Here is a 109,126-nt window from a genome sequence, read left to right on the forward strand (position 1 = left end):
TCGCTTTACAGTAAAGGAAGCTTTACACAAGATATTAAATCTACCGCTGCGGTCGGTCCCTGCCAGTTCGCCGCGGGGAGTAGGGTTTAGTCCCCCGCGGTGGGAGATGAGAACACGCATGAAAGCGGTTCAGTTCTCGGAGCACGGCGACCGCGACGTGATCGAGTACGACGACTTCCCGGACCCGGACCCGGATCGCGGCGAGGTGCTCGTCGACGTGAAGGCGGGGGCGCTCAACCACCTCGACATCTGGACCCGAAAGGGCCTTCCCGGGATCGACCTGGAGATGCCGCACATTCCCGGGTCCGACGCCGCCGGCGTCGTGGAGGCGGTCGGCGATGGCGTCACCCGCTTCGAGGCGGGCGACCACGTCGCCGTCTCGGCGGGCGTCTCCTGCGGGGAGTGTGAGTTCTGCCGCCACGGCGAGGAGTCCCAGTGCGTCCGCTTCTCGATTATCGGCGAGCACCAGCGCGGCGTCCACTCGGAGAAGGCGGCGGTACCCGCGGACAACCTCGTTCCCGTTCCCGACCACGTCGACTGGGAGGTCGCCGGTTCCGCCTCGCTCGTGTTCCAGACCGCCTGGCGGATGCTCCTGACCCAGGGCGAACTCGCGCCCGGCGAGAAGATCCTCGTGCACGGAGCCTCCGGGGGCGTCGGCCACGCGGCGGTGCAGATCGCCGACTTCGTCGGCGCGGAGGTGTACGCCACCGCCTCCACCGAGGAGAAACTCAGCTACGCCGAGGAGTGCGGCGCGGAGCACGTGATCAACTACGAGGCGGACGACTTCGCGGACGAGATCCGCGATCTGACGGGTCGCCGCGGCGTCGACATGGTCGTCGACCACATCGGCGCGGCGACGTGGCACGACTCCCTCAAGAGCCTCGCGAAGGGCGGGCGCGTCGTCACCTGCGGGGCGACCACCGGCGGCCGGCCCGAGACGGACATCAATCGCATCTTCTGGAACCAACTGAAGGTGATCGGCTCGACGATGGCGACGCCCGGCGAGGTCGACGACGTGCTCGAACTCGTGTGGGACGGCACCTTCGAGCCGCGGATCCGCGAGACGCTTCCCATGAGCGAGGCGGCGCGCGCCCACGAGATCATCGAGGACCGGGAAGGCTTTGGGAAGGTGGTGGTACGACCCGATAGTGAGCTCTGAGGGCAACGACGCGCACGCCGACGGCGACGCCGGTGGCGGCGCACCCGCCGACTCGTCCGACGACTCGACCCGGCGCGCCGGCGACCGCGTCGTCAACACGGGCGACGGCTACGAACGGGTCGACGGCGCGCCCGCCGAGCGCGACGAGGGCGACGGGGGCGAGACCGGATCCGCCGGCGGCGACGAGGAGGACCTCGGCCGCGCGGGCTGGGTGCTCGTGGCCGTCGTCGTGATCGCGTTCCTCGTCGTCCCCGGGATCATCTACGTGCGGCCGACCGCGCCGAGCGAACTCGGCTTCCGGTTCCTCGCGGCGATGCTCGTGTTGCCGTTCGTCCCGGCGCTGCTGCTCGGGATCACGGCCGTCTGGAGCCTCGCGGTCGGCGGCGAGTAGTCAGTCGAGATCGGGCGGTTATATTTTCGCTCGGTTCGGATCCGAATTCGACCGATGCACGACGCTCCCGTGACGGAACTCCGTGAGGAGGTCGGCGACGCGCTCCGGGCGGTGGGAACGTACGACGACGGGGGCTACGACGTCCACTACCTCCGCGACGCCGTCGCCGAGCAACTCGGCGAGGAGGGGCTCGACGCGATCCGCGAGAACGCTGTGTTCGACTCGCTCGAACGCGACTACTACGAGCGGATCTTCGCCACCGCCGGTCGCTACGAGGCGACCGTCCGGCAGTTCGAGGAGGCGTTCGTCGTCGAGGTGCCGACCGACGACGCGGGTCCCGGCGGCCTCCTGGTCAGCCTCGATCGCGAGTACGCCGGCTCGATCCGCGACGTGATCGAGGTGTGCCGCGACGCCACGGAGTGACCGCGCGACCGGGCGGGCGTCGACGGTCCCGTTCCGGCAGTCGCCGACGGTCCCGTTCCGGCAGTCGCCGACGGTCCCGTTCCGGCAGTCGCCGACGGTCCCGTTCCGGCAGTCACCGACGGCCGCTTCGCCCGTGACGTTTTGCGCCGCGCGCACGTGGGATCGATCAGAATGCGTCACACGCTCGAAGCCGCCCGTGAGGCCGAGTCGCTGCCGGCGGACGTGCCCGGAGCGGCGCGGTTCGTCGAGGCGAACGACCGGACGTTCCACGTCGTCGAGGCCGGCCCCGACGACGGCGAGTTGGTCCTCCTGTTGCACGGGTTCCCGGAGTTCTGGTACGGCTGGCGCGACCAGATCCGCCCGCTCGCGAACGAGGGGTACCGCGTCGTCGTGCCCGACCAACGCGGCTACAACCGCAGCGAGCGACCCGACCGCGTCCGCGACTACCGGATCGAGGAACTGGCGGACGACGCTACCGGGCTGATCGACGCCTACGACCGCGAGACGGCCGCGCTCGTCGGCCACGACTGGGGCGGGATCGTCGGCTGGTGGGTCGCGCTCCACGCCCCCGAACGCCTCTCGGCGTTCGTCCCGGTCAACGCCCCCCATCCCACGGCGCTCCGGCGGCGGCTCCGGAGCGATCCCTCCCAGCTGTTACGGTCGAGCTACGCCGGCTTCTTCCAACTTCCGCGGATCCCGGAAGCGCTGACCCGCGCGGGCGGCTGGCGGATCGCCACCCGGATGCTGCGCGAGTCGTCGATGCCGGGGACGTTCTCCGCGGCCGACCTCGACCGCTACCGCGAGGCGTGGGGCCGCGAGGGCGCGTTCACGGCCATGCTGAACTGGTACCGCGCGGCCGCCCGCGACCGGCCGGTCCCCGAGACGGACCGGGCGGAGGTGCCGACGCGACTGATCTGGGGCGTCCACGACCAGTTCCTCAAGCGCCCGCTGGCGCACGACTCCGTGAGCTACTGCACGGACGGCCGGCTCACGACGGTCCAGGAGGCGACCCACTGGGTCCAGCACGAACAGCCCGCGAAAGTCGCGAACGCGATCCTCGACGAACTCGCGTGAGCGGGCGCGGGCCGGCGGTCGCGACGCCTACGGCTCCCGTTCGTCCGTGACGCCAATGTCGACGCCGTCGTCGTCGGCCCATTCGCGCCGTCCGCGAGTCCGCTCGCCGCGGTCGCGACCGCCGTCCTCGGCGACCCGTCGGCCCTCGTCGCCCGTGCGGTCGCCCGGCTCGCCGCTCGTCTCGGCCGCGCCGCCTCCGGCGTCGCCGCCCTCCTCGCTCGCCTGGTTCACCGCGCCCGGCATCATCGCGCCGGCCGCCCCCGGACCGTCGTCGTCGCTCCCGGCCTCGGCGGACTGTCGTTCCTTGAGGTTCTGCCGGGTGAACTGCGGCTGCGCCCGGATCCCGCGTTTCTCCTTCGTGAACGAGCGGTACAGGAAGAACACCATCGGCAGGGTGGCGATGACGATGCCGACCGAGAGGTACACGTCGAGCATGCTCGACCCGAACGAGTAGATGATCGCCGCGGAGAGTCCGCCGACGGCCGTGAGCACCGAGTAGGCGATGCGCTGGGCCAGCCGGTCGAGGACGTGGTTGTCGTCCTCGAGGGTGACGTTCACCGCGAGGTTCCCGCGCTGGACGGTGTCGAGCACGTCGTCCAGCTTCGGAGGAACGGTGAACAGCGCCCGCGCGGTCTCGCGCGTCTGGTCGGCCGCCTCGCCCGCCAGCCGCCTGGCGGTGTCCTCCAGGTACCCCTCCTCGGAGAGGTAGTCGGTCGCGACCTCGATGAAGTCGAAGTCGGGGTCGAGCGTGACGCAGACGCCCTCGACGACGGTGGCGACGCGGAGCACGAGCGCCATGTTCTGTGGGAGCCGAAGCGGGAAGTCGTATATCGTGGACTCCACCTGCTCTATCACCTGCTGGACGCGGTACTGTTCGATGTCCTCGCCGCGCACGTCGGCGATGGCCAGCTCCATCACGTCGGCCATCACCTGCCGGTCGGCCTCCGGCGAGAGCGTCCCCATCTCGACGAGGGCGTCGAGGATGCCGTCGATGTCCTGGTTGGCGACGGCGATGTAGAAGTCGACGATCTTCTCCTGGATGAACGGGTCGACCCGGCCGGACATGCCGAAGTCGTAGAAGATGATCCGTCCCTCGTCGGTGACCGAGAGGTTCCCCGGGTGGGGGTCGGCGTGGAAGACGCCGTCCTCGGCGATCATCTGGAGGTACACCCGCTGGAGCGTCGTCGCCAGCTCCGTGCGGTCGATCCCCTTCGCGTCGAGGGCGGCGGTGTCGGAGATCTTCGTGCCGGGGACGTACTCCATCGTGAGCACGCGCGGCCCCGACGCCGCCGCGACCGGCTCGGGGATGATCACGTCGTCGTTGTCGGCGAAGTTCGCGCGGATCTCCCGGAGGATGCGCTGTTCGCGGGCGTAGTCCATCTCCTGGTTGATCGTCTTGTCGAACTCCTCGGCGAGGTTCTCGAGCGAGAACGACTGCCCCTGGCCGACGAACCGCGTCAGCAGGGGGATCGACCACCTGATCACCCGCAGGTCGGCTCTCACCAGCTCCTCGATCCCCGGACGACGGACCTTCACCGCGACCTCCCGGCCCTCGTAGGTCGCGACGTACACCTGTCCGAGACTCGCCCCGGAGATGGGGTCGGTGTCGAACTCGTCGAACGTCTCCTCGACGGGGCCGAGTTCCTCCTCCAGGACGACCCTCGATTCCTCCCAGGGAGCGGGCGGCACGTCGTCCTGCAGCGACGACAGCACCTCGATGTACGCGGACGGGATCACGTCCGGGCGCGTCGAGAGGATCTGCCCCAGCTTGATGAACGTCGGCCCGAGCGTGAGCAGGGTGTCGAGAAGCACCTCCGCCCGCCGTACCTGCGTCTCTTGAGTGACCTCCCGCGAGCGGCCGAACAGGAGGAACCGTCGGCGGTCGCGGGCGTACGCGACGATCAACGGCAGGAACCGATACAGGACGACGGGGAACCGTCGGTACGCGCGCAGGGAGACCAGCGTCACCACCCGGGTTACGCGTCCGACACCGGGATGGTCCGTTCTGGCGCGGCCGCGCGCTTGGGGAGGCGGACCGTCAGCACGCCGCGGTCCATCTCCGCCTCGCCCCCCTCGTGAGTCGCGTCCGGCGGCAACGGTATCTCCGCGTCGAGGAACAGCGGCCGGTCCTCCTCGACGAACTCGAACTCGCCGTCTGCGGCCTTCCCCCGGCGCGCTTCGACGAACAGCCGGCCGCGCTCGATCCGGACCTCGGTCGTCTCGGCGGCGGCTCCGGGCAGGTCAACGACGAGCAGGTACGCGTCGTCGCTCTCCAACAGGTCGGCGAACACCGGCTCGGGGAGGTCCCTGAGCGCCTCGCGTAGCTTCGACATGGACGTTCCAAGGGGCGGCGCGTCGAAAAAGCCCGCGGTGGCGACGCCCCGTCGTGCGTGTGATCGTCTCCCACAAGCTTTTCTTCGCGGAGCCGGTTCGGTCTCGTATGTCCGAGGGATCTGAGGGGAGCGACCGATCGACCGCGCCGTCGGTGCCGGCGCGCGTCGAACCCGACGCCGCGGTCGTCTCGCTGGAGGCGACCGTGCCGCCGGACGCCCACGAGGAGGCCACGGCGGCGCTCCGGCCGGTGGCGACCGCCCGGGCCGTCGGGGGGCGGCTCAAGAGACTGCTCGGCGGCGACGCGGGCCGGACCGGACGCTGACGGCCGGGAACTCCTCCCGACCGGCCGGGTCGCCGCGGTCCCGTCCCGATCGGTCGCGTCGCAGGCGGGGTCCGCGTCGCCCCGACTGCCGCTCTTTTTACCGCGGAGCCGCAACGTCACCATATGAGTCACGACCGCACACGCGCGGGGTTCAAGGACCGGACCCGGATCGCCGACGCGCGCGAGCGACTGTTGTCGGCGGCCGCCCCGCACGGCCGCACCGAGACGATCCCGCTGTCTGCGGCCGACGGCCGGGCCGTCGCCGGAACCGTCGAGTCGCCGACGCCGGTGCCCGGCTACGACCGCGCGGCGATGGACGGGTGGGCCGTCCGCGCCGAGGACACGTTCGGGGCGTCGAGCCGGTCGCCGTCGGTGCTCGTCGCCGAGGACGACGAGGTACCTCCCGAGGGGGCCGTCCGCGTCCACACCGGGAGCGAACTGCCGCCCGGCGCGGACGCCGTGGTGATGATCGAGGAGGCCGAGCGCGTGCCGCAGAGCGGCACGACGGGGTCGAGCGGAGAGGGGGCCGACCCGCGAGACGAGGGCGGCTCGGAGGTCGAGGTGTTCGACGCCGTCGCCGAGGGCGAGAACGTCGGCCCCACCGGCGAGGACGTCGCGGAGGGGCAGACGCTGTACGAGCCGCCACACCGCCTGCGCCCCTCGGATCTCGGCCTCTTGAAGTCCGTCGGAATGGACGAGGTCGAGGTGGCCGAGCGCCCGCGAGTCTCGGTGATTCCGACGGGCGAGGAGCTGGTACAGGCGGACCCCGAGCCCGGCGAGGTCATCGAGACGAACGGGCTCACCGTCTCCCGACTCGCCGAGCGCTGGGGGGCCGATGCGACGTACCGCGAGATCGTCACCGACGACGAGGACGCCCTCCGCGGGGCCGTCGAGCGCGACCTCGACCACGACGCGATCGTCACCACCGGCGGCTCCTCCGTGGGCGAGCGCGACCTCATCCCCGAGGTCGTCGACGAGATCGGCGAGGTGCTCGTCCACGGCGTCGCCCTGAAGCCGGGCCACCCCGTCGCGCTCGGGGTCGTCGAGGAGACGCCCGTCGTCATGCTCCCGGGCTACCCGGTCGCGTGCATCGTCAACGCCGTCCAGTTCCTCCGTCCCGTGATCCGGGAGATCGGCTCGCTCCCGCACGAGTCGCACCCGACGCGGCGGGCGACGCTGACGCGGAAGGTGTCCTCCGAGCCGGGCGTGCGGACGTTCGCGCGAGTGACGCTCTCGGAGGGCGAGGAGACCGATGGAACGGAGGCCACCCCGACGCGCGCCTCCGGGTCGGGGATGCTCTCGTCGGTCGCGCTGGCGGACGGCTGGGTCGTCGTCCCCGAGTCGCGAGAGGGGCTCGACGCCGGCGAGGTCGTCGACGCGCAGCTGTGGGAGGTGAACGAATGAGCGACCGCCGGGAGTTCCGCGACCTCGCCGAGCCCGAGGAGGCGCACGAGGCGATCGCAGGCCTCGATCTCGCGCCCGAACCGGAGGCCGTGCCGTTGCGGGAGGCGCGCGGCCGGGTGCTCGCCGAGCGGGTCGACGCCGACCTCGACGTGCCGGGGTTCGACCGCGCGTCGATGGACGGCTACGCGGTCCGCGCCCGCGACACCTTCGGCGCGGACGAGGCCGATCCCGCGACCCTCGAACTGATCGGCGCGGTCCACGCCGGGGCCGAACCGGACGTGACTGTCGAACCCGGCACCTGCGCGGAGATATCGACGGGCGCTGTGATGCCCGACGGCGCGGACGCCGTGGTGATGGTCGAGCGCACGACCGAACTGACGGACGCGGGCGGCGAGGGGACCGCCGCCGACGCGATCGAGATCCGAACCTCAGTCGCCCCCGGCGACCACGTGATGTTCGCGGGCGCGGACGTGGCCGCCGGCGACCGGGCGCTCGGCCCCGGTACGCGGCTCACGCCCCGCGAGATCGGCCTGCTGTCGGCGCTTGGCGTCGACGAGGTGCCCGTCCGCGGCCGCCCCACGGTCGGGATCGTCTCCACCGGGGACGAACTTGTCCGCCCCGGCGGCGACCTCCACAGCGAGCGCGGACAGATCTACGACGTGAACAGCTACACCATCGCCGCGGGCGTCGAGGAGGCCGGCGGCGAGGCGCGGCTGTACCCCCACGCCGGCGACGACTACGACGAGATGGAGCGCCTGCTCGTCGAGGCCAGCGAGGAGTGCGACCTCGTGCTCTCGTCGGGGTCGACCTCCGCCTCCGCGGTCGACGTGATCTACCGCGTGATCGAAGAGCGCGGCGACCTCCTGCTTCACGGCGTCTCCGTCAAGCCCGGCAAGCCGATGCTCGTGGGCCGAGTGGGCGACTCGGCGTACGTCGGCCTCCCCGGCTACCCGGTGTCGGCGCTGACCATCTTCCGCACCTTCGTCGCGCCCGCCGTGCGGGAGGCGGCCGGCGAGCCCGTGCCGGCGACGGCGACGGCGACCGGGCTGATGGCCGCGGCCGAGCGCTACTCGGAGGGACGGATGCGGCTCATGCCCGCGGGGCTGCTCGACGACGGCAGCGGTCGGACGCTCGTGTACCCCGTCGACAAGGGGTCGGGCGCGACCACCAGCCTCGTCGAGGCCGACGGCGTCGTCGTCGTCGACCCGGACACCGAGTACCTCGCGGCCGGCGAGTCCGTCGAGGTGGAGCTGTTCTCCCCGGACGTGCGCGCGCCGACGCTGCTGGCCGTCGGCGAGGACGACCCCGCGCTCTCGCGGCTGCTCGACCGGGTCGACAGACCCCGGTACCTCCCGGTCGGGTCCCGCGAGGGACTGCGCCGCCTCCGCGACGGCGTCCCGGACGCCGCCGTCGTCGCCGGCGAGCCCGGTCGCGACCCCGTGGCCGCGCCGGACCCGACCGCCGACGGCGAGCCGGTCACGGCCGAGCCGATCGGCGAGTGGACCCGCGAGTGGGGGCTGATCGTCCCCGCCGGGAATCCCGACGACGTGACCGGGCTGGCGGACCTGGTGGACCGGGACCTCCGGTTCGTCAACCGCGACTCGAACTCCGGGCTGCGAACCACGCTCGCGACCGCGCTCGCGGACCTGGCGGACGAGCGCGGGACCAGCCGTCGCGAGGTGACCGACGCCGTCGACGGCTTCGACCGGGCGGTCAGAGCCCACGAGTCGCCCGCGCGGCGCGTGCTCGCGGGCGATGCGGACGCGGGGCTGGGCCTGCGAGCGACCGCCGAGCGACTGGACACCGGCTTCGTTCCGCTCGGCACCCAACCCGTGGCGATCCACGCGAACCCCGCACGCGCCGACAAGCCGGGCGTGGCGCGACTGCGCGAGGCCGTCGCCGGCGGCGACGACGTGTTCGACGCGCTCGCCGGCTACGGGCGCTGAGGGGCCGCCGTCGGGCGACCCCGTCGGGAACGCAGCGCCGTCGATCGACGGGTTCGGGGCCCGGAGTCCGGACTCCGACGGCCGCTACGGCGTCGGTGCGGCCTTCTGGAGGGCGGTCTCGGCGATGTTGCCGCCGTAGTCGGCCGAGCGGGAGACGGAGTCGACGATGAGCCCGAGCAGTTGCGCGCGGGCGGGGTCCAGTTCCCTGAGGAGTTCGTCGATCTCGCGGGCGCGCTGGTCCACGCCCAGCACAGCGCCTCGAGCCTCGTTCGCCAGCCGCGTCGCCTCGGCGCTGTCCTCGGCCAACAGCGCCTCCATCGCCTGATCGACGACGCTGCGGGCGTCCTCGTCGAGTTCGCGTAACGCCTCCACCAGTTCCGTCGGGAGCGCCTCCGACCCCCCGTCGGCGGTGGCCGACTCGACGGCGGCCTCGCCGTCCTCGTCGGTCTCCTCGCCGATATTTTCGCTCGCGTACAGCTCCAGAGTCAGATGGGCGATCTTCGTCGCGTGGTCGGCGACCCGTTCGAGCTGTCGGGCGCTGGAGTGGTAGTCGAAGCACTCCTCGCGGGAGAGGCCGATGTCCTTGGCGGCCTTCGGGGTCCGAAGCGTCGACCGAAAGATCCGCGAGACGACCATGTACAGGCGGTCCGCGTCGTCGTCGCGCTGAATCACGTCCCGGGCCATGTCCTCGTCGCCGGCGGCGAGGGCGTCGACCGCGTCCTCCAGCATCGAGACGGCGATGAGCCGCATGCGCGTCACCGCGTTGTGGATCGACAGCTCCGCCGAGTCGAGCAGGTCGCGGATGACGACCCGATCGCGGGTCTCCTCGAGCACCTCCAGGCCCACGAGGCTCTGGACGGAGTTGCGGATGCTCCGGCGCTGGTCGTTCGTGATCCGGGGAGCCTCCAGCGCGATGATGTCGAAGCCCGACACGTACATCGTCATCACCGCGCGCGTGAGCTGATCGCCGGAGAGATCGCCGATGTCGAGCGTCCCCTCGGTGCGCTCGTCCTCGCTCGTGGGGGTGAGAAACAGGGAGTCTCCCTCCGGATAGAACTCGATCTCGGTGCCGGCGCTCACGCCGTTGTCGGTGGCCCAGTCCTTCGGAATCGACACCGTGTACGTCGACCCACCCGTCACCTGGACCTTCCGTGTCTCGACCATCGTCGTGTGCTCGGACCGTCCGCACATTAAACCCACCGACGGTCTATATACTCGAAGCGATCTGGTCTAAATTCTGGCGATAGAACGGGGCAGAACGCGCTGTTTTAGATCAGTATGTAGGCTACTTGGTTCAGAGATCGGCCCAAATACGCTGATATTCGCCGTTTAGGTCGCATATTCACCAGTTCGGCAGCGCGATGGACCCGGATCACACGTTCTCACACTATATCTATATATTTCTCATAGTAGGGTACTTACGTCCCTCGCGGCTTCGAACTGGTGATGGCAGATCAATCCGACTCCGCGACGCGGCGTGCGTTCGTGACTGCTGCGGGAACTGCCGGCGTCCTCGGCCTCGCCGGCTGTACGAGCAATCCGGACTCGGGCGGTTCCGACGGCGGGTCGAACGGTGGATCGGACGGCGGTTCCGACGGGGGGTCGGACGGCGGATCGGACGGCGGCTCCGAGCAGCTCTCGGGCACTATCAACATCGCGGGATCCTCGACGGTGTTCCCGCTTGCGACGGCGTTCGGAGAGACGTTCCAGGAGGAGCACTCCGAGGTCAACATCAACATCCAGTCGACGGGCTCCGGCGGCGGGTTCGCGAACTTCTTCTGCCCCGGCGAGACGGACTTCAACAACGCCTCGCGGCCGATCGCGCCCGACGAGGAGGAGGCGTGCGCCGACAACGACGTGGTGCCGGTCGAGCTGACGGTCGCGACCGACGCGCTGACGGTCATCGTTAACAACGAGGCCGACTTCCTCGACTCGATGACCGTCGAGGAGCTTCGGACGCTGTGGTCCGCCGAGACACAGCCCGAGACGTGGAGCGAGGTCAACTCCGACTGGCCCGACGAGGAGATCGAACTGTACGGCCCCTCGGACGCCTCCGGGACGTACGATTACTTCATCGAGTCGATCATCGGCGAGGAGGGTCCGGGCCACCGCCAGGACTACTCCGCGACCGAGCAGGACCGCACCATCGTCCAGGGCGTTCAGGGGTCGCAGTACGCCGTCGGCTACCTCGGGTTCGCCTACTACAGCGCGAACACCGACGCGGTGAAGGCGGTCGCCATCGACGACGGCGACGGTCCCGTCGAGCCCTCGCTGGAGAACGCGCGGACGGGCGAGTACACCCCGCTGTCGCGGCCGCTGTTCACCTACCCGAAGCAGTCGGCGCTGGCGGAGGACCACATCGCCGAGTTCGCCCGCTACTTCGTCGAGAACACGACGAACGAGGAGGTCGTCGCCGAGGACGTCGGCTACGTCCCCCTCACCGACGAGCAACAGTCCGAGCAGATGGACACCCTCGAGGCAGCCATCGAGGAAGCGAACTCCTGATCGGCGCTCGCCTCTCGTGTCACCCGTTCGACGGAGCTGAGAACGGAGAAATTTTCACTCCCCCATCCCACCCCCAACTCGAATGAGCACCGACGACATCGTGGACGACCTCACCCGGGACACGCAGAACGCGCCCGCGGAACTACTGACGCGGTCGTTCTTCTTCGTGTGTGCGGTGCTCTCGATCGTGACGACGGTGAGTATCGTCGTTCTCCTGGTGACCGAGGCCGCGAAGTTCTTCTCGATCACCGCCCCGTTGATGGGCATCGAGGGGCAGACGGCGTCGCTGGTCGACTTCCTGACGGGCACTACCTGGCAGATCAACAGCGGGGAGTTCGGCGTGCTCGCGCTCGTGTCCGCGACGCTGATGATCACCATCGGCTCGGCGGTCATCGCGATCCCGCTGGGCGTGTCGACGGCGATCTACCTCAGCGAGTACGCCGCCCCCCGCCGCCGCGCGTTCCTCAAGCCCGCACTCGAGGTGCTCGCGGGGATTCCGACGGTCGTCTACGGCTTCTTCGCGCTCATCTACATCACGCCCGCCATCCGGACGGTGCTCCCGGAGACCGGCACGTTCAACCTCCTCTCGGCGAGTATCGTCGTCGGCATCATGATCATCCCGATGGTCGCGTCGATCAGCGAGGACGCCATGTCGGCCGTCCCGGACGAACTTCGGCAGGCCGGCTACGGGATGGGCGCGACCAAGTTCGACGTGTCGACCGGCATCGTCGTCCCGGCGGCGCTGTCGGGCATCTTCTCGTCGTTCATCCTCGCGCTCTCGCGGGCCATCGGCGAGACGATGGCCGTCACCATCGCCGCCGGGTCGCAGGCGGCGTTCCTCAACCCCCTGGACCCGACCGCCTACCAGGAGGGGGCGCTCCCCATGACCGCGGCGATGGTCCAACTCCTGCTGGGTGACATTACTGGCGGGGGGCTCGCCTATCGGAGCCTCTTCGCCATCGGCCTGACGCTGTTTCTCATCACGCTCGCCATGAACGTCATCAGCGACCTGATCGCACAGCGGTACCGCGAGGAGTACTGAGATGGCCACCGACACCGCAACCGGCGATATCGAGGGATTCGGTACGGTCAGCAGAACCGTCGGCACCGTCTTTCGGTACGTCATGCTGGCGGCGACGCTGTTCGGGCTGGTCGTGCTCGGCGTCCTGCTCGTGTACGTCGCCAACGACGCGATCCAGCCGCTCACGGCCGACCCCGGGTGGCACCTGACCTTCCTCCTCACGCTCGTGGTTCCGACGCTCGGTGTCGGCGCGTACCTCTATCGACGCGACGCCGACGCGCTCGGCTACGGCGCGTTGACCGTCGGAACGTTCGTCGTGACGCTCATGTTCGGCGGCGGGGCGGCGATGATCTTCGTCGACATCCTCCCCCCGCTCCTCTGGCTGGCGTACGTCGTCGCGTTCGCGGTCCCGTTCGGCGTCGTGCTGGCCATCCAGCGTCGCGCGCGACGGATCCCGTTTCTCACCCGGGCGGCCGCCACGACCGCGGCGTTTTACCTCTCGCTGTTCGGCCTGCCCGGACCGATCGGGTCGGCGCTCGGTATCCCGCGGGTCGTCCCCGGCGTTCCGGGACTGGTTCAGTCGGCCCCGTTCGTTCCGCTGGACTGGATGTCCGTGACGGCGACGCTCGGGCTCGGCGTCGCCGGGGCCGTCGGCTGGTACGTCGTCGGGATCCGCGACCGACGGGCCGGCCTCCTGAGCGGCGGGGCGGCCTTCGCCGGGATCGTCGTCGCCGCCCTCGCCGGCCCGGCCGTCGGGCTGGACCCGCTGCCTGCGGTCGTCCTCGCGTCCGTCTCGGTCGTCCCGACGGTCGCGTACGCGGTCGGCACGGCGGTCGACCGTCCAACCGTGCGGGTCGGCCTGCTCGTTCCCCTCGTGGTGATCGGCGGCGCGCTCGTCGGCGAGATCCTCGTCGGCGCGTTCGGGTTCGCCGGCCCCCAGTCGTGGGTCGACTGGCAGTTCCTCACGAGCGCCCACAGCCGCACCGCGGAGAACGCCGGGCTGTACCCCGCGATCGGCGGGTCGATCCTGCTGATGGTGACGGTGGCCGGGCTGTCGTTCCCGCTGGGCGTCGGGGCGGCGGTGTACCTCGAGGAGTACGCCCCGGACAACGTGTTCACCCGGATCATCGACGTGAACATCTCCAACCTCGCGGGCGTTCCCTCGGTCGTCTACGGCCTGCTCGGACTGGGCGTGTTCGTCACCTATCTGGGCCAGCCGACCGGAACGGTGATCATCGGCGGCGCGACGCTGGCGCTGCTCATCCTCCCGATCGTCATCATCTCCTCGCGGGAGGCGATCCGAAGCGTCCCCAACGAGATGCGACAGGCCTCTTACGGGATGGGCGCGACGAAGTGGCAGACGGTCCGCCGCGTCGTGCTTCCGCGGGCGTTCCCGGGGATCCTCACGGGGACGATCCTCGCGCTCGGTCGGGCGATCGGCGAGACCGCGCCGCTCATCATGATCGGCGCGCCCAGCGTCCTGTTCTCGCTGCCGACGGAGTTCACCTCGAAGGTGAGCGCCATGCCCCTGCAGGTGTTCGCGTGGTCGAGCCTGTTCGCCAGCGAGGACTTCTACACCAAGGCGGTGCCCGCGGGCGTCGTCGTGCTGGTGAGCGTCCTGCTGGCGATGAACTCCGTGGCGATCGTCCTGCGAAACAGGTATCAGAGTGAGCAGTAACTTCCAATCATGACTGACGGACACGGACCGACCGACGACGGAATCGAGCCCGACGGCGGGGAGGCGACGACGAGCGACCCGTCGACGGAGATGTCGATACAGACGGACGTCAGCGAGAGCGTGACCGACACCGATCACGCACGTGCGGCCGACACGCTCGTCGAGGCCCGCGACGTGAGCGTCTACTACAACGACGACCGCGCGCTCAACGACATCACGATGGAGATCCCCGAGAACCGCGTCACCGCGATGATCGGTCCGTCGGGCTGTGGCAAATCGACGTTTCTCCGGTGCATAAATCGGATGAACGACATGATCGACGCCGCGCGGGTCGAGGGCGACCTCTTCCTCCGCGGGAAGAACGTGTACGACCCCGACGTGGACCCGGTCGCGCTCCGTCGGCGCGTCGGCATGGTGTTCCAGAAACCGAACCCGTTCCCCAAGTCGATCTACGAGAACGTCGCGTACGGGCTGGAGATCCAGGACAAGGCCGGCGACTACGACCAGATCGTCGAGGAGTCGCTCAAGCGGGCGGCGCTGTGGGACGAGGTGAAGGACCAACTCGACTCCTCGGGGCTCGACCTCTCGGGCGGGCAACAGCAGCGCCTCTGCATCGCTCGCGCCATCGCCCCGGACCCCGAGGTGATCCTGATGGACGAGCCGGCATCCGCGCTGGACCCGGTGGCGACCTCGAAGATCGAGGACCTCATCGACGACCTCGCCGAGGAGTACACGGTCGTCATCGTCACCCACAACATGCAGCAGGCGGCCCGCATCTCCGATAAGACGGCGGTGTTCCTCACCGGCGGCGAACTGGTCGAGTTCGACGACACCGACAAGATATTCGAGAATCCCGACTCCCAGCGCGTCGAGGACTACATCACCGGCAAGTTCGGGTAACGCCTCGCGCGCTCGCTGTCGCTCCCGCTCGGCCGCGTCGACGCGGCCCGATCGGTCGACCCCGTTGCCGTTCTCGTCCGTCGTCGCCGCCGCGGTTCGTACCGTATCGTCGTCGCCGCCGCGGTTCGTACCGTATCGTCGTCGCCGCCGCGGTTCGTACCGTATCGTCGTCGCCGCTGTCGCGGTTCTCGGTTCCCGTTTTCGCCGTCGTTCTCTCCCCGTCGTCGCCGCCGACGCTTCGCGAGCGTTTTCGAACGCTCGTGAACGCTCCGGAGCGTTCCGTACGGGATCGGACCGCTATCTCCCGCGGAAGCCGAAGGTTTACACGCCGGCGCGGGGGAATATCTCGACATGCCGAGAAAGCAGTATCAGGAACGCCTCGTGGAGCTCCGCGAGGACGTGCTCTACATGAGCGAGATCGTCGCCGAGCGGCTCCGCATGGGCATGGACGCCCTCGACGTGAAAGACGACGAACTCGCCCGGCGCGTCATCGAGGAGGACGCCGAGGTGAACGAGTTGTACCTCGAACTCGAACAGGACTGCGTCGACCTGCTGGCGCTCCAGCAACCGGTCGCGGGCGACCTCCGATTCATCGCGGCGTCGTTCAAGATCATCACCGACCTCGAACGCATCGGCGACCTCGCCACCAACCTCGGGGAGTACGCCCTCCAAGCCGAGCGCGACGTGTTCCCCGACGTGGACGTACAGCGCATCGGGGAGGCGACCCTGGAGATGCTCGACGACGCCATGACCGCCTACGCCGAGGAGGACACCGAGGCGTGCTACGGCGTCGCCGACGCCGACGACGACGTTGACGCCCTCTGTGAGGACGCCTCCAGCGCCGTCGTCCGCGAACTGCTCGAACGCGAGGGCGTCACGGAGGCGGACATCGACGACATGATGACGGACGTGTCGCGGCTCCTGCTCACGATCCGCGACCTCGAACGCGTCGGCGACCACGCGGTCAACATCGCCGCCCGGACGCTGTACATGGTCGAGAACGACGACGAGCTTATCTACTAACGAACCTCTCTTCGCCTCGGGTTTCCTCGCGCTCGCCAGAGGCGAGCGCTGCGGGAACCGCTCGGCGAAAACCCGTTCATGCCAAAAGGCCGGACCCTCCCTCCGGTCGGGTCCGGTGAACCGCTCGCTTCGCTCACGGATGCTATTTCGGCAGTCCCGACCTACGAGTCGTTCTACTTGGAGCCGTTCTACAAGCTGAAGCGGTCAGCGAGATATCCAGGATATCCTGCTATCGACAGGTGATGCACTATGAATCATCTGTTCCCTTCTTTGGGAGGTTCTTCCGCTCTGAGAAGTAATATAGAATAACGATGAACCCTGCAGCAGGTACTATTACTCCTAACCAGTACTTCTCCGGATTCTTCAGAGTAAGCCGCTTTGCGTCGAAATACATCAAGATCCCTATCGGTATCTGAATAGCGATAGCGCCGACAATGAGTACATAAGCCAACTCAACCATTGCTGTTCGTCCGCAACACGGTATGATAATACTCACGCTGCGAGAGTGTGTTTACAAGATTTGCAGCGTCATCGAGCAGTTATTTCATCTGTGACCCCCCGAAATAGAATTCTACGACTATTCTCGGGAACACAATTAGATGACCGCCTGCGGTTGCGGTTCGCTCTAGCGATTGTTCCGTGAGCGAGGCCGAAGGCCGAGCGAGCGGCCATTTTGGCATGAACGGGTTTTAGTGGGGGTCTGGCCGCAGTCGTTCGAGAGGCGCTTCGCGCCTCTCGTGATGACGAGAGACGGCTCCGCCGTCTCTCGAACCACGGGCGGCGAAGCCGCCCGCGAGGACATGCCCCCACTAAAAGAGGTTCTATTGGAAGCCGATTCTTCCGCCCCGGTCGGTGCGGAGGCTGTCGGTGCCGCCGCCCTTGAACTGCTCTTCGATGTCGGCGTAGTAGTTCATGATCTCGTCGGAGATGGTCGGCCGGACCGACTCCATCGCCTGCTCGAAGTGGCGCATGTTCACGTCCTCGGCCTCGCCGTCCTCGCGCAGCGCCTGGATGGCCGCCTCGCGGGCGATCGACTCCAGGTCGGAGCCGACGTAGCCGTCGGTGCGCTCGGCGAGTTCCCGGAGGCTCACGTCGGCGCTTAGGGGCGTGTCGTCGGTGTGGATCTTGAGGATCTGCTCGCGCCCCTCCTCGTCGGGCTGGCCGATCATCACGAGCCGGTCGAACCGGCCCGAGCGGATGAGCGCCGGGTCGATCATGTCCGGCCGGTTCGTCGCGCCGATAACCATCACGTTGCCCATCTCCTCCAGCCCGTCGAGCTCGGTGAGCAGTTGGTTGACGACGCGCTCGGAGACGTTGTTCCCCATCTCCTGCCCCCGGCTGGGTGCGAGGCTGTCGAGCTCGTCGAAGAAGATCACGGTCGGGGCGACCTGCCGCGCCTTCCGGAACGTCTGCCGGATCGCCTTCTCGGACTCGCCGACCCACTTCGACAGCAGCTGCGGGCCGCGCACGGAGATGAAGTTCGCGTTCGTCTCGTTGGCGACGGCCTTCGCCATCAGCGTCTTCCCCGTGCCGGGCGGGCCGTACAACAGCACGCCCTTGGGCGATTCGATGCCCATCCGTTCGAACTTCTCCGGGGTGGTGAGGGGCCACTCGACGGCTTCTTTCACCTGCTGTTGGGCGTCCTCGAGGCCCCCGACGTCCTCCCAGGTGATCTTCGGGAGCTCGACGAGCACCTCCCGCATCGCGGACGGCTCCACATCCGCAAGCGCCCCGTGGAAGTCGTCGCGCTTGACGATCATCCGGTCGATGAGGCTCGGCGGGATGTCCTCCTCGTCGAGGTCGATCTCAGGCAGGTAGCGCCTGAGCGCCTTCATCGCCGCCTCCTTCGTCAGGCTCTCGATGTCCGCGCCGACGAAGCCGTGCGTCTCGTCGGCGAGGCGGTCCAGGTCCACGTCGTCCGACAGCGGCATACCGCGGGTGTGGATCTGGAGGATCTCCTTGCGGCCGACCTCGTCGGGGACGCCGATCTCGATCTCGCGGTCGAAGCGGCCGGGACGCCGGAGCGCGGGGTCGACCGAGTCGACGCGGTTGGTCGCGCCGATGACGATCACCTGCCCGCGCGTCTCCAGTCCGTCCATCATCGTCAGCAGTTGGGCGACGACGCGGCGCTCGACCTCGCCGGTCACGTCCTCGCGCTTGGGCGCGATGGAGTCCAACTCGTCGATGAAGATGATCGACGGGGAGTCGTCTTTCGCGTCCTCGAAGATCTCTCGTAACTGCTGTTCGGACTCTCCGTAGTACTTCGAGATGATCTCCGGCCCCGCGATCGAGAAGAACGACGCGCTGGTCTCGTTGGCGACCGCCTTCGCGAGCAGCGTCTTCCCCGTGCCGGGCGGACCGTGCAGGAGCACGCCCTGGGGCGGCTCGATCCCCAGTTTCTTGAATATCTGGGGGTGTTTCATCGGCAGTTCGACCATCTCGCGGACGCGCTGGATCTCCTGTTGGAGCCCGCCGATGTCCTCGTAGGTGATGCCGCCGCCGGTCTTTTCGAACCCGGAGATCGGCTCCTCGCGCAGTTCCACGTCGGTGTCCTCGGTGATGAGACAGACGCCGTCGGGTTCGGTGTCGACGGCGATCAGCGGGATCGCCTGCCCGGGCGAGCGCATGAACGGGTGGTTCGTGGAGGACATCACGGGGACGATGTCGCGCTCGACGACCGGGCGCTTGAGGATCTGTCGTTTCACCATACCGGCGGCGTCGGAGCCGAACTGCACCGACGCCTCCTCGGGCGGGGCCAGCGTCAGCGACTCGGCCTTCTTCGCCTCGGCCTTGCGGATCGTGACGCGCTCGCCGATCCCCACGTCCGCGTTCTGGCGGGTGAAGCCGTCGATGCGGACGGTGTCGGTGTTCCAGTCCTGCCGGTCGGCGCGCCACACCTTCGCGGCTGTGGTCTCGGCTCCCTCGATCTCGATGATGTCGCCGGGGGAGAGCTTCAGGTGTAGCAGCGTGTCCGGGTCGAGGCGGGCGATCCCTCTCCCGGAGTCGTTCGGGTACGCCTTCGCGACTTCGAGTTGGACTTCATTCATGATGTGGTGGCGGGGTGATCGTGTGCGGTCCGTCCGTTCGGACGGTGGTTAAGCCCTCCGTTGCGCGCCGTGGTGTCACAACGCGAGAACGCGATTGTGGCCGACCCGACGCGGGACGTGCTAGACTGTCTCACGATACGAGGTCCGTCCTGAAAACACCACCGGCGACGGCGACGATGACGACGCGAGACACCGGCGACGACGCCGGTCCGCGCCGGCGGTCGTCGCCGTGGCGGTGGCGGTGGTGTTGCGGTCGCGGTGGCGTTGCGGTCGCGGTGGCGTTGCGGTCGCGGTGGCGTTGTGGTTGCGGTCGCGTCGTCGCCGGTGCGGTAGGGACTTGTCGGCGCGCGCCGATCGACGAGCCATGCGAACCATCGCCTTCGACGGCCGGATGGGTGCGGCCGGCGACATGATCCTCGGGGCGCTCGTCGCCGCCGGGGGCGACCCCGACGCCCTCGCACCCGTCGAGGACGCGCTGCCCGTCCGATACGAGTTCGAGTCGGTCGACCGAACCGGGATCGAGAGCGTCCGCGCGCGGGTCCGTCACGCCGAGGCCGACGCCGCCCGCGACGACGCGGACGCCGCCCGCGACGACACCGACCAGGCTACCGACCGCGACGACGACCACGATCACGGGGACAGTCACGGTCGTGGACACTCTCACGACCACGGCGACGACGGCGACCACGATCACCCGCACGACCACAGTCACGAGGACGACCAGTCACACGATCACGACCACGATCACCCCCACGACGGCCACGGCGCGGAGGGGCACGGCCCCCAGCGGACGTACGCCGAAGTGGTCGAGGTGGTCGAGGGGATGGCCCTCCCGGCGTCGGTCCGGGCGGACGCGCTCGCCGTCTTCGAGATATTAGGCGAGGCGGAGTCGTCGGTCCACGGCACCGACCTCGACGACACGCACTTCCACGAGGTCGGCGCGGACGACGCCATCGCGGACGTGGTGGGCGCGTGCCTGCTGTTCGACGACCTCGACGCCGATCGGGTGGTGACGACGCCGCTCGCGACGGGCGACGGCGAGGTGGAGTTCAGCCACGGCGTCTACCCGGTGCCGACCCCTGCCGTGATGGAGGTGGCCGAGCGCGCCGACTGGTCGCTGCGGGGCGGCCCCGTCGAGGCCGAACTGCTCACGCCGACCGGTGCGGCGATCCTCGCACACGTCGCCGACGGCGTCGAGCGCCTCCCCTCGCTTCGTGTCGAGGAGTCGGGGTACGGCGCGGGCGGGTGGACGTTCCCCGACCGGCCGAACGTCCTCCGAGCGGTCGTCGGCGAGACCGAGCGCTCGGGGCTCGTCCGCGACGACGTGACCGTGCTGGAGACGAATCTCGACGACGCCGCTCCGGAGGTGCTGGGCGGTCTCCAGGAAACGCTGGCCGAAGCCGGCGCGCGCGACGTGTCGGTCGTGCCGACGACGATGAAGAAGTCGCGCCCGGGCCACATCGTGAAGGTGATCTGCAAGCCCGAGGACGCCGACCGCGTCGCCCGACGCCTCGCCGAGGAGACCGGCACGCTCGGGGTCCGCGAGGGCGGTGCGACCCACCGCTGGATCGCCCAGCGCCGATTCGAGACCGCCGCGGTCGACCTCGCGGACGGGGAGTCGTACGACGTGCCGGTGAAGGTCGCCAGCGACGCCGACGGCGCGGTGTACGACGTGAGCGCCGAGTACGACGACGCCGCGGCCGCCGCCCGCGAGGCCGGCGTCCCCGTCCGGGACGTCCTGCGGCGCGCCGAGGCCATCGTCCGCGAGCGACTGGCGGTCGAGGCGAACGGCGACGAATGAGCGACGGGGGACCCGACCGTTCGGAGACGGACGAGGACGGCGAGTACGCCTGTGACAACTGCGGAGCCGAGTTCACCGCGAGCGAGGCGATCCGGACGGAGACGATGGGCGACCTCGACGCGGACGCGTGGCAGACGCTGTGCTGTCCGACCTGCGGCGCGCGGGTGAAGACGGTGTTCGTCGGCGACGACTGACCGGCCGAAAAGCGGCCCGCCGCTACGACTCCCGGTGCTCGTCGAGGGCCTCCGCGAGCGTCACCTCGCCGAGCGCGACCCGGCGGGCCAGTTCCTCGTCGATGGAGCGGTCGCCGTCGGTCCGGTCGCGCGAGGCGTCTTTGATCCGCTGGATCTCCCCCGCGGTGGGGTCGAGGTCGCGCGTCTCCACGGGATCGCCTTCGATCCGGGCGATGTTGACGGCCGCGAGCACGTCGGAGACGCCCTTGTCCCCGACACCCCGTCCGAGCCTCGGGGTCGTCCCCGACTCGTCGACGAGTTCGACGGCCACGTCCTCCAGCCCGTTGACGATCCGCGCGCTCCGGAGGCGGTCCCCGTCGCCGACGCGAACGAGCGCGTCCGGTTCGCCCTCGACCGCCGTCAGTACCGTCGACACCGCCTCTCCGAGCGGAACGTGGTACGCCGCGACGACCGTGTCGCCCGCGAGCACGGCGATCCCCGGTCGCTCGCCGGGGTCGACGCCGACGACGGTCCGCCCGTCGCCTCCGCGGAGTCCGCCCAGCGCCGTCTCGACCGCCTCCCGAACGGCCTCCGGCGTCGCGGCGACGTGTTCGACCGGCTCCGGAACCGACAGGCGGTCGCTCGGGGCCGAGATAACGACCTCGGTCCGTTCGGGGAGGTCCGCCCCGGGTTCGCGCGTCGTGAACGCAGCCCCCCGATCCCGTAGCTCCTCGACCGCGGCGTGGTACAGGGCGAAGTCCTCCGTGACGACGACGATCACTCGACGACGACTACGGCCGGCCGCGGCATCACGGTGTCGCCCGAGGACGACACCCGCGTGCCCGCGACCGTCGACCCCGTCGTGATAGGAGACGCGCGCGTCGGTTCTCGGCTCTGATATCCGCACGGATAGGGTTAAACGTTCCATCGAGAAGGCTTCGGTACTATGCCGAACGACTCGGGGTCGAGCGCGGGGGCGACCCTCGTCCCGGACGTCATCAGGCGGGGGATCGTTCGCAAGTTCGCGACGGTGCTGTTCGTGCTCGTGCTCGCGACCGGGGCCGTCGGCGCGTACACCGTCACCTCGACGACGGCGGACCTCCAGGAGAACGTCAGGGGCGACCTGGAGACGCTGACGGCGTCGGAGGCGGGCGAACTCTCCGAGTGGCTCGGGGAGCGCCGCACGGCGGTTCGGATGATATCGGAGTACCAGGACGTGCGCGAGGGCAACGAGGCGAGACTCGACCAGGTGTTCGTCGCCGAACTCCGCGCGCTCCCGAGCGACGTACACGCCATCCACTACATCGACACAGAGGCGGGGTCGGTGCTCGCCTCAAGCGACTCCGAGGCGGAGGGCGAGTCGCTCTCGAGCGCCTCGCTCGCGTGGGCCCCGACGGCGGTGCCGGCGTCGGCCGACCGGACGGCGACCTCGTCGGTGTACCGGACGAACGACGGCCCGATGATCGGCTTCGTCACCGCCGTCCCCTCCGCGCCCGACCGCGCGGTCGTGCTCGTCGCCGACGTGAGCCACATCGCCGAGGGCTTCGAGACGCCCGTCGAGGGCGGGTTCGTCCGCGTGGTCGACCGCGACGGCGTCGTGGTGATGGCCGACGACGACGAGGCAATCGGGCAGTCGTACCTCGGTTCCGACGGCGAGGAGTTCCAGCGCGCGCTCGACGGCAACGACGTGGTCACCGAGGAGGCGGCGATCGAGGACGCGCTGGCCCGCGACCTCGTCGTCTCGTACGCGCGTATCCCGGGCACGTCGTGGGTGATGGCCGTCCACGTCCCGACCGACGGCGCGTACGCGGTCGCCGACGGCGTCCGTCAGAACATCTTCCTGCTCGTGGCGACTGCGCTCGCCGGGTTCCTGCTGGCGGGGGTGCTGATCGCCAAGCCGACCGGCGACGCCCTCGACGACCTCAGCGATCGGGCCCGGGCGCTCGGCTCGGGCGACCTCGACGTGTCCGTCTCGACGGAGCGGATCGACGAGATCGGAACGCTGTACGGCGCGTTCGGCGACATGCGCGACGACCTCGACGAGCGGATCGAGCAGGCGCGCGCCGAGCGCGAGCGCGCCGACGAGGCGCGGGCGGAGGCGGAGGCGCTGGCCGAGTCGCTCGAGCGGCGCGCCGGCGAGTACGGCGACGCGATGGCGCGGTGTGCCGACGGCGACCTCACGGTCAGACTGGACGAGGACGCCGACGCCGAGGCGCTCGCGGAGATCGCCCGCGCGTTCAACCGGATGGTGGACGACCTCGAGGACACGGTCGGGACCGTCCGCGCGTTCGCCGACGAGGCCGACGACCGCTCGGCGGCCGTCGCCGCCGGCGCGGACCAGATCGAGGACGCCAGCGCCTCGGTCAGCCGCGCGATGACCGACGTGGCGACCGCCAGCGACGAGCAGGCCGACCGGCTGGCGGAGGTCTCCGGCGAGATGGGCGACCTCTCGGCGACCGTCGAGGAGATCGCAGCGACCGCCGCCGACGTCTCCGAGGAGTCGGCGCGTGCGGCCGACCGCGCCGGCGACGCCGGCGACGCCGCCGGGGACGCCCTCGACGCGTTCGCGACCGTCGCGGACCGAACCGAGCGGACGGCCGCCGAGGTCGAGCGCGTCGCCGACGAGACCGAGGAGATCACGGCGGTCGTCGACCTCATCGACGGGATCGCAGAGCAGACCAACATGCTCGCGCTCAACGCCTCGATCGAGGCCGCACGCGCCGGCGAGGAGGGCGACGGGTTCGCCGTCGTCGCCAACGAGGTGAAGTCGCTCGCGGAGGAGACGAGCGACGCGACCGACGAGATCGCCGCCCGGATCGAGACGCTGCGCGAGGCGTCGCGGTCGGCGGCCGACGACATGGACGCCACCGAGGCGGCCGTCGAGGACGGCGTCGCGGTCGTCGAGGACGCCCTCGACGCCGTCGAGACGGTCGACGACAGGATCGCCGACGCCGCCGACGCCGTCGAGTCGATCGACACGGCGACCGACGACCAGGCCGCCACCACCGAGGAGGTCGTCGCCATGGCCGACGAGGTCGCCGACATCGGAGCCGAGACGAGCGACGACATCGACGAGGCGGCCGCCGCCGCCGAGGAGCAGTCGGCGGCCGTCGCCGAGGTGAGCGACTCGGCCGAGACGCTCTCCGAGCGCATCGAGGAACTCCGTGCCGTGGTCAGCGGCTTCGAGGTCGCGGACGACGAGGCGGAGGCGGCGGGCGCGTCTGCGACCGCCGAGGGCGTCCCCGACGCCGCCGACGGCGACACCATCGGCGACGCCGCGAGCGACACGACCGCCGGCGACACCGCCGATGGCGACACGATCGGCGACGACGCGGTCGCGATGGCCGACGGCGACGGCTTCGAGTTCGGCCAGGAGCGCCGGTCCGGCGACGGCTCAGCCGATGTCTCCGCCTCCGGCGACGACTGATCCGCGTCAGTCGGCAGTCGACCGCGTCGTCGACTGATCCCCGACGTGACTGTCCCGCGGGCCGACGCCGCCGACCACTCGGGAGGTTTTTGCGTGGTGCCGCCCCAGGCTCCCCCGTGTCCGATCCCCTCACGACCGGCAGTCAGACGCTGGACGACCTGCTCGGCGGCGGCATCGAGCGGGGCGTCGTCACCCAGTTGTACGGTCCGCCGGCGTCGGGGAAGACGAACCTGGCGTTGACCGCCGCCGCGGAGGTCGCCGTCGACGGCGGCTCCGCGCTCTACATCGACACCGAGGACCTCTCGATGACGCGCTTTCGGGACATCGTGGCGGCTCGAACCGACGAGCCGGTCGCCGAGGTCGCGAGCAGGCTCGTCGTCACGGAGGCGATGAGCTTCGCCGAGCAGGGCGAGGCGGTCCGCGACGCCGAGGAGTTCGCCGACGGCGTCGACCTGGTCGTGCTCGACTCCGCGACCGGCTTCTACCGGCTGGAGCGGACCGAGGACTCCCGCGGCGGCGAGTCCGTCCGCGAGGTCGCCCGCCAGGTCACGCATCTGCTGTCGCTGGCGCGTAAACACGACCTGGCCGTGGTGATCACCAACCAGGTGTTCGCCGACCCGGAGGCGGACCGCAACCGCCCGCTCGGGGGCAACACCCTCGAGCACTGGACGGGCGTCGTCCTCCGCCTGGAGCGGTTTCGCGGCGGCAACCGGCGGGCGACGCTGGAGAAACACCGCTCGGAGCCCGCCGGCGGCTCCGCCCGCTTCCGCATCGGCGACGCCGGCGTCGAGGACGCGACGCCCGAGGAGCCGTAGCCGCGGGGTCGCTCGCGACGCACCGCTCCCGGGTCAGCCGCGACGCGTCGCCCTCGGCTTGGACGCGACGCGTCGATCCGGCTCGGAGCCGCGCGAGGGGCCGTGAGGTTCGATTCGAGCGATTCAAGTAGCCGCCGAGGGTTCCTCTCCGTATGAAAGACCAGAGCGGACGCAGGAAGCGAAAGCGGACGGGCGGCCTCCGGCGACCCTCCAGCACCAAGAAGCGCCACGAACTGGGCCGCGAGCCCGCCGAGACGACCGTCGGCGAGCCCCGGTTCCGCGTCATCGACTCGCGCGGTACGAACGAGAAGACCCGCGCGCTCTCGACGAACGTCGCGCAGGTCGCCACCGGCGAGGAGACCGTCGAGGCCGACATCGAGGACGTCACCGAGAACCCCTCGAACGTGAACTACGTCCGCCGGAACATCATCACGAAGGGCGCGGTCATCGCCACCAGCGAGGGCGAGGCGCGCGTCACGTCGCGACCGGGCCAGACGGGCCAGGTCAACGCCGTCCTCATCGAGGAGTAACGTCGCCGACGCGGCTTCCTTCGCGTTCCTCGCCGTCGACAGCGACCGCTTCTCGAGCCCTCGCTCCGCTCAGCCGCTTCCCGGGAGCGGGCAGAGGCTCGCCGTGAACGCCGCGACCTCGTCGGTCTCGTTTCTCGCCCCGTGCACGTCGCCGCGGTCGTGACGCACGACGCCCGGCGCGGCGACGGCCTCGCGCTCGTCGTCGCGGACGACGGTCACCTCGCCCGCGAGCACGTGGAAGACGTTCGTGCTGTCGGGGTGTTCGTGCGGATCGAGTTCGGCGTCGGGGCCGAGCGCGAACAGCTTCACGAGCACGTCGTCGGTCACGACCAACTCCGCCGTCTCGACCTCGCCCGCTCCGGGGTCGAGGTCGGCGAGCGCCTCCGCGTACACGTCGAGTGCCATATCTGGCCCTCGCGCCGTCGCGGCAAAAGCGATGTGGGCCGCCCGTCCCCGAGCGGCGCGATGTCGTCCCGTTCGAGTCCGTCCCGTCGTCTCCCCTCTCCGGCGGGCCGCGCGGGGGTGTGTCAGTCCCGTGCGGCTCCGGCGGATCGGGCGGATCGTCGTCGGTTCGTCCCGCGTTCCCGGCGCGGGACCGGATGGCGGTGGCCGTCCGTCGCGTGCCTCTCTCCTGGTGCGGGGGCTGTGCCCCCGTCGCGTGTGTCAGTCGCGGCGACCGACCCGCCCGGGCCGTCCGGGCGGGGTGCAGACCGGCGATCCCCGAAGGGATCGACGCGCCCGCGTCGGGTCCCCGCGTCCGTCAGCGGAGATTACCGACCGTTGCCGTTGCCGTTCCCGTTGCCGGGAGCGTCGTCGTCATCGTCGTCATCGTCCTCGTCGTCATCTTCCTCCTCATCGTCATCGTCCTCGTCGTCCTCGGCCTCCGCTTCGTCCTCGTCGTCGGCTTCGGTCTCGTCGTCCTCGTCGTCTGATTCGGTCTCGTCGTCGCCGTCAGGACCGGCGTCCTCGGGCGGACCGCGGCGGTCGTCGTCGCCATCAGGACCGGCGTCCTCGGGCGGACCGCGCCGGTCGTCGTCGCCATCAGGACCGGCGTCCTCGGGCGGACCGCGCCGGTCCTCGGCGTCGTCGTCGCTCTCGTTCCCGTCGTCGTCAGCGGGCGGGCCGGCGTTCTCCGGCGGGCCGGCATCCTCGGGGGCGTTGCCGGCGACCGAGCTGACCGCCTCACCGAGCGACGAGGCGTTCGTCTCGCCCGAGAGGTACGCGTTGATCGCGCTCACGACGGCCTTCGCGTTGTCCGACGCGTCGTCGGGCAGCGAGATCTGGGGGCCGCGGCGGTCGGTCTCGGTCTCGTTCTCGTCAGTCTCGTTCTCGTCGGTCTCGTCGTCGCTCTCGGCCTCGAACTCGGCCTCCTCGACGCTGACCGAGTCGTTCTCGAGTGCGAGCTCGACCTCGCCGGTGACGTTCTCGCCGGTCACGTCGAGCTCGACCTCCTCGGTGTCGGAGGCGTTCACGTCGAACGCGACCGCGCCGTCGGCGTCGGTCGTGCCGAGCGACTCGCCGTCACGGACGACCGACAGCCCCTCGACGCCGCTGCCGTTCGCGGTCACGGTGAGCGTCACAGTCCCGTTCGCGAGCGACGCGTCCGCGTCGTACTCGTCGACTGACGCGTCGCTCGCGGCGATCGTCGACCCGGTTCCCACGCTCGTGGCGGCGGCGCTCACGCCGGCACTCATCATCAGCGCGGCGATGCCGACCGCGAGCAGTTTTCGTGCGTTCATCTCGCTCAAGCCAACGATCGGGTACATAAAGAAGGGAGTTCACGCTGAACGCGAGTTCTCGGGTTTGAAGCGCTATAAACCCGAATTAAGTCCGATTAACAGCTCGATCCGTCCGGCGATCGGTCTCGACGGCGGTCGACCGCGGACGAGGCGGGAGCGACGAGGACGAGCGGGGACGAAGAGGGAGCGACGAGGACGAGCGGGGAGTCGCGGGCGCGTTCGGTCGTCGGCGCGCGCGGTCGGCTACCGGTCGTCGACGAGTTCGTCGGCGACCACGTCCGGCGACAGCAGCGCCGGGTCGACGGCGAGGTCGACCTGACCCCTCGCGTACTCCGGGAGGGAGCCGTCGGCGTACACCACCGCGCGAACGTCGGGGTTGCGCTCCTTGGCGACGGCGACGCTCGTCGCCTCCTCGTGGTCGGTCAGCACGTACAACGCGGCGTCGTCGATGCCGGCGGCCTCCAGGCTGGAGGCGGTGGCCGTCCCCTCGACGCGGGCGACGCGCACGCCGAGCGACTCGAGTTCGTCGCCGAGGGCGTCGTCGTCGGGACCGGCAACGACCGCGGAGCGATCAGTCATTGTCAGATCGAATCGGCTGGCGGGGATAAGCTTCCTGTCTCGCCGGTCTGTCGCGCCGCGCCGACGGGCGGGCGTGGCCGCCCGGGCTACTCGTACTCGATGGTCGCGGGCGGCTTGTGGGTCACGTCGTAGACGACGCGCGCCACGTCGTCGTTCTCGCCGGTGATCCGCGACTGGATGCGCTGGAGCGTCTCCCACGGGAGGTTCTGCGCCCTGGCGGTCATGCCGTCCCGGCTCTCGACCGAGCGCACGGAGACGACCCAGCCGTGGACGCGGTTGTCGCCCTTCACGCCGGTCGCCTTCCCGATGACGGCGGCGAACGCCTGCCACGGGTCGTGCTCGACGACCTCCTCCTCGACGACGTGGTTCGCGTCGCGGGCGACCGCCAGTTTCTCCTCGGTGACCTCGCCGATGATCCGGACGGCGAGCCCCGGACCGGGGAACGGCATGCGCTCGGAGATGACGGCCTCCAGATCGAGCGCGCGGGCGACCTCGCGGACCTCGTCCTTGTAGAGGTCGCGCACCGGTTCGACGATGCCGTCGAAGTCGACGGCGTCGGGGAGCCCGCCGACGTTGTGGTGGGACTTGATGTTCCCCTCGCTCTCGATGCGGTCGGGGTAGATGGTCCCCTGGACGAGGTATCGGGCGTCCGTCTCCCTGGCCTCGCGCTCGAACTCGCGGATGAACTGTTCGCCGATGGCGTGGCGCTTCTCCTCGGGGTCGGTCACGCCCGCGAGCGCCTCGAGGAATCGGTCCGTGGCGTCGACGACCTCCAGCGACTCCATGAACGAGAACGTCTCCCGGATCTGGTCGGTCTCGCCCTTGCGCATCAGCCCGGTGTCGACGTAGACGGGGGTGAGCTGTTCGCCGATGGCGCGGTAGGCGAGCGCCGCCGCGACCGACGAGTCGACGCCGCCCGAGAGGGCGATGATCGCGTTCGCGTCGCCGACGGCCTCGCTGATCTCGGCGGTCGCCTCGTCGATGAACTCCTCGACGTTCACCATCAGGCGGTCACCTCCTCGTCGGCGACGGCGTCGCGGTCGTCCGCGGACTCCTCGTTGCCGTAGGGGTCGGTCTCGTCGAGCACGGCATCGAGCAGGCCAACGAACGGCGGCGACGCGCGGTCGGGGCGCGAGCGGAACTCGGGGTGGAACTGCGTGCCGACGAAGTACGGGTGGTCGTCGCGCTCGAGTATCTCCATGCGCGGTCCCGCGCGCCCGGAGAACACGAGTCCGTCGGTCTGTAACTCCTCGATGTAGTTCGGGTTCACCTCGTAGCGGTGGCGGTGGCGCTCCGTACAGGACGTGTCGTCGTAGATCCGCTCGGCGAGCGTCTCCGGTTCGATCTCCGTCTCGTGGGCCCCGAGCCGCATCGTGCCGCCCATGTCCTCCTCGTCGTGCTGGTCGGGGAGCAGGTCGATGACGGGGTACGGCGTCTCCGGTTCGAACTCCGTCGAGTCGGCGTCATCCCATCCGAGGACGTTTCGCGCGTGGTCGACGACGGCCATCTGGAAGCCCAGACACAGCCCGAGGAAGGGGACGTCGTGCTCGCGGGCGTACCGGACGGCCTCCACCTTCCCCTCGGTTCCTCGGGAGCCGAAGCCGCCGGGGACGACGACGCCGTCGGCGGACTCGAGTCGCTCGCGGTGGTCGCCGTCGGCCTCGTCGGCGTCGACCCAGACCACGTTCACGTCGACGCCGTGCTCCAGTCCGGCGTGTTTCAGCGCCTCGTGGACGCTCATGTACGCGTCCTCCAGATCGTACTTGCCGACGAGCGCGACGTCGACCTCGCCGGTGCGCTCGCGGGTGACGAGGTCGCGCCAGGTGTTCTCGCGCTCGGCCTCGGGAAGCGCCTCCGCCGTCAGGCCGAGTCGCTCCATCACGTACTCGTCGAGGCCCTCCTCCTCGACGGTGAGCGGGACGTGGTACACGTCCTCCACGTCCGGATTCGAGAACACGGCCTCCGTGGGCACGTCGCAAAAGAGCGCGATTTTCTCCTTCGTTGACTCGTCCAGTTCGTCGTCACAGCGACCCACTAGGATGTCCGGCTGCAGACCGATCGAGCGCAGTTCCTTCACGGAGTGCTGGGTGGGCTTCGTCTTCTGTTCGCCGTTCTTCGAGTAGGGGACGAGCGTGACGTGCGTGAAGAGGATGTCCTCGTCGTCCTCCTCGTGAGCGAACTGCCGAAGTGCCTCGAGGTACGGCATCCCCTCGATGTCGCCGACGGTGCCGCCGATCTCGACGAGACACACGTCGCTCCCCTCGGCGGCCTCGCGGATGCGGCGCTTGATGTCGTCGGTGACGTGCGGGATGACCTGGACGGTCTTCCCGAGGTAGTCGCCGGCGCGCTCCTTCTCGATGACGTGCTGGTACGTCTTGCCCGTCGTGACGTTGTGGTCGGAGGTCATGTCGACCCCGAGGAACCGCTCGTAGTTGCCCAGGTCGAGGTCGACCTCCCCGCCGTCCTTCAGGACGTACACCTCCCCGTGCTGGTAGGGGTTCATCGTCCCCGCGTCGACGTTCAGGTACGGATCGATCTTGACCGCGGTCACGTCGAACCCCGCGTTGGCGAGCAGGCGGCCCGTCGACGCGGCGGTGATCCCCTTCCCCAGGCCGGACATCACCCCGCCCGTGACGAAAATGAACTTGCGACCCAGCGATGGGTCGTACCCCGTCTGTTCGGTCGGCATACTGACCGTGCGGCAGGGTCGTGGAAGAACGTTTCGGAGCCGCCACCGACCCGACCCCCGACCCGTCGCCCTCCGGCGATCGCCTCGACTCCGTCCGCCCGACGACCGTCGCGGTCGCGTCGTCGCGGTCGACTATCGCCGGACCGTCGCGGTCGCCGTCGTCCGTCGCGGTCGCCGTCGTCCGTCGCGGTCGCCGCCGACCGGGCGTTCCCCTTCCGACGACGACCGGAACAGTTCGCCCGCCGGCGTCCGCACCTTTAGGTTCCGCCCGCTCCTTTCGAAGGTATGCGCGTAGTCGTGGCCGGCGGTACCGGCTTCATCGGGACGCACCTGTGTACGGAACTCGACCAGCGCGGGCACGACGTGGTCGCGCTCGCGCGGGACCCCTCCGGCGCGGGGCTCCCGGACGGCGTCGTGACGAAGCGGGGCGACGTGACCGATCGCGACACGCTGACGGGACCCGTCGCGGACGCCGACGCGGTCGTGAACCTCGTCGCGCTGTCGCCGCTGTTCAAGCCCGACGGCGGCGACGAGATGCACGGACGGATCCACCGGGGCGGCACCGAGAACCTCGTCGCCGTCGCCGAGGAGGCCGGCGTGGACCGATTCGTTCAGATGTCCGCGCTCGGCGCGGACCCGAACGGGACGACCCACTACATCCGCTCGAAGGGGCGCGCCGAGGAGATCGTCCGCGACGCCGACCCCGACCACGTGATCGTCCGACCATCGGTCGTCTTCGGCGACGGCGGGGAGTTCGTCCACTTCACGAAGCGCCTGAAGGAGATATTCGCGCCCGGCGTTCCGGTCTACCCGCTCCCGGGCGGGGGACGAAACCGGTTCCAGCCGATCTGGGTCGGCGACCTCGTGCCGATGCTGGCCGACTGCGTCGACGGGGCCGAACACGCCGGCGAGACGTACGAGTTCGGCGGCCCCGACGTGCTCTCGCTCCGAGAGATCTCCGAGCTGGTGTTCGAGGCCGACGGGGAGTCGATCACCGTCGTCCCCCTCCCGATGCCGCTCGCGAAGGTCGGCCTGACCGTGCTCGGGTCGGTGGGGTTCCCGATGGGCCGGGACCAGTATCGCTCCCTGCAGTTCGACAACGTCGTCTCCGGGAACGACGTGACCGCCTTCGGCGTCACCGAGGCGGACCTGCGGACGTTCGAGGAGTACCTCGGCCTCGCGACCGCCGACGACGGGGCGGAGACGGCGGCCACGGCGTAGACCGCTATCCGTTCCCCGTGGGATCGGGTGTACTCGGGGACCGGCTGCGACGCCCTCGACGATCGCGCGCCAGCCGACGGATCGGCCCGATCGACGGTGATCCGACGGGGATCACACCCCACCCGACGGAAGGTATAAATGTGTCATACGCTGCGGACACGCACCGAACTGTCGCTGAATCGGGGACAGAACTACCCCGGCGCTTTCGTGCGGTTTTGACGGATGTGACTCCGTCTCACCGTCTCGAGTTTGATAGGTGCATCACAAGGCTTTTCGTCGTCCTCCGATTGACTCACGCCCAATGAGGAGGGGAGACGCATGAAACTGGCACTCATCGGATTCGGGCAGGCGGGGGGGAAGATCGTGGACAAGTTCGTCCAGTACGACCAGCGCACGGGAAGCGACATCGTGCGAGCGGCCGTCGCGGTCAACACGGCCAAGGCGGACCTCATGGGACTCGAGGAGATCCCGCAGGACCAGCGCGTCCTCATCGGGCAGTCCCGGGTCAAGGGCCACGGGGTCGGCGCGGACAACGAACTCGGCGCGGAGATCGCCGAGGAGGACATCGACGAGGTGCAGGGCGCGATCGACTCGATCCCGGTCCACGAGGTCGACGCGTTCCTGGTCGTCGCCGGGCTGGGGGGCGGCACGGGCTCCGGCGGCGCGCCGGTGCTCGCGAAGCACCTCAAGCGCATCTACACCGAGCCCGTCTACGGGCTCGGCGTCCTGCCCGGATCCGACGAAGGAGGGATCTACACGCTCAACGCGGCGCGCTCGTTCCAGACGTTCGTCCGCGAGGTGGACAACCTCATGGTGTTCGACAACGACGCGTGGCGCAAGACCGGGGAGTCCGTCTCCGGCGGCTACGACGAGATCAACGAGGAGATCGTCAAGCGGTTCGGCATCCTCTTCGGCGCGGGCGAGGTCGAACAGGGCCAGGAAGTCGCCGAGTCGGTCGTCGACTCCTCGGAGATCATCAACACGCTCTCTGGCGGCGGCGTCTCCACGGTCGGCTACGCCAGCGAGGAGGTCGAGGAGGCCGCCGGCGGCGGCGGGCTGCTCTCGCGGCTCACCGGCGACGACGGCGACGAGGACCTCGACACCGCCCACACCACCAACCGGATCACCTCGCTCGTGCGCAAGGCGGCGCTGGGTCGACTCACCCTCCCGTGTGAGATCGAGGGCACCGAGCGCGCCCTGCTCGTGATGGCGGGGCCGCCGCAGCACCTCAATCGAAAGGGCATCGAACGCGGTCGCAAGTGGCTCGAGGAGCAGACCGGGTCGATGGAGGTCCGCGGCGGCGACTACCCCGTCAAGGGGTCCGGCTTCGTCGCGAGCGTCATCCTGTTGTCGGGCGTGACGAACGTCCCGCGGATCAAGGAGCTCCAGCAGGTCGCCATCGAGGCCCAGGAGAACATCGACGACATCCGGCAGGAGAGCGAGGACAACCTCGACACACTCATCAGCGATGACGAGGACGAGCTTGAGTCGCTGTTCTAAGCTCACCGCGGTCCTCGTCGTCTGTGCCCTCCTGATCGCCGCGGTCGCGCCGGCGGCAGCCGTCTCGGTCCAACAGACCGACGTGCCAGAGGAGGGCGAGGTCGACTCGCAGGTGACCGCGACCGTGACGCTGACGCAGCTGTACGACACCTACGAGACGTGGCAGATCGCCGGCCAGACCGCGCTGCAGGACGTGACGTGGACCGTGACGTTCCTGAACCAGGCGGGCAACCAGGTGCGCCAGGAATCGTACGACGGGCAGAACTTCTCCGGGGCGACCGTCGACATCGACGAGGGCACCTCGGAAGTGCGCGTCCGCGTGACGGGGACGGTGCCGGCCGTCGAGGCGTACAGCTACGACCCGCAGCAGTCGTTCCAGTTGTACGCGCTGGATCAGACCCGCGAGGGCGGCAGCTCGAACGAACTGGCGAACGTCTCGGCGACCCACTACACCGCCGACAGCCGGGAGGCCCGTGAGGCGATGGAGTCCGCACGCGAGGCCATCGACGCCGCGGGCAACCCCGACACCGCCGAGGAGTCGTTCGCCAGCGCCGTCGACGCCTACGAGGCCGGCAACTTCGACAACGCCGCCTCGCTGGCCGAGCGCGCCGAGACCGAGGCCAACCAGGCCGAAAGCAGCCAACAGCGCAATCAGCTGATCCTCTACGGCGTCGCCGGGCTGGTCGTGCTCGCGCTCGTCGCCGGCGGCGTCGTGCTGTTCCTGCGGAGCCGCGGCGACGGCTACGACAAGCTCGGCTGACCCGGGCGGACTTCCCCTCCCCGTGTCCCGTCCCGTCGACGCGCTCGTTCCGTTCGCCCCCGACCGCCCGAAGACGCGGCTGTCGGAGACGCTCTCGCCCGCCGAGCGACGCGAGTTCGCCGAGGCGATGCTCTCGGACGTGCTCGCGGCGTTGCGGGCGGCGGAGTTCCGGCCGCGACTGCTCGCCACCGAGGCGACCGGCCGCGACGTGCCCGAGACGGTCGACGACCGGCCGCTGACCGAGGCGGTGAACGCCGCGTTCGACGCGCACGACCCAGGTCCGGAGTCGCCGCTGGCGGTGGTGATGGCGGACCTGGCGCTCGCGACGCCCCGGGCACTCGCACGCCTGCACGGTCGCGACGGCATCGGCGGCGACGGTGCCGACACCAGCGAGGGCGTCGCCGACGTGACGATCGCCCCGGGTCGCGGCGGCGGCACGAACGCGCTGCTCGTCCGACATCCGGCGTTCCGTGTCGACTACCACGGCGCGTCGTCGCTCGATCACCTCCGGGCGGCTCGCGACGTCGGCGCGACCGTTCGCGAGGTCGACTCCCGGCGGCTCGCGACCGATATCGACGAGCGCGAGGACCTGGCGGAGGTACTGCTCTCGGGCGACGGTGCCGCCCGCGACTGGCTGGTCGCGGCGGGATTTCGCCTGGATACGGGTGACGGACGCGTGTCGGTCGTGCGGGAGGGGGACGGGTAGTGGAAGCCGACGGCGGATCCGTCCGTTCGCCCCCGACACCGTTAGGCAGTCCGTGCGGACATCCCGGCGTTCAACCGGTAAAAGAGGCGTCCCACGTCCAACAGGATCGCCGCGCCGACAACGACTGTGAGAGACGACGGCGGGTCCGTCACGCTCGCGAGCGCCCCGACCGCGAGGACGGCGATCCCGACGCGGAGGACCGTGTTCCCGGCCATCTCCCCGACGACGTCGTCGGGAAGCGGCGAGGTCGACTCGTCGTAACCGGCCAGCAACCACGTCCATCCCGCGAACCTGATGAGCGCTCCCAGGAGCGTGACGACCGCACCGCTCGCGAGCCACTCGACGGCGAGTGAACCGGCGGAGGGCATACCTGAGAACTCACACCGGCAGGGAGTAATTATTTTCGGGAATCACCCCTCTCGCGAGCGACCCGTGCGAACTCGCACGGTTCCGTCCGCCCGCGCGGAACCGAGCGCACTCGGAGATTACGGGGCCTCGATAGATGGAGTCGACAACGGGGAGATCGGTCCCCTACTCGCCGTCGCGTTCGAGACTCGCAACCATCGCCTTCGCGGCGCTCAGTTCGTCCTCGTTGACGCCGTGGCCCATCCCCTCGTAGATGCGTTCGTCCACGTCCGCGCCCAGTTCCTCCAGCACTTCGGTCGTCTCCTCGACTCGCTCCAGCGGGATGTGCGGGTCCACGTCCGAGCAGCCGAGGAAGGCGGGCGTGCCGTCGAGGTCGCCGTCGTACTCGCGGGGAGTTCCCTCGGGGCCGATGAGGCCGCCGGAGAAGCCCACGAGACCCCCGAAGCGGGCGGCGTTGCGCGCGACCCACTCCGAGGAGAGACACGCCCCCTGCGAGAAGCCGAGCAGGAGCACGTTCTCGCGGCCGACGGCGTCGGCGGCCTCGCCCGCGACGCTCCCGACGAACGCGAGTGCGGAGTCGAGGTGCGGCTGGTTCTTCGGCATCGGCTCCATGAACGAGTGGGGGTACCAGGTGTTGCGGGCGGCCGAGGGCGCGAGGTACGCCACGTCGTCGGCCTCGAACTCCCCGGCCATCCCGAGGATGCTGTGTGCGGTCGCGCCGCGGCCGTGGACCATCACGACCGCCGCGGTCGCGTCGTCGAGATCAGCGCCGGCGTGGCGGACGGGCTGGCCGGCGTGGGGGCCCTCGAGCGTCGAGGTGTCGATGTCGGTCACGGTCGGTCGGTCGTGCGGCGACGGGGTATCGGTTGTGGTGGCGGAAGTCGCGCTCGCGGGTCGAGCCGTGGCCGTCGGGGACGGCGTGGCGTTCGGCCAGCGCGGAACTCCGGTCCGCGTCTACCGATCCCCGAGTCCCTCCCCGCGACCGACTCGTTTTTGCCCCTCGGTCGGCGACCTCCGGCCGTGTTCCCGGGCGCGGACGAGTACGACATCGACGTGACGGTCGCGGATGCGGACGTGGAGCGCCTGCTGTCAGTCGGCCCCGAGGACGTCTCCGCCGCGTCCGAGTTGACGTTCGCCCGGAACGTGTTCGTCCCGTTGACGACCGCCTGCCGGTACACCTGCACGTACTGCACCTACTACGACGTGCCCGGCGAGGCGAGCCTCCTGTCGCCCGAGGAGGTACGCGATCGATGTCGCGTCGGCGCGGACGCCGGCTGTACCGAGGCGCTGTTCACGTTCGGCGACAAGCCGGACTCGCGCTACACCGCGATCCACGACCAACTCGCCGAGTGGGGATTCGACTCGATCGTCGACTACAACGAGCGCGCCTGCGAGATCGCCCTGGAGGAGGGCCTGCTCCCGCACTCGAACCCCGGCGACCTCACCGAACCGGAGTTTCGCCGCCTCCGCGACGTGAACGCCTCGATGGGCGTGATGCTGGAGACGACCGCGGACGTGGACGCCCACGCCGGGAGCAGGCGGAAGACGCCCGGCCAGCGGCTCGACACGATTCGCGCCGCGGGGGAAGCCCGGGTGCCGTTCACGACCGGGATCCTCGTCGGCATCGGCGAGGGGTGGTCGGACAGGGCCGAGTCGCTGCTCGCGATCCGCGACCTGCACGAGCGCTATGGCCACGTGCAGGAGGTGATCGTCCAGCCGGTGACGCCCAACGAGCGCTCGGACTTCCCGGGGCCCTCGGCGGCGACGATGCGGCGGGTGACGGCGATGGCGCGGGCCGCGTTGCCGCCGGAGGTGTCGGTGCAGTCGCCGCCGAACCTCGCGCCGGTGAGCGACCTGCTCGACTGTGGCGTCGACGACCTCGGCGGCGTCTCTCCGGTGACGGACGACTACATCAACCCGGAGTACGCGTGGCCCGCCCTCGACGAACTCAGCGAGATCGCCGACTCCGGCGGCGTTCCGCTGCACGAACGGCTCCCGACCCACGACCGCTTCCTGCCGGAGGAGCACCGGCGCGCCGGATTCGACGGCGACCCCGCTCCGGGAAGCTGGCTCCACGGGCAGATCCCCGCGGCGCTCGCCGACGAGAGCGTTCACGGGGAGCGCTTCCGCGGCGTCGCCCGTCGCGACGCGCCGCTGTCGGTGTGACTCGCGTCGGACGCGACGCCAGCAGTTTCTTGCCGCCAACCGTCCAACGCGGAGTCGACACAATGGATCCTGTCGCGTTGCAGACGACGATCGGCGGACTGACGGAGACCCTCTCGGGGTACCTGACGAACGTGCTCGGCTTCGTGGTCGGCTTCGTCCTCACCTACCTGATCGGGAAGCTCGTGCTCGTGCCGCTCGTCCGACGGGTGCTCAAGCGCCGGGGCTTCGACCGCACGGTGTTGAGCCTCGGGGACAGCGTGCTGGGCGCGCTCGTGGTCGTGCTCGCGATATCGATCGGGTTCATGGCGGCCGGCTTCCCGCGGTTCCTGACCGCGGCGGCGACGCTGGGCGGCGCGTTCGCGCTGGCGATCGGCTTCGCCGCGCAGGACCTCATCGGTAACTTCGTCGCCGGCGTGTTCATCATCAAGGACAAGCCGTTCGAGGTGGGCGACTGGATCGAGTGGGACGGCAACGCGGGGCGCGTCGAGGACATCGACCTGCGCGTCTCCCGCGTCCGAACCTTCGACAACGAGCGCATCACGGTCCCGAACGGGGATCTCGCGAACAACGCGATCACCAACCCCGTCGCCTACGACACGCTCCGCCAGAAGTTCGTCTTCGGCATCGGCTACGACGACGACATCGACCACGCGACCGACTGCGTCATCGAGGAGGCCGAGGCGATCGACGAGATCCTCGACGACCCTGCGCCCTCTGTGCGCGTCACCGAGTTGGGCGACTCGGCGGTCGGGCTCCAGAGCCGATTCTGGATCGACGACCCCGACCGCGGCGACTTTGTCCGCGTGCGCTCGGAGTACGTCCAGGCGGTGAAGGAGCGCTTCGACGAGGAGGGCATCGACATGCCGTACGTCTACCGCCAGCTCACCGGCGAGGTGGAGGTGCTGGAGTCGGTCGCCGACGAGGCGTAGCGACGGACCGACGGCTTTGCGGCCGCCGGCGCGGCCTCGGAGGGGTGCGTCGTCGCCGCCCATCGCGTCCCCGCCGGGTGGCACCGCTCGCAAGACACATATCCCGTGACGGGTACTGATAGGGTAGTGACTCTTCGCGACCGCGTCCGGACGGCCCTCGACAGCGCCTACGAGCGTCTGCTCCGGCGCGAGATCGGCGACGGCCCCGACCACGTCGCGATCATCCAGGACGGCAACCGTCGGTACGCGCGCCGAAACGGCGAGGACGCCCCGGACGGGCATCGCGCCGGGGCGGACACGACCGAGCGCGTGCTCGACTGGTGTGCGGATCTGGGCGTCGAGGAGCTGACGCTGTACGCCTTCTCGACGGAGAACTTCGACCGTCCCGACGAGGAACTGAAGCCGCTGTTCGACCTCCTCGAGGACAAACTCCGCGAGTTCGCCGACGCCGACCGCGTCCACGAGCAGGGCGTGTGTATCCGCGCGCTCGGCGAGGTCGACCGCCTCCCCGAGCGCGTCCGCGACGCGGTCGCGTACGCGGAGGACCGCACCGCCGAGTACGACGCGTTCACCCTCAACATCGCGCTTGCGTACGGCGGGCGCAACGAACTGCTCGGGGCGGTCCGGGAAGTCGCCAGCGACGTGGCCGACGGCGACCTCGCGGCCGACGAGGTGGGGGTCGCGGAGGTGGAGTCCAGGCTCTACCGCCGCCCCGTCCGCGACGTGGACCTCATCATCAGGACGGGGGGCGACGAGCGCACCTCGAACTTCCTCCCGTGGCACGCCAACGGCAACGAGGCGGCGGCGTACTTCTGTTCGCCCTACTGGCCGGAGTTCTCGAAGGTCGACTTCCTGCGGTCGATCCGAACCTACGAGGCCCGCGAGGAGTCGTGGCGTCGCGCCCGCGCGAGGCGGGCGGCGGCGCTGGTGCGCGCGCTGGCGGAGGTCGAGTTAGACGAGGCGCGGGCGGTCGCCGCGCGGTTGCGCGAGCGACTGCCCGGCGACGCCGACGCGGTCGACGAGGCGCTGGAGGTCGAGGCGGCGGGGGGCGGGGAGACCGCGGGCGAGACGGCCGACTGAGTCGCTCGCGGTGGGACCCGACGGCGACCGCTCACCGTCCGAACCGCCGCTGGCGGTTCTGGTAGTCCAACACCGCCCGGAGGTAGTCGCGCTTGCGGAAGTCGCGCCAGTTCACGTCCGTGAAGTACAGCTCCGAGTAGACGGACTGCCAGATGAGGAAATCCGAGAGGCGCTCCGCGCCGGTCTTGATCACGAGGTCCGGCTCCTCGGGGAATATCAGCCGCTCCTCGATGTCCGCCTCCGCGATGTCGTCGGGATCGAGGTCGCCGGCGTCGACCGCCGCGGCGACCTCGCGGACCGCCCGGGCGAACTCCCGCTTGCCGCCGAGGCCGATGTTCACCCGGACGGGCGCGTCGGCCGGTTCGGTGTCGTCGGGCGTGCGCACAGCGATCCGTCGGGGAGCGTCGACGTCCGCGAGTTCGCGCGCGAGCGTGTCGACGACCGCCTCGTCGAGCACGGAGACGGAGACCGTGACGCGGTCGGCCCCGAACTCGAACGCCCACCCGAGAAACGACTCCAGCGTGCCGTATGCGCCCTGCTCGAGCAGGTCGCGCTCGGCGATGACGAGCGCGACGTGTTCTGGCGCGTCGCCCTCGTTCAGCCGGTGGCGAACGCCGAGGTACGCGTCGTACAGTCCCACGTGTCGAGGCGGTGTGCGGTCGCGGGTCAAAGCGTTACCGTTCGCGGGCCGCGCCGGCGACGCCCGGCCGTCCCGGGACCGTTAAGTGCTCGTCGGCGATACCGTCGGCCGTGAGACACCGACTGCGGCGCGCGGGGGGATTCGCCGTCGTCGCCTCCGCGGTCCTGGCCGCGCCGGCGTTGGGCCCGGCGGCGGCCGCGCCGTTCGCCGCGGTCGCCGTCCTCGCGGCGTTCGTCGTCGAGGAGGGACGCCTGTTCGAACTGTTCGCCCGTCCCGGCGACTACGAGGACCGCCGGCTCAACGGGCTGGCGGGCTTCGCGCTGGCCGCGACCGCCCTCGGCGTGTTGACGGCGCTCCCGCAGTCACCGATGCCGACGACGGTGTACGCCGCGGCCGTCGTCTCGGTGGCGTACGGCGTCCTCGGTCGGGAGTTCGTCCGCGAGTCGACGGGCGACGAGTTCGCGATGACGACGGCGTTCGCGCTCGCGGCGTTCCTCGCGGCCGTCGTCGGGCAGGTCGCGGTCGCGGTCGCCGCCGAGTCGTTCGCGCTCGCGACGCTGCCCACGTTCGTCGTCCTCGCGGCGACGGCCGCCCTCGTGGCCGCGCTGCTTCGCTCGGTGCTGTTCCCCCGCGACGACCCCATCGTGATAGTGTCGGTGGGGTTCCTGTTGTGGGTGCTGTCGGCGCTCTCGGAGGCCGGCGGCGTCGCCACGTCGCCGTCGGTCGTCGCCGTCGGCCTCGCCGTCTCGGTCGGCCTCGGCGTCGTCTCGTACGTCCTCGAGACCGCCTCCGTCTCTGGGATGCTCACCGGTGTCCTCCTGGGATTCACAGCGGTCGTCCTCGGCGGCTACGGCTGGTTCGCCGTGCTCATCTCGTTTTTCGCCGTCGGCGGTCTCGCCGCCAAGTTCCGGTTCGAGGAGAAGGACGACCGCGGCGTCGCCGAGGGCAACGACGGCGCGCGCGCCGCGGGCAACGTCCTCGGCAACGCCGGCGTCGCCTTAGTCGCCGTGGCCGGCTTCGCGGTCGCCCGGGCGGTCGTCCCCGACTCGGCCGTCCCGACGCTGTTCGCGTTCGCGTTCGCCGGATCCGTCGCGACGGCGATGGCCGACACGCTCTCCTCGGAGTTCGGCGGGCTGTTCGACACGCCGCGGCTCGTCACGACCCTCCGACCGGTCGAGCCCGGTACCGACGGCGCGATCACCTGGCAGGGCGAACTCGCGGGCGTCGCCGGCGCGGGGCTCGTCGCCGCAATCGCGGCGCTCGTGATGCCGCTCGGGACGAGGGTCGGGGTCGCCGGCGTCGCCGGCGGGTCGGCCTCCGTCGCGGTCGCACCGGTCGCGGGCGCGGTCGTCGCCGCCGGCGTCGTCGGCATGACCGTCGACAGCCTCCTCGGGGCGACCGTCGAGGGCGACCGGCTCGGGAACCAGGCGGTGAACACGCTCGCGACGCTGTCGGGCGCGCTGTCGGGCGTCGCCCTCGCGGTCGCCGTCGGCGCGGCGTCGGTGCCCGCGGCGTCGACGCTCGCGGCCGCTTTCGACGCCGCGGCGCTGGCCGTCGGCGTCGCCGCGGCGCTCCCCGTGTCGTGACGATCCGCCCCGGTCGCCCGGCCGACGAGCCCGCCCTCCGCGCGCTTCAAGCGCACCTCCGCGAGCCGAGCCCGTCGCTGTTGACTCACGGGCTCGCGACCGGGCGCGTGCTCGTCGACCGCGTTCCGGCCGAGGGCGGCGACGCTCGAGACGCCGACGGGGTCCCCGTCGGCTACGTGCTCCCGGTGGACGGCGACGGAATTCACGTTGCGGAGCTGGTCGTCCACCCCGAACACCGACGGGAGGGTCGCGCGACGCGCCTGCTCTCGCGCGTGCTCGCGAGGACACAAGAGCGGGTCACGCTGCTGGTCGCCGCCGACAACGACGCCGCGCGGGCGCTGTACGACGACCTGGGGTTCCGACCGGTCGAGCGCCGCCCCCGCTTCTACGACGACGGGACGGACGCGATCCTGCTGGCGAACGATCCGTGAGTACGGTCGCGAACGAACACGGCTCGAACGGCTCGAACGACTCGGACGGTGCAGACGGCCCGGACGGCCGTCCAGTCACGCGCGGCTCGAGGCTCGCCGTGGCGACTCACTCGGGCCGCGCCGCGTAGTAGCGGTACGCCGGTCCGGCGAGCAGGAGGAGGCCGGCGAGGCCCGCCGTCGCGACCAGTCGTGGATCGAACGCCTCCGAGAGTCCGTCGGTCGCGATCCGACCGGCGGACGCGCCCGCGACCGTGCCGGCAACGGCCCACGGAAGCTCGCCGATGGCGCTCCCGAGCACGAACGGCACGGTCTTGACGCCCGCGAGGCCGGCCCCGACCGAGACGGCGTCCGACGGGATGGGGAGCAGTCGCGAGGCGGCGACCGAGCGCGTCCCGCCGGCGACGGAGACGGCGCGCTCGCCCGCGCCGACCAGTCGGTCAACGGCCGCCCCGGCCCGTCCGCCGCCGCCGACGATCCCCCCGCCGCCGTCGATCCGGCCCCGGCGCGCGAACAGGAACGGCGGGACGGAGGTGAGCACCATGAGCCCGAGCGACAGCGGGGCCGCCGCGAGACCGAACCCGTATCCCGCCAGGACGGCCACGAGCGTCACCGGCCACGCCAGTATCGGTCGCACGATCGCGAGTCCGATCAGCACCGCGAGTAGGCGAACGGGATCGGCGACGATCCACGACACGCGGTCGAGTACCGCCGCCGGCGACGTGAGGACGGCCGCGAGGAGGACGCCGGCGGCGATCGCGCCGCCCGCGAGCACGCGACGATTCACGGTCGTCATCGGTCGCTCGGGGGAATAAGGGGTACGATCCCAGCGCGATCGACCGTCGCCGCGGCCGTCGGACCGGGCCGTCCCGGAAACGGTAAAGCCCGCCGCCGGCAACGCACGACGACGTGCCACCGGAAGACGACCGGGCGAGGGATCGTGGCGAGGCCCGGAGCCGATCCGAGACGGTCGAGCTGGCGGTCGACCTGCTGGATCACCTGGCGGACGACGAGCTTCCGCTGCCGGAGCTGCTCGACCGGCTGGAGACGGTGACGACCAGCCCGGCCGTCACCCGGGAGGCGCTGGAGGAGGCCGAACGCCGGGGGGTCATCGAGCGCGAGGATGCCGTCGTCCGCGTTCACGGCTCCGGGACGGTCCGACTCGACTCGCGAGTGATCCGCCGGGAGGGCGACTTCTCGTGTCGCCGGTGCGGCGCTGGGATCACGACGGGCCACTTCCTCCGGCTCGACGCCGGCGAACTCGGGCCGTTCGGCTCCTCGTGCATCCGGAAGGTGACCGGTCGAGAGGAGTAGCGAGGGAGACGGTCGTACCGCGGTGCCGAGGCGTCGCGCCGTCTCAGCGACCGCGACGGAGCTCCTCGATGAGCTGTTCGATCAGCTCGGTGTGGCGCTCCAACTGCTCGGCCTGTCGCTCGACGGTCTCGCGAAGCAGCGCGACCTCCTCGGCGACGTCGTCGGTCGGCTCGGCCGGCTCGAAGCCGGTGTCGCCGAAGCTGTCCCCCTCGGTCGCCGCGTCGCCGCCGCGGTCGGTCGCGGCGTCGGGGTCCGGCCGAACCTCCGTCGCCGCCGCCGTGCCGCCTGCGTCACCCACGGCGTCGCCGCCCGCGTCGCCGCCGGCGGAGGCGGTGGCCGCGGGAGAGTCGTCGGCCCGTTCCCCGTCTCGGGCCGACGGATCCTCGACACGGTCGCCGGCGGCGTCGACCTCCGCGGGCTCGGCCGAGAGGGGGTCGGGACCGCTCCCGAAGTCGGTGCGGTCGACCGACTCGTCTGCCTCGTCGTCGCCCTCGGCGGCGGCCGCGAGCGCGCGGAACTCCTCCAGGCTGTCCACGTCATAGTGGGTCACCAGCGCGTCGGTCAGCGTCTCGCGAACGTCGCGAGCGCGATCGCTGGGGGCCTTGAACCGCTCTTGGCGGCCGTTCGCCGTCAGGACGACCGAGGTGGCGACGCTCCCCTCCTCGAAGTCGAGGTCGGTCACGTCGTCGTAGTGGAACTCCTCGTAGTCGGCGTCCCAGACGGCCGCGCCGACGTGCTTCACGAGGCGCGCGGAGGTGACGACGAGGGTGAGCTCCGAGAAGCGGAAGGTCCGCTCGACTGTCTCGCCCGGCTCTGTGATCCCGGCCGCCGAGAGGACGCCCGCGAGCACGGGGTGGAGCACGTCGTCGAGTTTCCCCCGCGGGACCGAGAACGACCGGTCGCCGTCGAGGCCGTACTCGAGGCTGAACGTCGCCTTCCTGCGCGACTCGGAGACGGCGACGCGCTCGGCGTCGTGCGGGTACTCCTCGACGGATTCGTCCGAGAGCAGCCCCTCGGCGCGGTAGACGAGGGTGCGGGTCGGGGTGACGAACAGTTCGTCGTCACCGCCGAGGTGGACGCGGGCGACCGGGCTCTCGTCGCCCAACTCCCCCTGGACCAGTTCCGGCAGAGTCATACCTCCGTTTCGCCCGCCGCATGGCTTAAACCCGGCGGGTACGCCGGTCACGCCCGCGATACTCCGGCGGTCTCACGACATCAGTAATATCGGCGCTGTCGCCGTCACGTCGCTGTCACCGTCGCAGTCCCGTCGCTGTCGTCGTCGACCCCGGCGGGACCTGTCAGGATCGCCATCGGCGTTCGGTGGTCTTCGTCGTCGGCCTCGCCGTCGGTGTGTCCCGGCGTGTCGAACCCGTTCGGGATGGGAAGGTTCAAGAGTGCGACCACCCGACGTGGACGTGAGCCGGGGTGGCTTAGCTGGACATAGCGCCGCACTCATAGGGTTTCGAGATTCGGTGCGGAACGCCTTGGAAGCCTCCGCCCCAACGGGGCCCGCCGAGCCTCGTACCTGGGTCATGCGGAGATCGTGGGTTCGGAGCCCACCCCCGGCACTAGCTTTCGACTGATGAACTCGTTTCGGCTACCGACGGGTCTCCTCCTACGTCCACATCTAGAGGTATTCCGACGGATCGTCCGTCGCGAGCGGATACTGGTCGGAGATATCTCCGTCACCCGGAATCGGACGCGGCAGGTCTAGAATGCCGTCGTCGTCATCGTCGGTCCCGTCGAAGGCCGAGTAGTAATTGCCGAGTCCTCGTTCGTCGTCAAACACAGTCGGTTGCCCATTCTGGATGCGGATGTCGCCGTCGCGGAACGCGTTCACGACGATCCGGTCTGCGCCGTATCCGTCGATGAAGAACTCGATATCGGCCTCTTCGGCTCGAAAGACGTTGCCTTCTAGGCGTGCCAGACCGAAGTCCCCGCCGTCGACGATCCGGCCGAAAATCGTCGAGTTCAGGATGCTCGATTCGCCACCTCCCGAACTGGCTGTGACCGCGGTCCCGTCTCCGTCCGGGCGTATCTCCGAGCGCCGGATCGTGAACTCCCCTGCTGAGCCGTTCACGATTGTGATCCCATTGTCGAACCTCGTATTCGATATCTCTCCTCCTGAAAAGGACGACGTGGAGTCCCTGAGCCGCACCGGGGAAGTAAACCGACTGTCCTCTACGGCCACCTCCTGGACGTCGATCGGACGTCGGAACGTGCAATCTTCGGCTTCGAGTATCCCGATCTTGAGCACGAACTCGCTCAGATCTTCTCGGACCCCCGAAACCGAGTCCGACGAGATGGGAGCCGCGTCGAACACCGTCTCGTATGCGTCTATCTTCGTCCCGATCTGTGCACCCCCCTTCCACCCCCGGGTCGGTACGTTGTAAGTGGCATACGAGAGTGACCAGCTCGCGTCGGAGTACACGAACCCATTTTCGCGGAGCGGTTCGACGGTGACGTGCCAGTAGTCGACGGCGTTGCCGCTCATGGATATCTCCTGTTGCGGGCCATCGATCGCGACCGTCGTCTCTTCCCTACCGGCGCCGACCAGCGTCAACGACTTCTCGATGTCCAGGTCGTCCCCGCCGAAAGTCACCTCGTACGAACCACTCTCGATCCCGATCACGTCGCCGTCTTGTGCGACCCGATACGCCTCTTGGAGCGTCTCGTAGTCCCCGTCACCGGAGTCGTCGACCACGAAGCGTGGTTCAGGTGCCGTCGGTTCGGGTGTAGCGGTCGGTGTCGGATCGGGCGTGGGGGTGTCGTCTCGTCGCTCTGTCTCGGCCGGTGTCGGTTCTCGTCGCTCGTCCGCGAGTTGACTGCGAAGGCCGGCACAGCCGGTGAGAAGACCGATGCCGGCCGCACCGCCGTACTCCAGTACTCTTCGTCGTCTCACGTGTCACTACCGTCATATGTATCCAAATAAGTATTATCGTCAGATTATAAATTCAGATAATCAGTACTTGGGGTCCGGCCGTTCGGACGCGTCACTAGGTGGCTCCGCGGCCCGGGACGGCCGATGTGTGTACCCCCAGCCGTGTCACTCCGCGTCGGCCGCTTCTTCCTCCTCGTCCTCGTCGGAGAGGTGCTCCCACACCTCCGCACAGCCGCACCCGTCCTCGAGATCGTCGAGATGAGAAGTGTCGACGTCCTCGTCGCCGTATCGATCGTCAGTCTTCTGTTCTGCCATCGAAGAAGTACACGTACCCTATCCACATAAACCAGCCACGCCCGACCAAGCCTCACCGGCGCTCCCCAGTACCGTACGATATTGCCGGTATCGAACACGATGGTGAGCGATCGATCTGTCCGCAGTCACCCGATCGGGCGGGATAGAGGTGTCACCGGAAGCGTCGGCGGTTGCGACCGGCGACGAGGGTATGTCCGCCGGTCACCTCCGTCCGGCCATGAGCGTCGCGATCCGCGTGCTCGACGACGGCGCGTGGGTGTCGGTGAACGACGAGCGCCGCGTCAGCGTCAGCGAACTGTGGCGCGTCGCCGGCGGCGACGAGGCGGTCTGTGCGTGCGACTGTGCGGACTTCGTCGTTGAGGGCTTCACCGGGGTCGGGGCCGACGGCCGCACCGTCACGGCGGACGTGTACGGCCAATGTATCCGGTGCGGGCAGTCCGCGAACGTCTCCGGGCTCGCGGTCGGACGCATCGTCGGCGGGGCGTTCCGGTCGATAGCGGGGGAAGCGGTGCGGTTCCCGCGGGGCGGGCTCGGCGCGCCGCGGTCGTCGCAAGCGTTGCCGGTTCCCGGTAGCGCCGGGGAGGATTGACGGGGAGGCGTGCTTTAGGGACGTGGGGCGAATGTGTTCGTCCACGAATGCCGACGGACGTCGAAAACTGGAAATCGGAGGTGTACGGCAACGAGATCAGGGAGCACCTGATGGAGTTCGCCGAGGAGGGGTGGGAGTCGATCCCGGAGGACGAACACGACGCCTGGTTCGAGCGCTTCAAGTGGTGGGGGCTGTACCACCAGCGGAACGGCCAGGAGAGCTACTTCATGATGCGGATCGGGACGCCCAACGGCGTGCTGACGCCGGGCCAGACCGAGGTCGTCGCCGACATCGCCGACGAGTACGCCCGCGGCCCCGGGGAGAACCCCGAGTTCGGCGACGCGTACGTCGACTGGACGACCCGCCAGTCGATCCAACTCCACTGGATCCGCCTGGAGGACGTGCCCGAGATATTCGAGAAGCTGGAGGCGAACGGCCTCTCCACCCAGCAGGCGTGCGGTGACTCCTGGCGTAACATCGTCGGCTGCCCCGTCGCCGGCAAGGACTCCAACGAGTTCGTCGACGCGCTGCCGGTCGCGATGGACCTCAACGAGACGTTCAAGGGCAACGACGACCACGCCAACCTCCCGCGAAAGTGGAAAGTGAGCGTCACCGGCTGCGAGGAGGGCTGCGGCCAGGGCGACATCAACGACCTCGCGTTCGAGCCGGCCGAGAAGGACGGCGTGAAGGGCTTCAACGTCCGCGTCGGCGGCGGTCTCTCGCGCAACGAGCCACGCCTCGCCCGCAGCATCGACGTGTTCGTCCCGCCGGAGGACGCCGACGCGGTCGCGGGCGGCATCTCGGCGCTGTTCAACGACCACGGCGACCGCGAGGACCGCTACAACGCCCGGATGAAGTTCCTCACCGACGAGTGGGGCACCGAGAAGATCCGCCGGGTCCTCCAGGAGGACTACGTCGACTTCGAGCTCCAGACCGCCGGCGAGGACCTCCGCGACGAGTACACGTACAACTCCGGGCGTAACGACGACGGCCACCACGACCACGTCGGCGTCCACGAGCAGAACGACGGCAACTACTACGTCGGGCTGAACGTCCTCGTCGGCCGGATGGGCGCGGACGACACCCGTGAGCTCGCACGCATCGCCGACGAGTACGGCTCCGGCGAGGTGCGCGTCACCCAGCGCCAGAACGTCATCGTCACCGACGTGCCCGAGGAGGACCTCGACGACCTGCTCGCCGAGGACCTGCTCGACACCTACGAGCCGGACCCGCACACGTTCATGCGCGGCTCCATCGCCTGCACGGGCACGGAGTTCTGCTCGCTGTCGATCGTCGAGACGAAGAACCGGCAGGTGCGGTACGCCCGCTGGCTCAAGGAGAACGTCGAGGTGCCGGCGGGCGTCGAGGACTTCCACATCCACCTGTCTGGCTGCACCGCCTCCTGCGCGCAGCCGCAGATCGCCGACATCAGTCTCCGCGGGATGAAGACCCGCAAGGACGGCGAACCGGTCGAGGCGCTGGACATCGGCCTCGGCGGCGGCCTCGGCGCAGAGCCGCGCTTCGCCGAGTGGGTCGAACAGCGCGTGCCCGCCGACGAGGTTCCCGGCGCGATCGAGAACCTCCTCGCGAACTTCGAGGAGCGTCGCCAGGGCGACGAGTCGTTCCGCGACTTCGTCGAGCGCACCGACGAGGAGGCGCTCGCCGAACTCGTCGAGCCCGAGGAGACGGACTACGAGGACCCGTACATGCACAACACGAAGATGACGTGGTACCCCTACGCCGACGAGGACGACATGGACGACTCGCCCGCACCGGCGCGCGCGGACGGCAGTCCTATCCCCTCGGACGACTGACCGGGCGGTATGCCCGACCGGCTCATCCGCGTCAACGCCTACACCACCTTCGACCTGCTCGACGGCCACGCCCGCGGCCACGACTTCGACGAGGAGGCGGTCGCAGTGTTGAACGTCACGGCACCGCGCGAGGACCCCGACCACGTCACCCTCGAACTCGAACTCGACAACACGGGGCTGGAGGAACTCCCCGCCCACGCGGAGGGCGTCACCCTCTCGGCGGCCGAGGCGCGCGAACTCGCGGGCGAACTGGAGACGTACGCCGCCCGCGTCGAGGCGGCGACCGACGACGCCTGACGGGATCGACGGCGACCGACGGCGACCGACGACGCCTGACGGGATCGACGGCGACCGACGGCGACCGACGACGCCCGCCGGACCTCGCTCGCGCGGTTCTCAGCGCCGAGAGTCGGGGACGAATCCTTTTGCGTCGCCGACGGCGACGACGGCCCATGTGGGTCCGGGAACGGGACGCGGTCGACCACCTCGCCATCGCCGTCGTGACGCTGTTGGCGTGGATCCACTTCCCGTACCGCTTCGCCGTCTACACCGAACTCCGCTACTGGGCGTGGTGGCTCCAGCGGTGGATCGACAGCTCCCCCGAGCAGGCTGTCGGAGTCGTCGTCGTCGCGGTCGCGATCTGCGGCGGGGCCTTTCTCGCGGGACTCGTGCGCTCGGCGTCGTCGTGAGGCCCGGTCGAACCGTGAACCGCGCCGGGATCGCCGCTTTCTGCGGGCTTGATGTGTCGCCGGCGACGAGCGCCCGCCATGACCGACCGATCCGGCCTCCGGGCGACGCTCCGAGCGAACCCCGCCGGCCATTGGCTGTCGCTCCCGTCGCCGCAGGTCGCCGAGGCGCTCGCGCTCACCGACGCTGACTTCGTCGTGATCGACACCGAACACGCGCCGACGGGCATCGAGACCGTCGAGGAGACCGTCCGCGCGGTCGACGCCGCCGGCGACGGCGGTCGCGACCGCGGCGGCGATGCGTGCGACGACCGCGCTGGCGACGCGTGCGACGACCGCGCCGGCGACGCGTGCGACGACCGCGGCGGCGACGCGTGCGACGACCGCGGCGGCGACGGCGACGCCACGGAGACCGCCCCGGTCGTGCGCGTCGCCTGGAACGATCACGTCCGGATCAAGCGCGTCCTCGATACGGGCGCGGCCGGCGTGATGGCCCCGCAGGTGAACGCCCGCGAGGAGGCGGAGTCGTTCGTCGCGGCCGCGCGCTACCCGCCCGCGGGCCGACGGGGCGTCGCCGGTGCGCGCGCGTCGGGCTACGGCCGGGATCTGGCCGACTACTACGCGGACGCGAACGACCGCGTCGCGACGATCGCACAGATCGAGACCGCCGAGGCGGTCGCGAACGCCGGCGACATCGCCGGCGTCGACGGTCTCGACGCCCTGCTCGTCGGCCCCGCGGACCTCTCCTCGGACCTGGGCGTCTTCGGCGAGTACGGCTCCGAGCGGTTCGAGTCGGCCGTCGGCGACGTGCTCGACGCGAGCGAGATCCCGGTCGGCACGCTCGCCACGTCGCCGACGGAGGTCGACCGGTGGGCGAGCCTCGGCTTCGACTTCCAGATCGTCGGCACCGACGCGGGCTACCTGCTTGACGGCGCGGAGGCGTCGCTGGCGCGGTACGACCGACGCGGCGCGGAGTGAGCGGATAGAAAACCGGCGGGCGGAGAAGCGAGTCGGTGCGCGGGGTCGCCCGCTCAGACCGCGCGGCCGTCCTCGCTCGTGCCGATGAGGTACGTTCCGTAGGTCAACAGCGCCGCCGCGGGCAACAGCGCGAGCCGTGCCGGCGTACCGGCCGTCGGTGAGACCCCGGGGACGAGCAGCAGCGTCCCGACGAGCATCAGGGCCCCGCCCAGGAGCACCTTTCGTTCCATTGCCGGAGGCAAGTCGCCGACTCGTACTAAGGGTTGTCCTTCCGGTTCGTCGGTCCGTCGCCGGGCCGCGGCCCTCACTCGAGATCCGGCGTCCGCTCGCCCGCCGGCACCGCCACGTCGAGCCAGTTCTCCGTCGGCGGCAGCGGACACGCGAACGCGTCCGAGAACGCGCAAAACGGGGTGTACGCGAGGTTGAAGTCCAGCGTCACCGCGTCGACGTCGGCGAGGTCGCCCTTGGGGTGCAGGTCCATGTATCGGCCGCCGTCGTACGTCTGCTGTCCGGTCGTCTTGTCGCGAAACGGGAGGAACAGCGCCCGCGACCCCTCGGCGCGAAGCGCCGACAGCGTCTCCTCGACCGCGTCGCCGTCGGCCGTCGGGACGGTGAACGACAGCGTCGCGACCTCGTGGAAGCGCTCGGCCGTGCCGTTGCGGACGGTCAACTCCGTGGTCTCGAGGTCGTCGTGGACCGTCACGTCCGCCTCGACGCGATAGGCCGGGTTCGGGTCGAAGTAGTCGAGGCCGTCGAACCCGTCGCTGTGTGCGGGGTCGAGCGGTGACTGCGGGTCGCTCGCGAAGAACTCGTCCTTCTCGGCGCGCATCTCGCGGAGCTGTGAGACCCACTCGTCGTCGGGGTCGACGCCGGAGTCGGCGTCCGCGGCGTCGGCGTTGTCGTCGGTCATGTGCGTTGATTCGCGCGCGGCCGGTTCAATCCCGCGTTCCGGCGACCGCCGTCGCCTCCGTCTCCGTCTTCACTCCGTCGCTGCCGCCACCTCTGCCCCCGTCACCGGGGCTCTCGGATGACCGTGTGGCCTCCGACTCGGCCGTGTGGTTTCCGGATCGGAGCGTGGCTGTGCCGCTGCTGTGCCGTTGCCGGGTACTCTCGCGAGAACGCGGGTCGGCTCGACGGGCCGGGTCCGCCGGCCCGCGGTTCGCGTCGTCGTCCGAGTTCGACGACCGGACCGATTCGGCGTCGCTCGATTCCGCCGCGATCGCTGCGCGCTTACCGGCGGGCGAGCAGGGCGGCACCGACGAGCGCGACGAGGGCGGCGACGGCTCCGAAGCCGGGGAAGCTCGTCTCAGTCGACTCGGTGGTTTCGGTCGTCCCGTCGTCAGCGGCGGTCGTCTCGGGTGCCTCAGTCGTCTCGGGTGCCTCGGTGGTTTCGGAGGCGTCGGTGGTCTCGGTCGACGTGTCGCCGGTATCGACGGTCACGTACGCGGTGTCACCGACCGGCTGGCCGTTGTCGTTCGTGTACGGCGCGTCCTCGCTGGCGTTGAACGACTCGCTGCCGTTGTTCATACGGACCTCGGCGACGACGACCTGGCTGCGCTCGAAGGCGGGCGACACAGAGAGGGTGACGTTCTCGTGCGTGCCGGCGTCGAGCGCGTCGCTGGTGGCGACGATGGCGCTGGAGGCGTTGTAGACGACGATGAATCCGCCGTCGGGCAGCGTCGCGGAGTCGATCGTCACCTCGTCGGTCGCGGTCTGGTCGTCGATGCTTACGGATGCGGTTCCGTTCTCTTGTGCGACGGCGACGCCGCCCGTCAGGGCGACGGCACCGACCAGCACGGAGAGCAGTACGAGCGCGGGGAGTGCGTGTCGAGTGGTCATCGGTATCTGAGTGCTCTCGGCGTCTGCGATGCCGGAGGTGCCTCGGGTTTCACGACAGACACGAAAGAACCCGTCGCTCGCGAACGTGATAAGATGGCATACGGCGTGGGGATCGGTGGCTGATCGCGAGGGCGTGTGGCGGCGGACGCGCGGGGGCGACGGCCGCGTTCTCCCCGCCGCGATCCGCCCGGAGTTAAGCCTCGGCCGCTCGTGGACCCGACGATGAGTTCGGAGTCAGGGTCCGGCGACGGTCGCGTGCCGCAGCCATCGGAGGAGGGCGTGCGCGCGCGGCGTCCGCTGCCGGCCCGGATCCGCCGATGGGTACTGCTCACGGGGAACCGCCGGCTCGTCGCCGCGGGGCTCGTCGGCGTCGTTCCGCTCGTCGTGATCCCGCTGTCGCCGTACTCGGCGGTCGAGGTGACCGGCCTGTTCACGCGGTCGAACACGGCTCGGCTGTTCGACACGCTGCTGTCGGGGGTCATCCTGCTGGTGTCGATCGTCGTCTCGGTCGCGTCGCTGGTCGTCTCTCAGGAACTGTCGCCCGTCGGCCAGCAGCGCGACCGGATCGAGCGCGCGACCGAGTTCCGGCGGGAGACCGAGGAGCTACTCGACGCGTCGATGGCCCCGGCGCAGATCGGTGACTTCCTCCGGGCGGTCGCCGGTGCCGTGCTGTCGGCCGCACAGGACCTCCAGTCGGCCGTCGAGGACAACCCCGGCCACCCGGGGCTCGACGAGGCGACCGACGGGGACCCGACCGGCGAGGTCGCTCGACTCGTCGAGTTGGCCGACGCCGAGGCCGAGCGCGCCACCCGGGGACTCGACGGGAGCGAACCCGGGAGCATCGGCGTGCTGTTGGCGACGCTGGAGTACGACTACGCCGCCCAACTACACGCCCTGCGCGGCTTCCGCGCGCGCCGCGAGGAGGAACTCCCGGCGGCGGCCGAGGACGCCGTCGACGGGATGGTCGAGGCGCTCCAGCGGTTCGCCGCCGCCCGCGAGTTCGTCAAGTCGCTGTACTTCGAACGGGAGTTCGCCCGCCTCTCGCGGGACCTGCTGGTGGTGTCGATCCCCGTCATCGTCGGCATCTCATACGTCATCCTCGCGGTCGACGTGGCCGACATCACCGGCCGGACGCTGGGCGTCTCGAACCTGCTCGTGTTCATGACGGTCGGGTACGCCGCCGCGTTGGCACCGTTCATGACGCTCACGTCGTACGTGCTCCGGGCGGCCACCGTCGCGCTACGGACGCTCTCGGCGGGACCGTTCGTCCTCGACGCCGACGGCTCCGCGGGTCACGCAAACGAGGAGTGAGCCGGCGGGGCGACGGCCGTCCTACAGGAAGTCCTCGATGTAGTCGGCGACCTCGTTGGGGGTGTCGCCGACGGGGACGCCCGCGTCGTTGAGCGCGCCGATCTTCGACTCGGCGGTGCCGGTGCCCGACCCGGAGACGATAGCGCCCGCGTGGCCCATGCGCTTGCCCGGCGGGGCCGTGCGGCCGGCGATGAAGCCGGCGACGGGCGTGTCCATGTTCTCGGCGATGAACCGCGCGGCCTGCTCCTCGTCCTCGCCGCCGATCTCGCCGCACATGACGACGGCGTCGGTGTCGGGGTCGGCCTCGAACGCCTCCAGCGCGTCGACGAAGGAGGTGCCGATGATCGGGTCGCCGCCGATGCCGATGGCGGTCGTCTGGCCGATGCCGCGCTCGGTGAGGTTCGAGACGACCTGGTACGTGAGGGTCCCCGACCGGGAGACGAGCCCCACGTTGCCGGCCTCGAAGATGTTGCCGGGGAGGATGCCGAGCTTCGCCTCGCCGGGCGTGATGATGCCGGGGCAGTTGGGACCCAGCAGTTGCGTGTCGACCTCCGAGAGGCGCTTGTTCACCTTCGCCATGTCCTGGGTCGGGATCCCCTCGGTGATGGCGACCACGAGGTCCAGATCCGTGTCCAGCGCCTCGAAGACGGCGTCGCCGGCGAACGCCGGCGGGACGAACACGACCGAGGCGTCGGCGTCCTCGGCGTCGACGGCCTCGTCGACGGTGTCGTAGACGGGGACGCCGGCGACCTCCTCGCCGCCCTTGCCGGGCACAGCGCCCGCGACGACGTTCGTGCCGTACGCCAGCATCTGTTCGGTGTGGAACTTGCCTTCCCCGCCCGTGATGCCCTGCACCACGACGCGGGTGTCGTCGTCGACGAAAATGCTCATTGGGTCACCTCCTGTGCGTTCTTGACCGCACGCTGCACCGCGTCCTCCAGGGTCCCCTCGACCTGCACGAGGTCCTCGTTGAGGATCTCCATTCCCTCCTCGGCGTTCGTCCCCGCGAGGCGGACGACGACCGGCTTGGGTATCTCGTCGAACTGCTCCAGCGCCTCGTTGATCCCCTTGGCGACCTCGTCGCCGCGGGTGATCCCGCCGAAGATGTTGAACACGACCGAGTCGACGTTCTCGTCGGAGAACACCATGTCCAGCGCGTTCGCGACGCGCTCGGCCTTCGCGCCACCGCCGACGTCGAGGAAGTTGGCGGGCGAGCCGCCGTAGTGGTCCACGAGGTCGAGCGTCGTCATCACCAGGCCCGCGCCGTTACCGATGATGCCGACGTTGCCCGACAGGCGGACGTAGTCGAAGCCGTACTCGTTGGCCTTCGCCTCCAGCTCGTCGCCGGCGGCCTCGTCTTCCATCTCCGCCAGTTCGGGCTGGCGGAACAGCGCGTCCTCGTCGATGTTCATCACAGCGTCCGCGGCGACGACCTCGCGGTCGGCGGTGACCATGACGGGGTTGATCTCGATCTCGGAGGCGTCCTTCGACTCGTACAGGTCGTACAGCGTCCCCAGGATCGACGCCACGTCCATCGCCACGTCGCTCGGGATGCCGGCCTCGAAGACGACCTTCCGGGCCTGATACGGGTGCAGGCCGAACGCGGGGTCGATGTGCTCGCGGGCGATCTTCTCGGGCGTCTCCTCGGCGACGGACTCGATGTCGACGCCTCCCTCGGTGGAGACCATCGCGACGGGCTCGCCCTCGTTGCGGTCCATCGTGATGCCGACGTACAGCTCGTTCTCGAAGTCGACGCCGGCCTCGACGAGGACCGTGTCGACGGTGTAGCCCTTGAGGTCCATCCCCAGGATGGACTCGGCGGCCTCGCGCGCCTCCGCCTCGCTCGTGGCGATCTCGATGCCCCCAGCCTTCCCACGTCCGCCGACGTGGACCTGCGCCTTGATGGCCGCCGGGTAGCCGATCTCGTCGACCGCGTCCATGACCTCGTCGACGGTGGACGCGAGCCGCGAGTCCGGGGTCGGGATCCCGGCGTCGGCGAAGACCTGCTTCGCCTGATATTCGTGAAGTTTCATGCGTGTGGGTAGGGGCCACTCGGGAGGTTAAATCCCGCCGATTCCGGTCGCGTTCGCGGCCGTGCCCGGATCCGCGTTCGCGGCGGCGTCCGACCCGACTCGTCCGGGTTGGCGGCGGCCGTCTCACTCGGCGGCCGCCTGGCCGACCGCGGCGAGAGCCAGTCCGACGACCGTCGCGAGACCCGACCACTGCACCGCCGGACTGAGCGCGAACTCGTTGCATCCGTCGGTGTACCGCACCGTCGGCGGGACCCCCTCGATCCCGAGGATCGCGTACTCAGTCAGGCGACGCGCCCCCGGACAGAACGCGTCGGTGCCGCCCCACGCGACCCCGACCGTCACCGCCGAGACGACACACACGAACAGTCCGGCCGCGAAGGTCGTCGCGCCGACGTGCCGGAGTGACATACGAAGGCGTGTATCGCGGCGGACGATTTCACTCCACCGGTCGCCAGCGGCGACGGTCTCACCCGAGGGGATCCGTGCGTTTCCGCCGTCGCCCGGAGTTAAGTCCTCGCGGCCGGACATCGATCCCATGCGCGCGGTTCGATTCCACGAGCACGGCGACGAATCGGTCCTCCAGGTGGAGGAACTCGACCGGCCCGACCCGGCCCCCGACGAGGTGCTCGTCGAGGTAGCCGCCGCGGGCGTCAACCCCGTGGACACGTACTTCCGCGAGGGCTCTTACGAGCCGTACGGTCTGCCCGCGATCCCGGGCGTCGACGCCGCCGGCGAGGCCGTCGCTGTGGGCGAGGCCGTCGAGGGGGTCGCCGTCGGCGACCCGGTGGTCGCGACCGGGCTCTCCTCGACGATACCGGGCGGGTACGCCGAGTACGTCGCCGTCCCCGACGACCGATTCGCCGTGCTGCCGGCGGGGGCGGACCTCGTCGCCGCCGGCGGCGCGGGCGTCGCCGCCGTCACCGCCTGGCGAGCGCTGATCCAGCACGCGACCCTCCGGCCCGCCGAGACCGTGTTGATCCACGGCGGCTCCGGCGGCGTCGGCCACGCCGCCGTCCAGGTCGCGGCCGCGACGGGCGCACACACGATCGCGACGGCCGCCGAGGGCTACCACGACGCCGTCCGCGGGCTGGGCGCGGACGCCGTGTTCGACTACGGCCGCGACGATCTCGCCGCGGCGATCACCGACGCCGCCGGCGGCGACGGCGTCGACGTGATCCTCGATCACCGCCTCGACGAGTACCTCGGCTTCGACGCCGAGGTCGCCGCCCAGGGCTGTCGCGTCGTCGGCATCGGCGAGAACGACCCCGCGATCGGCTTCCCGAACTCCGCGGCCGCCCGCGGCACGGACCTGAACCTCCAGCTCATGTCGATGTTCAACACGCCGAGCCTGGCGGACGCGCTCGCGGACATCGGGTCGCTGTGGGGCGAGGACGTCTCGATCGAGGTGGCCGACAGCTACGGACTGGAGGAGGCTGCCGAGGCGCAACAGGACGTGATGACCGAGAGCTTCCTCGGGAAACTCGTCATCGAGCCGTAAGGCGAATCGTCGCCGGCGACCTACTCCGTCGCCGCGTAGAACCTGACCAGCCCGCACTCGGGACAGACGACCGTCTCGACGTACGTCCCTTTCAGATCGAGAGCCCCTAACAGCCCTCCCGAGGTGTTCACTCGGAGTCCGTCACCGCTGTACGTCGTCTTGTGGCTCGTCTCGCTCATCTCCACGTCGCAGTCCGGGCAGGTGCGGGTCACCCGACATCGAACGGCCGGTCGGCGGATAACGCTGGCGCGGTCGACGGCTCAGTTCTTCTTCGCGCGGACGGTCTTGCCGCGCCGGACCATGTCCTCGCAGTGGGGACACGCGCGGGGCTGCGTGACGCCTTCGGGCTCGAACACCTTCACGTATCGCTCGGTGACGAACGATTCGCAGTTCTGGCAGGTCGGCATACTCCCTCGGCGGAGCACGCGCGGTAAACGAATTACGGTTGCCGGCGGGGCGATGGCCCGACTGGTGTCCCCGAGTGTCGCCCGCCGGTCACGACGCGAGCAGAACCAGGGGTTGGTCGCCGTCGTCGGACTCCTCGACCTCGACGAGACCGTCGGCGGCGAGGTCGGAAAGGAGACCACGCAGCCACTCTCGCCCGTGCTCCCCATCAGGAGTGTAATCCACTCGGATCCGATGACCGAGCGTGTCCAGGTCCATCTCGTCGTGTTCTCCGAGGAGTCGAACGATCCGTCCGCGGAACTGGCGACGACTCCCCTCGAAGCTCGGTTGTGTCGGAACGTCGGGTGCCGTGAAGTCACCGGTCTGGTAGGCGTGACACCACTCGCGCCACGGGCACCCTTCCTCGTCACACCGCGGGTTCTTTCCGCAGGCGACGCCGCCCAGTTCCATGATCGCGTTGTTCCAGACCCGGGACTCCCCGTCCGGCATGAGCGCCGACGCCGCCCGTTCGAACGCCGAGTCGTCGTCGGGAACGCCGAACGCGCGGTACAGCACCCGCTTGACGTTCGTGTCGACCACGGCGTCGCCGTTGTCGAACGCGAACGACGCGACCGCGTTGGCGGTGTACGGTCCGACGCCCATCAGCTCCTGCAGTTCGTCGGGCTCCTCGGGGAACTCCCCCCCGTACTCCTCGACGACCTGCGTGGCCGCCTCGTGGAGGTACGTCGCGCGGTTGTTGTAGCCGAGGGAGTGGTCCGACCAGAACGCCACCACCTCGCCGCGGTCGGTGGCTGCCAGATCCGACACCTCCGGCCAGCGCTCGAGGAAGTCTGCGTACGCCTCCTCGACCCGAGACAGCTGGGTCTGCTGGCTCATCACCTCCGAGACGAGGATCCGATAGGCGTCGTCGGTTCGCCGCCACGGGAACTCGCGGTGGTCGGCCTCGTACCACTCGATCAGCGCCTCCCGCACCGCCTCGCGGTCGTCGTCGGGGAGGTGTTCGCTCATTGGAGATGGCTGTCCCCGGGCGCGGAAGGTGCTGACGGTTCCCCACGGCGACTGCGTCGCCGGCGCGGTTGCCGCCGGTCGCGTCGCGGATACGTCGCTGTCGCGGTCGCCGTCGCCGTCGTCGTCGCTGTCGCGGTCGCCGTCGCCGTCGTCGTCGCTGTCGCGGTCGCCGTCGTCGTCGCTGTCGCGGGACGGAGCGTAACGGGTATCCGGCGGCCGCCGCTTGCATCGGCCATGAGCCTCGACGACCTCGACGCCGCGATCACCGAAGAGTACGGCGACCTCGACGACGAGGTCGGCGTCGACCTCGATCGCGAGACGAAACACGAACTCGCCCTCCTGGCGGCGGCGCTGGGCACCGACCGCGACGAACTCGTGCGCCGCGGGATCCACGCGCTGTTCCGGCGGACCCTCGACACCGGCGACCTCGATTTCCACCTCAGGCAGGCGTTCGACGTGACGTACGACGAGTACCTGTCGGGGATGACGTACGACGAGATGACCGGCGGCGCTGGCGGCGCGGGCGGGGGCGGCGGCTACCCCGAGCGAAACGACGAGCGTCGCTACCAGCAGTAACCGTTCGGATCGCGTCGCCGACGCGGTTCAGTTCACGTCGCCGACGGCCTCGATCAACAGTTCGGCACCCATCGCGATCTCCCGTTCAGTCACGTCCAGCGGCGGGAGAACGCGGATCACCGTCGACCCGCACGCGAGCGTGAGCAGGCCGCGCTTCAGCGCGGCTTCCTGCACCCCGTCTCGCAGGTCCCCCGACTCGAACTCGACGGCGAGCATCAGCCCCTCCCCGCGCACGTCCGTCACGCCCGAGAGGTCGGCGTCGCGGACGGTCTCTTTGAACTGCTCGCCGCGGACGACCGCGTTCTCTAACAGGTCGTACTCATCGATAGCGCGCAGAGTGAACACGCCCTGCGCGGAGGCGACGACGTCGCCCGCGCCCCACGTCGAGGAGAGACGCGCGCGCTCCTCGGGGAAGGTGTCCTCGTTCGCGATGGTCGCGCCCACGCGCATCCCCTTCGCGCCGGTGATCACGTCCGGCTCGACGGGGTAGTGATCCGAGCCCCACCACTCGCCCGTGCGGCCCATCCCCGACTGGATCTCGTCGGCGACGAGTGGCACGTCGTGGGCCGTCGCGAGGTCGGCGACCTCCTCCATGAACGCCTCCGACGGGAAGCGGTAGCCGCCCTCGCCCTGGATCGGCTCCATGATGATGTACGAGAGCTCGTCGGGGTCGACGTGGCCGGTCTTCGGGTGGAGTTTCTCCCGGAGGACCGAGGTGTCGCCGTCGTCGACGAAGAAGCCGCACGAGCACGTCTCCGGCGAGCAGCCGCGGTCGTCACAGAACGGCACGTCGTGGACGCCAGACATCTCGGGGAACTCCCGACGGTAGACCGACTTCGAGCGATTCAGCGAGAGCGCCCCGAGCGTCCGGCCGTGGAACGCCCCCTCGAAGGTGACGCCGTACGTCCCGCCGCCGGAGGCGTCATAGCAGACCTTGATCGCGTTCTCGACGGCCTCGGCACCCGAGTTCGACAGGAACACGGTGTCCAGTCCGTAGTGCCCGGTCCGCTCGACGAGTTCGTGCATCAGGTCGGCGGGGCCGGGGATCGTCGACTCGCCCGGGTCGGAGCCGTCGGAGACGTAGAAGTCCTGGCCGGCGATCTTCGTCGGGTCGACGAGGTCGAACTCGGCCATCGGCTCGGTGATCTTGGGGTTGTTGTACCCCAGCGGCGCGGCGGCGACGTGGGACGTGAAATCCAGCAGGACGTTGCCGTCGACGTCGGTGCAGAACGGGCCCGCCGATTCGGCCGTGATGTCCCAGACGAAGTCGTACACGTACGTGCTCGTCGCGGCCACCTCGCGGTGGTACGCCGCCCACTCTCGGGCGCGTTCGCCGGGCATCGACCCGACCCGAACCTCGGCGGTGTCTCGGTCCATACCGAGAGTTGGAACACGTGGAAATAAAACCGCCGCAGACTGAGAACGGTTCGAACATTCGGTCCGATGTTGTGTCTGGTACAACTCTTTCGACGGACGACCAGTCCGTGTCGGGTTTTCGGCGTCGCGAACGCGGTCCGATCACGCCCGGCCGCGGCGACCGCGTTCGCGACGCACGAGATCACAGCATCGCCGCCGCGACCGCGACCGCGCCCGAGACGCCCAGCAACGCGATGCTCCAGGCGACCACCCGCCGCCTGAACGCCCGCGGACCGGCGAGCGCGAGTCCCGTCTTGACCGCGACGCTGGAGCCGGTCGCCAGCATCACCGCCAGGGCCGCCTCGGCGGCGGTGACTGTGCCGCCGCGGTACAAAAGCACCGCCGAGGTCGTCGCGCCCGCCGAGGAGACCAGCCCCGAAACGACCGCCGAGGCGTACAGCCCGGCCGTGCCGAACTGGCCCTCCGCGAGCGTGCTCCCCGCGAGGATGAGGAGGAACACAGCGCCGAACGCCAGCGCGTTTCGCAGCGAGAACGGCGACTCGATCTCGACGGGGACCGGCTCGCGCCAGTCGGCGGTGACGGCGGCCACGGCGATCGCGCCGATCGCGAGCGCCGTCAACGGGGCGACGACAGCGCCCAGCACCGGCGCGCCCCCGCCGACGGTGAACGCGACGGCGATTCCGAGGTTCCGCAGGGCCATCGCCGCGTTCGCCAGCAGAACGCCCGCGACCGCATAGGAGACGGCCTCCGCGCGGTCGCTCGCGTGGTCGAGCATCGTACCGACGACGGCCGTCGAGGAGGCGAGCCCGCCGAAGAAGCCGGTGACGGCGACTCCCCGGCCGCCGTAGGTGCGGACCAGCGCGTAGTTCGCGATGCCGATGCCGGCGACGGTGACGACCATCAGCCACGCGACCCGCGGTTCCAGGGGAACCCCGAGGACGGTCCGTTCGCCCGCCGGGAGCAGCGGGTAGACGACGAACGCCAGCACTGCGAACTCCGTCATCGAACGCAGTTCCGTCCGCGAGAGGTCGCCGGCAAACGTGTGTAGCTCCCGCTTCAACACCAACAGCGCCGACGACAGCACCGCGACGGTCACGCCCTCCAGCACGTAGCCCGCGGCCACGAGCGCGCCGACGCCGTAGGCCGCCAACAGCGACATCGACGTGGTGAGCGACAGGGAGTTCCCGTCGCCCGTTTGGAGTCCACGAACCGCGAGCAGCGTCCCCTGAACGATCACCAGCAGGCCACCGACCGCTAGCAGCCACGCTCCCACGGTCGCGTCCGTCGCCAGCAGCGTGAACACCGCGCCCACGAGGCTGGTGAGCGAGAACGTCCGGATCCCGGCGGACTTCTCCGACCACTCGCGCTCCAGCCCCAGAAACAGCCCCAGCGCCGCCGCCAGCGCCAGCCGTACCACCGGAATCGCCGTCGGATCCGTCACAAACTGGGTCGCGCCGCCCGTGCTCATCGGGGTCTATATCACTACATACCGATATATAGTTCTTCGGTCGAGCGACGACGCCACCGCGGCACGCCGTCGTCGATCCGCGGTACTGCTCGTCCCGGCGACGATCCGCGACACGCTTTAGTCGGTTCGCGAGGCGCACACGGTATGGTCCTCTCGGAGGTCGACTGGTCGCGGACGGCGTGGTGGGGAATCGCCGCCGCGCTGACGGCCGCGCTGGTCTACGTCGTCCACTCGTTCGTCGGCACGTTCGTCTTCGGGGTGTTCATCTACTACGCCGCCCGGCCCGTGTACGTGCGGATCCGACGGCGGGTCCCCCAGGAGAGCGTCGCGGCCGCCATCGCCATCTTCGCGCTGGCGCTGCCGGTGTTGCTGGTGGGGGGGTACGCGCTGCTCATCGTCGTCAACCAGGTGCAGGATCTGGTGGGCAACGGCTACCTCGACCAGATCCCCCTCGGTCAGATCCCGCTCGATCAGGACACGCTCGATCTGATCGCCGACCCCGCGACGCTCGCGGCGACCGACTGGACGCAGTACGTCACGGTCGACACCGTCACGGGGATCACCGACTCGCTGTCGGGGGCGGTCGACACGATCGCGTTCCTCGGCACCGGCGCGGTCCACCTGTTCGTCATGCTCGCGCTCGCGTTCTATCTCCTCCGGGACGGCGGCCGCCTCGCCAGCTATCTCGTCCGCTTCACCGACCAGCAGGGCGTGCTCGAGACGTACGGCAGGGCGATCGACCGCGATTTCACCTCCATCTTCTTCGGGAACATCCTCAACGCGATCCTCACCGGGACCATCGGCGTCATCGTCTACTCGCTGCTCAACGTGGTTGCGCCTCCCGGTGGCTCGATCCCCGCGGCCGCGCTCGTCGGCCTGCTCGCGGGCGCAGCGAGCCTGATCCCGATCGTCGGCATGAAGTTGGTGTACGTCCCGGTCGCGGCGTTCCTCGCGGTCCGTGCGGTCGTGACCGACGCGACCGGGACGCTGTGGTTCGTCGGCGTTTTCGTGCTCGCGTCGTTCGTCGTCGTCGACACCATCCCCGACCTCGTCCTCCGGCCGTACGTCTCCGGGCGCTCGCTGCACGTCGGGGCGGTGATGCTCGCGTACACGCTCGGGCCGCTGCTGTTCGGCTGGTACGGGATCTTCCTGATGCCGATCCTGCTCGTGCTCGTGGTTCACTTCGCCCGGATCGTCCTCCCGGAGCTGCTGGCCGGCGAGCCGCTTCGGCCGTACGCGGTCGATCCGTCACATTTCACCGACGAGGGGCCGTTCGTCTACGGGCCGCCGGAGCCGGGACCGGACCCTCCCGCGGAGGGCGACACCGAGGCGGAGTGACCCGCGAGCGACGCGGCGGGGACCGCGCGCATCGGCGCGCCGCCGGTCGGCTCACCACGCACCGCCTCACTCGATGTCGACGTACTCCGACTCCCAGTCGCGTCGCGCCTCGATCTCGCGTCGTCCGCGGCGCGTGAGGGTGTAGTAGTTCGTCCGTCGGTCGCGCTGGCCCTTCTCGACGAGGCCCTTGTCGACGAGCGTGTCGAGGTTCGGGTACAGTCGCCCGTGGTGGATCTCCTTCTCGTAGTACTCCTCCAGTTCCTCCTTGATCGCCAGCCCGTGCGGCTCGTCCTGTCCCGCGATGACGTACAGCAAGTCTCGCTGGAACCCCGTCAGGTCGTACATCGGTAATGTCCGTCTCCGTGTTATTCTGGATGATCAATAAACATACCGACGTGTGAATACCGGCGGCCTTGCGGTCGCTCACGGGTATTTGAGCCATCTGACCGCGATCGGATCTCACTTCGAGTATTGGACACGTCGACGTTCGTGTCAGGGTCTCCGTCCATCCGTTTCCCTCCGATCACGGGACGGCTTTTGGCCGCACGCGACGTGTGTTCCCCTTGGCCGAGGAAGTCCTGTTCAGATCTGAGACGACCCAGGACCGATTCGAGTGACGGGGGACGGGTCGCGTGGCCGCCGCTGACAGTCGTACGGGCGCGGCGTCGAGAACGAAAGGGGGCGCGCCGCGGAAAACACCCGCGGCGCGCCGCCCGAATCGGTCCCCGCTGACGCTTCGGCCCTCCAGACGAAGCGTCACCGTGACTTACCTCGGGATCGGAAATAAAGCTACCGGGGATCGGAACGACCCTACATGTGCTCCTCCTCCAACGCCCAGCCGAGCGCCCGCTTGTAGTGGGTGAACAGTTCGCGGACGCCCTCGTGTCGCATCTCCTCGGAGTCGAGCTGTTCGGCGAGGTACTCGTACTGCTCTCTGATCTCGGCTTCGTCGCGCACGGTCACCGTTGGAGGGGACGCGACTTAGAAGGTGGCCGACCGAGCGATCGCGCGCCGACGGGGGTGACGCGTCGGCGACGCGGCGTCCGCGTGTCGTCGACGTGGCGGTCGGACGGCGTTCAGGCGTCGCCTTCGCCGTCGGTCTGCCGGTCGACGAAGTCGTCGTAGGTGTCCTGATCCACGACGACGACGTTGAAGTACATGTTCGAGTGGGCGACCCCGCAGTACTCAGCACAGTAGCCCTGGTAGACACCCGTCTCCTGGGCGGTCGTCTTGATCGTGTTCTCCTGGCCGGGAATCGCGTCCTGCTTGAGGCCGAGATCGGGCACGTGGAGCGCGTGGATCACGTCGTCGGAGGTGACGGTGAAGAACAGCTCCTGTCCCTGCGGGACGACGATGACCGGCCCCTCAAGCCCCTCCGCCTGCGGGATGGCCTCGGTGTCGAGGTCGCCGGCGGTCAACTCGGTGATGTTCGACGTCTCGTAGTTCATCCGCCAGTTCCACTGGTAGGCGACCGTCTCGACGTGCACGTCGCCCTCGGCGGGTTCGATATCGTCGGTGCCGCCGGTGTAGGTGACCGACGGGTCCGCGAGCACGCCGTAGGAGGCCGCGCCCACGAACAGGAGGACGATCGCGGTCGCGACCGTCCAGGTGATCTCCAGGCGACGATTCTCCTTGGTCGGCTTTGGATCGTCGCTGTCCTTGAACTTCAGGACCGTGTAGATGAGGATGACCTCGACGAGGATCGTGATCGGAATCGCGACGTACAGCAGGTTCTCGTTCAGGCCGTTGATGAGCCCCGCCGTCGTCGACGATTGGGCCGCCGCCGGGGTCGCGAGCAGCGCCACCCCGACGAGCGCCGCCGCCAGACTCCCCAGTCGCGTACGCGTCATTACATACGCGGTTGGCGCAGGCCACGTAAATACCTACTGTTGTCGCGCCAACCACCCGACGCCGACGCCGTTTTGCGGGCCGGCCGCCGCGGGATTGCGCGGCCGTTCGGGCCGCCGTGAACCGCCCACTCGACCCGGAAAGCGTCGGGTTGATATGCGGCCGGTCGCTAGTGCGCGTAGTGACTTCGAAGCGGTTCCCGGCCCTGCTCGCGGCGAGCGCGATGGGCGTGTACCTCCTGCTCGTCGTCGGCGCGACCTCGTCGATCACCGACGCGGCGGGGGCGTGTGCGGCCTGGCCGGCCTGCGGCGACGGCCTCTCGCTGCCGGCGACCGGTCCCGGCTGGGTTGCCCTCGGCCACCGCACGGTCGCGTTCGTCGTCGGCCTGCTCGTGCTCGTGACGGGGCTCGTCGCCTGGCGTTCGCGACCCGACAGGCGGGTCCGCGCGGCGCTCGCGACCGCGTTCCTGCTGTACCCCGTCGAGTCCCTGTTGGGGGCGTACGTCGCGACCAGGGGAACGGGCGCGGTCGCGACGGTCGCCGGCGTCGCCGTCGGGGTGTCGACGCTGCACCTCGTCGGCGGGCTCGCGGTGTTCGCGGGCCTGTTGGCGGCGCTGGCGTGGGAGTTGGAGGCGACGACGGGCGACCCGGACGACGAGCCGAGCGTCGCCTCGACCGGGCCGGACCCGGCGACCGAACCGGTCGACGCGGGCGACCGCCTCCGGCACGCTGTGCCCGCCTGGGGCGACGAACCGCTCCGGCGCGGACGCATGGTCGCGGGAGCGTACCTCCGGCTGATGAAGCCGCGGCTCATGTGGCTGCTGTGTCTCGTCGCGGGGGCGGCGATGGCGCTGGCGGGCGGACCGGGGCTCACGGTCCCGGTCGTCGCGGCGACGCTCGCCGGCGGCGCGCTCTCGATCGGGGCGTCCGGAACGTTCAACCACGTGTTCGAGCGCGACGTGGACCGCCGGATGCGACGCACCAGCGACCGCCCGCTCGCCGTCGATCTGGTGTCGGTGCGCAGCGCCGTCGCGTTCGGCCTGCTGCTCACCGTCGTCTCCGTCGGGCTGTTCGCGTGGGTGAACCTCCTGGCGGCGCTGCTCGGTCTCGTCGCGATCGTGTTCTACTCGGTCGTGTACACGCTCGTGCTGAAGCCGAACACCGTCCAGAACACCGTCATCGGCGGCGCGGCCGGCGCGCTCCCGGCGCTCATCGGCTGGGCGGCCGTCACCGGCGAGGTGGGGGTGGGCGGGGTCGCGCTGGCGACGCTCATCTTCCTGTGGACGCCCGCGCACTTCTACAACCTCGCGCTGGCGTACAAGGACGACTACGAACGCGGCGGCTTCCCCATGATGCCGGTGGTGCGGGGCGAGACGGCAACCCGACGCCACATCGTCTGGTACTTCGGCGCGACGCTCGCGGTCGCCGCGGCGATGGTCGGACTGGGACGCCTCGACTGGCTGTTCGCGCTCGCGGGCGTCGTCGTCGGCTCGGCGTTCCTGTGGGCGATCGTCCGCCTCCACTACGAGCGCGACGAGTCGGCGGCCTTCCGCGCGTTCCACGCCTCGAACGCCTACCTCGGCGTCGTCCTCCTGGCGGTCGTCGTCGACGCCCTTGCGGTGTGAGATGAGCGCGCGCACCCTCTCGCTGTCGGCCGGTCCGGTCGCCGTCTCCGTCTCCCGACGCGAACTGCAGGTCGCGACGCTCGTCGTCAACGTCGAACTCCTCGCGGTGCTCGCGTACTTCGCGCTCACGAACGCGTCGCTCTCCTCGCCGCTGTTCACGCTGTACGGCCTCCTGTGGGTGAACCTCGCGCTGGTCGTGTTCGCCCGCTACCGACCGGCGGCTGCCGGTCGCCGAACCCGTCGCCGGGCGCTCGCGGTCGTCGCCGGCTATCTCGCGTTGCTCGCCGTCCTCGGCGGCGTCGTCGGCGTCGCGCCGCCGCGGACGACGCCGGGCGTGGAACTGGCGCTGCTTCCGCCGGGATGGGGGCCGGCGCTCGTCGTCAACGTCGGCGTCGCCGCCGCCGTGTTGATGCCCGCGAAGGTGCTGGGTTACCTCGCGCTGGCGTACCTCCTGTACGGCGCGCTCGTCGACGCGGCGGGCGCGGGGATCGCCGGCGTGCTCGGACTGTTCTCGTGCGTCTCGTGTTCGCTCCCGCTGCTCGCGGGGGCGGTCGCGGCGATCGCTGGCGGTGGCGGGTTCGTCGCCTCCGCGGCCGCCGGCCTCGGCTACGGCCCCTCGACGCTGGTGTTCGCCGTGACCGTCGCGCTGCTGTGGTGGCGACCGGGGATCGATCTATTCGGATAGCGGACCGCCAATAAATAACTTTCCACGATTACTTCTGACTCGGATACAACCGTCGAGGGTTATTACTCCGGGGTCCGTGACCCATGTATGGGTCGTCTCCCCCTCCCGCGGTCGCCGCTCCAGCACCGGAAGCGAGCGATCGTCAAGACGCTCTGCTACCGGGCGCTGATGGTAGCGATCACCGTGATCGTCGCGTGGATGGTCGTCGGCGACGTGAGCGACGCCGTGAACATCGGCTTGGTCGCGAACGTGGTGAAGACGGCGACGTACTACACCTACGAGCGCGTGTGGGACCGGATCTCCTGGGGCGTGACCGACACGGCCTGAAGGAGCCGTTGGACGTCTGTCTCGGAAACCCCGCTGGTGTCGTCTTGGAGGAGATTCCGAAACAGATCCGAGAGCGCCCGGACCGTGCGACGTGGGAGAACGCGAAGAAGATCGTGAAGGCGATTCCGAACCCGCGGAACAAGGCGGTCGTTGTGTTGCTAGCGAAGACCGGGTGTCGGTTGGAGGAGGCGCCAGAGATCAAGATGGACGACCTGATGCTCGACGAAGGATTCATTCGACTGCGTGAGCCGAAAGGTGGGAAGCAGACAGGAGTGCCGATTGGCCGGGAGGCCTCTGTTGAAATCCTCAGAGAGGTACATTTCCGATTTGTGCGATCAAGAGTTACGAAGGGAGCAGGAGCATCATCTGTAATGTATCCCTCCTCTCTCAAAATCTGAGTGAACCGGGTCTGAATCCGCCGTAGACTCTCTTCTGTCGGTTCTACAGCGAGGAAGTACTTTGCTTTGGCTCTGTTGAAATCCTATTTTTCGACACCTTCCTATCAGAATAGTCTTTATGCAGGTGTGGGACTTCTCGTTAGAGAAATCACCAGTTTCGATAGATAATTATTCGAGCGTGCTGGATACAACAGCGCGAGTCGGTCAAAGGGTTAATTGAGTAGGGTCGGCTCCAGACCGAAGGAGCTATGTATATTTAGGTGAGCCTAAAAGTTATGTCCGAAGATAGCGGTGAACATGAGGCACCGACGCGACGTGACTACATGAAGTACGGCGGGGCAGTCATCGGCGGTGGGCTATTGGCTGGCTGTACCGGGGATAGCGGGTCCGGGTCAACGGACACGAGCACGGTGACAGAGACAGCCACCGAGACCGCGACTGAGACGGCGACGTCGACCGAATCGGAACCCTATACGGTGAGTATTCCTCCGATTGGTGATGTAGAGTTCGACTCAATTCCACAGTCATACGCTTCGATGCGTTCCTTTCACGGTGAGATGGGCATCGCACTTGGTCAGGCAAACAAGTTCCAGGCTGTATCCAGCCCGGATCAGCTCCCCTTCTGGATGTACGACGAGTTGGGTGTCGAAGTACCCAGCGCAGATGACCTCGAAGCTATCCCAAGCCTTGAGAACTACAGCTTTGATGAAGAATGGTTCTACGAGGCCGATCTCGATGTCCATCTAATGGACCCAATCAGTGCGGCCTGGGCATTCGAGAGTGTTGACTGGGAACGGGTTGCAGAAGAGGTCGGGCCGTTCTTCGGTCATTATGCGCGGCGACGGATGGGCGCTACCCGCGACTATCCTTTCCTTAGCCTTTACGAGATTTTCGGGAAGGTGGCGGACGTGTTCAAGCAGCGTGAGCGCTTCGAGGCGTTCAGGTCGTTCCACGACGAGTACATCGGACGCATCCAATCGGAACTTCCCCCGCAGTCGGAGCGCCCCGAGATAGCTCTTGCCGCCTTCGGTCAGGGGTCGTTCTACGTCTTCCACGTAGACGAAGGAACCGGCAAGAAGCAGTACACTGATCTCGGGATTGGGAACGCGATGAGCGATGCGGTGCCGGACGACACCCATCTCGCTGAGGTCGATTACGAGACTATGCTTGAATTCGATCCCGAAATCATCGTCGTTCACAACGCGATCCTCTCGTATACTTCTCGTGAGGCCTTCGAGGAGAAAGTCATTGCAAAGATACAGGAGGACCCAGTTGGAGGTGAATTGTCCGCCGTTAAAAACGATCAGGTGTACATGGGAGGTAACAATTCGCAGGGGCCGATCACGAACCTGTTCCAGACGGAAGCGGCGGCGAAACAGTTGTTCCCTGAGCAGTTCGGCGAGTTCCCCGGGTGGGGGAACGTCAGTGGAGACGAACGGCTGTTTGACCGCCAGCGGGTCGCAGACATCATCAACGGCGACATCTGACCATGTCCACCACCGAAACCGAGTCGGCACACGACTACGACCACGACATCGTCATCGTCGGTGGGGGGCCGGCGGGTTGCTCAGCAGGTGTGTTCACGGCCCGGTACGGGCTTGACACGATCATCTTCGACCGCGGACGCTCGTCCATCCAACGGTGTGCCCACCTCGAAAACTACCTCGGGTTCCCCGCGGGCATCGACATCGAAATGTTCTATGAACTGATGCACGAACACGCCGAGACCGCGGGCTGTGAGATCGTCCCGGATCTCGTCGACTCCGTCGAACAAGCTGACGACGAAGAAGGATTTGTCGTCACACCTCAGGAGGGGGAGGCCGTCACCGCCCGGCGAGTGATCGCGGCGACACGGTACGACGGCGAATACATGCGCGGGCTCGACGACGCCGCGGCGATGTTCGAACCGCACGACGGCGACGAACACTTCGATCGAACCTACGCAGCCAGTAATGGGACGACACCAGTCGATAGGCTGTACGTCGCCTCCCCCTCTAAAGCAGCCGACCGGCAGGCGATTATGGCTGCTGGATATGGTGCCCGCGTTGGATTGCAAGTCATCGAAGACATCCACCGTGACCGAGGGTATCCTGACGCTATCGTCGAGCACTACGACTGGCTTCGCCGCGACACCGAACTCGAGGGCGAGTGGGGCGACCGTGACCGCTGGCGCGAATGGATCGACGGTCAATTCACCGACGAGCACGATCTCAATGAAGACCAGCGTGTCGCGATACGTGAGGAATATATCGACCGCCGATTCGACACCTATCTCTCAACCGATGAGACCGCCCATCGTAAAGAACGAGGGCAGAAGGCACTCCTCAAGCACATCGACGACGGGCTCATCCTTGACGCCGCGCGTGATATTGAGGCTGATCGATAGAACCTCTAAGTCGGTCACGGCGATTCTGATGAGAATCAGAAAGGTTCGACCCATTTCGCTGTCTCGTTCATCGATACACGCTGTTCAGAGTGCCTTGTCTATGTTATGAGTGAGACAGCCGACAACGAGTTCACGGAACTGCTTCCACCAGTGTCGTGAGCGGACGAATGCGCCATATTTCCGTTTGAGCCGAGAGTTCACTGTCTCATTCTGACTCCGTTGGCCGTAGAGGTCGGCGTCCAGTCGAGCATTCCACGCCTTGTGAAGGGGCGAAAATTCTCGGTGCTTGATGAGAGGACGAACACCAGCGTCACGGGCTACCGCGCGAACCTTCTGGTCGTCGTATCCTTTGTCACCAAGGAGAATCGTTACTTCACCGGTATTCCGCTTAATGAGCGACGGTGCGATCTGTGAGTCGTGTTTTCTGGTCGTCGTCACGTGGAGATCGAGGGTAGCATTCGCTCTCGTGTCTACGAGCAGTGTCACTTTCAACTGCTGAATCGTCAGCTTCGTTCGCTTCGTGTAGTGTTTCGAGGCGTGACTTCGGTCGAAGCCGGAAGCGTCAATCCCCACGACACCACTAGTCGGGAGAAGTGTGATCGAGAGATTTAGCAGGACACGCCAGACTGCCATATCGAGTCGGTTGAGCGCTTTACACAGCGTTGAGGGAGAGGGGAGTTCCTCAAGGCCAATGGCGCTCCGAATGCGGGGCATCTCGATAAGTTCGTCGAGAAGCGTTCGGTACGTCGTATTCTTCCGAACCTTGAGACACAGCAGGACAATGTGTTGGCGGAGTGTGTATCGGCGTTTCGAGAACTTTGAGGAGTAACGAGCGACAGCTCGCCGAGCCAAGTGATACGCCTGCTCAACAAATCGGAGCAACCGAGATTTCGGGAGGGCTTGCATTCGGTCAAACTACCGGGCGAACCTGTAACCCTCTGAGGATTTCAACAGAGCCTTTGCTTTGATAATGAGTTCCTCAGAATTTGGTTGGCTGTTCCCCATTATCTCACATAGACCTGACATCCCGAATGCTAGATTTCCATCCACAGGATAGACCGGACCCAGAGCTGGAGCCACTCCGGACACATTGGGAGAACAATCTACCCAGAACTTCAGATTCCGAAATACTGCTCATAATCCCGTTAGACCCTTGTGCGAAAAGCACGCTGAGTCTAACGTTGGGTATGAGGCCTCGGCACTCATAGGGCTCCCCATCGCACCGGTGCCATCCGGGCTCGGAGCGGTCGCCTCGTCATCGGCCACCCCTACCTACCCGGTGGCGACGCAAGTGCGTTTCTCCTCGCGTGACCCGTCGCCGGCGACCCCGTCGTCGACCGCCGCGTCCGACAGTTATTGTACCTTCGGGCCTCACCCACACACGAATGAGTTCGACGCGGTCGCTGGACGCCCTCCGACTGAGCAGGCCCGAGGTAGCCGTGTTCGTCTCCGGCGTCGCGAGCATGGGCCTGGAGATCCTCGCCGGGCGCATGATCGCCCCGCAGTTCGGGAGCAGCATCTACACCTGGGGCACCATCATCGGCGTGTTCCTCGCGGCGCTGAGCTACGGCTACCACCGGGGCGGCAAGCAGGCGGCCGACCGCGCGACCAACGGCCGGATGGCGCGGGTGTTCCTGTTGACGGCGGCGTACGTCGCGGGGCTGATCCTCGTTGGCGACCTCCTGCTTCGCTCGACGGCGGGGTTCCCGCTGCCGAGTCGTGTCGCGTCGCTGCCGGCGGTCACCCTCCTCTTCGGCCCGCCGACGTACCTGCTGGGGTTCATCAGCCCCTACGCCGCCGAACTCTCCGAGAAGAGCGGGCTGGGCGAGGCGTCGGGGCACGTGTACATGCTCGGCACCGTCGGCAGCATCGTCGGGGCGTTCGCGACCACGTACTTCCTGATCCCGTCGCTCGGGATCGACCAGATCGCGCTCGTGTTCGGCGGGATCTCGATCGCGGCGGCGGTGGCGGTCGGCCGGCCGATCGGTCGCGATCGCGCGACGGTGACGGGGTTCGTGGTTCTGCTGCTCGTCGCCTCGGCGGCCACCGGCGCGGCCGGCCTCACCGTCGAAGGGCAGGTCGTCCACCAGACGCAGACGCCCTATCAGAACCTCCGCGTCGTCGACCTGGGCGACACCCGAACCCTGTACCTCGGCGGCCAGCGCCACAGCGCGATGGACCTCGAGGAGCCGAACCGCCACGTGTTCGACTACACGCGCTACTTCCATCTCCCGCTGTTGTTCGCCGAGGACGCCGACGAGATCGACCGGGTGCTGTTCGTCGGCGGCGGCGGCTTCACCGGTCCCAAGCGCTTCGTCGACGACTACGAGGACGTGACCGTGGACGTGGCCGAGATCGACCCCGAGGTCGTCTCGGCCGCGAAGGAGTACTTCCGCGTCGAGGAGTCACAGCGCCTGCGGATTCACAACCAGGGAGGTCGGCAGTTCCTCCAGGAGACGGACCGGACGTACGACCTGATCGTCATGGACGCCTACCAGAAGGACAAGGTGCCCTTCGAGCTGACGACCCGGGAGTTCATGCGGCTCGCGAGCAGCCGTCTCGACGACGACGGCATCCTGTTCGCGAACGTGATCTCGGCCGAGAGCGGCCCGGCCTCGCAGTTCTACCGCGCTGAGTATCGAACGATCGACGGGGTGTTCGCGCAGACGTACGCCTTCCCCACCGTCGGCGGCAGCGTCGTCCAGAACATCGAGGTGATCGCGACGAAGAACGACACCCGGATCGGGGAGGCCGAGTTGCTCGCGCGCAACGACCGCCGCGACATCGGGATCGATCTCGACGACGAGATCGAGACGTACGCCGACCCGCCGCCGACCGACGACGTGCCCGTGTTACGCGACGACCGCGCACCGGTCGACAGCCTGCTCGACCCGATGGTCGGCCAGCGATACGTGATCCAGGAGGCGAACGACGACCGCGGCGGCGACGACGCCGGCGACGGCGACAGCGATGACACCGGAGGCAACGACACCGCCGGCGGCACTAACGCCACCGGCGACGACACCGCCGGCAGCAATCACATCGCCTGCGACAGCGTGAGCGCGGATCCGGCGTCGCCGTCGGCGACTGCGCCGGCGGCGCGATCCGCACGGCCGGCGTAGGCCGACCGAACCGAGCGACGTGGCGGCGACGCGGTCGGCCCTCGCTCGCGGTCGCGGTCGGTCGTTATTACGGCCGTACGTCGCAGTTGCGTCCGAATACCAATCGCGGGGGCGGGAGTACCCACTCACGACATGCGTGATCCGTCCCGTACCGGCGACCGGGCGCTGATTCCGACCGGCCACGACGCCGCGAGCTACACCTGCGTCCGCTCGCTCGCGCGTCGGGGAGTGGGAGCGATCGTCGCCTCCGACAAGGAGGACGTGCCGACGGCGGCCTCGCGCTTCTGCGACGAGACGGCGCTGCTGCCTGACCCCCGCTCGGGACTGCTCGCGTACCGCGACGCCCTGCTGGATCTCGCCGCACGCGACGACGTGCGGACGGTGATCCCGATACGCCCCGAGGACTGCTACGTGCTCTCGCGGTACGAATCGGCGTTCGCCGAGCACGTCTCGCTGGTCGTCCCGACGATGGAGCAGTTGACGGCGGTCCACGACCGCCTCGGACTCGCCGCGATCGCCGAGGAGGCCGGGGTACCCGTACCGGAGACCCGTCCGCTCTCGGCGGTCGACGACTGGGACGAGGACCTGCTCGTCAAGGCGCGGTACAACGTCCTCACGGACGCGTACCTCGACGACCGCGGACCCGACGACATGGACGTGATGAAGGACATCCATCACGTGGTTCGGGAGACGCCGCCCGATCCCGAGGAGCTACGGCGGTCGATGTGTCACGAGCCGATCGTCCAGGAGTTCGTGCACACGGACGGCGAGTTCATGTTCACCGGCCTGTACGACCGCGGCGAGCCGCTGGCGACGTTTCAACACCGCCAGATCCGCGGCAACTCCTACACCGGCGGCGGCGGCGTCTACCGGCGGTCGATCCGCGACCCGGAGTTGGAGCGCGTCGGGCGGGCGCTGCTCGACGAACTGGACTGGCACGGGCTCGCGTGCATCGAGTACATGCGCGACGCCGACACCGGCGAGTTCGTCCTCACGGAGATCAACCCCCGGCTGTGGCAGTCGCTCCCCTCCACGGTGCACGCGGGCGCGGACTACCCGGCGTACTACTGGCTGGCGGCGACCGGCCGCGCCGACGAGATCGACCACGACTACCGGGTCGGCGTCGGCACCCACATGCTCCACGGCGAGATCGGGTACCTGGTGAGCGTGTTGACCGAGGAGTCGCCGTACGTCGACCGGCCGTCGGTCGCGAGGACGGTCTGGGAGATCGCTTCGTCGATCGTCCGAGAGCCGCGGTTCGACTACCTCGCGCTCGACGACCCCGGTCCGTTCTTCGCCGGCGTCCGCAACGTCCTCCCCGACCCGCCGATCGGCCGACTCCCGTGGCGGGGGGCGACCGACAACAGTCACGTCCGTCGATCCTGATCGGCTATCCGGCGAACCGGCTGACTCGAACGGGTCGGGTGACCCGATCGACCCGGGTGATCGAAGCGAACGATCCGCCGACGGGCGTGCAATCCTTGGCACGAGCCCCTGGATTCAAGAGCGTTCGCGTGTGTGGTAGCGACACACATGAGTCTCACCGGCTCCGACCGCGTCTTCTGTCACGACTGTGGCAGGGGATTCGACTCCGAAGAGGAACTCCAGCGACACGTACGAGACGGAGATCTCGCCGACTAAGCGGCTACCAGTCGCCTATTCGGTCTCGACTCGCTCTCGCGCCGCCGCGACGAGGAGCGGGAGAAACACCGTCGCGTCGCCGTAGACGGACGCGTTTCTGGCGTCCTTCTCCAGTTTCCCCCACGAGCGCGCCTCCTCCAGCGTCGCCCCTGAGAGCCCGCCGGTCGCCTCGGGGTCCATCGTGATCTGCACAGCGTAGTCGTACGCTCGGGGCGTCACGAGCATCGTCTGCAGGGTGAAGTTCTTCGGCACGCCGCCGCCGATCAGCAGACAGCCCGCGCCGTCGGCCTCGAACGCCAGGTCGGTCAGCGGCGTCATGTCGGCCAGCGCGTCGAGCGTCAGGTCCGAGGTCTGGGCGTACATCCACGCCTGGAGGCCGAGCACGGAGTCCTGCACGGCCGGACAGTAGACGGGAACGTCGTGTTCGTGGGCGGCGGCCGCGACGCCGGGACCCTCCGAGATGCCCTCGCGTTCGTTCACCTCGGCGTTGGCGCGGCCCAACTCCGCGGTCAACTCGGCGATCGAGACGGCCCCGTCGCGCTCGGAAAGCGGCGGGAACACCTCCTCGCGGAGGTGCGCCTCGAACTCCGCGAAGTGCTCCTGCGGGAGGTAGACGTTGTAGATGCGGTCGACCTCCTCCTCGCGCAGTTGCTCGTCGTGCTCGCGGAGCGACTTGCCCTCCTGTCGCTCCTTGCCGTGGTGGTGTTTCCCGCCGATGGCCTCGATCGCGTCGTGGGTGAGGTTCGCCCCCGTCGTCACGAGCGCGTCGACGTAGCCGTCGCGGATGAGGTCGGCCACGATCCGGCGCATTCCCGTGGGCACCATCGCGCCCGCCAGCGAGACGAACACCGTGCAGTCGTCGTCGGCCCACATCCCCGAGAGCACGTCCGCGGCCTCGTGGACCGACTCCGCACCGATGCCCGCGTGGCCGTACTGGTCGATCAGTTCCGCGACGGTCATGCCGCCCTCGACCCGCGCGTGACCGAGCGGGTCGTGGTCGAACGCCTCGCGGTGGGGCGGCTCCCACTCGCCGTCACCGCCCTCACCGCCCTCGCCGCCCTCGTCGCTCTCGGCGTGGTCGCGGTCGTCGCTGCCCTCGGTTCCCTCGTCGCTCATTGCCGGTCGTGCGTCCGGGGGACGCTTGAAGCGCGTGGTTCGTGGGCGTGAGCGTCGTGGTCGCCGTCGGCGGTGCCCGCCGTTACAGTCCGGTCGGGTGGTCGATGTACTGCGTCTCCAGCCCCCAGTCGTCGACCAGCGACTGCAGCGCGCGCACGCCGAACGTCTCGGTCGCGTAGTGGCCCGCCAGGAACACGGATATTCCGGCCTCGCGCGCCTCGTGGTACGCCTTCCCCTTCCCCTCGCCGGTGACGAGCGCGTCCAGCCCCAGCGACTCGGCCTCCCGCAGCCAGTCGCTCCCGCTGCCGGTGACGATTCCCACGTCGGTGATCTCGTCGGGGCCGAACTCGAGCGCCTGCACGCCCTCGCCGGCGTGGTCGAGCTCCGCCTCCAGCACGCCCGCCAGCTCGCCGGCCGTGTAGCCGTCGGGGGCGACGCCCCGCCGGCCGACGTACTCCGGGCCGACCTCCCCGAACGGCCCCCGGTCGACGAGGCCGAGCGTGTCCGCGACGCCGGCGGCGTTCCCCAGTTCCGGGTGGCCGTCGAGCGGGAGGTGTGAGACGTACAGCGCCACGTCGTTCGCCAGCAGCGGCGCGATCCGGTCGTGCTCGCGGCCCGTCACGCGGTCGAGCCCGCCCCACACGACGCCGTGATGCGTGACGAGCGCGTCGGCACCCAGGTCGACGGCGGCCTCGACGGTCGCCTCGACGGCGTCGACGGCGAACGCGACCGTCTCCACGTCTCCCTCGCGAGCGCCGACCTGGAGGCCGTTCGCTGAGGCGTCGAGGTCGGCGTACGCGTCGGTGTCCAGTTCCTCGTCGAGTCTGTCGACGAACTCCGAACGCTCCATGTCCGGGCGGACGGGCGGCGGCCGCTTGTAGCCACCGCGTCGGCCACGTGGGGCGATCCGGAACAGCGAGGAGCGGTCAGTCCGCGTCCGCATGCGAGAACACCGCCTCGCGCAGCAGCTTCCCCGCCAGCGCGGCGGCCTGACCGTCGTCGCGGTCGTTCACCTCGACGGCGTCGACGCCGACGCAGTCGGGGGCCACGGCGCGCACGGCGTCGCGGATCGCTCGGGGCGAGAGCCCGAACGGCTCCATCGTCCCGGTGCCGGGCGCGAACCCGGGGTCTGCGCCGTCGATATCGATCGAGAGGTAGGCGTCGCGGTCGCCGAAGCCGTCGAACTCGCGCGTCCAGTCGGCCACGTCCTCGGGCGCGACGACGGTCGCGTCGGACGCGTCGGCCCGCTCCCACTCCTCGGGGGAGCCGGTGCGCGCGCCGAGGATCACGACCTCGTCGACCGTGGGATAGCCGTCGCCCTCGGCGACGCGGTCGCCGTCCGCGCCGTCGCCGTCGTAGCCGTCGAGACACCGCCGGACGACGCAGGCGTGGTTCAGCGGGTTGCCGTCGTAGGCGTCGCGCAGGTCGAGGTGCGCGTCGACCGCGACGAGCACGTCGGGGTCGGTCGCGCGCACGCCCGCCCAGGTGACCGTGTGCTCGCCCCCCACGAGGAGGGGGACGGCGTCGTCGATCACCGCCGCGCGCAACTCGGCGGTGAGGTGATCGAGGTAGGCGTCGAGCGCGTCCCACGCGGGCACGTCGCCCGCGTCGTGGACGCGGAGATCGGAGAAGAACGAATCGGTTCGTCGGTCGTAGTCGTCGTAGGTCGCGGCGAACTTTCGGACCCGTTCGGGGCCGAACCGGGTACCCGGCTGGAACGTCGTCGTCGCGTCGAGCGGTGCGCCCGTGAGGACGTACGCCGCCTCGTCGCGCTCGACGGTCGCGCCGGGGAAGGGCATGGAACTACCCGACGACTTTCCGCTGGCCCTCGTACTCGAGGTACTCGATGTTCTGGTCGGGGGTGAAATCCTCGGTCTCGGGGACGCGCATCGTGAACGTCTCGTAGGTGTCGAGGTCCATCACCTGGGCGTCGTCGCCGGAGACGGAGACGACCTGCCCCTGTTTGCGCTGGATGATCGGGACCCAGACCTTCGCGTCGACGGGCTGGGAGAGCGAGCGCTTCTTGTCATCGAACACGCCCTTACCCTCGATACGGGCCTTCGCGCTCCCGTGCTTCCCGGGCTTGGCGGTGCTGTAGGCGTTGATCTTGCAGGGGGAGTCCTCCATCATCACGTAGCTCCCCTCTTGCAGTTCGCGGACCTGCTTCTGCTCTCTCGGCATGCCTCGGGATTCCCGTCCAGGCGGTATAAACGGTTTGATAGCGCCGGAGCCGGCGGGAACGGCGACCTTCGACAGCGGTGAACACGACTCACTACGATCGTATGCTCGCGCTCGGCGACTCTCGTCGTATGGACGACACGAGCCACGCCGACCGCGACGCGGATTCGGGGAGCGAGACGCCGACGACGAGCCCGGATCCGGAGCAGGCGGCAGACCCTGAAACGGGACAGGGTACCGAGCAACGGGGCGAGCCGAAGCCGCTCGACGGGACCATCGGTACGGTCGACGACGACGCGGTCGCGAAGGTGTACTACGAGGAGGGCGAGCCGGTCGTGCTCGCGGCGGCGTTCGTCATCGAGGACTGGCCGTGGGTGATCGGCTTCGACCAACTGGGGACCGAGGGGTACGACTACGTCTCGATCCCGAGCGAGCGCGTCGTCGGCGTCATGAGCCGACGGTACACCAGTTTCTCGCACAACGGCCGGCGGGTGACCGCCTACGGCGTCATGGACGAGGAGGTCCGCGAGTTCCGCGACCTCCTCCCGCTGTAACCGAGCGCGTCGCGGCCGAACGCCCGGTCTGTCCTCGCGCCGTGGCGGTCGGCGCTCACCACTCGATGACCTCGCGGTCGCGCCAGAACCGCCCGCCCGGGCCGTCGCGAAAGCGCGCGAGCCACGTCGGCGTCTCCGCGCCCTCCGCGGGCGTTCGCGGGGCTTTCTCGCCGCCCATCTCCGTGTCGACCCACCCGGGACACGCCGAGTTGGCGATGAGCCCCTCGTCGGCGTACTCGCCGTGGAGGTACGTCGTCAGCCCGTTGATCCCGGTCTTCGTAATACGGTAGGCGGGCGACCCGCCGGACTGGTCCTCGCCGAGCGCGCCCATCCCCGAGGAGAGGTTCACGATCCGCGGAGCGTCGGTGTTCAGCATCGGCGGAAGCGCGTACTTGCACAACAGCATCGGCCCGCGGAGGTTCACCGAGATGGAGTGGTCGATGTGGTGGGTCTGCTCCTCGTGCAGCGGCGCGCCGAAGTGGCCCACCCCGGCGTTGTTGACGAGGATGTCGAGGCCGTCCTCGGACTCCCCGATCCGGTTCAGCGCGTCCTGAATGTCGCCCTCCTGGCTCACGTCGAGGGTGACGCGCTCGTACTCGTCGGGGAGGTCGTAGGTGACGCTCCTGACGCCGGCGTAGACGGTCGCGCCCAAGTCGGCGAGGTTGCGGGCGATCTCCGCGCCGATGCCGCGGTTCGCGCCGGTCACGAGCGCCGCCTGCCCCGAGAGGTCGTCGTACAGCTCCGGCTCCGTCCGGGCGTCGCCGCCGTCGGCGACGGCGCGCGGACGCGCGCCGGTCCCGTCGACGGCACCGGCGGCGTCGGCCGCGTCGGTGTCGGTCATACCCGTCGTTTGCGACCGAGCCATTACGGCGTTTCGACCCGGAGCGGCCGGAACGACTCGCCGGTCCACCGGAACGCGGCCACGTCCTCGGGCGCGACGATGGCGTAGACGTACCCCGTCCACGTCGCCCGGTCGCGGTCCGTCGCCGAGGGCTCGGCCGGCCCGCGCGGGTGGCTGTGATAGAAGCCGACCACGTCGCGGCCGCGGGACTCGGCGTCGTCGACGACCGCGACCGTCTCCGCCGGGTCGAGCTCGTAGCGGCGGTCGGCGTCGGCGGCGACGTTGGCGACGGCGACCGCCTCGGCGACGCGGTCGGCCGGAGCGTCATCGCCGGCGGTGCGGTCGCCGCCGCCGTCGTCGTCGCCGCGGTCGGTGTGGGCCGCCTCGTCGCTACCGCGGTCGGTGGCGGCCGCATCGTCGCCGTCCGCGTCGCCCGCGCGGTCCCCGAGGAGCACGCCGCACACCTCCGCGGGCGCGCCGGCGACGCGTCGCTCGTGGAGGGTCTCGCGCACGTCGGCCGGCAGCAGCAGGCGATCGGCCGACACGGTCGCCGGCCTACTCCAGGTCGCGCCGCATCGCGATCTCGAACCACGGGCACAGCCGCAGTTGCCGGTACCACTCGGGGTGCTCGTGGAGGTGCTCGTAGTCGACCCACAGCAGGCCCGCGATCTCGTCCTCGTCGGGGTCGATCGCGTCGTCCTCGAGCGTGACCTTCAGCACGGCACACACCTCCCACTCCAGCCCGGCGTTCTCGAAGTAGCGCTTGTACTCGAACCGGTCGGTGACACGCACGTCGCCGTACTGGTCGGGGGTGATGCCGAGTTCCTCCTCGAGTCGCTGGCGGGTCGCCTCCTCTTGCGTCTGTCCCTCGACGGGGTGGGAGGCGACCGTGCCGTCCCAGTAGGTGCCCCACAGGCGCTTGCCGGGTGCGCGCTGGCCCAGCAGGAGCCGACCGTTCGAGTCGAAGACGAGGCAGGTGAACGCCCGGTGCCGGATGCCGTCGCCGGTGTGGGCGTCGAGTCGGTTGACCGTCCCCTGCGGGGTGTCGTCGCCGTCGACGGCGATCACGTCCTGGAGGGCGTTCTCGTGGTCCGGGTCCTCGCTCGCGGTCGCCGCGGCGTCGCTCGCACCGGCGTCCTCTGTGCTCATACGCCGTGGGTCGTAAGCGCGGACCATGACCGCTTCGGTCGACCGCGAGCGGGCTGACGACGACGCGGGCGGTCGCGGACGCGATCCGCGCGAGCAGGACGGAGCCGGCGCTCCGACCCGACGGCCACGGAACGGACTCGGGGGACGGCTCGCGACACCCGCGTCAGCCGAGCCGTTCGTCCAGAATGAGCCGCGTCTTCGTGCCCTCGATCTCGTCGAGCTCTCGGGCGCGCGTGATGAGTTCGTTCACGGCGCGGGTGTCGACGCAGTCGACGATGAGCACGATGTCCTCCTGTCCGGACACCTGCCAGACGAAGTCGACCTCCTCCCAGTCCGCGAGGCGCTCGGAGACGGCGCTGGTGTTGACGTTCATGTCGACGCTGATCTCCACCATCGCCTTCACGTTCCCCGTGCGCGTGGTGACCGTGAAGCGCTCTATCACGCCCTCGTTGGTCATTCGGTCGACGCGGTTTCGTACCGTCCCCTCGCTGGTCCCCACCTGCTCTGCGATCTCCGTGTACGGCGTCCGGGCGTCCCGTCGCAGGAGGTTGAGGATGCGCCGGTCGAGGTCGTCCATGCACGCGCTTGCCGGAGCGCCGGCATAGTGATTACGAATTTCGTAACTACGCTTCGAACGACGCACTTATATTCGACCGCGTGGTTCGTTTCTCGTAATGGCGGACGCCTACGTCGCCCTGGCGGACGGCCGTGTCTTCGAGGCACGCGCCCGCGCGCCGGGCCGGACACGTGGTGAACTGGTCTTCACGACCGCGTACACCGGGTACGAGGAGTCGCTGACGGACCCCTCCTACGAGGAGCAGGTCCTCACGTTCTCCTACCCGTTGATCGGCAACTACGGCGTCCGAGACGAGCGATTCGAGTCCGACCGCGTCCACCCCAACGCGGCGATCGCTCGGGAGTTCACCGACGACGTGGCCGAGTGGCTCACCGAGGAGGGGATCCCCGCGGTCGATCACCTCGACACGCGCGATCTGGTGACGACCGTGCGCGAGGAGGGCGCGATGGCCTGCGGTATCGTCGCCGGCCCCGAGGCGACGCCCGAGGCCGCGAGAGAGGAACTGTCGGAGTGCAAGGGGATGTCCGAGCACCTCGACATCGGCAAGCAGGTGTCGACGGACGAGCCGTACACGGTCGAGGGCGGCGGCGAGTACGACGTGGCCCTCGTCGACTGCGGCATGAAGGGGTCGATCGCCTCCTCGCTGGCCGAGCGCGGCGCGGACGTACACGTGCTTCCGTACGACGTGGACGCCGAGACGGTCGCGGAGTACGACCCCGACGTGCTGTTCGTGTCGAACGGCCCGGGCGACCCCGCGAACTTCGAGTCGACGACGGAACTGGTCGAGACGTTCACCGGCGAGATCCCGCTGGCGGGCATCTGTCTCGGCCAGCAGATCGTCGCCCGCGCGTTCGGCGGCGAGACCGAGAAGATGGCGTTCGGCCACCGCGGCGTCAACCAGCCCGTGCGCGATCTGGACACCGACCAAGTCGTGATGACGACTCAGAACCACGGCTACTCGGTCGCCGACCCCGGCGACCTGGAGGTGACGCAGGTGAACGTCAACGACGACACCGCCGAGGGACTCGAAAGCGACGAGTACGACGTGGTCACCCGGCAGTACCACCCCGAGGCGAACCCCGGCCCGCACGACTCGCTGGGCTTCTTCGACGAGGTGCTGGCGCTCGCGGGCGACGACTCGCGGACGGCCGTCACGGCGGACTGACGCGAGACGGGCCGTGTCGCCGTCGGCGGTCGCGAACCCCATCGGGCACCCGAACGACGACGAGACGGCGTTCTGAGCGTCGACAGATTCGAGGTCCGGATCTCCTGGATATCGATGACGAAGTGACGACCATATTACAAAACTTCACTTCCGAGAACCTTCTTCGCCGTCCGCGCTATCGGATATCGTATGGCAGTCGATGACGCGGTCCCCGAGGGGTACAGCGAGGCGGTCGACCTCGAGGAACTCCGCGAGGACGGACGCGCGCTGACGGCCGTCGACGGGACGCCGATCGCCGTGTTCTACCACGAGGGCGAGGTCCGCGCCGTGAACAACCGCTGTCCGCACATGGGGTTCCCGCTCACCGAGGGGAGCGTCGAGGAGGGCGTGCTCACGTGCCATTGGCACCACGCCCGCTTCGAGCTCTCCTGCGGCGACACGTTCGATCCGTGGGCCGACGACGTGGACACGTACCCGACCGAGATCCGAGACGGCGTCGTCTACGTCTCCCCCGAACCGCGGCGAGACGATCCGCCCGCGGTCCATTGGCGCGAGCGCCTCGACGACGGACTCGAACAGAACCTCCGGCTTGTGCTCGCGAAGTCGGCGGTCGCGCTGTCGGACGCCGGCGTCGACCCCGACGAGGTCGTCGAGCGCGGCGTCCGATTCGGCGTCGACAACCGAGCCGACGGGTGGAGCTCCGGGCTCACGATACTGATCGCGATGGCGAACCGCCTGTCGGACCTGGACGAGCAGGACCGCAAGCGCGCGCTGTATCAGGGGCTCACCGAGGTCGCCGGCGACTGCGACGGCGAGCCGCCGAAGTTCGACCAGGAGGCGTTCGCGGCGACGGACGTGCCCTTCGAACGCCTGCTCGCGTGGTTCCGCGAGAACGTCGAGGTGCGCGACGCCGACGGGGCCGAGCGGGTGCTTCGGACCGCCGTCGCCGCCGGCTACGGCCCCGAGCGGCTGACCGAACTGCTCGTCACCGCGGCGACCGACCACCGCTACCTCGATACCGGCCACGTCTTCGACTTCGTGAACAAGGCGACGGAGGCCCTGGATCTGATCGGCTGGGACGACGAGGCGGTCGTCGCCGACGTGCTCGCGTCGCTCGTGCGGGGACTGGCGACCGCCGACCGCGCCGAGGAGACCTCCTCGTGGCGACAGCCGGTCGACCTGGCGGCGATGTGCGAGGAGCGCTTCGACCGCCTCGACGAGGTGGTCGCGGACGGCGAGGGCGAGACGTGGACGGAGCCGGACGACTTCACCCAGCGACTACACGCCTCGGATCCGGAGGCCGTGTTCGACGCCCTCGAGGAGGCGATCCGGGCGGGCGCGACCGTCGAAGAACTCGCGAGCGCCGTGTCGTTCGCGGCCGCCAAGCGGGTGGCGCTGTTCGCCACGAGCAACGAGTTCGCCGACTGGAACACGGTCCATCACACGTTCACGTTCGCGAACGCGGTCCACCGCGCCGCCGAACGGACGGACGCGAGAGCGCTGTACCGCGGCGTGTTCGACGCCGCCGCCAACGTCTACCTCGACCGCTTCCTCAACACCCCGCCCGCGCCCGAGCCGACGGGCGACCCCGACGCCGACCCGGACGCCGCCCTGGCGGACCTCCGGACGGCGTTCGAGCAGCAGGGGAGGGTGCAGGCGGCCGGCGACGCCGTCGCCGACTACCTGGCCGCCGACGGCGACCCCGACCGACTGAAGGCCGAACTCGGGAACGCGCTGCTGGTCGAAGACACGAACTTCCACACGTTCCAGGCGTACGAGGCCGCCTGCCGCCAGTTCGATCGTCGCGTCGGCGGCGGCCGCGACGGCGCTGGCAACGGCGGCGTCAACGACGGCGACGGCGGCGACGACGGTGACGTTGACGACGACAGCGTCGGCGACGATGCCCGTGACTGTCTCGTCGCCGCCGCGCGCTACATGGCCGCCCACTACCCGACGCGGCGGTCGCGCGAGCAGACGTTCTCCATCGCCGCCCGGCTGTTGCAGGGGGAGGCGGTCCACGACGACGCGGCCGCCGACGCCGACGCGGTCGCGGACGACTGAGGGGTCGGCGGCCGGGCGACAGCGGTCGTCGGCCGGACGGCGGCCCGCTCAGTCGGTCAGGTCGCCCGCCTCGACGCCGGCCGCCCCCGAGGAGTCGATCCGGACGTCCCAGTCGACATCGCCCGCGCGGTCCCGATCCCGGTCCCGGTCCGGGTCGCAGCCGACGCCGGGAAGTTGATCGAGGCGCTCGACGCGGTGGTCGGCCATGACGCAGCGGCCGCGCTCCTCGTGGCCGTGGCGCTCGACGTGGATCGCGTCGAGGTCGGCGTTCCAGGCCGCGCCCACGTCGCTCGCGCCGTCGCCGACGTACACGCCGCGGCCGGTGACCGGGTCGACGCCGATGTCGGCCATCGCGCGCTCCAGCGGGCCGGGATCGGGCTTCCACCCCGTCTCGTCGGAGCACGACAACACCGTGTCGAAGCGGTCGCGGAGGTCGAGCCGGTCGAGGACGGGGTCCGCGAGGAACTCCGCACAGTGGGTGACCAGCCCGGTGGGAGGGTCGCGGGCGTCGACGCGCGCGAGCAGGCGCTCTGCGTCGGGGTGGAGGAACGTCGCCGACGCGCGGGCGGCCGGGTCCTCGACGGCGTGGAACGCCGGCCAGAACTCCGCCGGGTCGAGCCCCCACTCTCGGAGGAGGGGATCGCGAGCGCCGGTGAGCCCGTGCCACAGCAGTTCCGCCTCGCGGTCGGAGAAGCCGTACCCGATGCGGTCGCCGACGCGGTCGAACACCTCGCGGGTGTAGCTCCACTCGGCGTCGACGAGCGTGCCGTCGAGGTCGAACAGCCAGAAGTTGTACGTGTCGGGGACCATCCGAGGAACCGTTCCTTGGTCGCTACCGGGTATATATGTTCGCACGATAACGGCGTCGAGACGGTGACTAACCGGCTGCCGGCGGACGGCCGAGTCGACTCCGTTCTCCGGTAGGCGTCGGCTACTCCGCCCGATCGTCGGTCGCGTCACCGCCGGCGGCGTCAGTCGCGTCGACCTCGCGGTCGCCGTCGCCGTCGGCGGCGTCGGTCGCGTCGGCGTCGACGACGCGGATCGACGACCCGAGGTACTTGTGGAGCGCCTCGCGGGCCGAGTCCGACCGGACGGCCGCGAGGTCGTCGCCGACGGCCGCCCGCAGCGCCGCGAGGTACGCCTCGTCGGTCTCCAGCTCCCGGAACTCCGCCGACAGCACCTCCACGCCCTCGGGGAGGCGATCGCCGCACAGCCGGCGGACGTGGTCAGCGTCGTTCGCCTCGCCGCGCCACAGCGCGTCCCGAAACAGCAGCCACCCCTCCTCGCCGGGTGTCGCCGCGGGGATCCGCAGCGTCGTCTCGAACGACTCCGGGTCGATCCGCGCGCGACGCGGCGAGAGCGTGAAGCGGACGCCGAAGACGTACGCGGCCTCCATCGGGACCGATCAGTCGGCGAGTTCGTTCAGCCGCCCCGCGAGGTCGATGTCTTTCTCCGTAATGCCGCCGGCGTCGTGGGTAGTGAGCCGCACCTCCACCTCGCGCCAACCGATCGTGATCGTCGGGTGGTGGAACGCCTCCTCAGCGATCCCGCCCGCGCCCGCGGCGAACCCCACCCCCTCGAGATACGAGTCGAACTCGAAGGTGCGCGCGATCTCGTCGGTCTCGGCGTCGTGGTGCCAGCCGTCGGGACACTCAGCTTCGATCTCGTCGGCGTCGAGCACGTCCGTCATGTCCGATCGATCGGCCCGGGGCGGCAAAAGCGTACCCCGACTCTCGCTCCGGCGACTGCCTCCGACGGCGACCCCCTCCGACAGCGACTCCCTCCGACAGCGACTGCCTCCGACGGCGACCCCCTCCGGCGACGACCCTCTCTCTTCCGACGCCGACTGCCCTCGGTCCCGGTCCGGCCGAGCGACTATCGGTCGCCGGCGACGGTCGCGACCGTCGACTTCGCGTCCTCGAGCAGCGTGAGCGTCCCCGCGCCGACCGACAACACCGGGTACGGCGTGGGCAGCGAGTCGTAGAGGTACTCGAACCAGTGGGCGCGCTCCCCTTCCGTGTCGTGAATGCGCGCCTGCCGGTCGGTCAGCAGCGTCTCGACGCGTCGCTCGTGCCACTCCAGCCGGTCGTGTTCGGCGATGAGGTCGCCGTACTCAGCGTCCGCGAGGTCGCCGTCGACGACGCGCTCGCCCGCCTCGACGGCCGGCGCGAGCGTCGACTCCGCGTCCGTCAATGCCGAGCGCTCCGTCTCCAGCGTCGACAGCAGGTCCGCCCGTTCGTCGCTGGCGCGTTCAGCGCCGCGCGCGAGCGTCGCCCGCAGCGCCGGCGTCAAGGCTCCCCCCTGCTCGACGAGCGCGCCCGCGACCGCGCCGGAGAACTCCTCGGCGACGTTCTCGACGAGCGTCTCGTCGTACTCCTCGTCGTAGTGGGCCGTCGACATCACGGTCTCTCTGTACGCCTCGCGCGCCGCGGCCAGTCCCTCGCCGTCGTCGACGGTCCTCGCGGTCGCGAGCACGTTCGTCCCGGCACCCACCGGCGTCGCCGCCGCCAGCTCCCCCGGCTCCAGGCGCGCGACGCGGCGGCTGAACCGCTCGAACGCCTCGCGCTCGGCCCGCGTCCGCGACGCCTCGACCGCGACCGCCTCGCGGGCGTCGTCGAGACGCGAGAGCGCCACTCCGACCACCAGCAGGAAGACGGCCGTCACCCCCAGGACGGCCAGGCCGACGGCGACGTCCGGGTGATCGCACGCCGCCGCCCGGCAGACGGACTCCACTCCCTCCTCGACCGGGCCGGTCGATATCCGACCGACCCCGTGACTCGTTCCACGCATACATACGAGTGCAACGGCATCGCACATCACCCTTTCCCCGAGCGAATTCGGTCCGGTCGCTCGGCGTGAAAATCACCTGACTGAAGCCCGAAGCCCGCGAACCGATCAGTCGTCGGAGAGCCGTTCGAGAACGTGCGCGGGGATCCCTCCGGCGTCGTCGGTTCCGCCGGCGGGCTCGCCGCCGTGGGTCGCGACGGCGTCGTCGAACTCGGGGTCGAACAGCTCCATCGCGGTGTGGATCGTCGTCCAGTCGTCTTCGGCGGCCGCCTCCCGGAGGCTCTTCGTCGGCGCGGCCAGCAGCTGCCCGACGAGCGCGTCGGCGAGCCCGGCGACCGTCTCGCGCTGGTCGTCGGTCAGCTCCCCCTGCGCCTCCAGCTTCGCGAGCGCCTCGTTGAGCTCGCGCCGCTTCGTTCGCTCGGCGGCCTCGTACATCGCCGAGACGGCGTCGTCGGCGCGCTTGCGCTTGAACTCGGCCAGCAGCCGGTCGAACTCCTCGTCGATCATCTCCTCGACGGCCGTCGCGGCCTGCTCGCGTCGCTCTCGCGTCTCTCCGGTGACGGTCTCGAGGTCGTCGATGTCGCGGACGACGACCGCGTCGCCGCCGGCCTCGGGGACCACGTCCCGCGGCTGGCCCAGGTCTATACACAGCGTCTCGCCGGCGTCGCCGACGGTTCCCTCGTCGACGACCGGCTCGTCCGCGCCGGTGGCGGTGATGAGCACGTCCGCCTCCGCCGCCAGCGACGACACGGCCGCGAGTCCGACGGCCGTCGAGTCGCTGTCGAGGTCGGCGACGATGTGTTCGGCGGCGGCGCGGGTCCGGTTGGCGACGACGATCCGCGAGACGGGCGAGGCGTCGAGCGCGCGCGCCGCGAGCGTGCCCATCTGGCCGGCACCGACGACGAGCGCCGTCGCGTCCGCGAGGTCGGTCTCGCGCTCGGCGAGTTCGACGGCCGCCGAGCCCAGCGAGACCGACCCCTCGTTGATCCCGGTCTCCGCGCGGGCCCGCTTGCCCACCTGCAGCGCCTTCGAGAGCGCGTCGTCGAGCACGCCGCCCGACAGCCCGCCCGTCTCGCGCGCGAGCGCCGCGGCGTCGCTCAACTGCCCGAGGATCTGGTCCTCGCCCAACACGAGCGACTCCAGGCCCGCGGCCACGCGCATGAGGTGCCGGAGGCTCTCCTCGTGGTCGAGGCGGACGACCGCGCCATCGCGCACGTCGGGCGCGAACGACGACAGCGCCGACCGCGCTGCGGCGTCGTCGTCGGCCGCGACGTACGCCTCCGCCCGGTTACACGTCTGGAGACAGACCGCCTCCTCGACGCCCTCGCGGGCGATCAGCGACGACACGAGCGTCTCCTCGTCGGTGACCTGCACCGACTCGATCTCCTCGACGGACGCGAGCGCGTGGCTCACGCTCACCCCCGCGATGACGCCGGTGTCAATCATCGATTCTCTCCATGACTCGGTCCGCTTCCTGGCGTGCGTTGGTGGCTCCCTCTTGTAAAGCCTTCCAAACCGACGACGATCCCACCACCGCTCGAACCGCCTCCCGACGGACCGACGGCGGGTCGCCGGCGGCCTTTCGTTCGGCCCTGATCTCGGCCACCAGCTCCGCCATCGCCCCCGCGCCGTCGATCTCGGCTTCGATCCGGCGGCGCAGCTCCCGCGAGAGCGCCGGCGCGGCCCCGCCGGTCGCGACCGCGGCGACGACGGGGTCGTCGTGGACGGTCGCCGGGACGACGACGCTGCCGGCGTCGCGCTCGCCCGATCGGTCCGCGCGGTTCACCAGCGCGCCCGCGTCGCGGGCGGCCCGCTCGGCGGCGGCGTTGACCGACTCGTCGTCGGTGGCGGCGACGACCAGCGCCGGCGAGAGCCGGTCGACCCAGTCCGTGACGGCCGGTCCGTCGGGGGCGGCCCGAACCAACTCGGCGTCGCCGAACTCCCGGTCGGCGAAGGCGGGGCTCACGACCACGGTCCGCGCCTCGCGGGCGAACCGCCGCGCCTTGCGCGCGCCCACCGGGCCGCCGCCGAACACGAGCACCGTCTCCCCGTCGAAGTCGTGCAACAGCGGGATCACGTCACCACCTCGCGGTCGCGTGCGACCCTCGTCGCTCGCGCGGAGTCACCTCGCACGGCTCACGCGTCGGCCGGGTCCGTCTCCTCGCGCACCTGCGCGTCGGCGCGCTCGTCGAGACGGATCCCCGTCTTCTTCAGGATGCGCGTGGAGAACAGCGAGTCCCAGTCGTCGTCGGCCACGTCCCAGAACTCGGCCATCGCCTCGCGCACCTGTTCGATCCGCCGCTCGGACTCCGCCTCGTCGCGGCCGTGCGTCATCGCGAAGAAGTTGTACGGCCACACGCCCTCGTGGCGCGGCCGGTGGTAACAGTGGGTGACGAACCCCAGCGACGCGACCGCGGGGCCGACCTCCCCGAGCAGGTCGTCGGGCACGTCCCAGACGGTCATGCCGTTCTCGGTGTAGCCGAGTGCGTAGTGGTTCGGAATGACGCCCACGCGGCGCACCTTCCCCTCCTCGTTGAACCGTCTGATCGTCTCGACGACCCAACTGACGGGCTGGCCGACCGCCTCGGCCACGTCGGCGTACGGCGTCTCGGTGATCGGGAGGCCGCCCTGGACCTCGACGACGAGGTCGCGCTCGCGGGCGGTGATCCCCCGCTCGTCGGAGGGCTCCACGTCGGGGCCCAGATGCGACAGGTCCAGGTCGCCGTCGCTCACGGGGCCCTCGAGCAGGAACTTCGCGCCGACGTGGAACTCCTCCCGCTTGGGGAGGTTGTACGTCTCCTGGCCGGTCGCCTCCTCGATCTCCGAGAGCACGCGCTCCACCTCGTCCTCGCTGGCTACGCTAACGACGAACCACATGTTGAGGTGCGGGTGCTCGCGCTCGTAGTTGTGCGCCACCTCGCGGAAGCCGTTGACCGTCTCGGCGATCTCCTCGTAGCGCTCCTCGGGCGCGTGCATCGCCACGAGCGTCGCTGTGCCGCCGATCTCCTCGGCGTTGACGAGCGCGCCGAACCGCGAGAGCACGCCGCGCTCGTCGAGGTCCCGCACCGTCGCGAGCAACTCCCCGGCGTCGACGTCGACGCCGCGCTCGGTCAGCGCCGCCGCCGCCGGCTCCCAGGGCCGCCGTGTGACGGGGAAGCCGCCCTGAAAGGCGTTGACGACGGCGCGTTCGCGCGTCGAGAGGTCGACATCGGCCCCGACTTCGTCCATGCGAACACCTGAGAACGCCGCGAGGATAAGCGTCGCGCTCGCGGGCGTCGACGCCGGTGTGGATCGGAGCCGCCGGTCACGGAACGACCGTCACGTCGCGCACGCCGTCGAGGGCGGTCACGCTCTCGGCGAGCGATTCCTGGTCGACCGGGGCCTCGTAGTAGAACACCAGGTCGAAGCTCCCGTCGCGCAGGAGCTGTTGACACTCCCAGACGAACGACTCGTCGTCGACGGTTCGACCCTGGAACTGGTTGGAGGAGAAGTCGGTGTCCTCGTTGCCGGCGTGGATGTACGTCTCGCCCTTGTCCGCGTGGTCGGCGATCTCCTCGTTGAGTTCGACGGTGAGCTCGTGCATCTCCAGGTCCTCCTCGCCCCCGAGGGACGTGTGGACGACCATGCCGAGCAGTTCGATCTCGCCGGGCTCCAGCAGGGCCTTGGTCCGCTCGTAGAGGTCGCGGTCGACGGTGTCGCTCATGGTCGTACTCGGCGCGTCGGGGCCATACCGGTGACGGTTCGCTCGTGGCGTCGCCGGCAGCGTCGCCGGCGGCGTCGACGGTCGACCGTGGCAGTCGGAGCCAGCGCGCAACGCTCGGGTGCGACGCTCGCGACCGTCGCCTCCTTTTTTATTCGTCCTCCTCCTGGATCGGGACGATGGAACTCACCCTGAAGTTCTTCGCCACCTTCCGCGAGGCGGTCGGCTCGAAGACCGTCGAGCGGGAGTTCCCCGACGCCGACACCGTCGGGGACGTGCTCGCCGCCCTGGAGGCCGAGCACGACGGGCTGGCGGGGAATCTCCTGGCGGACGGGGATCTCAAGCCGCAGATAAACGTCCTGCTCAACGGCCGGGAAGTGCTCCACATCGACGGCGTCGACACCGCGGTCGAGGACGGCGACACCCTCGCCGTGTTCCCCCCGGTCGCCGGCGGCGTCGACGACGGGGACGACGAGACCGGCGACCGCGACGGCGACCTCGTGACGCGCGTCGAGTCGTATCGCGGGATCTCGCGCCGGCTCGCGGTCCATTACCTCCGGAACCTCGGCGGCGACGCCGACGGCCCGGACGAGGAGGCGACGACCGTCGACGGCGACGGCTGGCGCGCGACGGTCGCGGCCGAGTCGGTCACGGCCGCCGGCAGCATCACGCTCACCGAGGTCACGGTCACCTTCCGGGGCGAGGCGTCCGTCCTCGACGACCTGATCGACCGGTTCGGACAGAAGGCGATGCGCGCCGGCGGCTGATGGCCGGCGACGGACCCGAGGAGGACGGCAAGAACCCGGACGGCGGCAGAGCCGGTAGCGACCCGGACTACGACCCGGAGACTCGGGGGACCGGCCACCCGATCGACTCCAACGCGCTGCTGGTCGCCGCCGCGAAGGCCAGCGTCGGCCCCGGACGACTGCCGGAGTTACTTCGGGCGGCCGACGATCACCTCCGGGAACGCGCCGGCGAGTACGAGCGGACGTACGAGCGCGTCGACGACGCGACGGACGGCGAGAGCGGCGAGGCGGCCGCGACGTATCTCGTTCCAGAGGGCCACTGGGCGGAGATCGGGGACGCGCTCGAGTTGAACCGCCGCGAGGCGGACGCGCTCCGGCGGGCCCACGAGCAGCACCTCCTGCGCGTCGGGACCCGACGGCGGCGCAGGCGGGAGTTCGAGTCGGCGCTGGAACTGCGCGAGGCGGTCGTCATCGAGGAGTGATCGCTCGATCGAATCGGCGTCGTATGAGTTAAATTTAATATCGGCCGGACCTGTCACTCCTCGTGAACGAACGCGTGCTCGTCGTGGAGGACTCCGCCTTCCAGCGCGCGCGGCTTCGCGACCGGCTCGAGCCGACGTTCGAGGTGGTGGCGGAGGCCGGCGACGGCGAGGAGGCGGTCGCCGCCTACCGGGAGCACGACCCCGACGCGGTGACGATGGACTTCGCGCTCCCCGTGATCGACGGCCCGTCGGCGACGGCGGCGATCAAGGAGTTCGATCCCGGGGCGGTCGTGGTGTTCTGTACGTGCGTGAGCCAGCAGGCGCAGCTCAAGCGAGCGATCCGCGCCGGCGCGGACGACTACGTCCGCAAGCCGGTGAGCGACGGCGCGCTCGTCGAGGCGGTTCGGTCCGCGGTCGACGAGGTCGGCGAGCACCGGACGGGGCCCGAACGGATCGACGCGACCGATCGACCTGACCGACGCGACCGATCGACCTGACCGACGCGACTCGGCGGCCGACCGGCCGAATCCGGCCGTCCGAGCGGTCCCGTCGCCCCTGCCGAGACCGACGGCCCCTTGAGTCCGCACGCCGCCCGTCCCGCATGGACAGTCGTCTCCCGCCGGACGTGCGCGACGGGGTCCGGGACGCGCTCCCGCTGTTGCTCGGGATCGTCCCCTTCGCGCTCGTCGCCGGCGTCGCCGGCGTCGAGGCCGGCCTCACGCCCCTCCAGACGGTCGGGCTCTCGGTGATCGTCTTCGCCGGCGCGTCGCAGTTAGCCGCCATCGAACTGCTCGGGAGCGACGCCGCCCTCGGCGTCGTCGTGCTGACCGTCGTCGTGATCAACCTCCGAATGCTGATGTACTCGGCGTCGATCGCGCCGTACTTCCGGGACCTGTCGGCGCGCGTTCGCGCCGGCTGCGCGTACCTGCTCACCGACCAGGCGTACGCGCTGGCGCTGGCGCGGTACGTCGGCGAACTCGACGGCGACGGTACCGCCGACCGCGACGGCGACCGCACCGTCGACCGCGACAGCGACGCCGACGGCAGCACCGGCGAGGCCCGAACGCGCCGCCCGTACTACTACCTCGGCGTCGCGCTCACGCTGTGGGTCGTCTGGCAGGCCGGCACGGTCGTCGGCGTCGTCTTCGGCGCGGCCGTCCCCGACGGCTGGCGGCTCGGCTTCGCGGTCCCGCTGGTGTTCCTCGCGCTGCTCGTCCCGGCGGTGTCGGACGCGCCGAGCCTCGCGGCGGCCGTCGCCGCCGCCGCGGTCGCCGTCGGCGGAGCGGGGCTGCCGTTCAACGCCGGCCTGATCGCCGGCGGCGTGGTCGGCGTGCTCGTCGGCGTCGGGGCGGAGGCGGTCGGCCTCGGCGACGACGTTGGTGACGGTGGCAACGGCAACGACGGCGACGGCGACATCGGCGATGACGGCCACATCGGCGATGGCAACGGCGGCGACCGCGACGGAGGCGAGGACGGCGACCGCGACGGGGGCGACCGATGACGACCACCCACGGCCCGGGGGTGATCTGGGCGGCGATCGTCGCCGGCGGCGTCGCGACGTTCGCGATCCGGCTGTCGTTCATCCACCTGTTCGGCCGGGTCGACGAGGTGCCGCCGGCGCTGCGGCGGCTGCTGACGTACGTCCCCGCGGCCGTGCTGGCGGCGCTCGTGGCACCGGACTTCGCGCCCGCGAGCGCGACGCTTTCGGGGCTGCTCACGCCGGAGATCCTCGGCGGTGCGGCCGCCGTGCTCGCTGCCTGGCGGACCGAGGACGTGCTGTGGACCGTCGCCGCCGGGATGGCGGGACTGCACCTCGCGCGCTTCCTGCTGTGAGTCGCCGTCGACCGCCGCGACCGCTGGGTCCCGACGGCGGTCGGTTCCGGTCCCCGCGGACCCGGCGGCGATTGCCGGAGTGGCCGGGGACATCCGCCGGGGGACGGACCTCCGACCGATGACGGAGTCGCTGCTGGCCGCCGCGCGCCGGGCCCCGCGCGAGACGTGGGTCGTCGTCGGGGCCGTCTCGGCCTCGCAGTACCTCAACCACGCGTACCTCGTGTTGTTCCCGCCGATCCTGAGCGTCCTCTCGGGGGAGTTCACCGTCGGGCTGGCGGCGCTGGGCGTCGCGCTCGGCGTCCAGGGCGCGACCAACACAGCGTTTCAGCTCCCCTTCGGTCACCTCGCGGACCGCTACGACCGGACGATCGCGCTCGGCCTCTCGTCGGTGCTGGGCGCGCTGGGCGTGTTGCTGGCGGCGGCAGCGCCCACGTTCGAGTGGCTGCTCGTCGCGCAGGCGGTCATCGGCGTCGGCGTCGCGGGCCACCACCCGGCGCACTACCCGCTCATCTCCGATTCGACCCCCGAGACCCTGATGGGCCGAGCGTACAGCCTCTACGGCTTCGGCGGGTCGGTCGGGTTCGCGACGCCCCCCGTGCTCATCGCCGGCGTCGTCTCGGCCGGCTACTCCTGGCGCGTTGGCGTCGGCCTCATCGGCGCGGTCGGGCTCGCGTACGCCGTCGCCGTCACCTGGCTGTTCGCCGCGCGCGTCGACGACGCCGTCACCGCTCCGAACCGGAGCCGCGACCGGGGCGACGCCGACGGCTCCGGAAGGGACGCCGACGACGCCGAAAGGAGCCGTACTCGCGGAACGTGGGTCGAGCGCACGCGGGCGTACCTGCGCGAGCTCGCGGCCGCACCGGGGATACTCGCCCTGGCGCTTTTGGCGCTCGTGAGCTCCACCGCGGGCTGGGGATTCACCAGCTACGTCGTCGTGTTCCTCGAGGACGGCTACGGCCTCTCGCTGTCGCGCGCGAACCTCGCGCTCACCGGGTCGTACCTCGTCGGCGCGCTCGCCGTGTTCGTCGGCGGCGACCTCTCCGACCGGATCAGCGCCGGGCCGGTGATGGTCGCCAGCTTCGCCGCGGTCGGCGCGCTCGTCGGCCTCCTCGCGCTCGGCGTCGTCGGTCCGCTGGCGGCGATCGGACTCGTGTTGCTCGTCGGCGGCGCGCGGTCGATCGCCGGGCCGGCGCGCTCGAAGCTCACCGACGCGTTCGCGCCCGACGGCACCACGGGCACCAGCTTCGCGATCACCACGATCGGCGTCATGCTGGGCAACGCCGTCGCGCCGCCGGCGTTCGGCTACCTCATCGAGACGGCCGGTCGCCGGGCGGCGTTCCTCGCGGTCGCCGGCGTCTCACTCCTCGCCGTTCTCCTCACCGTCGGCCTCATCGCCCGGTTCGGCGACGCCTGAGGCGGGGCGGTCGACGCCGTCGACGCCGTCGGCGTCTCCGGTCTCGTCCGCGTCGGCGACGCCGTCCGTCCGCCCCGCGTCGCCCGCGCGGTCGCCGGCGGCGACGGCGGCGCGGCGTTCCTGTGCGACCGCGATCCGTTCGTGGGCGCGGACGAACCGGTACAGCAGCCACAGCAGGAACGCGACCGAGACGAAGTAGACGACCGCGAGAATCTGGCCCAGGATCAGAACGGCGTAGAGGCTGACGAGGACGAACAGCACGACGACCGCGATCCCGGTTCGGGAACTCAGCGACTGTCGGAGGGTGGGCGGGGACTCGCTTGACACGGACCGCGATCCTCACGGGGGGGTGATAAATCGGGGCGGTAGGTGGGAACGGAAGGCGAGCGGACGACGAAGCTGAGAGTCAACCGATCACTAGCAGTTGTACCGCGAGCGAGGGCCGTCAGGCCCGAGCGAGCGGCAGTTTTGTCATTACGGGAAATCTTCGATTTCCCGTCAGCAGTCGGAACGCTCCGCGTTCCGACGGCATGAACGGGTTTTCAATGAGGGTTCCCGCAGGCCGCCGGAGGCGGCCGAGGAAACCCTCATCCGAAAAGCGGTTCTTTGTGGGCGGCTCGGGCCACGCGGCCTCACTCCGTTCGGCCGCGCACACCTCGCCGTTCACGAGAGCTCCGCTCTCGTGAGCTCACGAGACGCGCAGCGTCTCGTGAACGCCGGACCGCCGAGGTCTCGCTCGCTCCGCTCGCTTCGACCTCGCCTCAGTCGTCAGCGGGCGCGACGCCGGAGTCGCCCGAGGAGACGCCCGTGCCCGGCCCGACCTCGATGTCGAGCTCGTCGAGCTTCTCGTCGGGGACGACGCCGTCGACCCAGCCGCGCGTCTCGTAGTACTCCTCTTTCATCTCGGGGAGCTCGCAGTACTCGCCCTCGGAGCCGCCCTGGCCGCGGATGCCGTCCTCGAGGAACCGCGCCGGCAGGGAGTCGTCGCTGCCGTCGAAGCCGTTGAGGTTGTTGTAGTAGCGCTCCAGGTTGTAGACGCGCTCGCCGGCCTCGATCAGGTCGTCCTCGGTCACGTCGCGGCCGGTCATGCCGTTGTACTGCATGACGTACTCCTCGATGCCCTCGGCGAACGCGTTGAACTTGCAGATGTCGAACGAGTCAGAGATGGCGTGCAGGTCCTGGAAGGTGACCGTCAGCTCGCCTTTGCCCTCGTGCTCGTAGGGGTCGACCTTCTGCGGGATGCCGAGGATCTCCGCGGCCGGCGTGTACGCGCGCAGGTGGCACGCGCCCCGGTTGGAGGTGGCGTACGCGATGCCCATGCCCTTCATGCAGCGCGGGTCGTACGCCGGGATCGTCTGGCCCTTGACCGCAAGCGAGTTGTCGTGGGCGTCGAAGCGCTCGGCGAGGCCGTTCGCGCCCTCCGCCAGCGCGTCCGGGAGTTCGCCCTCGCGACGGGCCGTCTCCTCGATGAGGTCGATCATCCGCTCTGAGTCGCCCCAGTCGAGTTGCTCGTCGAGGTCGTCGAGCTTGCCCTCCTCGGACATCTCCATCGCCATGGCCATCATGTTGCCCATCTCGATGGTGTCGACGCCCATGTCGTTGCACCGCTGGATCATCACGGCGATCTCGTCGCGGTCGGTGTGTGCGGAGTTCGGACCCAGCGCGAACGCCGACTCGTACTCGTAGGACTCGGTGCGCACGTTGAGGTCCTCGCCCTTGTGCGTCACCGACACCTCGACCTCCTTCTTACACGCGACCGGACAGGAGTGGCAGGTCGGCTCGTCGACGAGGATGTTCTCGCGGACGTTCTCGCCGGAGACGCGCTCGGCGTCGATGTCGACGCCCTCGGAGCCGCTGTAGGCGCTCGTCGAGGTGTACTTGCCGTTCTTCGTCGGCAGGCCGTCCATCTCCTCGGTCGCGTTCATCAGGACGTTCGTCCCGTACAGCGAGAGGCCGCCCTCGTTGGGCGCGGTCACGTCCGACTCCTGGATCACCTCCATCGCCTGCTGGTACCCCTCCTGGAACGTCTCCGGCTCGGCCGGCTTGGGCATCTTGGTGCCCGACTTGACGACGACCGCCTTCAGGTTCTTCGAGCCCATCACAGCGCCGGTGCCGCCGCGGCCCGAGGCGCGGTCGTCCTCGTTGACGATGCAGGCGTACTTGACGCCGTTCTCGCCGCCGGGACCGATCGCCATCACCGAGACGTTGCGACCGACGGTGCCGTCGACCTCCTCGCCGAGGGTGTCGATGGTGTCGTGGACGCCCTCGCCCGCCACGTGGGAGGCGTCGCGCAGTTCGACCTCACCGTCCTCGACGACCGCGTACACCGGCTCGTCGCTCGCGCCGTCGAACACGAGGCCGTCGAAGCCGGCCCACTTGAGTCGCGCCCCCGACCAGCCGCCGTGGTGACTGTCGGTGACGGTCCCCGTGAGCGGGGACTTCGTCACGACCGCGATCCGGCCGGACATCACCGTCTGCGTTCCCGTGAGCGGCCCGTTCATGAAGCAGAGCCGGTTGTCCGGCCCCATCGGGTCCACGTCGGGACCCGCGTCGAACACGTACTTCACGCCGAGGCCGCGCGCGCCGATGTACTTGCGCGCGTCGTCGTCGTCGACGCCCGCATACGATACGTCACCGTCCGAGAGGTCCACGTGGGCGACGTGGTCCCTGAATCCACCGAGGTCGGTCATGGTAATCTACAATCGTTATATAGTGCCGGAGTCTGTTAGCCGTTGCCACAGCGGGGTAACCGGTATCGATTAAGCCCTGCTCACTACGCCGACGGCGAGGCCGGCGCTGTTTTCCCGAAGCAGTCCCGTGATCCGAGCGATGGACGCGTTCGAACGCCGGGCGGCAATCGTCGCCGCGATCACGACGGTCGTCGTTACGGCCTCGCTCCTCCCGATGCCGACCGGGAGCGAGGCCGGCGGCACCGTCGCTCCGCCCGGGAGCGACCTCGTCATGCACGCCGTCGGCTACGCCGCCGTCGCGTACACGCTCGCGCGGACGCTCCCGACGCGGGGGCGTCGTCGGTCACTTCTCGCGCTCGTCGGCGTCGCCGTCGCGGCGACGGGGATCGGCGCGGGCGTCGAACTCGCGCAGGAGTTCGTGCCCGGGCGGACGCCCTCCCTGCTCGACGGCGTCGCCAACGCGGTCGGCGCGGTCGGCGGGGCGCTGCTGTGGCTCCGGCGAGACCGCGGCGGCGACCGCGACAGCGACGCTGACCGCGAGGTCGACGGCAACGCCGACAGCGACAGCAACGCCGACAGCACCGCCGACCGCGACCGCGACGGCGACAGCACCGCCGACCGCGACCGCGACAGCGACGACGACCCCCGACCCATTCGGTGACCGAGACCGGTCGAGCGAAGCCGTTTTCCGCGGGAGTCGCTCACTCCCGCCAATGAGCCAGCCGAGCCCCGAGGTCTACGAGCGCGACCGCGGGATGGACGCCCACAACGCGGTCATGCGCGACATCCGGGCCGAGCGCGACGAGACGTACGACCCGCACGAGCCGACCCGGGTGTGGCTCGACGAGGACAACACGCCCGACGGCGTCAAGACGAGTCTGACGATCATCCTCAACACCGGCGGCTGCCGGTGGGCCCGCGCCGGCGGCTGTACCATGTGCGGCTACGTCGCCGAGTCCGTCGAGGGCGGAAGCGTCTCCCACGAGGCGCTCATGGACCAGATCGACGTCTGCCTCGACCACGAGGACGAGAACGCGGACGACCCCGCCGAGCTGATCAAGATCTACACCTCCGGCTCCTTCCTCGACGAGCGCGAGGTGTCCGCCGAGACGCGCGCGGCCGTCGGCGAGGCGTTCGCCGACCGCGAGCGCATCGTCGTCGAATCGCTCCCCGACTTCGTCGCCGGCGAGAAACTGGCCGACTTCACCGACCACGGCCTCGAGACCGATGTGGCCGTCGGCCTGGAGACGGCGACCGACCGCGTCCGCCACGACTGCGTGAACAAGTACTTCGCCTTCTCGGACTTCGAGGACGCCTGCGCGGAGGCCGCGGAGGCGGGCGCGGGCGTGAAGGCGTACCTCCTGATGAAGCCGCCGTTCCTCGCGGAGTCGGAGGCGCTGGCGGACATGGTCTCCTCGGTCGAGCGGTGCGCCGCCGTCGACAACTGCCACACGGTCTCGATGAACCCCTGCAACGTCCAGCGGTACACGATGGTCGACGAACTCCACTTCCGCGGGGGCTACCGCCCGCCGTGGCTGTGGTCGGTCGCGGCCGTGCTGGAGCGGACGGCCGACGCCGACGCCATCGTCGTCTCCGACCCTGTGGGCCACGGGAGCGACCGCGGCCCGCACAACTGCGGCGAGTGCGACGACCGCGTCCAGACGGCGATCAAGGACTTCGACCTCCGGCAGGACCCCTCGGTGTTCGAGCAGGTCTCCTGCGAGTGCGAGCGCACCTGGGAACTCGTGCTCGAGGAGGAGACGGCGTTCAACCAGCCCCTGACGCGGTAGACGACCCGAAGGGTCGGACCGCCGGCCCGGCGACGAGGCGGCGGAGGCGAACGCGGGCCGGACTTATGTGCTCCCATCGCGACGGACCGTCCGTGATCCGGACAGCACCGCGCAGGCGACGCAGTACCCGAACGGCGACCCGGAGGAGTCGATGAATCTCACCGGGCTGGACCACCTCGTCCTCCGCGTCGAAGACGTCGAGGAGTCGCTCGCGTTCTACGAGTCGATCGGCGGCGAGCCGGTCACCTTCGGCGAGGGCCGACGCGCCGTAGCGCTCGGCGACCAGAAGATCAACCTCCACCCGCTCGATCCCGACGTGGAGCCCGTCGCGGCCGCGCCGACCGTCGGGAGCGGCGACCTCTGCGTGCTCACGGACGAGCCGATCGAGTCGGTCGAGCGCGACCTGGCGGAGCGGGAGATCGAGGTGATCACGGGGCCGATCGAACGCTCGGGCGCTGTCGGCCCGATCGAGTCGGTGTACGTCCGCGACCCCGACGGGAACCTCGTCGAGATCGCCGCGTACGTCGACGGGTGAGGCCGCTGGGACGACGACGAGCACGGACGCGACCGCGGACCGAAGCGTGTCGACGACCGCGACCGCGACCTACTCCGCGAACGCCCGCAACACGCCCTGTCCGTCGGTGCCGCCCACGTCCGGGAGCGTCGCGCGCTCGGGGTGGGGCATCATCACCGCGACCGTCTCTCGCGCGCCGAGGATCCCCGCGACGTTCGCCGTCGAGCCGTTGGGGTTCGCCGCGTCGGTGACCGCGCCCTCGGCGTCGCAGTAGCGGAACAGCACGCGGTTCTCGTCCTCCAGCGTCGCCAGGCGGTCCTCGCGGATCTCGAAGCGGCCCTCGCCGTGGGCGATCGGCACCTCGATCACGTCGCCGGCGTCGTACGCCGCGGTCCACGGCGTGTCCGCGCGCTCGACGCGCAGGTGGACGTGTTCACACCGGAACCGCGCCGTGCGGTTCGTCGTGAACGCGCCCTCGGTCAGCCCGGCCTCGCAGCCGATCTGCGCGCCGTTGCAGACGCCAAGCACCGGCGTCCCCGCCTCAGCCGCCTCGCGCACCTCCGCCATGATCGGCTGGCGGGCGGCCATCGCACCCGCCCGGAGGTAATCGCCGTAGGAGAACCCGCCGGGGACGACGACGCCGTCGGTGTCGGCCGGGAGGCCGTCGGCGTGCCAGACACGCTCGGCGTCGACGCCGAGGTGCGAGAGCGCGCTGACGGCGTCGCGGTCGCAGTTGGAGCCGCCGAACTGGATCACAGAGACCGTCATTCGCGCGCCTCGACCGCCACCTCGTAGTCGTGGATGGTCGGGTTCGCGAGCAGCCGTTCGGCCATCTCGTCGGCGCGCTCGCCCGCCTCGTCGGCGTCGGCTGCGTCGAGGTCGATCTCGAAGCGGTCGGCCGAGCGGAGGTCCTCGAGGTCGAACCCGAGGCGCTCGAGCGCTCCCTGGGTCGTCTCGGCCTCGGGGTCGAGCACCCCCCGCTTCAGCCGCACGGTCACCGTGGCGGTGTAGCCGGTCATCGATCGAACCTGCGAGTCCATGCGTAAAATCCGTTTCGGGACGCCCACGATACACACGTTCGTGTACGGCAGTCGTCGCGCGGAGCGACACCGGTTTACTCGCCGACGAGGAAACGGACGTATGGAAGCGGCCGACCGTCCGACACCGAGGCGCTGGGACACCGAGATCGTCGTCGTCGGGGACGACGCGACCGGACTGGTCGCCCGCGTCACCTCCCTGCTGTTCGAGCGCGGCTGCAACATCGAGGACCTCGACCAGGACGTGCGCGACGGCGTGTTCCGGATGCGCCTCCACGCCGACACCGACGGGATGGTGTGCAAGCCCGCGACGCTGGAGGAGGACCTGCAGGACCTGGGCGACGAACTCGGCGTCGACATCCGGGTGCGCCTCGCCGACGCCGACGCCGCGCGCAAGGCCGCGCTGCTCGTGACCAAGGAGGACCACGCGCCGCGGGCCGTCTTGGAGGCGTGTGCGGACGGCACCCTCGACGCGGAGGTGCCGGTGATGATCGGCAACCACGACACGCTGTCCCCCCTCGCCGACGAGTACGACGTGCCGTTCGTCGACGTGGGCGACGACGGCGGCTCCCACGACGAGCGCGAGCTGCTGCGCGTGCTCGACGAGTACGACGTGGACTGCCTGGTGCTCGCGCGGTTCATGCGCATTCTCTCGCCCGAGATCGTCTTCCGGTACGAGGGACGGATCCTCAACGTCCACCCCTCGTTGCTGCCGGCGTATCCCGGCGCGGAGGCGTACCGGCAGGCCGTCGAAGGCGGCGCGCGCGTCCACGGCGCGACCGCCCACTACGTCACGACCGACCTCGATCAGGGGCCGATCATCGCCCAGCGGGCGTTCCGCGTCGACCCCGACGACGGCCCCGAAGACCTGAAAGCGCGCGGCCAGCCGCTGGAGGCGGAGGCGCTCGTGGCGGGCCTGCGGGCGCACCTCGACGACGCGGTCGTCGTGCGTCGCGGGCGGACCCACTTCCGCGAGGGCGTCGACCCCGACGCCTACGATCTGGGCGGCGTCGCCGCCGAGTAGCCGCACGTAACGGTTAATTCACACGCGCCCCCACTATCCGGTCGTGACCGGGGGACGAGCCACGCACGAGCGGTTCGGCGGACGCCTAACGCTGTTCGTCGTGCTGCTGGCGGCGATCGTGCTCGGCGTGTTCCTCTACTACACCGACCGGATCCTGGCGTCGCTGCCGTCGCCGCTTCCGGTGTTCTGATCCCCGCCCGGGGGCCGGCCGCCGCTCACAGGTCGCGGACGGCGTCGACCGCGTCGGCGACGGGCGGCGCGTCGAACCACTCGGTTCCCGTGTAGGCGTTCGCGCCCGCGGCGTACATGTCGGCGATGCGATCGACCGCGTCCGGGTCGAGCGCCGGCGGCTCGATCGAGCACAGCGACCGCCAGTCGGCGACGTTCTCCTCGTCGGCCCGCGCCTTCGCCTCGCTCACGGCCTCGACCCACGCCGGGGCGACCCGCTTGTAGTGCTGGCGGACGACCTCCTTGGACACCTCCTGGCCGTCGTACGCGAAGCGGTTCTCGTCGAACGTCCCCACCACGTCGGCGACGCGCACCTCGCCGTCGACGTACACGCACTCGATCTTGCCGTCCTCGTGGACGAACCCGGCCTCGGCGGCGCGCGCTGTCACGACCTCGTTCACCTCGCGGGCGACCGACTCCAGCGCGGCGATCCGGGCCGCCCCGGCGATCCGGTCGGCCTCGTCGCGGTCGAGGTAGCGGTCCTGTTCCTCGTACTTCGTCGAGAACTCGACGACCGGCTCGGGGAGGTCGACGACCCCGTCGGGCCACTCGTCGCGGTCGACGCCCGCCTCGCGCGGGGTCGCCCGCGATCTGAGGCTGGAGCCGACGGGGACCGTGTTGCGAAAGACGATCTCCAGGGGGATCACGTAGCCGGCGGCGTCGCGGACGGCGTCGTGGAAGGCGTCGTAGTCGTAGGTCCCCGTCGCCTCGCGGAAGGGGAGACCCGGCACCGTCGCGAGATCGATAGCGAGCTCTCGAGGCGGCTCGTCGACCGCCGACAGCGGCTCGGCGTCCGGGCCGACGCCGCGGTAGTGCGTGGGGACGCCGGCGTCCTCCAGCAGCTCGAAGTTGTACGCGCCCATCGTGCAGAGGCTCGCGCCCTTGCCAGGGATCGGGTCGGGCATCTTCCCCCAGTCGAACACGGAGTAGTCGTCGGTGAAGGCGAACCGGCCCGCGCCGAGGTCGTCGTCGGTCGGCTCGCGCTCGACGACGAACTCCTTGACGCTCGTCATGGTCGGAGGCGCGGGCGCGGAGGTGAAGAATCCTTCCACTCTCGTGCGTATATCTGGAGAGGCGGAACCCCATATATCCATGTTCGTGGGACGATCGCGGGCGCTACTCGTCCGGCACGACCGTCCCGGGGTTGAGGGTCCCGTTCGGATCCAGCGCGTCCTTGACCGCCCGCATCGCCTCGACGGCGGCCTCGCCGTGTTCCCGTTCCAGGTACGTCCGCTTGCCCGCGCCGATGCCGTGTTCGCCGGTGGCGGTGCCGCCGAGTTCCAGCGCACGCTCGACCAGTTCGCCGTAGGCGGCCTCCGCGCGGGCGACCTCGTCGGGATCGTCCGGGTCCCGGAGGACGAAGTAGTGGAGGTTGCCGTCGCCGGCGTGGCCGAAGCAGGGGACGAACAGGTCGTACTCGTCGGCGACGTCCTTCACCGCCCGGATCATCTCCGGGTACGAGCCGATCGGGACGGTCACGTCGCCCGGCTGGCCCATCTCGCGGTCGGGGTCGTACGCCTCGGCCGCGTACGTGATGTCCTTGCGCGCCTGCCACAGCTCCCCCATTCGGTCGCCGGCGGCCATCTCGAACGCCGCCACGTCGTGGGCCTCGAAGACCGCCCGGCAGAAGTCGATCTCCTCGTCGATCCCGTGGTTCGCGTGGAACTCGACGAACACCATCGGACGCTCGGGGAGGGCGGCGTCGCTGTAGTCGTTGGCGAGCATCGCGGTCTCGGCGTCGAACAGTTCGATCTTCGCCACGTCGACGCCGGCGGTGACGGCGTCGGAGATGGCCGCGGTCGCGTCGTCGAGCGTCGGGAAGGTCGCGCGGCCGCCCCGGATCTGCTCGGGGCGACCCGCCAGTTCCAGGGTGGCGCGCGTGACGATCCCGAGGGTTCCCTCGCCGCCGACGATCAGCTCCTTCAGGTTGTAGCCGGAGGAGGACTTCGCGGCCTTCGAGCCCACGGTCGTGACCGAGCCGTCGGCGAGCACGACCTCCAGTTCGAGCACCCAGTCGGCCACCTCGCCGTACTTCACCGTCCCCATTCCGGAGGCGTCGGTGGCGATCATCCCGCCGATCGTGGAGATGTCGCCGGAGGAGGGCAACGGCGGGAAGAACAGCCCGTGGCTCGCGACCGCCTCGTCCACGTCCGCGCCGATCGCGCCCGGCCCCACGTCGACCTGGAGGTCGTCGGGGCGGATCTCGCGGACCTCGTCCATCCGGGTCACGTCGAGGCTGATCCCGGCGCGTGCGGGGACAGCACCGTCCTCCAGCCCGGTGCCGGCGGCGTAGGGCGTCACGGGGACGCCGCGCTCGTCCGCGGCGGCGACGACCGACGACACGTCCGCGGTCGACTCCGGGTACACGACCGCGTCGGGTCGGACGGCGTCGGCGTCGTCGGTGGCGTAGTCGGTGGCGTGGTCGTCGCGGTCGGCGTTCCCGAGGCTGACCTCCCCGTCGAGCGCGAGGTCCGCGAGGAAGCCCACGTCGTGGTCGAGTCGGGCGGGCGACGCGTCCCCCGCCGCTCCCGTCTCGCGTGTCATTACCTCACACGCACGTCCGGGCCGGCATCAACGCATCGGTGCCGCGGGCGGTGTGCCGAGGACAGTTCCGAGAGTCCGCGGCCGCCACGTTTACTTCCGCAGCCGGGGGAGCCCGACCATGACGGCGCAGCCGCGGGCCGGCGAGATGCTGGTCGGAGCGTACCTCAAGCTGATCGAGGAGTGCGAGATCGTCGCGTACGGGCAACACTCCCCGCTGGAGGGCGAACAGATCGAGGTCGACGTGATCGGCGTCCAACCGAGCGGCGACCGGGAGGTCGTCACCTGCGAGGTCGCGACCCACCTTCGGGGCCTCGGGTACGGCACCGCCGAGGAGAACGGCGACCGGGTGGCGGCGAAGTTCGAGAACGCGGAGCGGTACGTCGACCGCGTGTTCGGACCCGCCGAGACGCATCGCTTCCAGTTCTGGAGCCCGAACGTGCCGCCGGCGTCCGAGGCGGCGCTCCGAGAGGTCGCGACCGACTTCGGTTCGCGGAACGACTCCGAACTCGAGTTGGTCGTCAACGACGAGTACGCCGACCGGGTCGAGGAGCTGCGGGCGGCGGCGGCCTCGACGTACGCCCAGCGGAACGAACTCGCGTTCCGGTTCCTCCAGATACTGGAGCACGTCCGGGAGTGAGGCGACGGTGGCCGCGACCGGCCCGTTTTTCACGGCGTGTCGACACCGATCCGACGATGACGCGACCGTCAGCCGCGAACCTCGAGCCCGACGACCTGGGGTTCGAGCACGTCCCCGAGACCGACCAGTCGTTCGAGAACGCGCTGGCGAAGGCGCGCGACGGGACACGGCTGACGGTCGACGACGCGGTCGAACTGCTCACCACCGGCAGCGACGCCCCCGGTATCGACCGCGAGCGCAAGGAGGCGGTGCTGGAGACCGCCGACCGCCGCCGCGCCGAGGTCGTCGGCGACGAGGTGACGTTCGTCGCCAACCTCAACAACAACGTCACGACCGCCTGCAATACCGGCTGTCTGTTCTGCAATTTCAAGGACACCGCCCACCGGTTCGAGGCCGACCACGACGGCGAGCACGCGGGGTTCACCAAGACGCCCGCGGAGTCGCGAGAGGCCGTCGCCGCCGCCCTCGACCGCGGGATCTACGAAGTCACGTCCGTCTCCGGGCTCCACCCGGCGTTCGCGCTGAACGACGAGCACCACGAGATCCTCCGCGGCGTCGAGGACGCCGCCAGCGCGGTGAACTACAAGCCGCCGGAGACGTACGCGACCGACCCCGGCACCTACGTCGAGCAGATGAACGCGATGAGCGTCGACGGCGTCCACCTCCACTCGATGACGCCCGAGGAGGCGTACCACGCGCGACGGGGCACCGACTGGGACTACGAGCAGGTGTACCGGGCCCTCGCCGACGCCGGCCTCGACTCCGCCCCCGGCACCGCCGCCGAGATCCTCGTCGACGAGGTTCGGGACGTGATCTGCCCCGGGAAGATCGACACCGGCGACTGGATCGAGGCGATGGAAGGCGCGATGGCCGCCGGGCTCGACACCACCGCGACGATCATGTACGGCCACGTGGACAACGAGATGCACCGCGCGATGCACCTGAAGCGCGTGCGCGACCTCCAGGACCGCACCGGCGGCATTACGGAGTTCGTTCCCCTCTCCTTTGTCCACGAGCGCACGCCGCTGTACGAGCACGGCGTCGTCGACGGCGGCGCGAGCGACGCCGAGGACGAACTGCTGATCGCCGTCTCCCGGCTGTTCCTCGACAACGTCGAGAACGTTCAGACCTCGTGGGTGAAGTACGGCGACGAGAAGGCGCTGAAGACGCTCTCGTGTGGCGCGAACGACTTCATGGGCACCATCCTCTCCGAGGAGATCACCAAGCGCGCGGGCGGCTCCTACGGCGAGTTCCGAAGCTTCGACGACTACGTCGACCTGATCACGTCGGTGGGTCGGATCCCGGTCGAGCGCTCGACCGACTACCGGACCCGCCGCCGGATCGACCCCGACGAGGGTCCGCCGTTCGGCCCGACGCTCGGCCCGAGGGCCGACGGGACGCCCCTCCTCAGCGAGCGCGAGCGCGCGGAGCGAGGCCGAGCGAAGTGAGGCCTCGATGGGAACGGGGAGGGACGACCCGTGAGCGAGCGGGCGGGAGAGACGGCGACGGCAGACGACTGAGGCGAAGGTGCGCCATCCGAGCCCTCGGCGACCCGGACGGCGCGCGTTTCTTGACTGACAACCATCGCATACGGGTCAGTCCGGTCGCGACGATCCCCCGTCCGAGCCACGGGTGGGACTGAAAGGGGCCGGGGGCTTTCGCGGTCGTCGTCGTCGCAGTCGATGCCGCGGTATCCGCACCGCGGATGTCTCCACAAACGAACCCGAGGACTAGTCCTTGCCGAACCGGATCCCGTCGTCCACCAGCCGGTAGTTCCGTTCCCGGTCGATCCGTTCGGCGAGCCAGTCGACCTCGTACACCTGTCCCGCGAGTTCGATGTAGAGGTCGCGCCACGCGATGGCGTAGATGGGCGACTGCCCCCACGCTCGCAGTTCGGGGACGAACTCGTCGTACGTCTCGGCGCGCCCCTCGGCGTACTCCAGGAAGTCGACGGCGACCGAGGCCGCCTCGGCCTCGTCGGCGGCGGCCTCGAAGCCCTCCTCCAGCGCGCGCCGGTAGCCGGCGACCGCCCGACGGAGGTCCTCCTCTGCGGTACCGTCGTCGTCGGGCAGCGATTCGAGCACGCCCCGGGGGATCCCCAGGTCGACATCGACGTCCATGCCATCGGGTTCGCCGGGCGCGAGTAAAGGCTTCCGTCGCCGGGGTCGCGACCCGTCGAGAATCGTCGCGACCCGTCGAGAATCGTCGCGACCGGCTGCTGAGAATCGTCGCGACC

The 109,126-nt window shown here is 69.7% G+C and carries 115 protein-coding genes, 1 tRNA gene and 3 pseudogenes; 62 read left to right on the forward strand and 57 right to left on the reverse strand.

From position 1 onward, the window contains the following. Positions 1–118: 118 nt before the first annotated feature. The 4 genes from Hbl1158_RS12970 to Hbl1158_RS12985 all read left to right on the forward strand — a co-directional run bounded on the left by Hbl1158_RS12970 (position 119) and on the right by Hbl1158_RS12985 (position 3,047). A complete protein-coding gene (locus Hbl1158_RS12970) occupies positions 119–1,159 on the forward strand; it encodes a zinc-binding dehydrogenase (RefSeq protein WP_234297673.1) in 1,041 nt (346 codons plus the stop codon). Beyond that, entirely contained in the window at positions 1,149–1,550 is a 402-nt protein-coding gene (locus tag Hbl1158_RS12975; protein ID WP_234297674.1) for a hypothetical protein, read from the forward strand. The genes Hbl1158_RS12970 and Hbl1158_RS12975 overlap by 11 nt, the downstream gene beginning before the upstream one ends. A 54-nt stretch (positions 1,551–1,604) precedes the next feature. Next, positions 1,605–1,973, forward strand: a complete 369-nt coding sequence (locus Hbl1158_RS12980; RefSeq protein ID WP_234297675.1) for a hypothetical protein — start codon at positions 1,605–1,607, stop codon at positions 1,971–1,973. A 171-nt stretch (positions 1,974–2,144) separates the two neighbouring features. Continuing rightward, complete coding sequence (locus Hbl1158_RS12985; RefSeq protein WP_234297676.1) at positions 2,145–3,047, forward strand: alpha/beta fold hydrolase; 903 nt, start codon at positions 2,145–2,147, stop codon at positions 3,045–3,047. 294 nt (positions 3,048–3,341) lie between these two features. Here the strand turns inward: Hbl1158_RS12985 and Hbl1158_RS12990 are convergent. Continuing rightward, positions 3,342–5,018: pseudogene (locus tag Hbl1158_RS12990) on the reverse strand (AarF/ABC1/UbiB kinase family protein); the annotation flags it as partial. 5 nt (positions 5,019–5,023) lie between these two features. Beyond that, positions 5,024–5,380: an Hsp20/alpha crystallin family protein gene (locus Hbl1158_RS12995; protein ID WP_234297677.1), complete on the reverse strand. Its 357-nt coding sequence runs from the start codon at positions 5,378–5,380 to the stop codon at positions 5,024–5,026. 107 nt (positions 5,381–5,487) lie between these two features. Between Hbl1158_RS12995 and Hbl1158_RS13000 the strand changes: the two genes are divergently transcribed. The 3 genes from Hbl1158_RS13000 (at position 5,488) to Hbl1158_RS13010 (ending at position 9,053) form a co-directional block, all read left to right on the forward strand. Then, entirely contained in the window at positions 5,488–5,703 is a 216-nt protein-coding gene (locus tag Hbl1158_RS13000) for a hypothetical protein (protein ID WP_234297678.1), read from the forward strand. A gap of 123 nt (positions 5,704–5,826) precedes the next feature. Continuing rightward, positions 5,827–7,107, forward strand: coding sequence for a gephyrin-like molybdotransferase Glp (gene glp, locus Hbl1158_RS13005; protein ID WP_234297679.1), 1,281 nt, complete (start codon positions 5,827–5,829; stop codon positions 7,105–7,107). Next, positions 7,104–9,053 carry a molybdopterin biosynthesis protein gene (locus Hbl1158_RS13010; RefSeq protein ID WP_234297680.1) on the forward strand — a complete coding sequence of 650 codons (1,950 nt, stop codon included), beginning with the start codon at positions 7,104–7,106 and terminating at the stop codon, positions 9,051–9,053. Before glp ends, Hbl1158_RS13010 begins: the two co-directional genes overlap by 4 nt. Positions 9,054–9,137: 84 nt before the next feature. Here Hbl1158_RS13010 and Hbl1158_RS13015 read toward each other — a convergent pair whose 3' ends face one another. Continuing rightward, positions 9,138–10,217, reverse strand: coding sequence for a phosphate uptake regulator PhoU (locus tag Hbl1158_RS13015; protein WP_234297681.1), 1,080 nt, complete (start codon positions 10,215–10,217; stop codon positions 9,138–9,140). A 282-nt stretch (positions 10,218–10,499) separates the two neighbouring features. Here Hbl1158_RS13015 and Hbl1158_RS13020 point away from each other — a divergent pair, with 282 nt between their 5' ends. The 5 genes from Hbl1158_RS13020 (at position 10,500) to phoU (ending at position 16,180) form a co-directional block, all read left to right on the forward strand. Then, the gene (locus tag Hbl1158_RS13020; RefSeq protein WP_234297682.1) at positions 10,500–11,558 is read left to right on the forward strand and encodes a PstS family phosphate ABC transporter substrate-binding protein; all 1,059 of its coding nucleotides are present in this window, start codon (positions 10,500–10,502) and stop codon (positions 11,556–11,558) included. Between the two features lie 82 nt (positions 11,559–11,640). After that, complete coding sequence (gene pstC / locus Hbl1158_RS13025; RefSeq protein WP_234297683.1) at positions 11,641–12,600, forward strand: phosphate ABC transporter permease subunit PstC; 960 nt, start codon at positions 11,641–11,643, stop codon at positions 12,598–12,600. Position 12,601: 1 nt separating this feature from the next. After that, positions 12,602–14,257, forward strand: coding sequence for a phosphate ABC transporter permease PstA (gene pstA / locus Hbl1158_RS13030; RefSeq protein WP_234297684.1), 1,656 nt, complete (start codon positions 12,602–12,604; stop codon positions 14,255–14,257). 90 nt (positions 14,258–14,347) lie between these two features. After that, positions 14,348–15,157 carry a phosphate ABC transporter ATP-binding protein PstB gene (pstB, locus tag Hbl1158_RS13035; RefSeq protein ID WP_234299539.1) on the forward strand — a complete coding sequence of 270 codons (810 nt, stop codon included), beginning with the start codon at positions 14,348–14,350 and terminating at the stop codon, positions 15,155–15,157. Between the two features lie 351 nt (positions 15,158–15,508). Beyond that, entirely contained in the window at positions 15,509–16,180 is a 672-nt protein-coding gene (phoU, locus tag Hbl1158_RS13040; protein WP_234297685.1) for a phosphate signaling complex protein PhoU, read from the forward strand. A gap of 247 nt (positions 16,181–16,427) precedes the next feature. On the opposite strand, the gene Hbl1158_RS13045 is transcribed toward phoU, so the two are convergent. Together Hbl1158_RS13045 and Hbl1158_RS13050 are read right to left on the reverse strand one after the other, a co-directional pair. Beyond that, positions 16,428–16,640 carry a hypothetical protein gene (locus Hbl1158_RS13045; protein ID WP_234297686.1) on the reverse strand — a complete coding sequence of 71 codons (213 nt, stop codon included), beginning with the start codon at positions 16,638–16,640 and terminating at the stop codon, positions 16,428–16,430. 361 nt (positions 16,641–17,001) lie between these two features. Then, the gene (locus tag Hbl1158_RS13050; protein ID WP_234297687.1) at positions 17,002–19,227 is read right to left on the reverse strand and encodes a CDC48 family AAA ATPase; all 2,226 of its coding nucleotides are present in this window, start codon (positions 19,225–19,227) and stop codon (positions 17,002–17,004) included. A gap of 364 nt (positions 19,228–19,591) precedes the next feature. On the opposite strand from Hbl1158_RS13050, the gene larC reads away from it, so the two are divergent. Together larC and Hbl1158_RS13060 are read left to right on the forward strand one after the other, a co-directional pair. Next, positions 19,592–21,028, forward strand: coding sequence for a nickel pincer cofactor biosynthesis protein LarC (gene larC / locus Hbl1158_RS13055; protein ID WP_234297688.1), 1,437 nt, complete (start codon positions 19,592–19,594; stop codon positions 21,026–21,028). Then, positions 21,025–21,222, forward strand: a complete 198-nt coding sequence (locus Hbl1158_RS13060; RefSeq protein ID WP_234297689.1) for a hypothetical protein — start codon at positions 21,025–21,027, stop codon at positions 21,220–21,222. Before larC ends, Hbl1158_RS13060 begins: the two co-directional genes overlap by 4 nt. Positions 21,223–21,244: 22 nt before the next feature. Here the strand turns inward: Hbl1158_RS13060 and Hbl1158_RS13065 are convergent, their stop codons facing one another. Then, positions 21,245–21,982: a hypothetical protein gene (locus Hbl1158_RS13065; RefSeq protein ID WP_234297690.1), complete on the reverse strand. Its 738-nt coding sequence runs from the start codon at positions 21,980–21,982 to the stop codon at positions 21,245–21,247. A gap of 165 nt (positions 21,983–22,147) precedes the next feature. Here Hbl1158_RS13065 and Hbl1158_RS13070 point away from each other — a divergent pair, with 165 nt between their 5' ends. The 3 genes from Hbl1158_RS13070 (at position 22,148) to Hbl1158_RS13080 (ending at position 25,973) form a co-directional block, all read left to right on the forward strand. After that, entirely contained in the window at positions 22,148–24,628 is a 2,481-nt protein-coding gene (locus Hbl1158_RS13070) for a methyl-accepting chemotaxis protein (protein WP_234297691.1), read from the forward strand. A gap of 116 nt (positions 24,629–24,744) precedes the next feature. Beyond that, on the forward strand, positions 24,745–25,443 hold the full coding sequence (gene radB / locus Hbl1158_RS13075; RefSeq protein WP_234297692.1) for a DNA repair and recombination protein RadB: 699 nt from the start codon (positions 24,745–24,747) through the stop codon (positions 25,441–25,443). Between the two features lie 152 nt (positions 25,444–25,595). Beyond that, the gene (locus Hbl1158_RS13080; protein WP_234297693.1) at positions 25,596–25,973 is read left to right on the forward strand and encodes a 30S ribosomal protein S8e; all 378 of its coding nucleotides are present in this window, start codon (positions 25,596–25,598) and stop codon (positions 25,971–25,973) included. Between the two features lie 69 nt (positions 25,974–26,042). Here the strand turns inward: Hbl1158_RS13080 and Hbl1158_RS13085 are convergent, their stop codons facing one another. The 5 genes from Hbl1158_RS13085 to Hbl1158_RS13105 all read right to left on the reverse strand — a co-directional run bounded on the left by Hbl1158_RS13085 (position 26,043) and on the right by Hbl1158_RS13105 (position 30,980). Next, the gene (locus Hbl1158_RS13085) at positions 26,043–26,378 is read right to left on the reverse strand and encodes a cupin domain-containing protein (protein WP_234297694.1); all 336 of its coding nucleotides are present in this window, start codon (positions 26,376–26,378) and stop codon (positions 26,043–26,045) included. 365 nt (positions 26,379–26,743) lie between these two features. Then, positions 26,744–27,712, reverse strand: coding sequence for a hypothetical protein (locus Hbl1158_RS13090; protein ID WP_234297695.1), 969 nt, complete (start codon positions 27,710–27,712; stop codon positions 26,744–26,746). A 243-nt stretch (positions 27,713–27,955) separates the two neighbouring features. Next, positions 27,956–28,291 (reverse strand): CTP synthetase, encoded by a 336-nt coding sequence (locus Hbl1158_RS13095; RefSeq protein ID WP_234297696.1) that lies wholly within the window; start codon positions 28,289–28,291, stop codon positions 27,956–27,958. Positions 28,292–28,377: 86 nt separating this feature from the next. Then, a complete protein-coding gene (gene guaA, locus Hbl1158_RS13100; protein WP_234297697.1) occupies positions 28,378–29,295 on the reverse strand; it encodes a glutamine-hydrolyzing GMP synthase in 918 nt (305 codons plus the stop codon). Beyond that, complete coding sequence (locus Hbl1158_RS13105) at positions 29,295–30,980, reverse strand: CTP synthase (protein WP_234297698.1); 1,686 nt, start codon at positions 30,978–30,980, stop codon at positions 29,295–29,297. The genes guaA and Hbl1158_RS13105 overlap by 1 nt, the downstream gene beginning before the upstream one ends. Positions 30,981–31,265: 285 nt before the next feature. On the opposite strand from Hbl1158_RS13105, the gene Hbl1158_RS13110 reads away from it, so the two are divergent. The 4 genes from Hbl1158_RS13110 to cofC all read left to right on the forward strand — a co-directional run bounded on the left by Hbl1158_RS13110 (position 31,266) and on the right by cofC (position 35,167). Beyond that, the gene (locus Hbl1158_RS13110) at positions 31,266–32,201 is read left to right on the forward strand and encodes a complex I NDUFA9 subunit family protein (RefSeq protein ID WP_234297699.1); all 936 of its coding nucleotides are present in this window, start codon (positions 31,266–31,268) and stop codon (positions 32,199–32,201) included. Between the two features lie 318 nt (positions 32,202–32,519). After that, the gene (locus Hbl1158_RS13115; protein ID WP_234297700.1) at positions 32,520–33,701 is read left to right on the forward strand and encodes a tubulin/FtsZ family protein; all 1,182 of its coding nucleotides are present in this window, start codon (positions 32,520–32,522) and stop codon (positions 33,699–33,701) included. Next, positions 33,670–34,461 (forward strand): hypothetical protein, encoded by a 792-nt coding sequence (locus tag Hbl1158_RS13120; protein ID WP_234297701.1) that lies wholly within the window; start codon positions 33,670–33,672, stop codon positions 34,459–34,461. Before Hbl1158_RS13115 ends, Hbl1158_RS13120 begins: the two co-directional genes overlap by 32 nt. 22 nt (positions 34,462–34,483) lie before the next feature. Then, a complete protein-coding gene (gene cofC, locus Hbl1158_RS13125; RefSeq protein WP_234297702.1) occupies positions 34,484–35,167 on the forward strand; it encodes a 2-phospho-L-lactate guanylyltransferase in 684 nt (227 codons plus the stop codon). A gap of 41 nt (positions 35,168–35,208) precedes the next feature. On the opposite strand, the gene Hbl1158_RS13130 is transcribed toward cofC, so the two are convergent. After that, positions 35,209–35,535 carry a hypothetical protein gene (locus Hbl1158_RS13130; protein WP_234297703.1) on the reverse strand — a complete coding sequence of 109 codons (327 nt, stop codon included), beginning with the start codon at positions 35,533–35,535 and terminating at the stop codon, positions 35,209–35,211. 163 nt (positions 35,536–35,698) lie between these two features. Continuing rightward, entirely contained in the window at positions 35,699–36,367 is a 669-nt protein-coding gene (locus Hbl1158_RS13135; RefSeq protein ID WP_234297704.1) for a dienelactone hydrolase family protein, read from the reverse strand. Between the two features lie 186 nt (positions 36,368–36,553). Here Hbl1158_RS13135 and cofG point away from each other — a divergent pair, with 186 nt between their 5' ends. From cofG to uppS, 3 genes are all read left to right on the forward strand, one after another. Continuing rightward, on the forward strand, positions 36,554–37,699 hold the full coding sequence (gene cofG / locus Hbl1158_RS13140; protein WP_234297705.1) for a 7,8-didemethyl-8-hydroxy-5-deazariboflavin synthase subunit CofG: 1,146 nt from the start codon (positions 36,554–36,556) through the stop codon (positions 37,697–37,699). 62 nt (positions 37,700–37,761) lie between these two features. Then, positions 37,762–38,628 (forward strand): mechanosensitive ion channel family protein, encoded by an 867-nt coding sequence (locus Hbl1158_RS13145; protein WP_234297706.1) that lies wholly within the window; start codon positions 37,762–37,764, stop codon positions 38,626–38,628. Between the two features lie 126 nt (positions 38,629–38,754). Further along, the gene (gene uppS, locus Hbl1158_RS13150) at positions 38,755–39,708 is read left to right on the forward strand and encodes a polyprenyl diphosphate synthase (RefSeq protein ID WP_234297707.1); all 954 of its coding nucleotides are present in this window, start codon (positions 38,755–38,757) and stop codon (positions 39,706–39,708) included. Positions 39,709–39,739: 31 nt separating this feature from the next. Here the strand turns inward: uppS and Hbl1158_RS13155 are convergent, their stop codons facing one another. Next, entirely contained in the window at positions 39,740–40,348 is a 609-nt protein-coding gene (locus Hbl1158_RS13155; RefSeq protein WP_234297708.1) for an undecaprenyl diphosphate synthase family protein, read from the reverse strand. A gap of 110 nt (positions 40,349–40,458) precedes the next feature. Here Hbl1158_RS13155 and Hbl1158_RS13160 point away from each other — a divergent pair, with 110 nt between their 5' ends. After that, complete coding sequence (locus tag Hbl1158_RS13160) at positions 40,459–41,934, forward strand: DUF92 domain-containing protein (RefSeq protein ID WP_234297709.1); 1,476 nt, start codon at positions 40,459–40,461, stop codon at positions 41,932–41,934. Further along, positions 41,931–42,365 carry an N-acetyltransferase gene (locus Hbl1158_RS13165; RefSeq protein WP_234297710.1) on the forward strand — a complete coding sequence of 145 codons (435 nt, stop codon included), beginning with the start codon at positions 41,931–41,933 and terminating at the stop codon, positions 42,363–42,365. Before Hbl1158_RS13160 ends, Hbl1158_RS13165 begins: the two co-directional genes overlap by 4 nt. Before the next feature lie 106 nt (positions 42,366–42,471). Here Hbl1158_RS13165 and Hbl1158_RS13170 read toward each other — a convergent pair whose 3' ends face one another. Then, positions 42,472–43,149: a TVP38/TMEM64 family protein gene (locus tag Hbl1158_RS13170; RefSeq protein ID WP_234297711.1), complete on the reverse strand. Its 678-nt coding sequence runs from the start codon at positions 43,147–43,149 to the stop codon at positions 42,472–42,474. 122 nt (positions 43,150–43,271) lie between these two features. Between Hbl1158_RS13170 and Hbl1158_RS13175 the strand changes: the two genes are divergently transcribed. After that, a complete protein-coding gene (locus tag Hbl1158_RS13175; RefSeq protein WP_234297712.1) occupies positions 43,272–43,676 on the forward strand; it encodes a DUF5830 family protein in 405 nt (134 codons plus the stop codon). A 43-nt stretch (positions 43,677–43,719) separates the two neighbouring features. Here the strand turns inward: Hbl1158_RS13175 and Hbl1158_RS13180 are convergent, their stop codons facing one another. Then, positions 43,720–44,811: a hypothetical protein gene (locus tag Hbl1158_RS13180; RefSeq protein WP_234297713.1), complete on the reverse strand. Its 1,092-nt coding sequence runs from the start codon at positions 44,809–44,811 to the stop codon at positions 43,720–43,722. A gap of 104 nt (positions 44,812–44,915) precedes the next feature. Beyond that, the gene (locus Hbl1158_RS13185) at positions 44,916–45,080 is read right to left on the reverse strand and encodes a hypothetical protein (protein ID WP_234297714.1); all 165 of its coding nucleotides are present in this window, start codon (positions 45,078–45,080) and stop codon (positions 44,916–44,918) included. A 15-nt stretch (positions 45,081–45,095) separates the two neighbouring features. Between Hbl1158_RS13185 and Hbl1158_RS13190 the strand changes: the two genes are divergently transcribed. Continuing rightward, positions 45,096–45,244 (forward strand) — tRNA-Met (locus Hbl1158_RS13190). Between the two features lie 59 nt (positions 45,245–45,303). Here the strand turns inward: Hbl1158_RS13190 and Hbl1158_RS13195 are convergent. Both Hbl1158_RS13195 and Hbl1158_RS13200 read right to left on the reverse strand, forming a co-directional pair. Then, on the reverse strand, positions 45,304–46,578 hold the full coding sequence (locus Hbl1158_RS13195) for a hypothetical protein (RefSeq protein WP_234297715.1): 1,275 nt from the start codon (positions 46,576–46,578) through the stop codon (positions 45,304–45,306). 144 nt (positions 46,579–46,722) lie between these two features. Continuing rightward, positions 46,723–46,872, reverse strand: a complete 150-nt coding sequence (locus Hbl1158_RS13200) for a hypothetical protein (protein WP_234297716.1) — start codon at positions 46,870–46,872, stop codon at positions 46,723–46,725. A gap of 217 nt (positions 46,873–47,089) precedes the next feature. Here Hbl1158_RS13200 and Hbl1158_RS13205 point away from each other — a divergent pair, with 217 nt between their 5' ends. The 5 genes from Hbl1158_RS13205 (at position 47,090) to Hbl1158_RS13225 (ending at position 50,939) form a co-directional block, all read left to right on the forward strand. Further along, positions 47,090–47,461, forward strand: coding sequence for a hypothetical protein (locus tag Hbl1158_RS13205; protein ID WP_234297717.1), 372 nt, complete (start codon positions 47,090–47,092; stop codon positions 47,459–47,461). Between the two features lie 47 nt (positions 47,462–47,508). Further along, the gene (locus Hbl1158_RS13210) at positions 47,509–49,275 is read left to right on the forward strand and encodes a ferredoxin--nitrite reductase (RefSeq protein ID WP_234297718.1); all 1,767 of its coding nucleotides are present in this window, start codon (positions 47,509–47,511) and stop codon (positions 49,273–49,275) included. A gap of 9 nt (positions 49,276–49,284) precedes the next feature. After that, on the forward strand, positions 49,285–49,572 hold the full coding sequence (locus tag Hbl1158_RS13215) for a DUF6360 family protein (RefSeq protein WP_234297719.1): 288 nt from the start codon (positions 49,285–49,287) through the stop codon (positions 49,570–49,572). Positions 49,573–49,727: 155 nt separating this feature from the next. Beyond that, positions 49,728–49,964, forward strand: coding sequence for a hypothetical protein (locus Hbl1158_RS13220; RefSeq protein WP_234297720.1), 237 nt, complete (start codon positions 49,728–49,730; stop codon positions 49,962–49,964). 78 nt (positions 49,965–50,042) lie between these two features. Then, complete coding sequence (locus Hbl1158_RS13225; RefSeq protein WP_234297721.1) at positions 50,043–50,939, forward strand: aldolase/citrate lyase family protein; 897 nt, start codon at positions 50,043–50,045, stop codon at positions 50,937–50,939. Positions 50,940–50,992: 53 nt separating this feature from the next. Here the strand turns inward: Hbl1158_RS13225 and Hbl1158_RS13230 are convergent, their stop codons facing one another. From Hbl1158_RS13230 to Hbl1158_RS17260, 3 genes are all read right to left on the reverse strand, one after another. Further along, on the reverse strand, positions 50,993–51,169 hold the full coding sequence (locus Hbl1158_RS13230) for a hypothetical protein (RefSeq protein ID WP_234297722.1): 177 nt from the start codon (positions 51,167–51,169) through the stop codon (positions 50,993–50,995). A 74-nt stretch (positions 51,170–51,243) separates the two neighbouring features. Further along, on the reverse strand, positions 51,244–51,849 hold the full coding sequence (locus tag Hbl1158_RS13235) for a DUF1684 domain-containing protein (protein WP_234297723.1): 606 nt from the start codon (positions 51,847–51,849) through the stop codon (positions 51,244–51,246). 320 nt (positions 51,850–52,169) lie between these two features. Then, entirely contained in the window at positions 52,170–52,778 is a 609-nt protein-coding gene (locus Hbl1158_RS17260) for a PGF-CTERM sorting domain-containing protein (protein ID WP_303647419.1), read from the reverse strand. A 222-nt stretch (positions 52,779–53,000) separates the two neighbouring features. Here Hbl1158_RS17260 and Hbl1158_RS13245 point away from each other — a divergent pair, with 222 nt between their 5' ends. After that, complete coding sequence (locus Hbl1158_RS13245) at positions 53,001–54,089, forward strand: hypothetical protein (protein WP_234297724.1); 1,089 nt, start codon at positions 53,001–53,003, stop codon at positions 54,087–54,089. A gap of 21 nt (positions 54,090–54,110) precedes the next feature. Here Hbl1158_RS13245 and sucD read toward each other — a convergent pair whose 3' ends face one another. The 3 genes from sucD to Hbl1158_RS13260 form a co-directional block, all read right to left on the reverse strand. Next, complete coding sequence (sucD, locus tag Hbl1158_RS13250; RefSeq protein ID WP_234297725.1) at positions 54,111–54,980, reverse strand: succinate--CoA ligase subunit alpha; 870 nt, start codon at positions 54,978–54,980, stop codon at positions 54,111–54,113. Next, positions 54,977–56,122 carry an ADP-forming succinate--CoA ligase subunit beta gene (sucC, locus tag Hbl1158_RS13255; protein WP_234297726.1) on the reverse strand — a complete coding sequence of 382 codons (1,146 nt, stop codon included), beginning with the start codon at positions 56,120–56,122 and terminating at the stop codon, positions 54,977–54,979. Before sucC ends, sucD begins: the two co-directional genes overlap by 4 nt. A 123-nt stretch (positions 56,123–56,245) precedes the next feature. After that, a complete protein-coding gene (locus tag Hbl1158_RS13260; RefSeq protein WP_234297727.1) occupies positions 56,246–56,530 on the reverse strand; it encodes a hypothetical protein in 285 nt (94 codons plus the stop codon). Positions 56,531–56,657: 127 nt separating this feature from the next. Here Hbl1158_RS13260 and Hbl1158_RS13265 point away from each other — a divergent pair, with 127 nt between their 5' ends. After that, the gene (locus Hbl1158_RS13265; RefSeq protein ID WP_234297728.1) at positions 56,658–57,620 is read left to right on the forward strand and encodes an NADPH:quinone reductase; all 963 of its coding nucleotides are present in this window, start codon (positions 56,658–56,660) and stop codon (positions 57,618–57,620) included. Between the two features lie 20 nt (positions 57,621–57,640). Here Hbl1158_RS13265 and Hbl1158_RS13270 read toward each other — a convergent pair whose 3' ends face one another. The 3 genes from Hbl1158_RS13270 to Hbl1158_RS13280 all read right to left on the reverse strand — a co-directional run bounded on the left by Hbl1158_RS13270 (position 57,641) and on the right by Hbl1158_RS13280 (position 59,033). Beyond that, positions 57,641–57,832, reverse strand: coding sequence for a hypothetical protein (locus Hbl1158_RS13270; RefSeq protein ID WP_234297729.1), 192 nt, complete (start codon positions 57,830–57,832; stop codon positions 57,641–57,643). A gap of 48 nt (positions 57,833–57,880) precedes the next feature. Beyond that, the gene (locus tag Hbl1158_RS13275) at positions 57,881–58,027 is read right to left on the reverse strand and encodes a hypothetical protein (protein ID WP_234297730.1); all 147 of its coding nucleotides are present in this window, start codon (positions 58,025–58,027) and stop codon (positions 57,881–57,883) included. 88 nt (positions 58,028–58,115) lie between these two features. Then, positions 58,116–59,033: an A/G-specific adenine glycosylase gene (locus Hbl1158_RS13280; protein WP_234297731.1), complete on the reverse strand. Its 918-nt coding sequence runs from the start codon at positions 59,031–59,033 to the stop codon at positions 58,116–58,118. 234 nt (positions 59,034–59,267) lie between these two features. Here Hbl1158_RS13280 and Hbl1158_RS13285 point away from each other — a divergent pair, with 234 nt between their 5' ends. Further along, on the forward strand, positions 59,268–59,609 hold the full coding sequence (locus Hbl1158_RS13285; protein ID WP_234297732.1) for a hypothetical protein: 342 nt from the start codon (positions 59,268–59,270) through the stop codon (positions 59,607–59,609). 27 nt (positions 59,610–59,636) lie between these two features. Here Hbl1158_RS13285 and Hbl1158_RS13290 read toward each other — a convergent pair whose 3' ends face one another. Continuing rightward, complete coding sequence (locus Hbl1158_RS13290) at positions 59,637–60,986, reverse strand: aminotransferase class III-fold pyridoxal phosphate-dependent enzyme (RefSeq protein ID WP_234297733.1); 1,350 nt, start codon at positions 60,984–60,986, stop codon at positions 59,637–59,639. A gap of 181 nt (positions 60,987–61,167) precedes the next feature. Beyond that, positions 61,168–62,454, reverse strand: coding sequence for an MgtC/SapB family protein (locus Hbl1158_RS13295; protein ID WP_234297734.1), 1,287 nt, complete (start codon positions 62,452–62,454; stop codon positions 61,168–61,170). Between the two features lie 144 nt (positions 62,455–62,598). Here Hbl1158_RS13295 and Hbl1158_RS13300 point away from each other — a divergent pair, with 144 nt between their 5' ends. After that, positions 62,599–63,792 (forward strand): AI-2E family transporter, encoded by a 1,194-nt coding sequence (locus Hbl1158_RS13300; RefSeq protein ID WP_234297735.1) that lies wholly within the window; start codon positions 62,599–62,601, stop codon positions 63,790–63,792. Between the two features lie 66 nt (positions 63,793–63,858). Here Hbl1158_RS13300 and Hbl1158_RS13305 read toward each other — a convergent pair whose 3' ends face one another. From Hbl1158_RS13305 to coxB, 3 genes are all read right to left on the reverse strand, one after another. Beyond that, positions 63,859–64,137: a PadR family transcriptional regulator gene (locus Hbl1158_RS13305; protein WP_234297736.1), complete on the reverse strand. Its 279-nt coding sequence runs from the start codon at positions 64,135–64,137 to the stop codon at positions 63,859–63,861. A 465-nt stretch (positions 64,138–64,602) separates the two neighbouring features. After that, entirely contained in the window at positions 64,603–64,749 is a 147-nt protein-coding gene (locus Hbl1158_RS13310; RefSeq protein WP_234297737.1) for a hypothetical protein, read from the reverse strand. A gap of 119 nt (positions 64,750–64,868) precedes the next feature. Continuing rightward, positions 64,869–65,642 carry a cytochrome c oxidase subunit II gene (coxB, locus tag Hbl1158_RS13315; RefSeq protein WP_234297738.1) on the reverse strand — a complete coding sequence of 258 codons (774 nt, stop codon included), beginning with the start codon at positions 65,640–65,642 and terminating at the stop codon, positions 64,869–64,871. A gap of 221 nt (positions 65,643–65,863) precedes the next feature. Between coxB and cyoE the strand changes: the two genes are divergently transcribed. The 6 genes from cyoE (at position 65,864) to Hbl1158_RS13345 (ending at position 71,060) form a co-directional block, all read left to right on the forward strand. Next, on the forward strand, positions 65,864–67,264 hold the full coding sequence (cyoE, locus tag Hbl1158_RS13320) for a heme o synthase (protein WP_234299540.1): 1,401 nt from the start codon (positions 65,864–65,866) through the stop codon (positions 67,262–67,264). A 1-nt stretch (position 67,265) separates the two neighbouring features. Then, positions 67,266–67,949, forward strand: coding sequence for a hypothetical protein (locus tag Hbl1158_RS13325; RefSeq protein ID WP_234297739.1), 684 nt, complete (start codon positions 67,266–67,268; stop codon positions 67,947–67,949). An 87-nt stretch (positions 67,950–68,036) separates the two neighbouring features. After that, complete coding sequence (locus Hbl1158_RS13330) at positions 68,037–68,276, forward strand: DUF2061 domain-containing protein (protein WP_234297740.1); 240 nt, start codon at positions 68,037–68,039, stop codon at positions 68,274–68,276. Next, complete coding sequence (locus Hbl1158_RS13335) at positions 68,237–68,674, forward strand: tyrosine-type recombinase/integrase (protein WP_234297741.1); 438 nt, start codon at positions 68,237–68,239, stop codon at positions 68,672–68,674. The genes Hbl1158_RS13330 and Hbl1158_RS13335 overlap by 40 nt, the downstream gene beginning before the upstream one ends. 275 nt (positions 68,675–68,949) lie before the next feature. Further along, complete coding sequence (locus tag Hbl1158_RS13340; protein WP_234297742.1) at positions 68,950–70,161, forward strand: ABC transporter substrate-binding protein; 1,212 nt, start codon at positions 68,950–68,952, stop codon at positions 70,159–70,161. A gap of 2 nt (positions 70,162–70,163) precedes the next feature. Beyond that, entirely contained in the window at positions 70,164–71,060 is an 897-nt protein-coding gene (locus Hbl1158_RS13345; RefSeq protein ID WP_234297743.1) for an NAD(P)/FAD-dependent oxidoreductase, read from the forward strand. Between the two features lie 84 nt (positions 71,061–71,144). On the opposite strand, the gene Hbl1158_RS13350 is transcribed toward Hbl1158_RS13345, so the two are convergent. Then, positions 71,145–71,966: an IS5 family transposase gene (locus Hbl1158_RS13350; RefSeq protein ID WP_234297744.1), complete on the reverse strand. Its 822-nt coding sequence runs from the start codon at positions 71,964–71,966 to the stop codon at positions 71,145–71,147. Between the two features lie 479 nt (positions 71,967–72,445). Between Hbl1158_RS13350 and Hbl1158_RS13355 the strand changes: the two genes are divergently transcribed. Both Hbl1158_RS13355 and Hbl1158_RS13360 read left to right on the forward strand, forming a co-directional pair. Further along, complete coding sequence (locus Hbl1158_RS13355) at positions 72,446–74,182, forward strand: fused MFS/spermidine synthase (RefSeq protein WP_234297745.1); 1,737 nt, start codon at positions 72,446–72,448, stop codon at positions 74,180–74,182. A gap of 132 nt (positions 74,183–74,314) precedes the next feature. Then, entirely contained in the window at positions 74,315–75,568 is a 1,254-nt protein-coding gene (locus Hbl1158_RS13360; RefSeq protein WP_234297746.1) for a carboxylate--amine ligase, read from the forward strand. Between the two features lie 270 nt (positions 75,569–75,838). Here Hbl1158_RS13360 and Hbl1158_RS13365 read toward each other — a convergent pair whose 3' ends face one another. From Hbl1158_RS13365 to Hbl1158_RS13380, 4 genes are all read right to left on the reverse strand, one after another. After that, positions 75,839–76,939: a deoxyhypusine synthase gene (locus Hbl1158_RS13365; protein WP_234297747.1), complete on the reverse strand. Its 1,101-nt coding sequence runs from the start codon at positions 76,937–76,939 to the stop codon at positions 75,839–75,841. A gap of 82 nt (positions 76,940–77,021) precedes the next feature. After that, positions 77,022–77,789 carry a Nif3-like dinuclear metal center hexameric protein gene (locus tag Hbl1158_RS13370; protein ID WP_234299541.1) on the reverse strand — a complete coding sequence of 256 codons (768 nt, stop codon included), beginning with the start codon at positions 77,787–77,789 and terminating at the stop codon, positions 77,022–77,024. Positions 77,790–77,865: 76 nt separating this feature from the next. Further along, positions 77,866–78,738 carry an arginase family protein gene (locus Hbl1158_RS13375; RefSeq protein WP_234297748.1) on the reverse strand — a complete coding sequence of 291 codons (873 nt, stop codon included), beginning with the start codon at positions 78,736–78,738 and terminating at the stop codon, positions 77,866–77,868. Positions 78,739–78,742: 4 nt separating this feature from the next. Then, positions 78,743–79,120 (reverse strand): translation initiation factor IF-5A, encoded by a 378-nt coding sequence (locus Hbl1158_RS13380; RefSeq protein WP_234297749.1) that lies wholly within the window; start codon positions 79,118–79,120, stop codon positions 78,743–78,745. A 128-nt stretch (positions 79,121–79,248) separates the two neighbouring features. On the opposite strand from Hbl1158_RS13380, the gene Hbl1158_RS13385 reads away from it, so the two are divergent. Further along, complete coding sequence (locus Hbl1158_RS13385) at positions 79,249–79,671, forward strand: hypothetical protein (protein WP_234297750.1); 423 nt, start codon at positions 79,249–79,251, stop codon at positions 79,669–79,671. Positions 79,672–79,726: 55 nt separating this feature from the next. On the opposite strand, the gene Hbl1158_RS13390 is transcribed toward Hbl1158_RS13385, so the two are convergent. From Hbl1158_RS13390 to Hbl1158_RS13405, 4 genes are all read right to left on the reverse strand, one after another. Further along, positions 79,727–80,512: an SDR family NAD(P)-dependent oxidoreductase gene (locus tag Hbl1158_RS13390; RefSeq protein WP_234297751.1), complete on the reverse strand. Its 786-nt coding sequence runs from the start codon at positions 80,510–80,512 to the stop codon at positions 79,727–79,729. Between the two features lie 23 nt (positions 80,513–80,535). Further along, positions 80,536–81,057, reverse strand: a complete 522-nt coding sequence (locus Hbl1158_RS13395) for a desampylase (protein WP_234297752.1) — start codon at positions 81,055–81,057, stop codon at positions 80,536–80,538. Positions 81,058–81,067: 10 nt separating this feature from the next. After that, positions 81,068–81,661, reverse strand: a complete 594-nt coding sequence (locus Hbl1158_RS13400; protein WP_234297753.1) for an NUDIX domain-containing protein — start codon at positions 81,659–81,661, stop codon at positions 81,068–81,070. 163 nt (positions 81,662–81,824) lie between these two features. Then, positions 81,825–82,238, reverse strand: coding sequence for an Lrp/AsnC family transcriptional regulator (locus Hbl1158_RS13405; RefSeq protein ID WP_234297754.1), 414 nt, complete (start codon positions 82,236–82,238; stop codon positions 81,825–81,827). Between the two features lie 97 nt (positions 82,239–82,335). Here Hbl1158_RS13405 and carA point away from each other — a divergent pair, with 97 nt between their 5' ends. Together carA and Hbl1158_RS13415 are read left to right on the forward strand one after the other, a co-directional pair. Beyond that, positions 82,336–83,403, forward strand: coding sequence for a glutamine-hydrolyzing carbamoyl-phosphate synthase small subunit (gene carA, locus Hbl1158_RS13410; protein ID WP_234297755.1), 1,068 nt, complete (start codon positions 82,336–82,338; stop codon positions 83,401–83,403). A gap of 189 nt (positions 83,404–83,592) precedes the next feature. Next, on the forward strand, positions 83,593–85,464 hold the full coding sequence (locus Hbl1158_RS13415; protein ID WP_234297756.1) for a Rieske (2Fe-2S) protein: 1,872 nt from the start codon (positions 83,593–83,595) through the stop codon (positions 85,462–85,464). A 48-nt stretch (positions 85,465–85,512) separates the two neighbouring features. Here Hbl1158_RS13415 and Hbl1158_RS13420 read toward each other — a convergent pair whose 3' ends face one another. From Hbl1158_RS13420 to Hbl1158_RS13455, 8 genes are all read right to left on the reverse strand, one after another. Further along, positions 85,513–86,274, reverse strand: coding sequence for an HAD family hydrolase (locus Hbl1158_RS13420; RefSeq protein ID WP_234297757.1), 762 nt, complete (start codon positions 86,272–86,274; stop codon positions 85,513–85,515). A 121-nt stretch (positions 86,275–86,395) separates the two neighbouring features. Continuing rightward, the gene (lwrS, locus tag Hbl1158_RS13425; protein WP_321169942.1) at positions 86,396–86,860 is read right to left on the reverse strand and encodes an LWR-salt protein; all 465 of its coding nucleotides are present in this window, start codon (positions 86,858–86,860) and stop codon (positions 86,396–86,398) included. A gap of 9 nt (positions 86,861–86,869) precedes the next feature. Continuing rightward, complete coding sequence (locus Hbl1158_RS13430; protein ID WP_234297758.1) at positions 86,870–87,154, reverse strand: 4a-hydroxytetrahydrobiopterin dehydratase; 285 nt, start codon at positions 87,152–87,154, stop codon at positions 86,870–86,872. A gap of 185 nt (positions 87,155–87,339) precedes the next feature. Further along, positions 87,340–88,254 carry a hypothetical protein gene (locus tag Hbl1158_RS13435; protein WP_234297759.1) on the reverse strand — a complete coding sequence of 305 codons (915 nt, stop codon included), beginning with the start codon at positions 88,252–88,254 and terminating at the stop codon, positions 87,340–87,342. A gap of 105 nt (positions 88,255–88,359) precedes the next feature. Then, complete coding sequence (gene hemA / locus Hbl1158_RS13440; RefSeq protein WP_234297760.1) at positions 88,360–89,697, reverse strand: glutamyl-tRNA reductase; 1,338 nt, start codon at positions 89,695–89,697, stop codon at positions 88,360–88,362. Next, the gene (locus Hbl1158_RS13445) at positions 89,690–90,328 is read right to left on the reverse strand and encodes an NAD(P)-dependent oxidoreductase (RefSeq protein ID WP_234297761.1); all 639 of its coding nucleotides are present in this window, start codon (positions 90,326–90,328) and stop codon (positions 89,690–89,692) included. Before Hbl1158_RS13445 ends, hemA begins: the two co-directional genes overlap by 8 nt. Before the next feature lie 59 nt (positions 90,329–90,387). After that, entirely contained in the window at positions 90,388–91,479 is a 1,092-nt protein-coding gene (locus tag Hbl1158_RS13450) for an Lrp/AsnC family transcriptional regulator (RefSeq protein WP_234297762.1), read from the reverse strand. 76 nt (positions 91,480–91,555) lie between these two features. Next, entirely contained in the window at positions 91,556–91,954 is a 399-nt protein-coding gene (locus Hbl1158_RS13455) for a DUF5778 family protein (protein WP_234297763.1), read from the reverse strand. A gap of 176 nt (positions 91,955–92,130) precedes the next feature. Between Hbl1158_RS13455 and Hbl1158_RS13460 the strand changes: the two are divergent. The 7 genes and pseudogenes from Hbl1158_RS13460 to Hbl1158_RS13490 all read left to right on the forward strand — a co-directional run. Continuing rightward, positions 92,131–92,406, forward strand: a pseudogene (locus tag Hbl1158_RS13460) (ubiquitin-like small modifier protein 1); the annotation flags it as partial. 60 nt (positions 92,407–92,466) lie between these two features. Beyond that, a pseudogene (locus Hbl1158_RS13465) lies at positions 92,467–92,718 on the forward strand (hypothetical protein); the annotation flags it as partial. Continuing rightward, on the forward strand, positions 92,718–93,179 hold the full coding sequence (locus Hbl1158_RS13470) for a hypothetical protein (RefSeq protein ID WP_234297764.1): 462 nt from the start codon (positions 92,718–92,720) through the stop codon (positions 93,177–93,179). The pseudogene Hbl1158_RS13465 and the gene Hbl1158_RS13470, both read left to right, overlap by 1 nt. Before the next feature lie 62 nt (positions 93,180–93,241). After that, the gene (locus tag Hbl1158_RS13475) at positions 93,242–93,676 is read left to right on the forward strand and encodes a response regulator (RefSeq protein ID WP_234297765.1); all 435 of its coding nucleotides are present in this window, start codon (positions 93,242–93,244) and stop codon (positions 93,674–93,676) included. A 104-nt stretch (positions 93,677–93,780) separates the two neighbouring features. Continuing rightward, positions 93,781–94,680 (forward strand): AzlC family ABC transporter permease, encoded by a 900-nt coding sequence (locus tag Hbl1158_RS13480; RefSeq protein WP_234297766.1) that lies wholly within the window; start codon positions 93,781–93,783, stop codon positions 94,678–94,680. Next, entirely contained in the window at positions 94,677–95,012 is a 336-nt protein-coding gene (locus Hbl1158_RS13485) for an AzlD domain-containing protein (RefSeq protein ID WP_234297767.1), read from the forward strand. Before Hbl1158_RS13480 ends, Hbl1158_RS13485 begins: the two co-directional genes overlap by 4 nt. A gap of 118 nt (positions 95,013–95,130) precedes the next feature. Further along, positions 95,131–96,426, forward strand: a complete 1,296-nt coding sequence (locus Hbl1158_RS13490) for an MFS transporter (RefSeq protein ID WP_234297768.1) — start codon at positions 95,131–95,133, stop codon at positions 96,424–96,426. On the opposite strand, the gene Hbl1158_RS13495 is transcribed toward Hbl1158_RS13490, so the two are convergent. Both Hbl1158_RS13495 and Hbl1158_RS13500 read right to left on the reverse strand, forming a co-directional pair. After that, positions 96,370–96,753: a hypothetical protein gene (locus Hbl1158_RS13495; RefSeq protein ID WP_234297769.1), complete on the reverse strand. Its 384-nt coding sequence runs from the start codon at positions 96,751–96,753 to the stop codon at positions 96,370–96,372. The two genes, Hbl1158_RS13490 and Hbl1158_RS13495, sit on opposite strands and share 57 nt — an antisense overlap. A 434-nt stretch (positions 96,754–97,187) precedes the next feature. After that, the gene (locus Hbl1158_RS13500) at positions 97,188–99,116 is read right to left on the reverse strand and encodes an aldehyde ferredoxin oxidoreductase family protein (protein WP_234297770.1); all 1,929 of its coding nucleotides are present in this window, start codon (positions 99,114–99,116) and stop codon (positions 97,188–97,190) included. Between the two features lie 139 nt (positions 99,117–99,255). Here Hbl1158_RS13500 and Hbl1158_RS13505 point away from each other — a divergent pair, with 139 nt between their 5' ends. From Hbl1158_RS13505 to Hbl1158_RS13515, 3 genes are all read left to right on the forward strand, one after another. Further along, complete coding sequence (locus Hbl1158_RS13505; RefSeq protein WP_234297771.1) at positions 99,256–99,777, forward strand: VanZ family protein; 522 nt, start codon at positions 99,256–99,258, stop codon at positions 99,775–99,777. Between the two features lie 52 nt (positions 99,778–99,829). Beyond that, positions 99,830–100,906 (forward strand): archaeosine biosynthesis radical SAM protein RaSEA, encoded by a 1,077-nt coding sequence (locus Hbl1158_RS13510; RefSeq protein ID WP_234297772.1) that lies wholly within the window; start codon positions 99,830–99,832, stop codon positions 100,904–100,906. A gap of 67 nt (positions 100,907–100,973) precedes the next feature. Continuing rightward, positions 100,974–101,441 carry a VOC family protein gene (locus Hbl1158_RS13515; protein ID WP_234297773.1) on the forward strand — a complete coding sequence of 156 codons (468 nt, stop codon included), beginning with the start codon at positions 100,974–100,976 and terminating at the stop codon, positions 101,439–101,441. Between the two features lie 69 nt (positions 101,442–101,510). Here Hbl1158_RS13515 and purQ read toward each other — a convergent pair whose 3' ends face one another. Then, on the reverse strand, positions 101,511–102,188 hold the full coding sequence (purQ, locus tag Hbl1158_RS13520) for a phosphoribosylformylglycinamidine synthase I (RefSeq protein WP_234297774.1): 678 nt from the start codon (positions 102,186–102,188) through the stop codon (positions 101,511–101,513). Then, on the reverse strand, positions 102,185–102,439 hold the full coding sequence (gene purS / locus Hbl1158_RS13525; RefSeq protein ID WP_234297775.1) for a phosphoribosylformylglycinamidine synthase subunit PurS: 255 nt from the start codon (positions 102,437–102,439) through the stop codon (positions 102,185–102,187). Before purS ends, purQ begins: the two co-directional genes overlap by 4 nt. Before the next feature lie 121 nt (positions 102,440–102,560). On the opposite strand from purS, the gene Hbl1158_RS13530 reads away from it, so the two are divergent. Both Hbl1158_RS13530 and Hbl1158_RS13535 read left to right on the forward strand, forming a co-directional pair. Then, positions 102,561–103,481, forward strand: coding sequence for a formyltetrahydrofolate deformylase (locus Hbl1158_RS13530; protein WP_234297776.1), 921 nt, complete (start codon positions 102,561–102,563; stop codon positions 103,479–103,481). Positions 103,482–103,524: 43 nt separating this feature from the next. Continuing rightward, positions 103,525–103,671 (forward strand): hypothetical protein, encoded by a 147-nt coding sequence (locus tag Hbl1158_RS13535; RefSeq protein ID WP_234297777.1) that lies wholly within the window; start codon positions 103,525–103,527, stop codon positions 103,669–103,671. 25 nt (positions 103,672–103,696) lie between these two features. Here the strand turns inward: Hbl1158_RS13535 and Hbl1158_RS13540 are convergent, their stop codons facing one another. Then, the gene (locus tag Hbl1158_RS13540; protein WP_234297778.1) at positions 103,697–104,722 is read right to left on the reverse strand and encodes a phosphoribosylaminoimidazolesuccinocarboxamide synthase; all 1,026 of its coding nucleotides are present in this window, start codon (positions 104,720–104,722) and stop codon (positions 103,697–103,699) included. Between the two features lie 103 nt (positions 104,723–104,825). Further along, positions 104,826–106,253 (reverse strand): FAD-linked oxidase C-terminal domain-containing protein, encoded by a 1,428-nt coding sequence (locus Hbl1158_RS13545; RefSeq protein ID WP_234297779.1) that lies wholly within the window; start codon positions 106,251–106,253, stop codon positions 104,826–104,828. Between the two features lie 118 nt (positions 106,254–106,371). Here Hbl1158_RS13545 and Hbl1158_RS13550 point away from each other — a divergent pair, with 118 nt between their 5' ends. Both Hbl1158_RS13550 and cofH read left to right on the forward strand, forming a co-directional pair. After that, complete coding sequence (locus Hbl1158_RS13550) at positions 106,372–106,890, forward strand: hypothetical protein (protein WP_234297780.1); 519 nt, start codon at positions 106,372–106,374, stop codon at positions 106,888–106,890. Positions 106,891–106,946: 56 nt separating this feature from the next. After that, the gene (cofH, locus tag Hbl1158_RS13555) at positions 106,947–108,338 is read left to right on the forward strand and encodes a 7,8-didemethyl-8-hydroxy-5-deazariboflavin synthase subunit CofH (protein WP_234297781.1); all 1,392 of its coding nucleotides are present in this window, start codon (positions 106,947–106,949) and stop codon (positions 108,336–108,338) included. Between the two features lie 282 nt (positions 108,339–108,620). On the opposite strand, the gene Hbl1158_RS13560 is transcribed toward cofH, so the two are convergent. Then, positions 108,621–109,010, reverse strand: coding sequence for a hypothetical protein (locus Hbl1158_RS13560; protein WP_234297782.1), 390 nt, complete (start codon positions 109,008–109,010; stop codon positions 108,621–108,623). Between the last annotated feature and the right edge of the window lie 116 nt (positions 109,011–109,126).

Source organism: Halobaculum sp. CBA1158 (genome assembly GCF_021431925.1).
GTDB lineage: Archaea > Halobacteriota > Halobacteria > Halobacteriales > Haloferacaceae > Halobaculum.

What these genes read in the sequence shown, in the direction of transcription:
- Hbl1158_RS12970 (WP_234297673.1), top strand. Translation starts at nt 119, where the DNA reads ATGAAAGCGGTTCAGTTCTCGGAGCACGGCGACCGCGACGTGATCGAG.
- Hbl1158_RS13290 (WP_234297733.1), bottom strand. Translation starts at nt 60,986, where the DNA reads ATGGACCGAGACACCGCCGAGGTTCGGGTCGGGTCGATGCCCGGCGAA.
- Hbl1158_RS12985 (WP_234297676.1), top strand. Translation starts at nt 2,145, where the DNA reads ATGCGTCACACGCTCGAAGCCGCCCGTGAGGCCGAGTCGCTGCCGGCG.
- guaA (WP_234297697.1), bottom strand. Translation starts at nt 29,295, where the DNA reads ATGGTGAACGTCGAGGAGTTCATCGACGAGGCGACCGCCGAGATCAGC.
- Hbl1158_RS13300 (WP_234297735.1), top strand. Translation starts at nt 62,599, where the DNA reads ATGGTCCTCTCGGAGGTCGACTGGTCGCGGACGGCGTGGTGGGGAATC.
- Hbl1158_RS13305 (WP_234297736.1), bottom strand. Translation starts at nt 64,137, where the DNA reads ATGTACGACCTGACGGGGTTCCAGCGAGACTTGCTGTACGTCATCGCG.
- Hbl1158_RS13365 (WP_234297747.1), bottom strand. Translation starts at nt 76,939, where the DNA reads ATGAGCGACGAGGGAACCGAGGGCAGCGACGACCGCGACCACGCCGAG.
- Hbl1158_RS13355 (WP_234297745.1), top strand. Translation starts at nt 72,446, where the DNA reads ATGAGTTCGACGCGGTCGCTGGACGCCCTCCGACTGAGCAGGCCCGAG.
- Hbl1158_RS13390 (WP_234297751.1), bottom strand. Translation starts at nt 80,512, where the DNA reads ATGACCGACACCGACGCGGCCGACGCCGCCGGTGCCGTCGACGGGACC.
- Hbl1158_RS13325 (WP_234297739.1), top strand. Translation starts at nt 67,266, where the DNA reads ATGAGCGCGCGCACCCTCTCGCTGTCGGCCGGTCCGGTCGCCGTCTCC.
- Hbl1158_RS13510 (WP_234297772.1), top strand. Translation starts at nt 99,830, where the DNA reads ATGAGCCAGCCGAGCCCCGAGGTCTACGAGCGCGACCGCGGGATGGAC.
- lwrS (WP_321169942.1), bottom strand. Translation starts at nt 86,860, where the DNA reads ATGGAGGCCGCGTACGTCTTCGGCGTCCGCTTCACGCTCTCGCCGCGT.
- Hbl1158_RS13210 (WP_234297718.1), top strand. Translation starts at nt 47,509, where the DNA reads ATGCCGACGGACGTCGAAAACTGGAAATCGGAGGTGTACGGCAACGAG.
- sucD (WP_234297725.1), bottom strand. Translation starts at nt 54,980, where the DNA reads ATGAGCATTTTCGTCGACGACGACACCCGCGTCGTGGTGCAGGGCATC.
- Hbl1158_RS13215 (WP_234297719.1), top strand. Translation starts at nt 49,285, where the DNA reads ATGCCCGACCGGCTCATCCGCGTCAACGCCTACACCACCTTCGACCTG.
- Hbl1158_RS13490 (WP_234297768.1), top strand. Translation starts at nt 95,131, where the DNA reads ATGACGGAGTCGCTGCTGGCCGCCGCGCGCCGGGCCCCGCGCGAGACG.
- Hbl1158_RS17260 (WP_303647419.1), bottom strand. Translation starts at nt 52,778, where the DNA reads ATGACCACTCGACACGCACTCCCCGCGCTCGTACTGCTCTCCGTGCTG.
- Hbl1158_RS13350 (WP_234297744.1), bottom strand. Translation starts at nt 71,966, where the DNA reads ATGCAAGCCCTCCCGAAATCTCGGTTGCTCCGATTTGTTGAGCAGGCG.
- Hbl1158_RS13045 (WP_234297686.1), bottom strand. Translation starts at nt 16,640, where the DNA reads ATGGTTGAGTTGGCTTATGTACTCATTGTCGGCGCTATCGCTATTCAG.
- Hbl1158_RS13285 (WP_234297732.1), top strand. Translation starts at nt 59,268, where the DNA reads ATGAGCCTCGACGACCTCGACGCCGCGATCACCGAAGAGTACGGCGAC.
- Hbl1158_RS13085 (WP_234297694.1), bottom strand. Translation starts at nt 26,378, where the DNA reads ATGGCACTCGACGTGTACGCGGAGGCGCTCGCCGACCTCGACCCCGGA.
- Hbl1158_RS13115 (WP_234297700.1), top strand. Translation starts at nt 32,520, where the DNA reads ATGAAACTGGCACTCATCGGATTCGGGCAGGCGGGGGGGAAGATCGTG.
- coxB (WP_234297738.1), bottom strand. Translation starts at nt 65,642, where the DNA reads ATGACGCGTACGCGACTGGGGAGTCTGGCGGCGGCGCTCGTCGGGGTG.
- phoU (WP_234297685.1), top strand. Translation starts at nt 15,509, where the DNA reads ATGCCGAGAAAGCAGTATCAGGAACGCCTCGTGGAGCTCCGCGAGGAC.
- Hbl1158_RS13330 (WP_234297740.1), top strand. Translation starts at nt 68,037, where the DNA reads ATGGGTCGTCTCCCCCTCCCGCGGTCGCCGCTCCAGCACCGGAAGCGA.
- Hbl1158_RS13200 (WP_234297716.1), bottom strand. Translation starts at nt 46,872, where the DNA reads ATGGCAGAACAGAAGACTGACGATCGATACGGCGACGAGGACGTCGAC.
- Hbl1158_RS13090 (WP_234297695.1), bottom strand. Translation starts at nt 27,712, where the DNA reads ATGAACGCACGAAAACTGCTCGCGGTCGGCATCGCCGCGCTGATGATG.
- Hbl1158_RS13405 (WP_234297754.1), bottom strand. Translation starts at nt 82,238, where the DNA reads ATGGACGACCTCGACCGGCGCATCCTCAACCTCCTGCGACGGGACGCC.
- Hbl1158_RS12995 (WP_234297677.1), bottom strand. Translation starts at nt 5,380, where the DNA reads ATGTCGAAGCTACGCGAGGCGCTCAGGGACCTCCCCGAGCCGGTGTTC.
- Hbl1158_RS13540 (WP_234297778.1), bottom strand. Translation starts at nt 104,722, where the DNA reads ATGACGAGCGTCAAGGAGTTCGTCGTCGAGCGCGAGCCGACCGACGAC.
- Hbl1158_RS13000 (WP_234297678.1), top strand. Translation starts at nt 5,488, where the DNA reads ATGTCCGAGGGATCTGAGGGGAGCGACCGATCGACCGCGCCGTCGGTG.
- Hbl1158_RS13015 (WP_234297681.1), bottom strand. Translation starts at nt 10,217, where the DNA reads ATGGTCGAGACACGGAAGGTCCAGGTGACGGGTGGGTCGACGTACACG.
- glp (WP_234297679.1), top strand. Translation starts at nt 5,827, where the DNA reads ATGAGTCACGACCGCACACGCGCGGGGTTCAAGGACCGGACCCGGATC.
- Hbl1158_RS13110 (WP_234297699.1), top strand. Translation starts at nt 31,266, where the DNA reads ATGCGCGTAGTCGTGGCCGGCGGTACCGGCTTCATCGGGACGCACCTG.
- Hbl1158_RS13095 (WP_234297696.1), bottom strand. Translation starts at nt 28,291, where the DNA reads ATGACTGATCGCTCCGCGGTCGTTGCCGGTCCCGACGACGACGCCCTC.
- Hbl1158_RS13545 (WP_234297779.1), bottom strand. Translation starts at nt 106,253, where the DNA reads ATGACACGCGAGACGGGAGCGGCGGGGGACGCGTCGCCCGCCCGACTC.
- Hbl1158_RS13500 (WP_234297770.1), bottom strand. Translation starts at nt 99,116, where the DNA reads ATGACCGACCTCGGTGGATTCAGGGACCACGTCGCCCACGTGGACCTC.
- Hbl1158_RS12980 (WP_234297675.1), top strand. Translation starts at nt 1,605, where the DNA reads ATGCACGACGCTCCCGTGACGGAACTCCGTGAGGAGGTCGGCGACGCG.
- Hbl1158_RS13205 (WP_234297717.1), top strand. Translation starts at nt 47,090, where the DNA reads ATGAGCGTCGCGATCCGCGTGCTCGACGACGGCGCGTGGGTGTCGGTG.
- Hbl1158_RS13105 (WP_234297698.1), bottom strand. Translation starts at nt 30,980, where the DNA reads ATGCCGACCGAACAGACGGGGTACGACCCATCGCTGGGTCGCAAGTTC.
- Hbl1158_RS13280 (WP_234297731.1), bottom strand. Translation starts at nt 59,033, where the DNA reads ATGAGCGAACACCTCCCCGACGACGACCGCGAGGCGGTGCGGGAGGCG.
- Hbl1158_RS13480 (WP_234297766.1), top strand. Translation starts at nt 93,781, where the DNA reads ATGGACAGTCGTCTCCCGCCGGACGTGCGCGACGGGGTCCGGGACGCG.
- Hbl1158_RS13265 (WP_234297728.1), top strand. Translation starts at nt 56,658, where the DNA reads ATGCGCGCGGTTCGATTCCACGAGCACGGCGACGAATCGGTCCTCCAG.
- Hbl1158_RS13130 (WP_234297703.1), bottom strand. Translation starts at nt 35,535, where the DNA reads ATGCCCTCCGCCGGTTCACTCGCCGTCGAGTGGCTCGCGAGCGGTGCG.
- Hbl1158_RS13010 (WP_234297680.1), top strand. Translation starts at nt 7,104, where the DNA reads ATGAGCGACCGCCGGGAGTTCCGCGACCTCGCCGAGCCCGAGGAGGCG.
- Hbl1158_RS13370 (WP_234299541.1), bottom strand. Translation starts at nt 77,789, where the DNA reads ATGGAGCGTTCGGAGTTCGTCGACAGACTCGACGAGGAACTGGACACC.
- Hbl1158_RS13380 (WP_234297749.1), bottom strand. Translation starts at nt 79,120, where the DNA reads ATGCCGAGAGAGCAGAAGCAGGTCCGCGAACTGCAAGAGGGGAGCTAC.
- Hbl1158_RS13260 (WP_234297727.1), bottom strand. Translation starts at nt 56,530, where the DNA reads ATGTCACTCCGGCACGTCGGCGCGACGACCTTCGCGGCCGGACTGTTC.
- Hbl1158_RS13295 (WP_234297734.1), bottom strand. Translation starts at nt 62,454, where the DNA reads ATGAGCACGGGCGGCGCGACCCAGTTTGTGACGGATCCGACGGCGATT.
- Hbl1158_RS13550 (WP_234297780.1), top strand. Translation starts at nt 106,372, where the DNA reads ATGACGGCGCAGCCGCGGGCCGGCGAGATGCTGGTCGGAGCGTACCTC.
- Hbl1158_RS13435 (WP_234297759.1), bottom strand. Translation starts at nt 88,254, where the DNA reads ATGCGTGGAACGAGTCACGGGGTCGGTCGGATATCGACCGGCCCGGTC.
- sucC (WP_234297726.1), bottom strand. Translation starts at nt 56,122, where the DNA reads ATGAAACTTCACGAATATCAGGCGAAGCAGGTCTTCGCCGACGCCGGG.
- Hbl1158_RS13360 (WP_234297746.1), top strand. Translation starts at nt 74,315, where the DNA reads ATGCGTGATCCGTCCCGTACCGGCGACCGGGCGCTGATTCCGACCGGC.
- Hbl1158_RS13060 (WP_234297689.1), top strand. Translation starts at nt 21,025, where the DNA reads ATGAGCGACGGGGGACCCGACCGTTCGGAGACGGACGAGGACGGCGAG.
- Hbl1158_RS13340 (WP_234297742.1), top strand. Translation starts at nt 68,950, where the DNA reads ATGTCCGAAGATAGCGGTGAACATGAGGCACCGACGCGACGTGACTAC.
- Hbl1158_RS13070 (WP_234297691.1), top strand. Translation starts at nt 22,148, where the DNA reads ATGCCGAACGACTCGGGGTCGAGCGCGGGGGCGACCCTCGTCCCGGAC.
- Hbl1158_RS13455 (WP_234297763.1), bottom strand. Translation starts at nt 91,954, where the DNA reads ATGAGCGACACCGTCGACCGCGACCTCTACGAGCGGACCAAGGCCCTG.
- Hbl1158_RS13230 (WP_234297722.1), bottom strand. Translation starts at nt 51,169, where the DNA reads ATGGAACGAAAGGTGCTCCTGGGCGGGGCCCTGATGCTCGTCGGGACG.
- cofH (WP_234297781.1), top strand. Translation starts at nt 106,947, where the DNA reads ATGACGCGACCGTCAGCCGCGAACCTCGAGCCCGACGACCTGGGGTTC.
- Hbl1158_RS13080 (WP_234297693.1), top strand. Translation starts at nt 25,596, where the DNA reads ATGAAAGACCAGAGCGGACGCAGGAAGCGAAAGCGGACGGGCGGCCTC.
- Hbl1158_RS13420 (WP_234297757.1), bottom strand. Translation starts at nt 86,274, where the DNA reads ATGGTCCCCGACACGTACAACTTCTGGCTGTTCGACCTCGACGGCACG.
- Hbl1158_RS13345 (WP_234297743.1), top strand. Translation starts at nt 70,164, where the DNA reads ATGTCCACCACCGAAACCGAGTCGGCACACGACTACGACCACGACATC.
- purQ (WP_234297774.1), bottom strand. Translation starts at nt 102,188, where the DNA reads ATGACGGTCTCTGTGATCCAGTTCGGCGGCTCCAACTGCGACCGCGAC.
- cyoE (WP_234299540.1), top strand. Translation starts at nt 65,864, where the DNA reads ATGGGCGTGTACCTCCTGCTCGTCGTCGGCGCGACCTCGTCGATCACC.
- Hbl1158_RS13430 (WP_234297758.1), bottom strand. Translation starts at nt 87,154, where the DNA reads ATGACGGACGTGCTCGACGCCGACGAGATCGAAGCTGAGTGTCCCGAC.
- Hbl1158_RS13485 (WP_234297767.1), top strand. Translation starts at nt 94,677, where the DNA reads ATGACGACCACCCACGGCCCGGGGGTGATCTGGGCGGCGATCGTCGCC.
- hemA (WP_234297760.1), bottom strand. Translation starts at nt 89,697, where the DNA reads ATGATTGACACCGGCGTCATCGCGGGGGTGAGCGTGAGCCACGCGCTC.
- Hbl1158_RS13385 (WP_234297750.1), top strand. Translation starts at nt 79,249, where the DNA reads ATGGACGACACGAGCCACGCCGACCGCGACGCGGATTCGGGGAGCGAG.
- Hbl1158_RS13505 (WP_234297771.1), top strand. Translation starts at nt 99,256, where the DNA reads ATGGACGCGTTCGAACGCCGGGCGGCAATCGTCGCCGCGATCACGACG.
- Hbl1158_RS13275 (WP_234297730.1), bottom strand. Translation starts at nt 58,027, where the DNA reads ATGCCGACCTGCCAGAACTGCGAATCGTTCGTCACCGAGCGATACGTG.
- Hbl1158_RS13050 (WP_234297687.1), bottom strand. Translation starts at nt 19,227, where the DNA reads ATGAATGAAGTCCAACTCGAAGTCGCGAAGGCGTACCCGAACGACTCC.
- carA (WP_234297755.1), top strand. Translation starts at nt 82,336, where the DNA reads ATGGCGGACGCCTACGTCGCCCTGGCGGACGGCCGTGTCTTCGAGGCA.
- Hbl1158_RS13020 (WP_234297682.1), top strand. Translation starts at nt 10,500, where the DNA reads ATGGCAGATCAATCCGACTCCGCGACGCGGCGTGCGTTCGTGACTGCT.
- Hbl1158_RS13450 (WP_234297762.1), bottom strand. Translation starts at nt 91,479, where the DNA reads ATGGACGAAGTCGGGGCCGATGTCGACCTCTCGACGCGCGAACGCGCC.
- Hbl1158_RS13145 (WP_234297706.1), top strand. Translation starts at nt 37,762, where the DNA reads ATGGATCCTGTCGCGTTGCAGACGACGATCGGCGGACTGACGGAGACC.
- Hbl1158_RS13375 (WP_234297748.1), bottom strand. Translation starts at nt 78,738, where the DNA reads ATGCCCTTCCCCGGCGCGACCGTCGAGCGCGACGAGGCGGCGTACGTC.
- Hbl1158_RS13220 (WP_234297720.1), top strand. Translation starts at nt 49,728, where the DNA reads ATGTGGGTCCGGGAACGGGACGCGGTCGACCACCTCGCCATCGCCGTC.
- Hbl1158_RS13245 (WP_234297724.1), top strand. Translation starts at nt 53,001, where the DNA reads ATGAGTTCGGAGTCAGGGTCCGGCGACGGTCGCGTGCCGCAGCCATCG.
- Hbl1158_RS13235 (WP_234297723.1), bottom strand. Translation starts at nt 51,849, where the DNA reads ATGACCGACGACAACGCCGACGCCGCGGACGCCGACTCCGGCGTCGAC.
- Hbl1158_RS13180 (WP_234297713.1), bottom strand. Translation starts at nt 44,811, where the DNA reads ATGACTCTGCCGGAACTGGTCCAGGGGGAGTTGGGCGACGAGAGCCCG.
- pstC (WP_234297683.1), top strand. Translation starts at nt 11,641, where the DNA reads ATGAGCACCGACGACATCGTGGACGACCTCACCCGGGACACGCAGAAC.
- Hbl1158_RS13225 (WP_234297721.1), top strand. Translation starts at nt 50,043, where the DNA reads ATGACCGACCGATCCGGCCTCCGGGCGACGCTCCGAGCGAACCCCGCC.
- Hbl1158_RS13120 (WP_234297701.1), top strand. Translation starts at nt 33,670, where the DNA reads ATGACGAGGACGAGCTTGAGTCGCTGTTCTAAGCTCACCGCGGTCCTC.
- Hbl1158_RS13400 (WP_234297753.1), bottom strand. Translation starts at nt 81,661, where the DNA reads ATGAGCACAGAGGACGCCGGTGCGAGCGACGCCGCGGCGACCGCGAGC.
- pstA (WP_234297684.1), top strand. Translation starts at nt 12,602, where the DNA reads ATGGCCACCGACACCGCAACCGGCGATATCGAGGGATTCGGTACGGTC.
- purS (WP_234297775.1), bottom strand. Translation starts at nt 102,439, where the DNA reads ATGACCGGCTACACCGCCACGGTGACCGTGCGGCTGAAGCGGGGGGTG.
- Hbl1158_RS13530 (WP_234297776.1), top strand. Translation starts at nt 102,561, where the DNA reads ATGGAAGCGGCCGACCGTCCGACACCGAGGCGCTGGGACACCGAGATC.
- Hbl1158_RS13415 (WP_234297756.1), top strand. Translation starts at nt 83,593, where the DNA reads ATGGCAGTCGATGACGCGGTCCCCGAGGGGTACAGCGAGGCGGTCGAC.
- Hbl1158_RS13470 (WP_234297764.1), top strand. Translation starts at nt 92,718, where the DNA reads ATGGCCGGCGACGGACCCGAGGAGGACGGCAAGAACCCGGACGGCGGC.
- Hbl1158_RS13560 (WP_234297782.1), bottom strand. Translation starts at nt 109,010, where the DNA reads ATGGACGTCGATGTCGACCTGGGGATCCCCCGGGGCGTGCTCGAATCG.
- larC (WP_234297688.1), top strand. Translation starts at nt 19,592, where the DNA reads ATGCGAACCATCGCCTTCGACGGCCGGATGGGTGCGGCCGGCGACATG.
- pstB (WP_234299539.1), top strand. Translation starts at nt 14,348, where the DNA reads ATGTCGATACAGACGGACGTCAGCGAGAGCGTGACCGACACCGATCAC.